This window comes from Aestuariibaculum scopimerae (assembly GCF_059428085.1).
Window position 1 is genome coordinate 3,835,002 of record NZ_CM182089.1, and the last position, 115,343, is coordinate 3,950,344.

The 115,343-nt window shown below is 36.1% G+C and carries 84 protein-coding genes, 2 tRNA genes, 1 other RNA gene and 4 pseudogenes (2 of these 91 cut by a window edge); 31 read left to right on the forward strand and 60 right to left on the reverse strand.

The window, feature by feature from the left end; all coding sequences use genetic code 11:
* The 5 genes from AC5SR4_RS16630 to AC5SR4_RS16650 form a co-directional block, all read right to left on the reverse strand.
* Positions 1-577, reverse strand: partial view of a PKD-like family lipoprotein gene (locus AC5SR4_RS16630; protein WP_495357401.1) — the beginning only. The gene continues 956 nt to the left of window position 1, outside the view; 577 of the gene's 1,533 nt are visible here — the first part of the coding sequence; the start codon lies at positions 575-577; its stop codon lies off the left edge, out of view.
* Between the two features lie 109 nt (positions 578-686).
* On the reverse strand, positions 687-1,397 hold the full coding sequence (locus tag AC5SR4_RS16635) for a DUF4843 domain-containing protein (protein ID WP_495357402.1): 711 nt from the start codon (positions 1,395-1,397) through the stop codon (positions 687-689).
* 26 nt (positions 1,398-1,423) lie between these two features.
* Complete coding sequence (locus tag AC5SR4_RS16640; RefSeq protein ID WP_495357403.1) at positions 1,424-2,905, reverse strand: RagB/SusD family nutrient uptake outer membrane protein; 1,482 nt, start codon at positions 2,903-2,905, stop codon at positions 1,424-1,426.
* 11 nt (positions 2,906-2,916) lie between these two features.
* Positions 2,917-6,303 carry a SusC/RagA family TonB-linked outer membrane protein gene (locus tag AC5SR4_RS16645; protein ID WP_495357404.1) on the reverse strand — a complete coding sequence of 1,129 codons (3,387 nt, stop codon included), beginning with the start codon at positions 6,301-6,303 and terminating at the stop codon, positions 2,917-2,919.
* Between the two features lie 193 nt (positions 6,304-6,496).
* A complete protein-coding gene (locus AC5SR4_RS16650; protein ID WP_495357405.1) occupies positions 6,497-7,660 on the reverse strand; it encodes a FecR family protein in 1,164 nt (387 codons plus the stop codon).
* A gap of 205 nt (positions 7,661-7,865) precedes the next feature.
* Here AC5SR4_RS16650 and AC5SR4_RS16655 point away from each other — a divergent pair, with 205 nt between their 5' ends.
* From AC5SR4_RS16655 to AC5SR4_RS16690, 8 genes and pseudogenes are all read left to right on the forward strand, one after another.
* Positions 7,866-8,438 (forward strand): RNA polymerase sigma factor, encoded by a 573-nt coding sequence (locus AC5SR4_RS16655; protein WP_495357406.1) that lies wholly within the window; start codon positions 7,866-7,868, stop codon positions 8,436-8,438.
* A 104-nt stretch (positions 8,439-8,542) separates the two neighbouring features.
* A complete protein-coding gene (locus AC5SR4_RS16660; RefSeq protein ID WP_495359204.1) occupies positions 8,543-8,956 on the forward strand; it encodes an HYC_CC_PP family protein in 414 nt (137 codons plus the stop codon).
* Between the two features lie 117 nt (positions 8,957-9,073).
* Positions 9,074-12,490, forward strand: a complete 3,417-nt coding sequence (locus tag AC5SR4_RS16665) for an efflux RND transporter permease subunit (protein ID WP_495357407.1) — start codon at positions 9,074-9,076, stop codon at positions 12,488-12,490.
* 33 nt (positions 12,491-12,523) lie between these two features.
* Positions 12,524-12,871 carry a four helix bundle protein gene (locus AC5SR4_RS16670; RefSeq protein WP_495357408.1) on the forward strand — a complete coding sequence of 116 codons (348 nt, stop codon included), beginning with the start codon at positions 12,524-12,526 and terminating at the stop codon, positions 12,869-12,871.
* Positions 12,871-14,145, forward strand: a complete 1,275-nt coding sequence (locus AC5SR4_RS16675; protein ID WP_495357409.1) for a TolC family protein — start codon at positions 12,871-12,873, stop codon at positions 14,143-14,145. Before AC5SR4_RS16670 ends, AC5SR4_RS16675 begins: the two co-directional genes overlap by 1 nt.
* 2 nt (positions 14,146-14,147) lie before the next feature.
* The gene (locus tag AC5SR4_RS16680) at positions 14,148-14,621 is read left to right on the forward strand and encodes a DUF305 domain-containing protein (protein ID WP_495357410.1); all 474 of its coding nucleotides are present in this window, start codon (positions 14,148-14,150) and stop codon (positions 14,619-14,621) included.
* Positions 14,608-15,840 (forward strand): annotated as a pseudogene (locus AC5SR4_RS16685) (efflux RND transporter periplasmic adaptor subunit); the annotation flags it as partial. The gene AC5SR4_RS16680 and the pseudogene AC5SR4_RS16685, both read left to right, overlap by 14 nt.
* A gap of 63 nt (positions 15,841-15,903) precedes the next feature.
* Positions 15,904-16,296, forward strand: coding sequence for a heavy-metal-associated domain-containing protein (locus AC5SR4_RS16690; protein ID WP_495357411.1), 393 nt, complete (start codon positions 15,904-15,906; stop codon positions 16,294-16,296).
* A 264-nt stretch (positions 16,297-16,560) separates the two neighbouring features.
* Here AC5SR4_RS16690 and AC5SR4_RS16695 read toward each other — a convergent pair whose 3' ends face one another.
* The 30 genes and pseudogenes from AC5SR4_RS16695 to AC5SR4_RS16840 all read right to left on the reverse strand — a co-directional run bounded on the left by AC5SR4_RS16695 (position 16,561) and on the right by AC5SR4_RS16840 (position 68,194).
* Positions 16,561-16,803 (reverse strand): response regulator transcription factor, encoded by a 243-nt coding sequence (locus tag AC5SR4_RS16695; protein WP_495357412.1) that lies wholly within the window; start codon positions 16,801-16,803, stop codon positions 16,561-16,563.
* A gap of 273 nt (positions 16,804-17,076) precedes the next feature.
* Entirely contained in the window at positions 17,077-18,159 is a 1,083-nt protein-coding gene (locus AC5SR4_RS16700; RefSeq protein WP_495357413.1) for an alkene reductase, read from the reverse strand.
* 83 nt (positions 18,160-18,242) lie between these two features.
* Positions 18,243-19,133, reverse strand: coding sequence for an NmrA family NAD(P)-binding protein (locus AC5SR4_RS16705; protein WP_495357414.1), 891 nt, complete (start codon positions 19,131-19,133; stop codon positions 18,243-18,245).
* A gap of 106 nt (positions 19,134-19,239) precedes the next feature.
* A complete protein-coding gene (locus AC5SR4_RS16710; RefSeq protein WP_495357415.1) occupies positions 19,240-20,010 on the reverse strand; it encodes an SDR family oxidoreductase in 771 nt (256 codons plus the stop codon).
* A gap of 96 nt (positions 20,011-20,106) precedes the next feature.
* On the reverse strand, positions 20,107-20,856 hold the full coding sequence (locus AC5SR4_RS16715) for a pirin family protein (RefSeq protein WP_495357416.1): 750 nt from the start codon (positions 20,854-20,856) through the stop codon (positions 20,107-20,109).
* 80 nt (positions 20,857-20,936) lie between these two features.
* Entirely contained in the window at positions 20,937-21,881 is a 945-nt protein-coding gene (locus AC5SR4_RS16720; protein WP_495357417.1) for an NAD(P)-dependent alcohol dehydrogenase, read from the reverse strand.
* Positions 21,882-22,063: 182 nt separating this feature from the next.
* Entirely contained in the window at positions 22,064-22,786 is a 723-nt protein-coding gene (locus AC5SR4_RS16725; protein WP_495357418.1) for a helix-turn-helix domain-containing protein, read from the reverse strand.
* A gap of 106 nt (positions 22,787-22,892) precedes the next feature.
* Positions 22,893-23,027, reverse strand: a pseudogene (locus tag AC5SR4_RS16730) (helix-turn-helix domain-containing protein); the annotation flags it as partial.
* Positions 23,024-23,668, reverse strand: a pseudogene (locus AC5SR4_RS16735) (IS3 family transposase); the annotation flags it as partial. The pseudogenes AC5SR4_RS16730 and AC5SR4_RS16735, both read right to left, overlap by 4 nt.
* Positions 23,669-23,825: 157 nt before the next feature.
* Positions 23,826-25,154, reverse strand: a complete 1,329-nt coding sequence (locus AC5SR4_RS16740; RefSeq protein ID WP_495357419.1) for a sugar porter family MFS transporter — start codon at positions 25,152-25,154, stop codon at positions 23,826-23,828.
* Between the two features lie 46 nt (positions 25,155-25,200).
* Positions 25,201-26,451 (reverse strand): glycoside hydrolase family 88 protein, encoded by a 1,251-nt coding sequence (locus AC5SR4_RS16745; protein ID WP_495357420.1) that lies wholly within the window; start codon positions 26,449-26,451, stop codon positions 25,201-25,203.
* A 694-nt stretch (positions 26,452-27,145) separates the two neighbouring features.
* Complete coding sequence (locus AC5SR4_RS16750) at positions 27,146-28,786, reverse strand: glycoside hydrolase family 43 protein (RefSeq protein ID WP_495357421.1); 1,641 nt, start codon at positions 28,784-28,786, stop codon at positions 27,146-27,148.
* The gene (locus AC5SR4_RS16755) at positions 28,786-29,982 is read right to left on the reverse strand and encodes a BT3233 family polysaccharide utilization protein (protein WP_495357422.1); all 1,197 of its coding nucleotides are present in this window, start codon (positions 29,980-29,982) and stop codon (positions 28,786-28,788) included. The genes AC5SR4_RS16750 and AC5SR4_RS16755 overlap by 1 nt, the downstream gene beginning before the upstream one ends.
* 11 nt (positions 29,983-29,993) lie before the next feature.
* Positions 29,994-31,394 carry a glycosyl hydrolase family 28 protein gene (locus AC5SR4_RS16760; protein ID WP_495357423.1) on the reverse strand — a complete coding sequence of 467 codons (1,401 nt, stop codon included), beginning with the start codon at positions 31,392-31,394 and terminating at the stop codon, positions 29,994-29,996.
* Between the two features lie 164 nt (positions 31,395-31,558).
* Positions 31,559-32,581, reverse strand: a complete 1,023-nt coding sequence (locus AC5SR4_RS16765; RefSeq protein WP_495357424.1) for a family 43 glycosylhydrolase — start codon at positions 32,579-32,581, stop codon at positions 31,559-31,561.
* Between the two features lie 74 nt (positions 32,582-32,655).
* Positions 32,656-35,757 (reverse strand): beta-galactosidase, LacZ type, encoded by a 3,102-nt coding sequence (gene lacZ / locus AC5SR4_RS16770; RefSeq protein ID WP_495357425.1) that lies wholly within the window; start codon positions 35,755-35,757, stop codon positions 32,656-32,658.
* A gap of 228 nt (positions 35,758-35,985) precedes the next feature.
* Complete coding sequence (locus AC5SR4_RS16775) at positions 35,986-38,778, reverse strand: endo-acting ulvan lysase-like protein (RefSeq protein ID WP_495357426.1); 2,793 nt, start codon at positions 38,776-38,778, stop codon at positions 35,986-35,988.
* 84 nt (positions 38,779-38,862) lie between these two features.
* Positions 38,863-40,731, reverse strand: coding sequence for a glycoside hydrolase family 97 protein (locus AC5SR4_RS16780; protein ID WP_495357427.1), 1,869 nt, complete (start codon positions 40,729-40,731; stop codon positions 38,863-38,865).
* 302 nt (positions 40,732-41,033) lie between these two features.
* Positions 41,034-41,240, reverse strand: a complete 207-nt coding sequence (locus AC5SR4_RS16785) for a hypothetical protein (RefSeq protein ID WP_495357428.1) — start codon at positions 41,238-41,240, stop codon at positions 41,034-41,036.
* A gap of 71 nt (positions 41,241-41,311) precedes the next feature.
* Entirely contained in the window at positions 41,312-44,269 is a 2,958-nt protein-coding gene (locus AC5SR4_RS16790; protein ID WP_495357429.1) for a glycosyl hydrolase 115 family protein, read from the reverse strand.
* A 109-nt stretch (positions 44,270-44,378) separates the two neighbouring features.
* Positions 44,379-45,104: pseudogene (locus AC5SR4_RS16795) on the reverse strand (SDR family NAD(P)-dependent oxidoreductase).
* A 151-nt stretch (positions 45,105-45,255) separates the two neighbouring features.
* Positions 45,256-51,420: a LamG-like jellyroll fold domain-containing protein gene (locus tag AC5SR4_RS16800; RefSeq protein WP_495357430.1), complete on the reverse strand. Its 6,165-nt coding sequence runs from the start codon at positions 51,418-51,420 to the stop codon at positions 45,256-45,258.
* A gap of 200 nt (positions 51,421-51,620) precedes the next feature.
* Complete coding sequence (locus tag AC5SR4_RS16805) at positions 51,621-53,990, reverse strand: glycoside hydrolase family 2 TIM barrel-domain containing protein (protein WP_495357431.1); 2,370 nt, start codon at positions 53,988-53,990, stop codon at positions 51,621-51,623.
* Between the two features lie 335 nt (positions 53,991-54,325).
* Positions 54,326-55,537 (reverse strand): DUF5013 domain-containing protein, encoded by a 1,212-nt coding sequence (locus tag AC5SR4_RS16810; RefSeq protein WP_495357432.1) that lies wholly within the window; start codon positions 55,535-55,537, stop codon positions 54,326-54,328.
* 34 nt (positions 55,538-55,571) lie between these two features.
* Positions 55,572-57,386: a RagB/SusD family nutrient uptake outer membrane protein gene (locus tag AC5SR4_RS16815; RefSeq protein WP_495357433.1), complete on the reverse strand. Its 1,815-nt coding sequence runs from the start codon at positions 57,384-57,386 to the stop codon at positions 55,572-55,574.
* A 12-nt stretch (positions 57,387-57,398) separates the two neighbouring features.
* On the reverse strand, positions 57,399-60,629 hold the full coding sequence (locus AC5SR4_RS16820) for a SusC/RagA family TonB-linked outer membrane protein (RefSeq protein WP_495357434.1): 3,231 nt from the start codon (positions 60,627-60,629) through the stop codon (positions 57,399-57,401).
* A gap of 252 nt (positions 60,630-60,881) precedes the next feature.
* Positions 60,882-64,916 (reverse strand): two-component regulator propeller domain-containing protein, encoded by a 4,035-nt coding sequence (locus AC5SR4_RS16825; protein WP_495357435.1) that lies wholly within the window; start codon positions 64,914-64,916, stop codon positions 60,882-60,884.
* An 874-nt stretch (positions 64,917-65,790) separates the two neighbouring features.
* Positions 65,791-65,865: transfer RNA gene (locus AC5SR4_RS16830), tRNA-Pro, on the reverse strand.
* A gap of 97 nt (positions 65,866-65,962) precedes the next feature.
* Positions 65,963-66,046: transfer RNA gene (locus AC5SR4_RS16835), tRNA-Ser, on the reverse strand.
* 96 nt (positions 66,047-66,142) lie between these two features.
* Complete coding sequence (locus tag AC5SR4_RS16840) at positions 66,143-68,194, reverse strand: HD family phosphohydrolase (RefSeq protein ID WP_495357436.1); 2,052 nt, start codon at positions 68,192-68,194, stop codon at positions 66,143-66,145.
* A 221-nt stretch (positions 68,195-68,415) separates the two neighbouring features.
* On the opposite strand from AC5SR4_RS16840, the gene AC5SR4_RS16845 reads away from it, so the two are divergent.
* Entirely contained in the window at positions 68,416-69,594 is a 1,179-nt protein-coding gene (locus AC5SR4_RS16845) for an acetyl-CoA C-acyltransferase (RefSeq protein ID WP_495357437.1), read from the forward strand.
* 9 nt (positions 69,595-69,603) lie between these two features.
* Positions 69,604-70,353 (forward strand): C40 family peptidase, encoded by a 750-nt coding sequence (locus AC5SR4_RS16850; protein WP_495357438.1) that lies wholly within the window; start codon positions 69,604-69,606, stop codon positions 70,351-70,353.
* Between the two features lie 51 nt (positions 70,354-70,404).
* Here AC5SR4_RS16850 and AC5SR4_RS16855 read toward each other — a convergent pair whose 3' ends face one another.
* Positions 70,405-71,658 (reverse strand): tetratricopeptide repeat protein, encoded by a 1,254-nt coding sequence (locus tag AC5SR4_RS16855; protein WP_495357439.1) that lies wholly within the window; start codon positions 71,656-71,658, stop codon positions 70,405-70,407.
* A gap of 24 nt (positions 71,659-71,682) precedes the next feature.
* Positions 71,683-74,247: a DNA gyrase subunit A gene (gene gyrA / locus AC5SR4_RS16860; RefSeq protein WP_495357440.1), complete on the reverse strand. Its 2,565-nt coding sequence runs from the start codon at positions 74,245-74,247 to the stop codon at positions 71,683-71,685.
* A gap of 259 nt (positions 74,248-74,506) precedes the next feature.
* Here gyrA and AC5SR4_RS16865 point away from each other — a divergent pair, with 259 nt between their 5' ends.
* The 4 genes from AC5SR4_RS16865 to AC5SR4_RS16880 all read left to right on the forward strand — a co-directional run bounded on the left by AC5SR4_RS16865 (position 74,507) and on the right by AC5SR4_RS16880 (position 79,337).
* Positions 74,507-77,053: an ATP-dependent Clp protease ATP-binding subunit gene (locus AC5SR4_RS16865; RefSeq protein WP_495357441.1), complete on the forward strand. Its 2,547-nt coding sequence runs from the start codon at positions 74,507-74,509 to the stop codon at positions 77,051-77,053.
* A 119-nt stretch (positions 77,054-77,172) separates the two neighbouring features.
* Complete coding sequence (locus AC5SR4_RS16870) at positions 77,173-77,727, forward strand: RNA polymerase sigma factor (protein ID WP_495357442.1); 555 nt, start codon at positions 77,173-77,175, stop codon at positions 77,725-77,727.
* A 1-nt stretch (position 77,728) separates the two neighbouring features.
* Entirely contained in the window at positions 77,729-78,292 is a 564-nt protein-coding gene (locus AC5SR4_RS16875) for a hypothetical protein (protein ID WP_495357443.1), read from the forward strand.
* A complete protein-coding gene (locus AC5SR4_RS16880) occupies positions 78,270-79,337 on the forward strand; it encodes a DUF4097 family beta strand repeat-containing protein (protein WP_495357444.1) in 1,068 nt (355 codons plus the stop codon). The genes AC5SR4_RS16875 and AC5SR4_RS16880 overlap by 23 nt, the downstream gene beginning before the upstream one ends.
* A 68-nt stretch (positions 79,338-79,405) precedes the next feature.
* On the opposite strand, the gene AC5SR4_RS16885 is transcribed toward AC5SR4_RS16880, so the two are convergent.
* Positions 79,406-80,728 (reverse strand): MFS transporter, encoded by a 1,323-nt coding sequence (locus tag AC5SR4_RS16885; protein ID WP_495357445.1) that lies wholly within the window; start codon positions 80,726-80,728, stop codon positions 79,406-79,408.
* A gap of 72 nt (positions 80,729-80,800) precedes the next feature.
* A complete protein-coding gene (locus AC5SR4_RS16890; RefSeq protein ID WP_495357446.1) occupies positions 80,801-81,622 on the reverse strand; it encodes a M48 family metallopeptidase in 822 nt (273 codons plus the stop codon).
* A 147-nt stretch (positions 81,623-81,769) separates the two neighbouring features.
* Here AC5SR4_RS16890 and msrB point away from each other — a divergent pair, with 147 nt between their 5' ends.
* Together msrB and AC5SR4_RS16900 are read left to right on the forward strand one after the other, a co-directional pair.
* Positions 81,770-82,243, forward strand: coding sequence for a peptide-methionine (R)-S-oxide reductase MsrB (gene msrB, locus AC5SR4_RS16895; protein ID WP_495357447.1), 474 nt, complete (start codon positions 81,770-81,772; stop codon positions 82,241-82,243).
* Positions 82,244-82,255: 12 nt separating this feature from the next.
* Positions 82,256-82,807 carry a DUF1572 family protein gene (locus AC5SR4_RS16900; RefSeq protein ID WP_495357448.1) on the forward strand — a complete coding sequence of 184 codons (552 nt, stop codon included), beginning with the start codon at positions 82,256-82,258 and terminating at the stop codon, positions 82,805-82,807.
* Positions 82,808-82,813: 6 nt separating this feature from the next.
* Here AC5SR4_RS16900 and AC5SR4_RS16905 read toward each other — a convergent pair whose 3' ends face one another.
* Positions 82,814-84,097 carry an NAD(P)/FAD-dependent oxidoreductase gene (locus AC5SR4_RS16905; RefSeq protein WP_495357449.1) on the reverse strand — a complete coding sequence of 428 codons (1,284 nt, stop codon included), beginning with the start codon at positions 84,095-84,097 and terminating at the stop codon, positions 82,814-82,816.
* Between the two features lie 162 nt (positions 84,098-84,259).
* Here AC5SR4_RS16905 and lpdA point away from each other — a divergent pair, with 162 nt between their 5' ends.
* On the forward strand, positions 84,260-85,636 hold the full coding sequence (gene lpdA, locus AC5SR4_RS16910) for a dihydrolipoyl dehydrogenase (protein WP_495357450.1): 1,377 nt from the start codon (positions 84,260-84,262) through the stop codon (positions 85,634-85,636).
* A 201-nt stretch (positions 85,637-85,837) separates the two neighbouring features.
* On the opposite strand, the gene aroQ is transcribed toward lpdA, so the two are convergent.
* The 3 genes from aroQ to AC5SR4_RS16925 form a co-directional block, all read right to left on the reverse strand.
* Entirely contained in the window at positions 85,838-86,260 is a 423-nt protein-coding gene (gene aroQ, locus AC5SR4_RS16915; RefSeq protein WP_495357451.1) for a type II 3-dehydroquinate dehydratase, read from the reverse strand.
* Positions 86,261-86,427: 167 nt separating this feature from the next.
* A complete protein-coding gene (locus AC5SR4_RS16920; protein WP_495357453.1) occupies positions 86,428-86,901 on the reverse strand; it encodes a hypothetical protein in 474 nt (157 codons plus the stop codon).
* A gap of 155 nt (positions 86,902-87,056) precedes the next feature.
* A complete protein-coding gene (locus tag AC5SR4_RS16925) occupies positions 87,057-87,599 on the reverse strand; it encodes a hypothetical protein (RefSeq protein ID WP_495357454.1) in 543 nt (180 codons plus the stop codon).
* A gap of 171 nt (positions 87,600-87,770) precedes the next feature.
* Here AC5SR4_RS16925 and xerD point away from each other — a divergent pair, with 171 nt between their 5' ends.
* The gene (gene xerD / locus AC5SR4_RS16930) at positions 87,771-88,667 is read left to right on the forward strand and encodes a site-specific tyrosine recombinase XerD (protein ID WP_495357455.1); all 897 of its coding nucleotides are present in this window, start codon (positions 87,771-87,773) and stop codon (positions 88,665-88,667) included.
* 32 nt (positions 88,668-88,699) lie between these two features.
* On the opposite strand, the gene rny is transcribed toward xerD, so the two are convergent.
* The 4 genes from rny to AC5SR4_RS16950 all read right to left on the reverse strand — a co-directional run bounded on the left by rny (position 88,700) and on the right by AC5SR4_RS16950 (position 91,098).
* Positions 88,700-90,274: a ribonuclease Y gene (gene rny, locus AC5SR4_RS16935; protein ID WP_495357456.1), complete on the reverse strand. Its 1,575-nt coding sequence runs from the start codon at positions 90,272-90,274 to the stop codon at positions 88,700-88,702.
* Between the two features lie 59 nt (positions 90,275-90,333).
* Positions 90,334-90,441: non-coding RNA, 6S RNA (ssrS, locus tag AC5SR4_RS16940), on the reverse strand.
* Between the two features lie 63 nt (positions 90,442-90,504).
* Positions 90,505-90,792: a cell division protein ZapA gene (locus tag AC5SR4_RS16945; RefSeq protein WP_495357457.1), complete on the reverse strand. Its 288-nt coding sequence runs from the start codon at positions 90,790-90,792 to the stop codon at positions 90,505-90,507.
* 15 nt (positions 90,793-90,807) lie between these two features.
* Entirely contained in the window at positions 90,808-91,098 is a 291-nt protein-coding gene (locus AC5SR4_RS16950; protein WP_495357458.1) for a coiled-coil domain-containing protein, read from the reverse strand.
* Positions 91,099-91,276: 178 nt separating this feature from the next.
* Here AC5SR4_RS16950 and AC5SR4_RS16955 point away from each other — a divergent pair, with 178 nt between their 5' ends.
* On the forward strand, positions 91,277-92,965 hold the full coding sequence (locus tag AC5SR4_RS16955) for a M23 family metallopeptidase (protein WP_495357459.1): 1,689 nt from the start codon (positions 91,277-91,279) through the stop codon (positions 92,963-92,965).
* Between the two features lie 54 nt (positions 92,966-93,019).
* Positions 93,020-95,440 carry a TonB-dependent receptor gene (locus AC5SR4_RS16960; protein ID WP_495359205.1) on the forward strand — a complete coding sequence of 807 codons (2,421 nt, stop codon included), beginning with the start codon at positions 93,020-93,022 and terminating at the stop codon, positions 95,438-95,440.
* Here the strand turns inward: AC5SR4_RS16960 and AC5SR4_RS16965 are convergent.
* A complete protein-coding gene (locus AC5SR4_RS16965; protein ID WP_495357460.1) occupies positions 95,437-96,579 on the reverse strand; it encodes a cysteine desulfurase family protein in 1,143 nt (380 codons plus the stop codon). The two genes, AC5SR4_RS16960 and AC5SR4_RS16965, sit on opposite strands and share 4 nt — an antisense overlap.
* Positions 96,580-96,680: 101 nt before the next feature.
* On the opposite strand from AC5SR4_RS16965, the gene AC5SR4_RS16970 reads away from it, so the two are divergent.
* Positions 96,681-97,604, forward strand: a complete 924-nt coding sequence (locus tag AC5SR4_RS16970) for a hypothetical protein (RefSeq protein ID WP_495357461.1) — start codon at positions 96,681-96,683, stop codon at positions 97,602-97,604.
* Between the two features lie 34 nt (positions 97,605-97,638).
* Here the strand turns inward: AC5SR4_RS16970 and AC5SR4_RS16975 are convergent, their stop codons facing one another.
* Positions 97,639-98,208, reverse strand: a complete 570-nt coding sequence (locus AC5SR4_RS16975; protein ID WP_495357462.1) for a DUF8465 domain-containing protein — start codon at positions 98,206-98,208, stop codon at positions 97,639-97,641.
* A 5-nt stretch (positions 98,209-98,213) separates the two neighbouring features.
* Positions 98,214-98,402 (reverse strand): hypothetical protein, encoded by a 189-nt coding sequence (locus AC5SR4_RS16980; protein WP_495357463.1) that lies wholly within the window; start codon positions 98,400-98,402, stop codon positions 98,214-98,216.
* 70 nt (positions 98,403-98,472) lie between these two features.
* Here AC5SR4_RS16980 and AC5SR4_RS16985 point away from each other — a divergent pair, with 70 nt between their 5' ends.
* Positions 98,473-98,757, forward strand: coding sequence for a DUF2752 domain-containing protein (locus AC5SR4_RS16985; protein WP_495357464.1), 285 nt, complete (start codon positions 98,473-98,475; stop codon positions 98,755-98,757).
* Here the strand turns inward: AC5SR4_RS16985 and AC5SR4_RS16990 are convergent.
* Positions 98,754-99,200: a hypothetical protein gene (locus AC5SR4_RS16990; RefSeq protein WP_495357465.1), complete on the reverse strand. Its 447-nt coding sequence runs from the start codon at positions 99,198-99,200 to the stop codon at positions 98,754-98,756. The two genes, AC5SR4_RS16985 and AC5SR4_RS16990, sit on opposite strands and share 4 nt — an antisense overlap.
* Positions 99,201-99,204: 4 nt before the next feature.
* The gene (rocD, locus tag AC5SR4_RS16995; protein WP_495357466.1) at positions 99,205-100,449 is read right to left on the reverse strand and encodes an ornithine--oxo-acid transaminase; all 1,245 of its coding nucleotides are present in this window, start codon (positions 100,447-100,449) and stop codon (positions 99,205-99,207) included.
* A gap of 228 nt (positions 100,450-100,677) precedes the next feature.
* Here rocD and rlmD point away from each other — a divergent pair, with 228 nt between their 5' ends.
* The 6 genes from rlmD to AC5SR4_RS17025 all read left to right on the forward strand — a co-directional run bounded on the left by rlmD (position 100,678) and on the right by AC5SR4_RS17025 (position 106,265).
* Positions 100,678-102,087 carry a 23S rRNA (uracil(1939)-C(5))-methyltransferase RlmD gene (gene rlmD / locus AC5SR4_RS17000; protein ID WP_495357467.1) on the forward strand — a complete coding sequence of 470 codons (1,410 nt, stop codon included), beginning with the start codon at positions 100,678-100,680 and terminating at the stop codon, positions 102,085-102,087.
* Between the two features lie 6 nt (positions 102,088-102,093).
* Positions 102,094-102,636 (forward strand): DUF6452 family protein, encoded by a 543-nt coding sequence (locus AC5SR4_RS17005; protein ID WP_495357468.1) that lies wholly within the window; start codon positions 102,094-102,096, stop codon positions 102,634-102,636.
* Positions 102,602-103,333 carry a DUF6048 family protein gene (locus AC5SR4_RS17010; RefSeq protein ID WP_495357469.1) on the forward strand — a complete coding sequence of 244 codons (732 nt, stop codon included), beginning with the start codon at positions 102,602-102,604 and terminating at the stop codon, positions 103,331-103,333. Before AC5SR4_RS17005 ends, AC5SR4_RS17010 begins: the two co-directional genes overlap by 35 nt.
* Positions 103,334-103,432: 99 nt before the next feature.
* The gene (locus tag AC5SR4_RS17015) at positions 103,433-104,320 is read left to right on the forward strand and encodes a carbon-nitrogen hydrolase (RefSeq protein ID WP_495357470.1); all 888 of its coding nucleotides are present in this window, start codon (positions 103,433-103,435) and stop codon (positions 104,318-104,320) included.
* Positions 104,320-105,366 carry an agmatine deiminase family protein gene (locus tag AC5SR4_RS17020; protein WP_495357471.1) on the forward strand — a complete coding sequence of 349 codons (1,047 nt, stop codon included), beginning with the start codon at positions 104,320-104,322 and terminating at the stop codon, positions 105,364-105,366. Before AC5SR4_RS17015 ends, AC5SR4_RS17020 begins: the two co-directional genes overlap by 1 nt.
* An 8-nt stretch (positions 105,367-105,374) precedes the next feature.
* On the forward strand, positions 105,375-106,265 hold the full coding sequence (locus AC5SR4_RS17025; protein ID WP_495357472.1) for a class I SAM-dependent methyltransferase: 891 nt from the start codon (positions 105,375-105,377) through the stop codon (positions 106,263-106,265).
* A gap of 13 nt (positions 106,266-106,278) precedes the next feature.
* Here AC5SR4_RS17025 and AC5SR4_RS17030 read toward each other — a convergent pair whose 3' ends face one another.
* Positions 106,279-107,436 carry a THUMP domain-containing class I SAM-dependent RNA methyltransferase gene (locus tag AC5SR4_RS17030; protein WP_495357473.1) on the reverse strand — a complete coding sequence of 386 codons (1,158 nt, stop codon included), beginning with the start codon at positions 107,434-107,436 and terminating at the stop codon, positions 106,279-106,281.
* 162 nt (positions 107,437-107,598) lie between these two features.
* Here AC5SR4_RS17030 and AC5SR4_RS17035 point away from each other — a divergent pair, with 162 nt between their 5' ends.
* The 3 genes from AC5SR4_RS17035 to AC5SR4_RS17045 all read left to right on the forward strand — a co-directional run bounded on the left by AC5SR4_RS17035 (position 107,599) and on the right by AC5SR4_RS17045 (position 109,322).
* Positions 107,599-108,273, forward strand: coding sequence for a ZIP family metal transporter (locus AC5SR4_RS17035; protein ID WP_495357474.1), 675 nt, complete (start codon positions 107,599-107,601; stop codon positions 108,271-108,273).
* A gap of 28 nt (positions 108,274-108,301) precedes the next feature.
* The gene (locus tag AC5SR4_RS17040) at positions 108,302-108,730 is read left to right on the forward strand and encodes a DUF4268 domain-containing protein (RefSeq protein WP_495357475.1); all 429 of its coding nucleotides are present in this window, start codon (positions 108,302-108,304) and stop codon (positions 108,728-108,730) included.
* Positions 108,731-108,815: 85 nt separating this feature from the next.
* Positions 108,816-109,322, forward strand: coding sequence for a YybH family protein (locus AC5SR4_RS17045; RefSeq protein WP_495357476.1), 507 nt, complete (start codon positions 108,816-108,818; stop codon positions 109,320-109,322).
* Positions 109,323-109,372: 50 nt separating this feature from the next.
* On the opposite strand, the gene AC5SR4_RS17050 is transcribed toward AC5SR4_RS17045, so the two are convergent.
* From AC5SR4_RS17050 to recN, 7 genes are all read right to left on the reverse strand, one after another.
* Positions 109,373-110,074 carry a response regulator transcription factor gene (locus AC5SR4_RS17050; RefSeq protein ID WP_495357477.1) on the reverse strand — a complete coding sequence of 234 codons (702 nt, stop codon included), beginning with the start codon at positions 110,072-110,074 and terminating at the stop codon, positions 109,373-109,375.
* A gap of 3 nt (positions 110,075-110,077) precedes the next feature.
* A complete protein-coding gene (locus tag AC5SR4_RS17055) occupies positions 110,078-111,655 on the reverse strand; it encodes a sensor histidine kinase (RefSeq protein WP_495357478.1) in 1,578 nt (525 codons plus the stop codon).
* A gap of 77 nt (positions 111,656-111,732) precedes the next feature.
* Positions 111,733-112,320: a dephospho-CoA kinase gene (gene coaE, locus AC5SR4_RS17060; RefSeq protein WP_495357479.1), complete on the reverse strand. Its 588-nt coding sequence runs from the start codon at positions 112,318-112,320 to the stop codon at positions 111,733-111,735.
* Positions 112,317-113,276 (reverse strand): CdaR family protein, encoded by a 960-nt coding sequence (locus AC5SR4_RS17065; protein WP_495357480.1) that lies wholly within the window; start codon positions 113,274-113,276, stop codon positions 112,317-112,319. Before AC5SR4_RS17065 ends, coaE begins: the two co-directional genes overlap by 4 nt.
* A 6-nt stretch (positions 113,277-113,282) precedes the next feature.
* Positions 113,283-114,281 carry a glycosyltransferase family 2 protein gene (locus AC5SR4_RS17070; RefSeq protein ID WP_495357481.1) on the reverse strand — a complete coding sequence of 333 codons (999 nt, stop codon included), beginning with the start codon at positions 114,279-114,281 and terminating at the stop codon, positions 113,283-113,285.
* A gap of 76 nt (positions 114,282-114,357) precedes the next feature.
* Positions 114,358-115,173 carry an enoyl-ACP reductase FabI gene (locus tag AC5SR4_RS17075; protein ID WP_495357482.1) on the reverse strand — a complete coding sequence of 272 codons (816 nt, stop codon included), beginning with the start codon at positions 115,171-115,173 and terminating at the stop codon, positions 114,358-114,360.
* A 106-nt stretch (positions 115,174-115,279) separates the two neighbouring features.
* Positions 115,280-115,343: the 3' end of a DNA repair protein RecN gene (recN, locus tag AC5SR4_RS17080; RefSeq protein WP_495357483.1), read on the reverse strand. The gene runs 1,589 nt beyond the window's last position; 64 of the gene's 1,653 nt are visible here — the last part of the coding sequence; its start codon lies off the right edge, out of view; the stop codon is at positions 115,280-115,282.

The window sequence follows — 115,343 nt, forward strand, 5'->3', positions numbered from 1 at the left end:
GGTAATACTTAATTTGTTTGGTAACACCTGGAATAGTTGTTCCATTAATACTAGAGAATACTTCGTGTTTAACACTAACCTCTGTGTAATCGGTGGTCACTTCCGGACTCATAATATGACTTAAATCGGTGGTAGTACCATTAGTTTCGGCCACCACAATACCTTCTCCAATATTATTCAACACGGTTACCGGCCAAGACATGATATAGTCAATGTCTGTACTCAAGTCTGTTACTGTATACACCAATTGATGGGTATACCCAGGATTGGTAGGTTTGAAAGCTATTGGGCTATCTAAATTTTTAGAATCACTTAGTACCTGATATAAAGTATCGTTAGGTATTAGATTTATTTTCCATTCGTAACTTAACTGACTTTCTGATAAACCTGCTAAATTAAGATTGGGCTGTACCACCAAATTATCAAATTGGAGTACAGCTAAACTGCTCATGCCAGTCGTATCAATTTCAACACCATTAATGGTGTTAACATCAAAACTACTACCATCTCTGGAACAGGAATGAGTCACTACGGCCAGGCCTAGTGCAAATATGATGAGTTTGAATATATGTTTCATCTGTTTATTTTTTATTGTTTTAGAGGACATATGGAACACCCGAGATAATCATTCTAATAGTATGAATGCAATTAGATGGGTGTTTCATAAATCGTTTCGTTTTTAACTATTAGTAAATAGGGATGATTTCCTCGCCTGCATGATCGCCATCGTCATGCAACAAAGGTTCTCCATTGTCTATTTCATATTGCCTAATATAATCCCCAAAGGCGGCACCTAAAGCTTGGGCACCTGTTGGTCCATATACATATATGTAATCGTTTCTAGTAAAATCAGTCAGTCCTGTACTGGCAATAAAAGCTCTATAAGCTGCGGTGCTAGGATATCTGGTAAAGAAAAATCTAAAATAGGTCCAAGCAGGAATTACAATTTTGTTAGTCCAAATAAGTTTGGTACTACTGGTTTCTATGTTACCAACTTCAAAATCATTAGATCTTGCCCCGGCAATCAATATAGAAACGGACGCGTCATCCAGTATAGGGTCCTTTTTTACTTTAACCTGTAAACTTCCTGCAAACTCTCCGGCAGGTATTTTCCCCTCCATAATTTCGTAGAGGTCACTACTGGCGGTTGTAGACTCCCCTTCTTCTATGGTGACTTCAAAAAAGCGATCGTAATCGGTAATTTGACCAATAACAGCCACAGGCACTTCAATGATATGCTCGTCTGCTGGTTCCTGTATAAATGAATACTGAATGGAATCCTGAACAAAATTAATGGCCGGCATGGCTTCAAAAGCTCCTATCTCATCTTTTTCACAAGACCATACCAATACACAAAGCATGGTAATTAGGCCTATGGTATATATTATATTTTTCATAAGTTTTTGTTTTTAGAAGTTAAACATTATTGGTCTGCTCCAAATTGAAATTCAATGTCCGGATAAGGTAACACATAGACATCGTCATTGAGTTCGATATTATCCGATAATCCAAATATTTCTGTCTCCCCTGTTCGTTTATAATAAAAGAACAGTTGGCCTTCACTTAAAAATTCTTTTTTATATTCTTTCTTAATCTCTAACAAGACCTCTTCTTGTGTTGCTGTATCAGGGACATCTTCTATAATACCACGACTACTCCGCACTAAATTAAGATAGTCTATAGCCATACCCAATTGATTGGCATCGCCACTTTTGGCATAGGCTTCCGCAGCTATGTAGTACATCTCTGGGAGCTTGACGATGGGCATTTGGTTATAAGCGTTGCTTGCCGTACCGCCCTGCACTAATTTTAAGTTAACAATACCCCGCGATTGCTGCTCCATAAGGGTGTTATATCTTACATCGGCAACACCTATATCAATATTGTTGGTTTCGAAGGTGTCATCTGTAAAATTAGAGGTGTAGAATAAGGCATCGTAATTTGAGCCATCACCTTCAGCCGTCATTAAAGTGTTTACAATATCAATAAACCCATCTACATCCAATGAAAATAAAAGTTCTTGTGTAAATATTTTATCGGACGCTACTGGATAGGTTGCTGAGTTTATAAGGCTTGCAAAAGAATTACTGATAACAGTTTCGGCAACTAATGCAGCTTCTGTTTGCTTGCCTTCCCATTGTAATACGCGCGCCTGTAATGCTTTTACAGCATAGTAGTTCATGCGTTGATCTCTACGATCGTAAAACCCGGTGCGGTTCACATCATCGTAGTAGCCAGCAGGTTTATCCGTGGCATATGCAGGATCTTCTTCCAATAATAGCAAGGCCTCATTTAAATCGCTTTCCAGCAATGTAAAAGTTTCTTGATAGCTAACTTGTGGTGTGATGTTTTTACTAAATGTAGTAACGTAAGGAACTGCTTTTTCCTGCAAAAGACTGGTACGGTTTTCTAAATCGCCATATCCAAATAAACGAAGTAAATCAAAATGTACAAGGGCTCTTAATCCTAATAGCTCGCCTCTAATGATGGCATAATCGATATCTCCCAACACGTTACGATTGGTCGTTGTCATTTCCAAGGCTAAGTTAATATTGGCAATGGTATTATAAGCTTTGGACCAAACACCTTCTATTTGATTTACGGACCGGGGGGTATCATAATTAAATTGCTGTACGCCTGCGTACTGAGCATTTGAAGGAAATGTGGCATATTGCTGGCTTAATACATCAACTAAATTCCAGTTCATGTCCTTGGCATATGCCTCTGTTTCAGTCATACTCAAGTAAACTCCCATAAGGGCATCTTTAAAGCCATCGGTAGATTTAAATTGTTCCTCGGCTCCTAACTGCATATTCGATTTCTCGTCCAACCAGTCATTGCTACAGGAAAATGTTAGGGTTATTAAAGCAACCCCTAATATGATTTTATATATATTCTTATTCATAATCTCTGTTATTAAAAGTTAGCAGTAAGTGAAAAAGACATCGTTCTAGCAAACGGATAGGATGTACCACGCTCAATTTCTATAGAAGAAAACTGTGCTACATTATTCATGTTAAAGCTAAAACGTAAACGATCCAAACCTAATGGGTTGATTAATTGCTTCTTCAAATCGTAGTATACATTAATGGCTGCAATGTCTATCTCTTTACGGTCTTGTACAAAACGTGAGGTCGGTCTGGTTAACGGTACATTATAATTATATCTATCCGTTTCATAGTTATAATAACGAAGACCTTTAAACAACGTTTCTTGACCTTGGTATTGCCATCTACCACTTAATACACGCTTATCTACGTTATAGGTCATATCGACATTCTCTACCTTATCTACTAAGGTTTGGTTGTATAATTGTCCGCCACCTAAATAGCGAGCCGTTACACTAAAACCAAAACCTCCAAACTCGCCTGATAATCCAAATACACCACGGTATTCCGGATTGCTATTACCAACAACCACCATATCATCGGCATTCCAATCATAAGTGGTACTACCATCTTGCTTTACATATATTTCCCTTCCGGATGCCGGATCAATACCCTGTGATGGTACGGCCCAAATAGCATTCATAGACATCCCATCCTGGTATTTTAATACGGGTCTGTTGTTCTCATCATCGCCAGCAATGGCATCTTGGGCTTCGTTAAATGCTTTCATAGCCTCAGACAACTCAATGATTTCATTTTTATTGGTTGTGATACCAAAATTCACATTCAGAAAATTATTGCCTTTGGACCATACTAGATAGGAAGCATTTACCTCAATTCCTGAGTTTTTAACCTCACCTAGGTTTTCCTTCACACTGTTAAACCCTGTAGAGAAAGGAAGGGTAATATCCGTAATAAGGTTTTCGGTGTAACTCTCATAGTAGTCAAAACGCAGTGTTAGATTTCCAATTTTGGCATCCAAACCACCATTGTAATCAAACTTTGTTTCCCATTGTAGCCCTGGATTTCCCATATTTAATATATAAGAGCCTGGGTAACCTTGGTAAAATTTGTCCTGGTAATAGTTATAAGTAACGATGGATTGGTTAGAGTTAAAGTTTTGATTTCCTGTAGATCCTATGGATCCTCGAATTTTAAATTGTTCTATAAAAGAATCTCTAAGAAATGCTTCGTTATGTAAGTTCCAACCTAAACCTAAACTCCAGAACGACGACCAACGCTTGTCCGCCCCAAATTGTGAAGATGCACTGGTTCTATAAGTAACATCACTTAAGAAGCGGTTGTCGTAGACATACGACCCAATGGCCAAGAAACCTAATTCTCTGGAAACCCCACTAATACCTTGTGGTCTGGAATCTAAGGCATAGGCTCTAGCAAAAGTAATATCATTCAAACGGCTGCTTGGGAACCCTTCTGCCAGATAGGATATTTCCTGATATTTTCTTTCGCTTACGTTGAATCCTGCATTGGCAAACAAAAAGTGCTTTTGAATGTTTTTGGAGTAACGGAAGTTTAAATCGCCCGAAATAAAAGAGCTCTTCCCGCTATTGGCCTGATAAGATCCTTTTCTAACTTCACTATCACCAACAAATCCATCAAACTTAGTGTGTTGCGAGGGGTAGAACTCATCGGCATCACTACGCTTCAAGTCCACTCCAATACGTGCCACTGTTTTAAAGGATGGCATGATATCCCACTCTAGGTAAAAGTTATTGATGAAGTTAAGGTAAGATGTCACATTTTTAGAATCTAATGTGGAGTTAAACAACGGGTTGGTTTGTTCGGTACCATCGCTAAAAAACTCTGAGTAATAAGGAATGGTGCCATCCGGATTTCTGGCTCTCCAGTAAGGGTTCATAATAGCATACTCGCTATACTGCCCGTATGGAGACTCCTGCTGGTTATTACCAATAATAGTCGTGCTGTTTTTAAATCTTAACTTATTAATGTTGTACATGGTGGTAAACTGTCCGCCAATGTTTTCACGAAACGAGCCTTTCATTACCCCCACTTTCTTTTGGTAATTAAGGTTGGCCAAAATACTTAGGTTTTCGCCTCCCAGTTCCACACCTAAGGAGTGTCTTTGCCCGATACCATCCTGTATGGGAATCGCCATCCAATCGGTGTTTAAGCCTTCCCTAGCCAATTTTAATCGGGCATTATACAATTGTTGAAGTTCTACATACGTATCGGCATCATTTGATAGATAATAGCCGTCCAAGGTTTCTGCCTGGAGTTTTTCCAAAGAATTGGTAAGGTTATAACTGGTTAAATCCGGCACCTCTAAATCTAAATTGGTCGTGTATGTGATTCGAACCTCCTCGCCTGTTGGGAGATCAGTCTCTATAACAATCACACCATTGGCTGCTCTGGATCCGTAAAGGGCTTTCGAGGCCGCATCTTTTAAGATGGTAAGACGCTTAATACGGAAAAAGTCTAGATCGAAAACACGCTCGGCTGATACTTCAAAACCGTTTAATATAAATAATGGTTGATTGGGGTTTCTTAAGTAATTCCCTTTAAAGCCTGCTGTTTGATCATCGGCAGGAAAGGTAGAGGTTCCTCTAATTTGCAGATCGGGGATGTTGTTGGGGTTAGAGCCCAATTCAAAATTATCGATAAGCGCTATAGAGGGATCAATGTTTTGTATGGCCTGAAAAATATTCTGGCTGCCTACTTTTTTTAATTCTTCTCCTTGTACGGTTACAGTAGACCCCGTAAAGCTTTCTGCTTTTCTTTCAAAAATACCATTTATGATTACTTCATTCAATTCGGTTAAGTCTTCAACTAAAGTTAAATTAATTTGAGTTTGGTTGCCTACCTTTATCACTTGGGTTTTATAACCAATACTTGAAAAAACCAAAACACTTTCTATGTTTGGTACTATTATGGAATATTTACCATTAATATCTGTTGCTGTTCCCCCTGGTTCATCTTTAACCAACACCGTAACTCCGGGTATAGGTTCACCTGCTTCGTCAACAATTGTTCCATATACGGTACGTTGCCGCATATCTTCAGATGACTTCTTCTTGATTAATATTGTGTTATTTGGGGTAATTGTTAAGTTTACATTTGCTCCCAATAAACTTTTTTCCAATAATTTGTTCAACCTTATAGATCCTTTTTCCAACTTAACCTTTGGAAAATCTTTGAACAATTTTTCTGGGTATATGAACACATAATCATTTGTTTGCGCCTTGATGATCTTAAAAACTTCATCAACGGTTGCTATTTGATCTCTTTCAATGTTTATCCTTGTATTTTGTGATAACACAATGCTTGGCGAGAGACCAAAAACAGTAGCACACAACAAAAATATAAATGTTCGCATAATAAGAATTAAGAGTCCCTTTTTTACTGAAATAGGAACTTTAGTTAATTTAATTTTCATAAATTTACAGTTGTTAGTTAGTTAAACTTTTTTTAATTAATTAATACACTCTAAAGGAGGGAATGGTCTTCTACTTTCCTAGGGTTTAAGCTATTAACCTCCTTTTTTATATTAATGTACTGAATGCGTTTATTCAGCTTGCAAGTAAAATGGATTGGTTGTTTTATTTCATTGGCTTTCCTTTATTAATTATTTATTTAAGAATGATCGTTTTATTTCTTATTTCATAGTTACTTATAATGTTTGCATTTTTCATTACAGACAATGTCTCTTCTATACCAAATGCTTTATTAAACAATCCAGTAAACTTTTGGGTTTTCAATTCTTTATTTTCAAAAACCACATCCATATCATACCAACGTGATAACACTGTCATGATATCTCCCAATATTTTACTCTCAAAATTAAAGACACCATTTTTCCATGCTATTTCAGTATAGGTATCGATTGCATACACCGTTAATTGATTTGTACTTAAATCTAGATTAGATTGTTGGTTGGGCAATAGAACTTGATTTTTATCTTGGTAATTTATCATTACTTTGCCTTCTATTAAGGTGGTATAGATATTTTGCTCCCCTTTATAAGCCTTAACATTAAACTCTGTACCCAGAACCTGAATTTCTTGTTGCGAATGATTGACCTTAAAATCTGTTCCGTTATGCGCGGTACTTGGTGATACATCAAAATAAGCCTCGCCATAAACAAGCTCTACCCCACGGCTTTCCCCATCAATAAAACTTACTGGGTATTTTAACTGTGATTCTGAATTAAGCCATACATGCGTACCATCGGCCAAGGTTATTTGAAATTGGCCCCCACGGGGTATGGTTAAGGTATTAATAACTGGTGTTAAAGACTTTGAATTAGCATCTTGGTTGTTGGATTGCAAATAAATGATCGCTTCGCCATTACTGGTTGCATTGGCCATGTTATAGGTAATGCCTTTTTTAAGCGTGATTTCAGAACCATCCTCTAAAGTTAATGTTGCCTTGTCTATACCCGGTGTTATTTGGTTATTTATTACAATAGGAACCTCACTTTGAGTGTTGTTGAAAATCTGGTCTTTAAAAATAGACGTTGTTACCAAAATACCTGTAACAACAGCTGCAGCTGCATACTTTATCCATGAGGTACGCATGCTTCTTACCTTTTTAGGTTGCGACATGCGTTGTTTTAGTTTAGTATAAGCTGCGTTTGTCTCATTATTAAACGTAGCTAAGTTTATATCATAATCTTCTTTAATGTAGCTTTCCAGTTTTTGTTGGTTTTTTGGATCTTTTAACCACTCAAGTAATTTGTCTAATTCCTGTTCAGAAATGGTATCGGTTAAAAGTTTTATAATCAGTGTTTTCATGAAATGGTTTATATGTGGTGTGTAAAATAGAACACTTAGACTTTAATTTTATAGAATTCTAAAAATACACATTGAAATAATTTTATATACGCATATATACCCCCTATGCGCAAAAAGTTCAAAAAACCCTTAATGATATTTTAAATTTTTTTTTAACCTTTACGCTTTATAAGTCAACAACCTCTCTAAAATGACTTTTTAAGCTATGGATGAAAGCCATATTATAAAAGCTTTGCACAATAATGATGAACAAGCCTTTAAGCTACTATTTGAAAGGTATTATGACCGTTTGATGGCCTACATTACCAGTTATACCAATGATGCAATAGCTGCAGAAGATATTGTACAGCAAGCTTTTATTAATTTGTGGGATGATCGTAAAAAATTAGACCCCGACAACTCTCCAAAAGGTTATTTGTATGCCATTGCCTATAACCGATATATTGATAGTAAACGCTCCAAAAGAAAACAGGAAAAGTTGTTAAATGAGATTTGGGAACGGGCTTTACGTGACCGAATTTTGGAAGATAGGGAGTTTGTTGAAAAACGCATAGAAGTATTAAAAAAAGCAATGGATGACCTCCCTCCAAAATGCAAAGAAATTATTGAGTTAAACAAGATACACGGTGTTAAATACAAAGAAATTGCCGAACGCTTGGGAATTTCTATGAAGACGGTTGAGTCTCAAATGGGCATTGCATTTAAGAAAGTTCGCAAAGCCTTTAAAGACTCTAACCTTATTTTGTTTTTTGGATTTATTGGGTGCCAAAAAAAATGATTAAAAAAATTAGTGGTCTTGCACACCTTTAAAACTAATACCCATTAGGTTGTTTAGCAATATGTATTTATAACTTACTTATTTTTTATATCTTTGCTATTATGATTAAAAAGGTATTCCATAAAATAATATCGTTTGTGATGGCTCTGGTAGTATTGTTTTCTACCATGTCATTTACAATAAACATGCATTATTGTGGAGATACTTTGGTTGAAACTACACTGTTTCATGAAGCTAAAGGTTGCGGTATGGAACTACCTGCTCCTATAACCGATGGTTGCTCCACTAGCAAAAAAAATTGCTGTGATGATGTGCAATTAGTTGTTGATGGACAGGATGAACTTCAATTATCAGTTGACAAAATTTCTTTCAAGCAACAATTCTTTTCAGCTTTATTTATTGCTACTTATAATAATCTTTTTGAAGGTTTAGACGCTAACACAACGTTATACAAAGCCTATAGACCTCCATTGGTCGTCAAGCAAATCTACAAGATTGACGAGACTTACTTAATTTGATTTTTAAACATTAATCCTGTTATCCTGTTAGCCCTAGGCTATTCTGGATAATTTGTTGTATTTGGTGTACACCTAAAATACCATCTATTATGTTTAATTGTTTAATTATCAAAGCTTATGCTTAACAAAGGCATCAAATTTTTAATAGAAAATAAACTCGTATCCGTCCTATTGCTCCTCCTTTTTATAGGCTGGGGAACCATAAACGCGCCTTTTAATTGGAATACTGGCCTTTTGCCTAGCGACCCTGTTGCAGTAGATGCCATTCCCGATATTGGAGAAAACCAGCAAATCGTGTTTACAAAATGGGACGGGCGTTCACCACAGGATATTGAAGACCAAATTACATATCCTTTAACAACATCGTTACTGGGTATTGCTGGCGTAAAAACCATTCGTAGTTCATCTATGTTTGGCTTTTCAAGCATCTACGTCATTTTTGAGGAAGATGTTGAATTCTACTGGAGCAGAAGTCGTATTCTAGAAAAACTAAACGCACTACCCAATGGATTACTACCTGATGGCGTTAGCCCTACTTTAGGACCTGATGCCACAGGATTGGGGCAGATATTTTGGTACACCTTAGAAGGCCGTGATGAAAACGGAAATGTTACCGGTGGTTGGGATTTACAGGAATTACGAAGCATTCAGGATTATTATGTTAAATATGCCCTATCCTCGGCAAGTGGTGTCTCTGAAGTGGCTTCTATTGGTGGTTATGTGCAGGAATACCAAGTGGATGTTAACCCAGAACTCATGCGCCAATATCAAATAAGCTTAAACCAAGTGGTTAAAGCTGTAAAGGAAAGCAACAAGGATATTGGTGCACAAACCCTGGAAATTAACCAAGCGGAATACCTGGTTCGTGGTTTGGGCTATGTAAAATCTATTGCAGACATCGAGAATGCCGTTGTTACTTCTCAAGACTATACCGCTATTAAAATAAAAGATATAGCCAAAGTTTCCCTAGGGCCTGCGGCACGTAGAGGTATTTTAGATAAAGAAGGTGCCGAAGTAGTAGGCGGTGTTGTGGTAGCGCGTTATGGTGCTAACCCCATGGAAGTTATTAATCACGTAAAAGCTAAAATTAAAGATTTAAGTGCCGGATTACCTTCTAAAGTTTTGGCAGACGGACGTACCTCGCAACTCACCATTGTGCCTTTTTATGACCGGACAGAACTGATACAAGAAACACTTGGTACACTTAATGAGGCATTAACTTTAGAAATTCTCATTACCATTCTGGTTATTCTTATTATGGTGTTTAATCTTAGGGCTTCTGTATTAATTTCAGGCTTGTTACCCGTAGCTGTGCTTATGGTATTTATTGCCATGAAACTATTTAGTGTAGATGCCAATATTGTAGCTTTATCGGGTATTGCCATTGCTATAGGTACCATGGTAGATGTTGGGGTGATTCTTTCGGAAAATATCCTTAGACATCTGGATAGTGAAAAACCAAAAACTAAAAGTGAACAGTTACCAATTAACCAAGTGGTTTACAATGCGACTGCAGAGGTATCGGGTGCTATTGTAACTGCGGTGATGACCACCATCATCAGTTTTATTCCGGTATTCACGATGATTGGAGCCGAAGGGAAATTATTCAGGCCTTTGGCATTTACTAAAACCTTTGCGCTAACAGCCGCCATATTTATTGCGTTATTTTTAATTCCACCCTTTGCAGCCTTCTTATTCAGAAAACGAAAAACCAAAATACCTAACACATATCGCTTTTCACTTTTCAGTTTTCACTTTTCCTTTACTACGGTTCAAATCCTTAACATTGTAGCAGCTATAGGTATTGTATTCTTACTGGCAGGCTATTGGCGCCCTTTAGGAGTTGAGAGCCTCTATATTTTTAACCTCTTGTTTGTAAGCATCCTATGTTTTGGTTTACTAGGACTGTTTTACCTGTTTATGCAGTACTACACACGTATCCTAATCTGGTGTTTAGATCATAAACTGTTGTTTTTATCGGTTCCTACGACCATCGTGATTATTGGTTTTTTAATTATGCAACGAACCGGAAAAGAGTTTATGCCATCGCTAAACGAAGGTTCCTTTTTGTTGATGCCAACGTCCATGCCACATGCCGGTGTGGAAGAAAATAAACGTGTGTTGCAGCAACTGGATATGGCCGTAGCGCAAATTCCGGAAATTGAGACCGTGGTAGGTAAAGCGGGACGTACCGAATCTGCTTTAGACCCCGCCCCGCTTTCTATGTATGAAAACATCATTTTGTACAAACCGGAATTTAGTATTAATGCCGATGGAGAATACGTGCGCAATTGGCGTCCGGAAATCCAATCCCCAGATGATATTTGGAACGCCATCGTGAAGGCCACTAAGCTGCCGGGCGTTACCTCGGCACCAAAATTACAGCCCATAGAAACCCGATTGATTATGCTACAAACGGGTATGCGTGCCCCGATGGGTATAAAAATTAAAGGTCAGGATCTTAGACAAATTGAAGCTTTTGGTATGCAACTAGAGCCTCTTTTAAAACAAGCAGAAGGGGTTAAGGACGAAGCCGTGTTTGCTGACCGTATTGTTGGGAAACCTTATTTGTTAATAGATATTGACAGAGATAAGATTGCACGTTACGGGGTGACTATTGATGCCGTACAGAATATCCTTAAAGTCGCTGTTGGTGGTATGGTACTTACCCAAACCATTGAAGGTAGAGAGCGCTATGGCATTCGTGTTCGCTACCCCAGGGAACTGCGGGACAGCCCCTCCGATTTGGAACACATTTATGTACCCGTTGCTACCGGTGCCCCAGTACCTTTAAGTGAGTTGGCCACCATTCGTTATGAACAAGGACCCCAGGTAATTAAAAGTGAGGATACCTTTTTGGTGGGCTATGTCTTGTTTGATAAATTGGACGGCTATGCCGAGGTAGATGTGGTTGAAAATGCGCAGGCGCATATTCAGCACGCTATTGATAATGGTGCTTTGGTAGTTCCCAAAGGGATTAACTATGAATTTACGGGAAGTTATGAAAATCAGTTACGTGCTGAGAAAACCCTGTCTCTGGTCGTGCCTTTGGCGCTCTTCATTATCTTTTTAATTCTTTATTTTCAATTCCGGTCTGTGAGTACCTCCCTTATGGTATTTACGGGTATTGCTGTGGCTTTTGCAGGTGGTTTTATCATGGTATGGTTCTATGGCATTAACCTGAGTGTTGCCGTGTGGGTTGGTTTTATTGCGCTGTTTGGAATTGCTACTGATGATGGGGTGATTATGGCGACCTATTTAACACAGACCTTTAACAGAAATACGCCTGAAAGCAAAAAAGAAATAAGAGCCTCCGTAGTAGAAGCCGGAGAAAAACGTATTCGCCCCTGTTTGATGACCACGGCCACTACCCTACTGGCCTTGCTGCCGATACTGACCTCAACTGGACGAGGAAGCGATATTATGATTCCTATGGCGATACCGAGTTTTGGTGGCATGGCTATAGCGCTAATTACCTTGTTTATTGTGCCAGTATTGTATAGCTGGAGAGCCGAGATTAAAGTGAAAAACTAAAAGTGAAAAGTGAAAAACTAAAAGAATAAAATTATGAGTATTCTAAGAGAAAAAAGTTATGGATTTGCGATTGAAATTGTGAAATTATCTCAGTCTTTAGTTACTGAGAAAAAAGAATATGTGTTAAGTAAACAACTTTTAAGAAGTGGAACTGCTATAGGAGCACTAATACGCGAAGCTGAGTTTGCTCAAAGTAAAAGAGATTTTATTAATAAAATGAGTGTTGCTTTGAAAGAGGCCAATGAAACGCTTTATTGGTTAGACTTGCTGAAAGATACAGATCATTTAAAAGTGGATAATTATAAATTGTTGTATTCCACATGTAAAGAATTGGTAGCCATGCTGGTTAGTTCAATAAAAACCACAAAATCTAAACTATAATGAAAAAATTAAGCGTAGCACATATCATTTTTCACTTTTCACTTTTCACTTTTCACTTAAAAAAAGTACTCGTTGTTAGTTTTACACTTTTCGCTTTTCACTTAACACATGCGCAAAGTTTAGACGTTCTTATTAACGAAGCCTTATCCAACAACCCGGAAATTCAAAAGTTTGAATTACAATACCAAATAGCATCCGAGAAGGTTAATGAAGTAAATACGATTCCCAATACGGAAGTCGGACTCGGATATTTTGTGAGTGAACCGGAAACCAGAACAGGCCCGCAACGCTTTAAAATATCGGTTAAACAAATGCTACCCTGGTTCGGTACCATAACATCCCGAGAGCGCTATGTATCGTCACTAGCAGACACAAAATATGAGGACATTGTAATTACTAAGAGAAAATTGATGGCTTCCGTATCGCAGTCCTATTATAATTTATATGCCAACCATGCGAAGCAAAACGTATTGACCGACAATATAAAACTCTTGAAAACCTATGAAACCATGGCGCTAACGGCTGTTGAAACAGGAAAAGCATCGGCCGTAGATGTATTACGTCTACAAATAAGACAAAATGAATTGCAGCAATTAAAAAATGTTTTGCAGCAACAATTTTTAGCAGAACAAACTAACTTGAACAACCTATTAAACAGAGATAACAGCATAGCAATTAATGTAGTAGATGCACTGGAAATGCCTTTGGAGCATTTTGATGTTAATACCGATAACCTGAGTCTGCATCCTGAATTATTGAAGTATGACAAACTCTACGAATCTGTTGAGCAGTCTGAGTTATTAAATCAAAAAGAACGCAGCCCTATGATTGGCTTTGGTTTAGATTATATTAATGTAGCTGAACGCCCTAACATGAGTTTTGGTGATAATGGTAAGGACATTGTTATGTCCATGGTTTCCATATCCATACCCATTTTTAACAAAAAACACCAATCTGTTACCAAACAGCATGCATTACAACATCAAGAAATTACAGTACAAAAGCAAGAGCGCTTAAACGCCTTAAAAACCCTTTTAGATAAGGCAATCCATGAGCGTAATGCTGCCAGAATTAGCTATACTACACAAGCTAAAAACTTAAAACAGGCCCAAGATGCCGAAGCTATTCTTATAAAAAATTACGAAACAGGAACGATTGACTTTAAGGATGTATTAGATATTCAGGAATTACAGTTAAAGTTTCAAATAAACCAAATTGAAGCCACTAAAACCTATTACACACAAAGTACTATTATTAATTACTTAATTCAATAATTATGAAACACCCAAATAAAAATAATTACAAAACCTTTTTTATCATGCTAGGCTGCTCTTTTGTGGCCATGTATATAACCATGTACTTAAACACCTATGCCTATGATCATGTCTATTTTAGTTTAACACGCTTTTATATGACCTGCCTGGGCATTTCCACTATGGCCGTTATTATGTGGTTTTTTATGCGACCTATGTACCAGGATAAAAAGAAAAACATTGCCATTTTAACGGGTAGTTTTTTTCTATTTATATTTTCACTTTTGCTGGTGAGAGCCCAAAAACCTATTATTGGCGATTTACTATGGATGAAAGCCATGATTCCGCATCACTCCATAGCCATTTTAACCAGTGAAAGAGCTGACATAAAAGATCCGGAAGTAAAAGAATTAGCTGAAGGCATCATTAAAACACAACAAAAAGAAATTGCTGAAATGAAAGCAATGATAAAACGATTAGAAGATGAAAAAAAATAATATTGTTATTTATGTGGGACTTATTTTAGTCGGTCTTTTTTTAGGCTGGTTGGTCTTTGGCAGCGATGCCTTAAAACAAGAAGCATCCCACGATCTAGAAGAGGAAACACATGCAAACCACATGTGGACCTGCTCCATGCATCCACAGATTATGCAACCCGAACCGGGCGATTGCCCCATTTGCGGTATGGATTTAATTCCTGCTGAAATGGACGCTGATGGGGTAACGGCTGACCAATTTAAGATGACTGAGAATGCGATGGCTCTAGCCAACATTCAAACCACCGTGGTGGGCAAGGCAATGCTTAAAAACAGCAGCATCAAATTATCGGGTAGGATTGTTGAAAATGAAGAAGCCAACACCGTACAGGTTAGTTATTTTTCAGGGAGAATTGAAAAACTACATATTAACTTTACCGGTGAGACCATTAGTAAAGGTCAGCTGTTGGCAAGCGTTTATTCTCCAGAACTGTATACCGCACAGCAGGAACTTATTACCGCTGCGACTTTAAAAGAAACACAAGCAGACTTATACAAGGCTGTACGCAATAAACTAAAACTTTGGAAACTATCCGATAAGCAAATTCAAACCATTGAAACTACAGGCCAAGTACAGGAAACGCTTCCTGTATATGCTACAGTTTCGGGTACGGTAACCGAGAAATTGGTGGCACAAGGCGACTATGTTAAGCAAGGACAAGCACTATTTAAAATAAGCAATTTAAATACGGTATGGGCCCATTTTGATGTTTATGAGCATCAAATCGATCAATTTAAAAAAGGGCAAGCGGTTCAGGTAAGTGCCGATGCTTATCCCAACCAAACCTTTAAGGGTAGGGTTGATTTTATTGACCCGGTTTTGAATACCAACACACGCACGGTAAGCCTTAGGGTGGTACTGAATAATCCTAATGGCTTGTTTAAACCCGGTATGTTTGTTAAAGCGACTGTGACCGAAATGAATACGGTCGATGAAGCGATGCTGACCATCCCCGCATCTGCAATTTTATGGACAGGGGAACGTTCATTAGTTTATATAAAAGCAAGCCCAGACCAGCCCGTTTTTGAAATGCGCCAAGTGGTTTTAGGGCATCGTATGGGAGATGCTTATGAAATTTTAGAAGGCCTATCTGCCGGGGATGAAATTGTTACTAACGGCACCTTTACAGTGGATGCCGCAGCGCAATTGCAAGGAAAAAAATCAATGATGAACCGTGATAATTGACAATTGACAATTGATAATTGATAATTGAAATAAGTTAATAATTAAATTTAAATAAAGATGAAAAAAGTAATTTTAAGTATCGCAGCTGTTGCTGCTATAGCATTAACAAGTTGTAAAAACGAAACTAAGAAAGACGCAGAAACCGTAACTACCGAAACCTCTAAAGAGGTGGCAACTGCAAAAGCTACATTTGGTGTTAGGGGAAATTGTGAAATGTGCAAAATGACCATTGAAAAAGCGGCTAACAGCGTTGAAGGTGTAGCCGAGGCAAACTGGGATGTGGATAAAAAGGTGATGAACGTCTCTTTTAATGACAGCAAAACAACTGCCATGGCCATTGAAAAAGCCATAGCGGCATCTGGTTATGATACAAAACATGTGGCTGCTGATGACGCTGCTTATAAAAGCCTGCCTGAGTGCTGCCAGTATGATCATAATATGGAAATATAGCCGTTACTGCTAATCCGTTTGTCAGTTCGAGCGTGCAATATGTCACATCGAGCATTACCAAGATGCAAAATATATTTTGCATCGAAGGTAACAAGCGAAGCTTAACGAGATGTTTAAAACGACGTCTTTTCAAGGTTCTCGACTCCGCTCGAACTGACAATAGGAATGCAAGTCAGATTGAACTGACAATTTCTTCCTCTATTCCACTGTATTAACTCATTTTTTTATTGTAAAGCAATTTGTTGCTGAAGTAATGACAGAATGCTATACCGACTTCAACATAAACTGGAAGGCTTCTTTTCTATTGCTTACTCCTAATTTACTATAAGCATTCCTTAAATGATATTTTACTGTACTTACCGAAATAAAAAGCTGCTCGGCAATGTCTGAATTGGTTTTTCCAGCTATACAAAGCTTTAAGGCTTCAAACTCGCGTTCGGTAAGTGTTGTATGCAGCTTGTATAAACTAAAAATAGTTAGTGCTAAAAAAAGTACTGTTTTTTTCATAATGGTTCATTTTAGGTTAATAGCGCTTAAAAATTACACGCTGAAACTACCTAAAATGAAAAAAACAGAACCTAACCTTATGGGTTAGGTTCTTAAAAAGAGTTTTTAAAGTATTAATTTTTAGCTATTTAAAAAGAAAATAGAGAGAGAAAAAGAGAAAACACATTTGTTAGGTTTAAGGTTGAGATTGCTTTTTGTTTCACAGTAATACCTATGGAAATTTAGATGAGTTGCTATAAATTAAGTTTATTATAATTTTTATTTGGTTATTTTTTATTCGTTTAAAAACGGATAGTCGATATAACCTTGTTCTCCTCCGCCAAACATGGTAGCCCTGTCTGGTTCATTTAATTCAGCATCCAGCTCAAATCGTTTTGGTAAATCTGGGTTCGCTAAAAATAGAGTTCCAAAAGAAATGAGGTTTGCAATGCCTTTTTCCAGTTCCGCTTCGGCTGAGGCCTTGTCATAACCTGTATTTGCAATAACATTATGTTTTATTCTTTTTCCATACATTTCTACTTCATCCTCTGTTGGATAGTGCGCTGGTGGTGGGAAGTATGGGTTTTTTTTCATTAGTTCGACAAAAGCGATATCCAATGTGTTGAGTTCGTCAATTAGATAGTTGTATGTTCCAACTGGGTCATCATAAAACATATCGCCGTATGGGTGGTATGCCGAAATCTTAATTCCTACTTTGTCGCCTCCAACGGCATTGATTAATTCTTGCATTACTTCTAATATAAAACGAGCTTTATTTGGGATGCTGCCACCATATTCATCGGTTCTTTGATTGGCACTTTCTGCTAAAAATTGGTTTGGTAAATACCCATTTGCAGCATGCAGCTCAACTCCATCAAAACCTGCTTCAATCGCATTTTTAGCAGCTTGACCGAAATCTTTAATAGTTTGTTTGATTTCTTCCAGGGTAATTGCTTGTGGTGTTTCATAATCTTTCATGCCCTGTGAGGTAAAATGTTGCATTCCTTTAATAGGAATTGCTGATGGAGCAAGAGGCCGTTTTCCTTTTCTATCAATGGAATGCCCAGCACGACCTGTATGCCAAAGTTGGGCAATAATAGTACCTCCATTATCATGCACCGATTTGGTTACTTTTTTCCAAGCGTCTATTTGCTCTTTGGTGTAAATACCTGGTGTCAATGGGCTACCTGTAGCCTCTTCACTAATTCTAATGGCTTCGGTGAAAATCAGTCCAGCACTTACGCGTTGCGTATAATATTGTACTGTTAAATCCCCTACGACACCATTTATATCTGCACGACTTCTGGTCATCGCTGACATTGCCATTTTGTTTTTTAGCTTTAAACCCACTAATTCTGTTTTTTCTAATAATTTCATTTTATTTATTTTTTATGTTATTATTTATACTACAAAGTTGAGACGAATACTTTTTTGAAACTTGTATCAAATCACTGTAAGTTTTAACTATTGTATATAGGCAAGTAAATTTCATTTACAAATTCTTCTGCCGTTGTGGGAGTAGTGGTTGAATCATCTCTTTTTTGATAATTCATCATGCCTGATTTGATAGCAACTGCCATCCCCAACAGATTATCGACAAAGTCTTCAGAAAAACCATTTCCTAGGAACACTTGCTTTGCTTGGTCTACAGGAATTTGTACATAAGGCAATTCAGGGTTTCCAATGGCCTTACCAATGATGTTGTTGAATTCTCTGTACGTGTAATCTCTTGGACCCATTACTGCATGAACGCTTTTACCTGTGAAGTCAAGATTTGATAGATATTTTGCTGCAACTTTTGCAACATCTTGGGTAGCCACCATGGGTATGGCATGGTCTCCATCTGCAGCTGTACCATTGATGCCTTTAGATTTAACCAATCCAATTGTTCTTAAAAAATTCTCCATAAAGTAAGCAGAACGGAGGTGCAATACATTGACATCCTTTAATTGATTCAACCGTACTTCCTGCTCACCAGTACCGCCCATAATGCCATTGCCTTCGTGCATGTGAGAACCAAGGCTGCTCATGTTAACAATATATTTAATGCCTGATTTTTCTATTGCTTCCATGTAGTTGCTTGTGATTTGTCTCTGGTATGCCCTTGTATTTTCAGCTTTCACATTGTCCGGTAAAATAAGGAACGCGCTATCTGCATTTTTGAATGCATTAGTAAGCGTGTTTACATCATTGACATCGCCTGTAATTACTTCAGCACCCATACTTTTGAATTTTTGTAACTTATCTGTATGTCTTGCCATTACGGTTACTTGATTTCCTTCGTTTAAAAGAATTTCAGAAATTTTACTCCCCACGGTTCCAGTGGCTCCGAGTATTACTATTTTTTTCATTTGTTTATATTTTTATGTAATAATTATTTACAATACAAAGGTGCTTTGAACTTTCTTTTTAGACTTGTATCAAATCACTGTTTTCAGGATACAATTTGATTGGATATTACCAAGGAATTTCACCGGTTGCAGGATTGGTTTCTTCGCTGAAGAATTTTCCCGTTGGCCCGTCCGGCCCGATTAAAGCATATTTAGCGATGCGCTCGGCAGCAGTTTCTACAGCGGTAAACCCCATGTTGTAATTGAAATCGGTTTTGGTATAGCCTGGGTCGACCATATTGATTTTGAATAAAGTGTCGCGAAGTTCATAAGCTAGGTGGACAGTGTACATGTTCATCGCCGATTTAGAGGAGGCATATACAGCAAATTTTGCTGAATCATACATTGGCCATTGCGGGTTGCTCTGCTGTGTGAGTGAACCAACTGAAGAACTTACCATCACAATCCTAGGCGCTGGTGATTTCTTTAACAAATCCAGAAATACTTGTGTAGCGCGCACAACGCCATAAACATTTGTTTCGTAGACTTCCTTAAAGGTGTCGATAGTAGCTTTCTCCGCTGTCAATGATTCGGCAATAAAGTTTCCTTTGTTGTCTATTTTCACTCCGCTTATTCCTGCATTATTGATAAGAATATCCAGAGCAGCTATTTTCTTGCCAAGTTCGGTTCTCGCATGCGCTACGGATTGTTCATCAGTGACATCAATCTGAATTGCCTCGGTATTTACTAATCCTTCTGCTTTCAGTTTTCCTACTGCTTCCTGACCCTTGCTTTTGTCACGGGTTCCGATATAAACGTAGAATCCTTTTTGTAATAATTGTTTTGCGATTTCAAAGCCAATTCCTTTGTTGGCTCCTGTAATAAATGCTGTTTTCATTTTACTTGTTATTAATTATTGTATAGTACAAAGTTGCTGTGTTTGAAAGAGTTAAACTTGTATCAAATCACTGTTATATTAGATTTGTTTAGTTATTTATTGAAGATTACCGCTATACATACCACCATCAAAATGTTTTGCATTTGTTTGGGTAATAAATAAAACAATATCAGTTGTTTCAGTCGCCACGAAAGTTGGGTTTTCATTTTCTATTAAAGCACTCTCGCCTGTGTTTAGCTGTATAAAGGCGTTGACTTGTATGTCTCCTTTAAAAACATAAAATAGAAAGGAGATATTTTCAATAGATAGTTCGGGCAAAAACATTTCTTCTCCTTTTTGTAATTGCATATCCATTATCCAGGTATTGCTTCTTATTTGCAATGGATAATCATTGCCTTTACCTGCTATTTTACGCCATTGATTAATACTGGATGTTTCTGATAATTGATGAAATTGTACTTCTGGTTTTAAATTTTCAATTTCCGGTCTAATAAAAATTTGTAAGCCTTCTAAAACTTCTCCTTCTTCCAAAACCTTTTCTTCGTGGTAAAATCTTGAACCGGCATTCATCATCATCAATTTTTGATTTGAGATTATAGTTGAGTGTCCTTCAGAATCCTTATGCTTTACTTTACCACTGCGTAAATACGTGAGTATTTCATCATCTTTATGTGGATGCATGGGTATAAGTGTACCTGGAGTTATGCGAGCTTGGTCTATTCTTCCAATGGTGGAGAAGCCCGTATCTTTCAGTTCAGGCATTATAAGACCTGGATATAAAATTTCTATTCCAAAGCCACCATGCTGCTTACCATATTTAATGGTATTATCTATTTTTATTAGCATTGTTTTGATTTATTAATGATTATTTGAAGATGATTTATAAAAAGCCAAAGCTTATATCAAATCAATATTTTGTTTGTTCCTTAATTAATCTCAATGACTACTTTTCCAATCACACCGCCTGTTTCAGCGTATTGATATGCTTCTTTGTATTGGGTAAATGGAAATACTTTGTTGACTTCAATTTGCAACCCTTTTTTTACTGAACTTATCAAAATCTCTGTATGTTTTGTCGACGGACTTGAAAGTATAACAATGTGTTTTTTAGCAGTAAATAGGTTTTTGAAAAGAGACGTTGGTATTTCAATTGGTTTTGGAGTTGGATTCAAAAACAAGCTTTTTGAGTTCATTATTTGTTTGGCATTTTTGTATCCCATTTTACCAGACAAATCGATAACAATGTCGTAGGTGGTTTTCTGTGAAAGCACATTTGTTTTTGTGTAGTCAATCACCGTATTTGCGCCCCATTTTTTAGCAAATTCAATTCCTTTTGTACTTGTAACTGCTGTTACGTTTGCGCCTTGTTGTTTTAAGAATTGCAGTAAAAACATACCGAAACCTCCCGTGGCACCATTTACCAAAATAGTAGTTGTAGAATGGATGTTTCCCATTTTTTGTAACGCTGTGACCGCTGCTGTACCAACCACAGGAATGGAGGCAGCTTGAGGAAAACTGATATTAGATGGTTTTTTCCAAACTAGTGAAGCGGTTACCGCAATATATTCTGCAGAAACCCCTTCTTTCATCATGTTTTTGACCACTCCAAAAACTTCATCCCCTTTTTTTATGCCAATGACAGAAGCTCCTATTTCCTCGACGGTACCGGCGAAATCAGTGCCTGTATGCTTTGGAAATTTTGAACCGGACATTAATTTCATTTCTCCCTTTCTGATTTTCCAATCCATAGGATTAATAGAAAAGGTTTTTACTTTTACCAATACTTGGTCTGCTTTAATTGTAGGTTTTGGTTGTTCTACGGTTTGTAAGACTTCGATACTTCCGAATTTTTGATATGTTATTGCTTTCATAATATTATTTTTTACTTGTTTAAAATGATATTACAAAGTTGCGAACAACCACATTGCCAAACTTGTATCAAATCACTGTTGTATATTGATAATGTTAAAATTTACTTTATGGAAAAGAAAAAAGGTACCAACATAAAATGCTGATACCTCGAGTAGAATGTTATTGCTTTAAAAATGTTATGCTAGTATACCTGTATTAAATCACTATTAAATTTTAATGCTTTAGGAGGCATTCCAAACATTTCGTACATATATTTATTTAATTGCGGGAGATCATAGAATCCGGTATCATAAGCAATATCCGTTAGACTTCGGTCATTTTCAGAAAGTGTCAGGTAGATTGCTTGACGCAGCCTTGTCCATAATAAATATTTAGACAGACTACTACCAGTTTGTTCTTTAAACAGTGCCGCTAATCGGGATGGGGAAAGAAAAACAATATCTGCAAAAGTCTGTGGTGTGATATCAGATTTAAAGTAATTATCCTTGATGTATTCAACTATTTTTTTAACTCTTTCATCATAATCAATATTAGGAAGTTTTGATAGTAACGCTTCAATGATGATATTAATGTCTAAGCTATCTTTAGAAGTTTGAAAGAATTTATTTGTTTCTATTGGATTATTAAAAACAATGTAATCCTGATTTGTATTAAATCGGCTCGCTAATTCTAAACCGATATTTGAATAAGGCTCTATATTTAAAACATTTAATGTTCCTTTATCGGAAACACAGAAATGTGAAATATGTGGTTTAATCAAAAAACCATGGATATTCTCACAAAGCGTCCCGTTAATGGTTGAATTAAATGGCGTGTCGTTTGATAAAACAATTTGATATGCTGAATGATGATGAATCTCTACAGTAAGATTTCGGGCTTTAAGTGCAAGAATGAATGGGTTCATAAAACTATTTTTAAGTAAAAACTAAAAAACAAACTACATGATTTCTTTAGTGAAATACTATAAATATAGGTGTTTAAAACAATTAATCTTTTAAAACCTAAAAATATTAATTAAATGAATTTCTAAATTCTACTAGAGACAGATTGGTTTTTACTTTAAATAATTTGGAAAAGCTTTGGCTATGTTCAAATCCTAATTCATAAGCAATTTCAGAAACCGCTAATTCAGTTGTTAACAATTTAATAAATTAGGGGTTATTGGGTAATTATGTTTACTATCTGTGGTTGCTTTAAACTTATGTTTTCGTTTTGCAAACAAATAATTAGCACTCATAATACGCGCCACTCTGGGCTTTGATATTTTATAGCCTAATGACTTCAGTTCTGTTTTTATTCTGGGTGAACCATAGCTCTGAAAACTATCTTTAAATATAGATTTAATAAGCGTGGTTACCTTTTGATTTTCTAACCATAATTTACAATAGTAATAACCGCTTTTATTTACCTTTAATGTTTGACACATCGTCTCGACAGGAAATCTCATTAGGTGTTGTTTTATAAACCTGTATTTTTCTTGTCGCTGCAGAGAAGATGCTGATGACCTTTTTTAAGATATCACGTTTTAACTCGGCTTCTTTAATCAAGCTATTTCTTTTTCTTCATCGGTCATTTTAGAGTTGCCTCGACCTGGAAAACTATTTTTACCATGATCTTTTAACTCCCTAGGCCAAAGATAAAGTACTGATGAAAATATTTCCAAGTCATCACATATTTATTTTACACTGCCTTTGGCATAACTTAACTCGACTGCTTTTTGTTTAGATTCTAAGCTATAATGTTTAGATTTTTTATCATAATTGCTAAGATAAAAACTAACAAACATATTCTCTCATCTTTATGTCCAGTCTAATATTGAAATCTAATCTTGTTCATAGACTTATTTATACAGATATCAGTTTTCGGATTATTGAAATATTTAATGCAAAATACCAAATAATATTTTATCCTTTTGATACAATTTTTAATGTATAAAAAATCATCTATTTATTGCTGTTTTTTAAAAACACACTTTGTAATTCTTCTAAACTTTTTCCTTTGGTTTCTGGCATCATAAAATAAACAAACAGCAATTGCAATACCATCATAAATGCAAAGACAGCAAATACAACTCCTGCGCCTATTGTTGAAAACAACACAGGAACCAAAGAAGGGACTACGGCTGCTAATATCCAATGTACAGAGCTACCGAAAGACTGACCTGAACCTCTTAAATGGTTTGGAAATATTTCAGAAATAAAAACCCATATAACTGTGCCTTGCCCTATAGCATGTGCAGCGATGAACATGAATAAAAATATTGACATAAAACCACCTTCCCAATTAAAAAAGAATGCCATAGATACTAAAGAAAGTGAAATGATATACCCTATAGACCCAATATACATCAATTGTTTCCTACCAAACCTATCAATAAGATAAATTCCTATAAGGGTAAATAATAAATTTGTAACACCAACACCAATACTACCTAAAAGTGCTGAACTTTCACCAAGACCTGCTTCGGTTAAAATTCTAGGCGTATAATACAAAAAGGCATTAATACCTGAAAACTGGTTGAAAAAGGCAATTAAAAAGGCAAGAATTAATGGAAAACGGTATTTTTTTATAAACACCGTTTCGTTTGAAACGGTATTTTTCATTTCTTCCTCAATTTCATTAATTATTATACTTGCATCTATTTTAGGGCTAATAATTTGCAACACCTCTTTTGCCTCTTCAGTTTTGCCCATGGTCAGTAACCACCTAGGGCTTTTTGGTAATGTAAATACTAATAAAGTATAAATAAAAGCAGGAAAAGCTTCCACTCCAACCATCCAACGCCAATCGTTATCCCCTATTCCGTTTAACAAATAGTTAGAGCCAAAAGCCACCAAAATACCAAAAACAATATTAAACTGATATAGCCCTACCAATTTCCCCCTGTCTTTTGCGGGGGCGATTTCAGAAATATAAGCTGGCGCAGCAATGGTAGATGCTCCCACTCCTAAGCCTCCAATAAACCTGAATATGGCAAAAGTAACGGGATCGTTAGCCAATCCTGATCCTATTGCCGAAATTGTATATAAAACACCTATCCATATTAATGTCTTTCTCCTTCCTAGCCTGTTTGTAGGTATCCCTCCTAAAATAGCGCCCACAACAGTTCCCCACAAGGCCATGCCAATAACCACGGTACCATGAAAAATATCACTGGTGTTCCATAAAAGCTGTAACTTTTTTTCGGCTCCCGAAATTACTACAGTATCAAATCCAAAAAGAAATCCGGCTAAAGCTGCAATAATAGACCATATTAAAATTTTCCTATTCATTTTTCTAATCCTATCGTTTTTAACTAGTGCTTAAATACTATCGAATTCAGGGGTTTCCTTCTTTCATTTTTTTCAATCTTAATAAGGCTTCCACATAATAGTAATCTGCATATATTATGGAATAATCAATTTCAGAACCTGCTGGTTTATGTCCTGTTGAATGCAATAAATTTGCAGTGTTTTTATTTTTACTGTGATAGTTCATGGAGAGTTCAGCAAGCATCTGTTCAGCCTTATCGACATACTTTTTTGCCAATGTTGCATCCTTTGTATAAGCAGACAATTCTATAAGTGCAGAGGCTACAATAACAGCGGCTGATGCGTCCTTAGGCTCGTTTGGTATTCCTGGCGCATCAAAATCCCAATATGGAATTAAATCTTTTGGCAACCTATCCAAATATACTTTAGTTACCTTATGTACAAAATCTAAAAATTTTGGATCTCTGGTTTCCCTATACACCATGGTATAGCCATAAATGGCCCAGGCTTGCCCTCTTGCCCACATACTTTCATCACTGTATCCTTGATGGGTAACTCCTTTTATTTTCTTCCCTGTATCTTTATCGTATATCACAACATGGTAAGACGTATAATCAGGCCTGAAATGGTTTTTCATAGTTACCTCTGCATGACTAACAGCTTTATCGTACAACGATTTATTACCTCCGTTTTTAGACGCCCAAAACAACAATTCCAAATTAATCATGTTATCCATAATCGTATTGTGCTGCGGCCACTCCATATTAGGCACTTCTCTTGGCCATGACAAAATGGTTCCCACCTTAGGATTAAAAAGAGTAGCAAGTGTGTCTGCGGTTTTAAGAATAACGTCTTTGTATTCCAGATTTTTAGTTAACCTATACCCATTACCAAAACTATTAAACACCTGAAAACCAAGATCATGATCTAAAGCAGGCGTCACCGAAAGTGGTGTTAAATATCTTGTAAATTTATCTGCAAATGTCTTTAACTTTTTATCTCCCGTAAATTCATACAAATACCAAAGTTCCCCAGGCCAAAACCCACTTGTCCAATCTTTATATTCCACCAATCGCCAGGTACTACTATTAGTTGCTACATTTCTGGGAATCATTTGATCTTTAAAGTTTAAAGCTATTGTTTTTTCACTTTGGGTTACACAATAATCCAATTGTTTATCTACATCAAAATTTAAGTCAGGTTCTTTTCTTTCTTTAGAACCCATACAACCTACTAACAGGAATAATGTGATAAAAATTAATCCTGACACTTGTAATTTAGCACCCATACTTATTCGCTCTCTATATAATATATTCATACTCTTACCTTGCATACTTTTATCTTGAAATTTTTTTTAATCTTTTATAAAACCATCATTTTAATAACAGTTAATAATGACAGTTCTCTTTTGGTTATTACTTATTTCAATATGAAATAGAATGAGTCAATATTAGAAAGAATCAAGATTCCGTTATATAAATTATAATCCAATCCGTATAAATTATAATTATTATTCATTCTTATTTCATGAAAAATGCTTTACAATAAGGATATTTGGGATGTGTCTTAATTTAACGACTCACTTCACCTCGTTAAATAGACTACAAGTGGATAATAAGCTATAATAACAATCTGAGATTGCTATTTTGGACTTGGGAATTATAAGTCATTTAAAAGTTAGAAAAAATAAAGAATTCTTGAAAGGGACAATCGTCGATAAAGCATAGAGGGATTTCGTCTGTTTTATATTTGACATCAGATTCCGAAAACCAAAATTTTGCATTTTACTTCACTCAGGACTACCCAAAAAAGTAGTTTTGCCTCTCAAGTTAGGCACGGCAAAGCAAACTCTGAAGCAGAGCTACCGGAGAATTATTTAGATAAAAAAAATAGCTTGGGTCATCGCCAAGCTATTTTTTAAACTCACACAGTTTTTGAGATACTACCGTAACATTACGATTGTACTACAGGGGTTCAATATTACTATCATTTTTTTCTTCAAATGAGTTCTTTCAATTGTTTTCAACTTTAAACCAATCGAAATCTGCATAACTTCCCATTCTAACACCTTTCTCACTCACACAAAAAACACCCATTTTAGCGCTTATCCATAAATCTTTTTCTGCTTTAAAACTATTGCCTATAGCTTTATAGTTTTTACTATTTTCACTGTAACTAAAATAACATGTAGCATCTGGAGAATTCACTTCCATCCGCAAGTAAACCTCATTTGATTTTAATATTTTCTCTTCAATTATCTTTTCCGGATTGCCATCAATTGCATTTCCACAATATACTTGTTGAATCCAATAATTTCCATCATGGTAATTAATGCCAACATATGCATAACTTTGTCCCATCATGATTAAACCAGCCGTTTTTCCTGGTGTATCCCATTCTATGTTTAATGCAACTTTTGCACTCGCCTTAAAATCTTCGGCCGGAAGCTTTTGAAGCAATAGGTTTGGGACATCCCATAGATTAGGTTCTTCCTGTTTACTTATGCAGAAAAGTCTTAGGTAGTTTGTTCCGGGAATTTGCGCACTCCACTTTACAGATGGATTTGCGTACCATTGCCATTGTAAACCTGGTTCTCCATTATCAAACCCGTCACTAGCTTTAGGAGTTATAAAAGGCATTCCTTGTATTGGTTTTTTATGAATGAGTACAGGTTCTCCGATTCCATTTTTATCAAAATCCTCTCCCATAGCAGGCCATCCATCTTTCCATGTCATGGGTTCAAGGAAAAGTACACGGCCATAAACCCCTTTGTCTTGAAAATGAACAAACCACGAATCATTATTTGGGGTCGTAACCCACGCCCCTTGGTGTGGTCCATTTATAGATGTGCTTCCCTGTTCTAAAACAATTTTTTCTTCGTAAGGCCCATAAATATTTTTGGAACGCAACGCCAATTGCCAACCTGTAGCAACGCCTCCAGCTGGTGCCAATATATAATAATAATCACCTTTCTTGTAGAGTTTTGGCCCTTCAACCGTATGGTGTTTCCCGTGACCATCAAATACATTTTTACCATCGTCTAGAATCATGGTTCCTTCACTATTCATTTTCCTAATGGTAAGAACACTATTAATACCTGCCCTACTACCTGCCCAAGCATGTATTAAATAGGTGTTTTCACCATCCCATAATGGGCATGGATCTATAATTCCTTTACCTTCTAAAACCAATAGTGGTTTAGACCATTTTCCATAAACATCATTGGTTTTAATCATGTATACTCCAAAATCGGGATCGCCCCAATAGATGTAAAATTCACTTTTATGATATCTTATACTTGGAGCCCACACCCCTTTGCTGTGTTGAGGCTTGTTAAATACCTCTTCTGGAATTTGTTTCTCCAAAGCATAATTTACTATTTTCCAATTCACCAAATCCTTGGAATGAAGAATTGGAAGACCTGGAGCACAATTAAAACTACTAGCCGTCATATAAAAATCATCTCCAACACGTATCACATCCGGGTCTGAATAATCGGCATGGATGATTGGGTTTTTGTAGGTTCCATCACCATTATCGGCTTGCCATACTTTAGAGATGTAATTTTGTGCAAAAAGAGAAGGCACAAACATAATCCACATTACAAAACAACTTCTTTTCGTTAAATAAACAAGATGTTTTTTTAAATTCATTATTCTTTTATGATTGATATTTTTAACGGATTCCCTATTATCTTAACTTGTCTTTCCAACAGTTTATCCCAATCTTCCAACGTTGTAACCTGTCCGCTTTTCGTCCATCCAAAACCCGCATAATAAGTAAGTGTTTTTTGTGGTTTTGTTACCAATAGCATCTGACTTTGGTCTGGTATTTGCGACTGATGGCTGAACGCTTTTTGAACTTTGTTTGGCTCCATTATAATACCTTCACCTACATAAGCATCATTTATAGGCTCCCAATGCCTGAACCAACCTTCTTGTTGATTCGATTTAACCTCCCCTTTTCCATCATGCCTTGTGATTCCAATGGTATAATTTGGAACTTCTTTTTCTGCATTTAATTTTATTTCAAATTTTGAAAAGTTACTACCTAAGTCTAGAGAGATTCTTTTGGTTTCTTTCACGTTATAATCACTCCAAGGCGCATAGTCCAATTCAAAAATAGTTCTTAAAGGCCCTGTGGCAATGGTTCTACTAGCGACAAAGTTTTTAGACACGTATAAACTATCGTTTTCCCAAATACCAATACCTCCGGTGCCTCTACTTTTCCCCACGTGATAAGGGTCGTAACCTTCTCCATGATCAATATGATAATACCCCTCGGTTTCTAGATTTTTTGCATACCATTTATCTATAATAGAATATTCTACGCGTTTTAACCAAAGATCTATTCCACTGGATAATGTGCCTCCGTATTCATTTTCTTCTATTCGACGTTGCGCTTCCGGTCCGTAGGTTCTAAAAGCAACTTTATCATTTTCCCATGTGTAATCATCCGTTCTTTCAGGAACCAATCTAGAAAAAGTAATTGCTTTTGTTTCTTTAACAGGATTCATGCTATCAACCAGCACCACGTATTTTACTGAAGAATTTGCTGCTACTTCTGCTTGAAAAAGAAGTTCATCGGTAATTCCATCACTATCGCTATCCATCCATTGGGTAATTAAATAGTCTTGTGATCCTTGTTTTTTTACCTTGATGTTTTCTTGATTTGTACTTTTTAATAATTCAGAAAGCTTTTCATAAGGAATCTCCACGACTTCATTTCGATAAAAGTTCTGATTGCTTTCAACTTGAATAATTAGTTCTTGCTTCGTGATTTGGCTTTTGCAGGAAACTAACATACCAATCATTAATAGTAATGTTGTTATTTTTACATAATTGTACATATTTCTTTGCTTTATTTTTTAAATATCACTTTGGTTGCAAAATCTCCAATGTGGATATTCCCTTCTTTAGGATTTGTAACCAATTTTCCATTAATCCTTAAATTTTCAATAGTAATACCTTCCACGTTACGTTCTGAATTGTAGCCTCTTATAATGGACGGATTTACATAAGGGCCATTGTATGTAATGTTCTTTATAGTGATGTTCTCTATTTTTCGTCCTGAAGCAGCACTGTATTTTTCACTGAAGCAGACCTCAAAATTAAAAATACGCCCTTCTTGAATGCTTTCTATCCTAATGTCTGTATAACTAATATTTCTTGCCGTATTATTATCGCTTACACATATAGCCATACAGCCTTCGGCAACTACGTCATCTTCATCATGTTCCAAAATATCTATATTTGAAAATTTAATGTTCTCAATAATATTCCCACCATGCTCAGCATCACCATGTATACCAATGTTTGTAGGATGTGCTATATCTGCCCAAAGAATCGAGTTTTTAATGTCGTAGTTACGGGCGTCTCCATAAAAATCCCATCGGTGTCCATAAATAGCAATACAATCGTCTGAATTTCGCATAAAAACATCATCAATTTCCACATTGGAACAGGACATTAAATCTATTCCGTCGCTCCAACCTTCACTACTAAAGGATTTAATATTCTTAATGGTCAAGTCGGTTGATTCACCTCCATATATAGTATAGTGTTTAGGGTTGATAAAAATTAACCCTTCTACGGTTACATTTTTTGAATGGCGAATTTCCACACCACGCTCTGGCTGAAGCACAATACCTCTTCCTAAAATTTTAACATCATGGGCTTTATCTACCAAAAATTTTGCTTTAACAATAGCACCGCCGTCAACATATACCGTTTTCCCAGAAGGTATATTAAAAACATCTCCTGGCAGATCTCCTGGTTGGTGTGCCCCTGGCCCAAAATAAATAAGATTAGGGTCATTTGAATCGGGTTTATTTCTGTCAATAGCATTTGCAAAAATGTGTAGATTGTGTAACCTATCACCGTTTACTTCCAATGAAAGCTTCATGGGCTTATCCAAAGAAAATAACATGGTGTTTTCTTTCACATCGGGAACAATATTTTTGGCCAATGGTCTAATTTTTACTTGATCAAGACTACCATTATTCTTTTTGACCATAATCTCTACTTTGCCTTCAAAATCAAAATACACCATAGATGCTTTAGATTTTGTGTCCATATCTACCTCTACCCGATATTCATATAAATCCTTCCACTCACCTCCAGGAACTCTTACCAATACCGTAAAATCGTCATTATGTATGGCGTACTTATATTGTCTTGGGATTTCGTAGGTAATTAACTCTTGGGATATTGCTTTACTTACTGTTAATAAAAGCATTATCAATGCTATTCTTAGTTTCATCTGTTCTTATTTATTGTTTTTTTATTGTAAGATGGGACACCTTAACAATCTTCCTCGTGCGTATACTATTCGTATGTGGGGAGTTCCATATATAAATATATATAGTTTTTTATTTGTTATATGGAACTCCCCGTATAATCATCTTCTTTTTTTTTGCCATAACATCAGTTATTCAAAAAATCACTTACACCACCCTGTGGTTTTACTTTTAGTATAGCCTCATCCGAATCAAAATTTAAACTGTCAATAGCCAATTCACGTAAAATGGCATCTTTATTATCTTTAATTCTATGGTATAAAATATAGTCTTGATTGTTTTCTTTAAAAACGGTGTGGTGCCCTGGGCCTAAGGTCGTAGAGTCTTTACTTGTTGATAGTATCGGACTGTTTTTTCCTTCTTTCCAAGGACCATAGGGCGTATCTCCTACCGAATACCTGACTTTATAGGTACTATTGGTACACTTTCCTTCTGAATACATTAAATAATACTTGTTGTTCTTTTTTAACATAAATGGCGCTTCAAAGAAATTAGGCGGTGTAACATCCTTAATTTTGGATGCATCATAAGAAACCATATCTTCATTTAATTCAACTACAAAGCAATGCCCGTTAACCCAGTTTAGACCAGATCCCCAATACAAATATGCTTTACCATCGTCATCTATAAACGCTTCCGCATCTATCATGTGGTATTCTGGAAACATATCACCTTTAATAAAAGGTGTATTGTCTTCCTTTGCATTTTTCCAAGGCCCTAATGGTTTTTCACTAACACCTGCCCAAACTTCGCTGCCTACAGAAACATACATATAAAATTTTCCATCTTTACCCTTAATAACACATGGTGCCCAAACCATGTTGTCTTTTGATGTTGGACTTGTACAGGCTTCTTTAGTAGGCCAATTAATGTGTTTTTGCTCCCAATTAATGTAATCTGAAGATTCAAAAACAGCCAATTCATCACCTCCCCAAGGATCTATAGTCGCATATATATAATACTTACCCTCGTGTTTAACAATGGAGGGATCGGCAAAAGTCCCTTTAATTAGTGGATTGTTTATTTTAGCATCTGTTAATTTAACTTTTTTGGTGCTATCAACTTTATTTTTGCAACTTAATACTGTTGTTAAAAACAATATGGCACAAAAAAATAGTGTTTTTTCAATTTTGATTAGTCTTGTTTTCATTAATTATTTTTTTTATTGAGGTTCTTTAAAGGTACTATTAATATTGATTTTTATTTTTTTATATATCAACATCTTTAATTAATATATATGTTAAAATTAAAATTGTAAATCGCAGGTTGAATCAAATATTCTGGATGTGGTTTTGCTCCCCAACTGGTATCACCACCAACACCCATTTGGATTTTGTTTATTTGCCATTCTATAAAAGGCTGTTTTTCTATATCAGTGGGGTGTCTTTGGTCTTTTTGATAGCCATCATCAAAACTTTCTTGGGTATAGGGCATGGCGCTTGTTTCGAAAGGTTCTGGGGATGAAATCGTTATGGCCTGTCCTTTTAAATTACTCAATTTCACCCATCTAATATCTGTTTTATTCCCATTCTCCTGTGGACGTGCATAGGAAAAATACTGGTCTTCAGCGATTCCTGAATACAGGCCGATTAAAGATCCCGTATTGCGATCTATATAATTTTCATGGGGACCTCGACCAAAGTATTCTAAATTTTCGTAATCTTTATGCAAACGTGTCCTAAAACCTATTTTAGGTATTTCAGGTAAATCTTTATCATTGAAATCAAATTGGCTTTTTACCTCAATATTTCCATCGCCATAAATTTGGTATTCAAGTGCTGCTTTTCTACCTTTTAAATCCTTCATCTCAAATTCCACATCAACTTCAACCAATCCTGGAATGACTTGACTAACTTCAAAATTGACGACTTCGAAACTTTTTACAATGTCTTTCCAAACTTTACATCGGTTTTGCATACCATTTCCAAAATCGTTATCTATCGGTGCTCTCCAAAAGTTTGGTTGTAAAGGCATTTCCAATACTTCCTTTCCTTGTTGATGAATCGAGGTAATCCATCCTGTTTGCTTGTTAAAACTGACCTCAAAATTCGCTGCTTTGACTTTCAATTTGTCTTTAGCATCTGCCAATTCCAGTTTTCCTTTCGCCATGTTTATTCTTGGTTGGGTGAGTGATATTGGCATTTTAAATTGTTCGTAAGCCACTACAGACCCCGATGGTACTAAGTCAGTTTCCTTTTTCGATTTTAAATACACGTTCAAAAAATACGCTACGTTTACTTCTGGAACAATCGTAGGTATATCTAATTTTATAACCTTAGTGTTTAAGGGATTTACTTTTATATCGTCAACCGTTCCTTTCTTATAAATAACTCCATTTGCTTCGATGACCCACTCCAGTTTTAAATTGCTCAAATCATCAAATGAATAATGATTCAATAACTGTATTTGACCGTTGTTTAAATCTACCTCTCGAAAATATACAGGTTGATACACTTTTTTCAATTCAAACAAATCAGGATGTGGTGTACGATCGGCATTCACGAGTCCATTCATACAAAAATTGTTATCACTCGGTACATCTTCAGGACCAAAATCACCACCATAGGCCCAAAATTCATGACCATTGTCGTCTTTTGTTTTTAAGCCCTGATCTACCCAGTCCCAAACAAAACCACCTTGCAATTGTTTATATTTATATATTAAATCCCAGTAATCCTGAAAATTTCCTAGACTATTGCCCATAGCATGTGCATATTCGCAAGGAATTAAGGGTCTGTCTGATTTTGTTCTTGCATATTGCTCCATACCTCCCATAGTAATGTACATATAGGCCACAATATCGGTATTAAACTCTTCACCTGCTCTTTCGTACTGTACAGGTCTACTCGAATCATTTTCTTTAATCCAATTATAGGTTGCATAAAAATTAGCTCCATTCCCTGCTTCGTTCCCCAATGACCAAATAATTACAGAAGGTTGGTTTTTATCTCTTTCAACCATGTTTTGAGTTCGGTCTAAATGAGCAGCCATCCAGTTAGGCTTATTACCTAGTGTTTTGTCTAAATCGTAACCAATTCCATGAGATTCGATATTTGTTTCATTTACAACATAAAAACCAAAGGTATTGCACAACTGATAAAACTCCGGATCTTGCGGGTAATGGCACGCTCTAATAGCATTAATATTATTTTGCTTCATGAGCTCCAGATCCTTCATTCTTGTTGCATGGTCAATGACATGGCCTTTTGTTTCATGGTGCTCGTGTAAATTTACGCCTCTTAACGTAACAGGCACTCCATTTACTTGTAACAAACCATCCTTGATCTCTACGGTTCTAAAACCAATCTCTTGCTGAATGGCCTGCAACACGTTATTACCTGACTTCAGTTCTATTTCCAATTGGTACAAATTAGGAAACTCTGCAGACCACTTTTTCACATTTTCTATTAAGGAATTAAACACTACTCTATCAGTGCTTACAGTCTTATTCTCTTCATAAATTATCTTATCTGCACCTACTATTCTTGTTGTAACGGATAAGTTGGCATGCTCTCTTTTTCCTGTCAGATCAACAGTTAACCCAAATGCACCATTTTTATAATTGGTGTCTAAAGATGATTTCACAGTAAAATCAACGATTCTATTTAGGGGTGTTGCCACTAAATAAACATCTCTTTCTATTCCTGAAAGTCTCCAGAAATCCTGATCTTCAAGATACGAACCGTCACTCCAACGAATCACTTTCAAAGCCATTAGGTTTTTTCCTTTTTGAAGATAAGGCGTGATGTTAAATTCTGCTGGTGTTTTACTATCTTGACTATATCCCACATACTGACCGTTTACGTACAGGTAAAACGCAGATTTTACAGCTCCAAAATGAACAAAAACCTGTTTATCTTCCCATTGTGATGAAACTTCAAAAGTTCGTCTGTAAAGCCCTGTAGGATTGTAATTCTCAGGAACTATTCCTTTGTTTTCTTTTATTCCCCAATTTTTAAATGGATATTGAACATTGGTATAAATAGGATAATCGTATCCATGCATTTGCCAATTGGATGGTACAGGGATATGGTCCCATTTTTTATCATTAAATTCTGTACCCTCAAAACCTTTTACCACAGATTCAGGGTTTTCTACCCATTTAAATTTCCAGGTTCCATTTAATGATTGATAATAATCAGATTTGGATGGATCTGCTTTCTTGGCTGTTTCTATATCTTGATAAGGAATGAACCATGCATGCGCATGCTCTTTATTAACTCTAAAAATCTTTTCATCTTTCCATTCATTTCCTGTTTCCTGTGCCTTTACACCTATAGAAAGACTCAATACTACAAAGAAAAACAACGCCTTATATTTATTCATAATTCTTTTTTTATCTATTATTATTTTAAAAGTGATTTTTGTTAAATGTTTTTTTTCTTTATATAAATTTTTTAGTAGTCTAATAATTATTTTTATTTATAATACCAAAATCATAACAATTCTTATTGAATATTTGCTCATTGTTTTTTGTATTGTTATGATGCTTGCTATTAGCAAAAAATATGATGCACAACCAATAAATACTTTTTATTTTGTCAAGAAACTCCATTAGTTTAGCTCCATTTTAATGGTTTGAAAAGCAAGTTCAGGAAGGTGGAATATGATTGTTTTAGTTTTTCTGTCATACTTCCCTATATATTCTTTTCCAGCAACATCAGTTATCACTGGTTTTTTGATTTTATTTTCAGCCTTTATTATTAAATCTGTAGGAGCTTCGGTAGAAATAAACCATTGATTCTTTTCCTTTTTTAAGGATGCTGAAGCTGGTTCACCTATCACTTCAAGTATATAGTTCGCATTAGAAATTGATTTTCCCTTTCCTAAAAACAAGGTAAAATAATCGTTTTGTTTGCTAATCACTCCGTAAGTTCCTTTTACCAACAGTTCATTTTTAGCTAATTCATTGTTGTTGCTTGTACTGGAAAAAATAAAGGTTTCTTTTCCTGATTTTTCTACAATATAAATCCCAACGTTTTCTCCAGTTCCAAAGTAATCAACTGAATTAATCCCCGTATTTCCATATACGCTAGGTTCGTAAATTGCCACAAAAGGATATGACCACGCCTCACCATTTTGCTTGACCACCAAAGTAGGAATTGGGCTATTACTTAATACTTCTGGAAGTGGCCCATGACGAAATGCGGTTGATTTTGGTGACATTACAGAGAATACTTCGCGGTTTTCTTCTCCTTTGAACCACAGATTCATATTTACGGTTCGATCTTCCATTTTTAAAGAAAATTGTCCTTTAAAGTCTTCATTAGTTTTAATGGATTTTTTATCCCACATATAATCATACGCCACTAAATCGCCATCTCCAAAAGCTAATTTACTGGTAGGCTGAAGTTTTAATTCATCGTCGCTTGGGGTTGTTAATTTAAGTTTCTGACCTAAATTATGATAAAAATATTCGTGCTTTACATCATTGCCAATATTCTGTTTGGAGCGAAAAATATCTACATAATAGCCTCCTGTATCATTTTTAACAATCCCCATAACCCTACGTTGCTGACTTTGGGTTTCCGGTTCTAGAAATTCCACATCTGAAAACGTAAACCCTTTTATATTTCCTTTTTTACGTTGACTTTTTGGATACATTCCTAAAACCTGAAAAGCGTGGTTGCTCTTCATTTCGGGATATTTGGATTTTCCGTTTACAATAACCGTATTGTGGGCAGGAAACTGCGTGTAATATTCTGCATAGTCTATCGAGAAATAACCGGAACCATTACCCATCTCTGGGGCTAATGGTAATCCTTTTCCGTATAATTCCATAGCAATGCCATTAGAATGCATGTGGTTTCCAAAAGAACCTATTTGACTAATCATTAATGCGTCATTTTCATCGTCTCCCTGTCTTTGTACCAACCAACTTGTTTTAGGCGCATAAAACAAAGGCGATGTGAAATCTGATAATTTACCTGCTGTAATGTCATTTTTAACATTCAAAGCTTCATGCGAAAATAAATCAGAAATCGTTCTACCTTCAAACCTACCATTAAACAATTCTTTATCATAAATGGTTTTAAGCATTTTAGTAAAGTAAACCTCATCTTGGGGTTTGTTATACTTTTGAGCATTCTCTATTAAATATTTTATAGGTTCTGACCGCAGGTGACCGTAATGTCCATCTCCAAAGGAAACTTGATACTTGTTTGGATATAAATATTCTGGAGTAGATATAACTGCTTGCCTTAGTACTGGTATTTCTTTAATTAAGTCTATATCAAAATTACGATCGTAAAACTCAGCAAAATGGATAAAGTCATTCAATACATTCATAGAATAACCGGGGCTTTCATTCCAAATACCTGTTTCATAATCATAGCCATAATCCATTAGTTTTTTCATAGACCATTGGCGTATGGATGTCTGGTTCATTATTTGATCTAAATAATATGGCCCTCCTTTACCATTTTCATAATAATCATTATTTTCCAAAACCAATGCAATGTTAGATATGTGGGCTGCCTGCAATAAATTCCAATTATTAAAACTCACCCCGTTTTTAATAATTAAATCTGCCCATTTTTGCAGTGTTGCATCGTATAATTCTAAACTATCCTGGTGGTTGTTTTCTATATAGGTATGCAGAAAATCATAACATTGGGTAACTTCATTCAACACATGCTCTTGAATGACTTCAAATTGAGTGTAACCAACTAATGTTTGATGGTGACCATGACTTAAATCTATTGGTTCATTTAAATAATATATCCCTTCAAGGTATGTGTTTAAAACGCCATAAGCTAAATTTGCATACTTTACATCTCCTTCATACCAATATAAAAATGCGGCATCTCTTGCCATACTCAAAATCTCACGATTAATGGAAGCTGTAATTCCACTTGTTGCAGGTATGGATGCCCATTCCCATACATCAGTAGATTTATTTTGTAAATACAGCCCTCGTGGATCATCCATATATGGTTTAACATCCTCTAATTTTGGTCTTTTATAATCTGTTGGTGTTCCACGTCCACCTATAAACTTAACCGTAGGTTCTGGTGCTTCTCCATCGGCATGATCATAAGTACCACCATTAATATATACTTGTGTGGATTTAGTGTTCCAATACATCTGTAAACGCGAACGTAACCAATCTTGATTTTCTTTGCAATTTTCCAGTATGGGTTTCAATCTGACTTTTGTCTTTTCTATCACAACTTTTGCCCATGCCTCTTTTTTAATAAGACTTTCTAACTCTTCTTTACTTTCTGAATGTGCTAAAATTCTAGGATGAACCGTTCCTATGGATTGAGGAACAGGAAAATTTTGGGCATTAGTTTTTAACCCTTTAATTGAAAATAATATAATAATGGCAATAAAGAAGTTCTTCATTTACTTTAAATTAATGTTTTTTTTAAAATAAAGGTTGCCAAATTAATTTGGCAACCGCTTTAAATTAACTAACTCAAAAAAATACTACTTAATTTTACTAAGATGGATTGCCGATCCACCCGAAGCTATTAATCTAATCTTTAATTCTTCTCCTTTTTTTACTTTGATTTTTTTAATGCCAACTTTTGTTGGTGTATTAACACTGTCATCATCACTATAAATAATAGCTTCATACGTTGCTTTTGCATCTAAAAAATTCAGTTTTATATTTATCTCTCTTGCATCATTGTTTGTGATCGCTCCAATAAACCAATCGTCTCCAGACCTTCTAGCTATAGTAATGTATTTACCAATTTCACCATTTAAAATTTTTGTATCATCCCAAACTGTTGGAACAGCGTCGAAAAAGGCGATTTCTGGTTCACCTGTATATGCGCTAGGTTTATCATACCAATACAAAAACTGAATGGGACTATAATACACTACCGAAAGTGCTAATTGGTGCGCATGGGTGGTCTTAATACGGTTGTTGTAATAACAAATGGTGTAATCTCCTGCACCAGCCAAATAACGCGTAAAAGGTAAAATAGTGTTGTGTGTAGCATCTGGCATTTCTTCGTTACCACGAATCCCTTCTTGTGTCATTAAGTTGGGATAGGTACGGCTGAATCCTGTAGGGCGATATTCATCATGAACATCAACCATTAATTGATATTCTGCCGCTTTTTTTATAGCATTATGCAACCAGGTTGTCCAACGGTTTGATCCTATTTGCACAAACCCAAACTTAATACCTTTTATTCCCCATTTTCTATATTGGGTAAAAACGGCATCTAACCTATAGGTAAGTGCTCGTTGATTGATATATAGAAAAACGCCAATATCTTTATTTGCTGCATAATTGACCAATTCTTGCATATCTAAATCGCGTTGCGGAGATACTGTAGTGGCATCTGAACTCACTTTTAATTCAGATCCATACCAACCCGCATCTAAATGGACATATTGTAAATTACGTTGGGCAGCAAAATCGACACAGGCCTTAGCTTCCTTAGTAGTTAAACCAGAACGAATGACTTTTCCCGGCTTAATCCAAGAAGTATTTTCTAGTTGATTTGGTTTGTTTAGGTTTAAAACAATATCATTATTTTCTAATAATTCTCCCGGTGTTTCAGCAACCATAATAACGCGCCAAGGAGTTGAATAACGTCTTATAACATCAACTTTGTCATATATAGACAAGTTGATTGTATTCTGTTTTTCTGAACTAAGTTTAAATTTACCACGGCTATAGTCTATCATTTCAGCTTCTAACAATGCAATATGAAGTCCATTTTTTAAATCTAACGTTAAAGGGCGCTCACATTCATCTGGCCAATCTTTTAATGGCAGATAACTGTAGGTTCCCTGGGCCCAACGCTCATAATACGCCATGGTTTCTTCTGGCAAGGTATAACTGGTCTGTTCTCCTACAATATGAAGAAACAATCCATTAGATGTTTCAGGAAAATGATAGCGAAACGCAATGCCTTCATCATAAGCTCGTACAATTACATCCATCTTATAGCTTCGGCGTTTATCGTAACCGGTTTCAAAATGCCCCTCTACTAATTCAGCGGACTCATCAAACTTACTAAAATGAAGAACTAATTCATTATAGTTGTCTTTTATCAAGTTTCTTTCTCCATAAACAGGTTGCCATGTTTTATTTACTGTGTCCCTGTCTACAGACTTCAATTCCAAATTCTCACACCATTTTTTACTTGAATCGTTTTCTATTCCCAAAGCAGATTCAAATAAATTATTTTCAATAAGAACTCCTAATTCCGACTCCAAAACAACAGGCTGATAGTTGAAACTTACTTGATAATACATTTGGGTTACCGCACCCTCAACTTCTTTTTGATAAAATTGAAATTTAAGTTGTCCATTGGGAGACTCAATTTCTTTCAAGCTACTTTGTACAATCTGTGCTTTGACTCCAAAGGAGAAAGCTAAAATGACTATGAAATATATTATTCGCTTTATCAAAATATCTTATACGGTTTAGTTTAATGAATTTGGATTTAATATTACCCAAATAGCTTTTACAATTTTAGCTAATAACCATTAAGAAACTTATAAATTATGATCCATTTTGTATAAAAAACAGTCCATTTAACCACAACTAGCACAGAAATTACGGTTTTTTGGATAAGTATAGGCCGAAACTATTATCTTAACCAACACGCTTAAAAGTGCTATTTTTATCAACCTCAACTTGTTTCGGGTTCTTTATGTACATTCAACTTATGGGATTCCGAACTAAATTCTGAATGACACTTTTCTTCTACTTTTCTATACCCAACGTACATTGGGTCCGTTACCGGGCAAACCAAAATGTTCTTACCAAACATGTATTGATTATCAATATCCAATGCCTTTTTGTCATTGAAAAAATCCACCACCAGAGCATGTATCATGCTGAAGTTGTTATGGGTTACCTCCTAAGAGTTAGAATAAATATAAGGTAGCAGACTGCAGCGCAAATCAATCATTTTTTTAAGCGCATAGTAGTCTTCTTTTTTTCGGAAACACCAAAGTATGAATCCGGTCTTTTTCCAAAATCAACTTCAAATTTATCGATCACCACACCTGGGTCTATCATCATAATTTTTAGCGTATGTTTTCCTTTCGCCAGAACCGTCATCTGGCATTCGGGAATCGCTGCTGCACGAAGGACGTTGGTTTGCCATTCCAGATTGTTCTCGTCCATCGCTTTCTTTAGCATAGCGTTAACAATCAATGGCTTTCCGCCATCAATGCTTACTGCAAAGCGAAGTTGATAATTGGCATTGATGGGTTGGCTGGGCAAACAATAAAAGTAAACGGTGGCATTGCCGCTTTTTGTCGAATAAAAATCATAGCTCAATGATGGCGCTTTGCTTAAATCGTCAGGATTGAATGGCGGAGCAGTCACTGGGAAAGTTCCCATGGCATCACCTGTGCGTCCAAGTCCTTGAATCAATTTCCAACTGGTATTAGCTTGTTGTCTGGCTTCCGAAAAATGTTCAGCTTCGATTGATACCACACCATTATCTTCCACAAAGACATTTTTACCAGTAAGAATCCAATCGGGTTTGATTGCTTTGATTTGAATTGGATAACTTTGACAATTCAGTTCAACATTCACCGTTGCCTGAACGGTATCATTGGTTGAAATTTGATTCCAATCGACCGAGACCCAAATTCGTTTTTGAGTTGCTGTTTGGCCTGACTTTTCAGAAAGTTTTATCCACGACTGATCTGTTTCAGCCTTCCAGTTCAAAGGTTCACTCCCTGCATTGAAGACATCTACAAAATAACTGCAATCAGTGTATTTATTGAAGACAGGCAGCGTTGCTGTTGTTATAGTCAGATTAATTGGTTCTGAATCTCCTTCTGGCACAACCCCACCTGCAACTTTTTGCTGGGGATCAACATGTCCTGTTTCTGGCATATCAAACACCTTTAAGTCTCGCGGATGGTAAGAAATGATATTGTTCCATCGACCACCAGCTATCTCCCGGTTGTATTTTTCAGTTTTAGACTTAATCTGCTCAAAAGCCTGTTTAGCCTGCTCCGTATATTGGTTGGCAATCACTCTTCCTTGCTTGGCGTACACACGGCTTTTGTAGGCATACAACATCTTTTTGTTCATATTGGAAGCGCCAATCACCTTGTAACCTACCAATTCAAAAAAAGCGTCTTTTAAACGATTGGGTAATTTCAAATAAAGACTGTCAACCTGCTTTTCCAGCTTGTCGTAAGCATCAATGCGTTGTTGTACCTCATCGCCATGGTTATACAATGAAAGCGCTGGATCTTGTATCTCTGTGGTCGGATAAACCGTGCTCCACCCCATGTGCTCAGGCTTCCTCGAAAATCCGAGCTGAAAATACTTTTGTAGGATATCGCCAATTTCGGCTGCATATTCCGCCCCAAACTGCTTTTCTGCAAAATGATCGTACCAGGATTGCAGGTTGTCCGGCGAATACTGATCAGGATTCCAGGCCATATTCAGGAAAAAATCCATCCCGATTTCATTGGCCTTGATATCGCCCACATTAACGATCCAAATGCGTTTGGCATTGGTTTCGTACGCTTTGTGCATTTCTTCCCAAATCAGGGAAACAGGGGTTGACTCTATCCAAAGATAGTCATGTGGTCGTCCCCAATACGAAATATGATAATAAACGCCTGCACCACCAGAACGTTGGCGTTCAGCTGTGTCTGACAACTGCCGAATGTACCCGTTGTTGTCGTCTGCCCACATAATGGCCGCATAGTCCGGTACTTTTGCCCCTTTTTGATAAACCTTCAATACTTCTTTGTACGGGCAGAAAATCTGTGGAATTCGGCTAACATCTTTTCCCGTTTCTTCTTCTAAAATTTTTCTTTGTGCCTCAAACACATGACCCAGAATTCGCACTTTATCGTCGAGTGTTTTTCCACCAGGCATACCGCCATCGTGGATGCCGCGCATGCCAATAGTGTAAATCCCATCATGATTTACTGTGGAGTCCACGCGTTGACGCCAGTATTCTTCAATTTGCCTAGGGTTTTTATCAAAATTCCAATCTCCCCGTTCCCCTGAAGAAGGCTCCCAACGATGCCATTCATCCACGTTGCTGCGCAGCATCGGTTCGCAATGGGAAGAGCCCACGAAAATACCATAGCGATCAGCCATTTTAATGTTGTCAGGATAAGTGAAAAAAGCACGTGTACAATCGTGCATGGCTGGCCAAATGGCGTTGCCCTTTAACCGCAAAAGCAGCTCAAATACTTTAGCGTAGGTTTTTGGCCCAATGTCACCAGTCTCCGTCTCATAGTTTTTCGCTGCCCAGGGCTGGAGTCCCCAATCTTCATCGTTAATAAAAATGCCCCGGAACTGAACTTTGGGCCCATCCTGCAGAGATAAATCCCCTGGCAAAGTAACGGTTTCTTGCTTTTTGGGATGAACATCATCCCACCAAACCCAGGGCGACACTCCAATCCGTTGGCTAAGTTCCATCAACCCATACGCTGTTCCCCGGGGTTGACTGCCTACAACATACAGGATCTTCTTACCTTTGTCCTGCATGGCTTTCACTATAAATGATTCCCATTTTCCTTTCAGACTATCGATGGCGATTCCATTTGCCCTGCACTCCTTGTCAAAATCCAGGTTTAGTCCTAAGGTTCCTACTTTAATTTGATACGGCGAATCACTCATTGATTTGATTTTGGGTTTTCGGTCTGAGACCATCATCACATCGTTGGTAAATAAATCAATAGCGGTGTGAACGAATTCCTTTTCGTTGGGCTGAACAACTATTTCGGCTGTATTTTGAGGTGAGGATATGACAAACATACTGTCGTTATTTGATATGCTACAGGAACTCCCCAAAAGGATTGTTGTTGACAGAATTATCCATCTTGAAAGTTGTGATACCATTTTGAATTTTTTTATTGGTGTTCGTTTAGTTTTCATAAACACTATTTTTCGATTACAATCTTATCGTAACTGTAGTTGCCATGTTCGCCAACTACAGTTACGATAAGCCTGTATTGTCCTCTCGGTAAAATGGGACTCAGGAATTTCAAAGATGATTCGGGATATTTGCAATACAAATCAATGAGGTTCTAGCCAAAACTTTTTTACTTCTTTCCATATAAGCCCCGTCTACATTGATTAATACTTTTCTGTTTTGGTCTCCTATAAAAAACCCAGGAGCAATAGCGTTTACACGCACTTTTTTCCAAAATTTAGTTCCCAATTCCGTTGATAGCCATTTAGTTAAAATATCTATCCCACTTTTTGCAACAGAATACCCAGGCACTCTTGTTATAGCTGATAAAGTAGCCATAGATGATACATTAATAATACTACCAGATTCCATATTGGACATGGCTTCTCCAAATACAATACAAGGTTATACGGTACCATGTAAATTGAGATCGGTTACTTTCTGAAAGTCTTCAATTTCCATATCAAATATAGTCTGCTCTTCTGAAAGGGTAGCTCCTGGCAAATTACCTCCTGCGGCATTAATCAAAATATCTATTCTTCCCCAAGCTTTTAGGATTTTTTCTCTAGTCACTTTCATTTCCTCTACATCCAATACATTGGATACATATCCTATAGCTTCACCTCCCAATATTTTCAATTCTGCAACTCTTGTTTTAACATTTTTTTCTCTTATGTCCAGCACGACCACCTTACATCCTACTTTTATTAAATGTCTTGAAATACTACCTCCCAAAACACCCCCTCCTCCTGTAACAATAGCTACTTTGTCTCTAATGTCGAATAAATTATTTTTCATCTCTTTCTTTATTATTTTATCGTTTTTTAATGCCACTTATGAGTTCCCGTCAAGCTCTAACAAGCTTTGGCATGACCTTTCAATTTGGTTGAAAGGAGAGTAATTAGGAAGGCAGGAACAAACTGTCCTACCTTCCATCATTTTTGGTAATCTATTCCTTTAGAATTTTCTTCACAGTAATATTATTTCCATTGGTAATATTCAAGAAATATATTCCTGAAGGCAATTTATCGAAAGGTATCACTTCTGAATTATTATTCAAAGCTTGGGACTGCACTTTAATCCCTAATGAATTATATAATATAAGTGTAGCTCCACTATGGACTTCACTTACTTTTATATTCAAAAGGCTAATAACAGGATTAGGGTAAACAGTTATATCTTCCGTAGTATTTTCATTTTCACTAATCACGACTTTACTACTACTGGTTTTGCTTGCCATTTTATTTGCAGTACTACAAGTACCCAGTTGATCTCCATGATCCATATGCCATTGAACCGAATTAGAACTCACACAAATTTCTTGTCCATTATGACAAATCATAACTTTATCTTCAGAATTGCCACACTGTACATCTATGATTTTGATCACAATAGAAGCCCTTGTTTGGCAACCTTTTGCATCAGTTATCTGCACACTGTAGGTTCCAGCAGCTGATACTGAGATAGTTTGTGTCGTTTCGTTTGTATTCCATGTAAAGGTGTAAGGAGCCGTTCCTCCAGCAGGAGGAGCTGTGATGTTAAGAAATGATGGTCCATAACCTATATAGATGGTATTTTTTTCGTCAATAGCGTCATTAAGCGCATACACATCAGGAATCGTCGCGGTTAATTGAACCGGATTGGTGTCATCACAATCATTATTGTTATCTACACCACAGGCTACAGGATTACCTGCACCTAATCCGTCACCATCATTATCAACATATAAAATTTTACTGTCATCACAATCAAAATTATTGGTAGCATAACCTTCAAGCACAACCGATGAGCATAAATACGCTTCAATTGTTGATCCAAATCCATCCTTATCGGCATCTACATAATAAAGAATTGGTTCATGAACAGTCACATCGTTATCATTACAATCGGTATTGTTGTCCGCATAGCCTTCAGGAGCTTCGTTCACTGGAAATAAAGCGGTTGTAGTTGAACCAAAACCGTCATTATCTTCATCTACGTAAAATACTTTAGTCACCGTTAATGATTGTGTAACTGAAGGGGCAGCATTGTACATATCATTACCAGTTTGTGAAGCCGTAATTTCAGAAGTACCAACACCTACAATATGAATCTGATTACTAACTATTGTAGCCACATTTTCATTTGAACTGGTATAGCTAACTGCTAATCCTGAAGAAGCTGTAGCTCCGGCATCAAAATCGACATCGCCAATAAGTTTCACAGGTATAGTACCAAAATCAATAGTTTGATCCTTCCTAATCATCAGCTCTACAGTATAAGTACTGGAACCATAATAATTGGTAGCGGTTATATCCACAGAAAAAGTCCCTGCCGCTTGGGGTACACCAGAAATAACACCGGTGCAGGTATCTATACTTAAGCCTTCCGGCAATCCGGTAGCCACGAACTCTTCCGGTAAATTAGAAGCCACGGTCGAATAATGGAATTCCGAACCGTATGTACTTTCTACAATACTGTCACTACTAAATTCCGGTAAATGCGCTGGCAGCCCATAAAACTCAAGTTCGGCAATACTCCCGTAACCGTTTGGCGAAAAGTACCGAACATAACGATATCCTTTACTATTGGAAATAGTTTGTTCCGTCATCACCCATTCAGCGGGCCTTGGAATAAAAAACAATATTTCAGCATCACTGAAATCGGGGCTATTGGCGCCCTGGATCTGTGATCCGTTCATACGGTGTGAATGACTGGGACGTGGCGCGTAACGCACTTTCGTGATTACACTCCTGCCATCGTCACCCAAATCGTACCCTACCCAAGCGGTACTAGTCGCTGCATCGAAATACGTCCTGATATCCCCATCTACCGCTGCTTCCTTGGTCGTAGCGGGGTTATTGCCCCCAGAACCATCCGTACCTATTAATGTACCTGACAGTTTGGTTCCCAACCAAGGGCTTGAAGGCGATGAATCCTCGCTTTCGCCCACGTTATTAATGGTCGATACTGTGTAGAAGTATTTTTCGCAGTTCACTGCTGTTGTATCTATGTAGCTCGTATCAACTACGCTAGCAATTAACTCAAACGGACCTTCCAGATCAGTAGCCCTTTTGATATTATAACTGGTTCCTCCCAGTGCTGAGGCCCAACTTAATGACATCTGGTTATTTCCTGCAACGGTGGAAAGGTTATTCGGAGCTGCAGGTGGCAAATATGCGAAAGCCATTTCTGCTATATCTGAAGCGCCCAGTGCCTCGCTATAGATCCTGAAATCATCAACCTGCCCAGCCAGCAAAGGATCTGGCCACTGCGACTTACCTATCCAGTTTTGGGGCGTATGGCCCAAACTGGATGGACTGAGCGTCATGCTGGTATTTCGACCTACTTCTACGCCATCCAAATAAAGAATGGCCGTAGTACCGGATTGCGTCACGGCCAGGTGATACCATCTGCTTATGGTTAAAGTAGCACTTGTATTTATTTGCTGCTCTCCGCCTCCATTTTTAATAGCATACCGCAATCTCCCGTTGGATCCGTTTTTTGGTGTGATAAACATGTAGTTGCTTGTTCCAGAACCAAAGTCAAAGAGACGTGCCCAGTTGTCCACTTTATCAAGCTTTACCCAGGTGGTGATGCTAAAGTCCGTCAAAGAACTTACTATCCCTTCAGAGAGTGTAACATACCCATCGCTTCCGTTCAAACTCACGCCATTATCTATCAGGCCCTCTGTAAATGCTGCTCCTGAACTAAGAGTTCCCACATTATCACCCCATGAGTCCGCAGCACTTATACCTGTTGTTTCATTAAATTTCAAATAGACAACACGACCCCCGTTAGGAATCCCATTTATCTCTTCGCTATAAGCGCTTTCTCCGAGAGGTGTGGTAGCAGTTACTACATAATAGTAGGTAGAATCATTAAGCACTTCCGTGTCCAGATATTCATTGACTAAAGATGTGCCAACTTGTGCATAAGGCCCTCCGGAAATGTCTGATCTATAAACCGTATAGCTGGTAGCTCCCTGAGAATCGTTCCACTTCAGGGTAATCTTGTTATTGCCAGGTGCGGCCAGTAGGGAAACAGGCGCTACGGCAGGGAAATCCACCTCATTGAAAAGCGAGTCCACCTCTGCAGCTTCTAGCGTCCTGCTATAAATTCTAAAATCATCAACTAGACCTTCTAACAACGGATCAGGATATTGTGATTTACCAATCCAATTTTGGGTAGTATTGCCCAGACTGGATGGATTAAGGGTCATATTATCATTTCTACCTACTTCCACGCCATCCAAATAAAGAATGGCCGTAGTGCCGGATTGTGTTACAGCCAGATGATACCATCTCCCGGAGGTTAAAGTAGATCCCGTATTGATTTGTTCTTGGCCTGTTCCTTTATTTATACTATAGCGCAAAGTACCAGAATCTCCATTTCTTGGTGTAACAAACATAAAATTGTCTCTTCCTGAACCAAAGTCAAAAACTCGTGCCCAGTTGTCCACTTTATCAAGTTTTACCCAGGTGGTGATGCTAAAGTCCGTCAAAGAACTTACTATCCCTTCAGGAAGTGTCACATGCTCATCGCTTCCATTCAAACGCACTGCATTATCTATCAGACCTTCAGAAAATATAGTACCTGAACTCAAAGCTCCCATATTATCACTCCAGGAATCAGCGGCATCTGGTCCTTCTGTTTCATCAAATTTCCAATAGCTTACTTGCCCAGGTGTTGCCCTCACTTCCAATGAGCTCTCCGATTCTCCAAGCGCATTTATCGCTGTGATCACATAGTAATAGGTTGTATTTGGCGTTACGGTTGTGTCACTATATAAAGTGGTATCAGGACTGTCAATAATGGCATAAGCTCCACCACTCACCGTGGCACGTTTTACATGATAGCTAGTTGCACTTAAGCTTGCATTCCACGATAGATCAATCTGCTGCCCAGATACCGACTGAGCGGTTACTTCTTCGGGTGCCAGTGCAATAGCCAATTCTGGCGCAGCACTTATCTCTAAAGAATTGACACTCTCTCCCGAAAGGTTATCAGCAGACACCACATAATAATAAGTAGTACCATTTTCTAACCCTGTATCCTGATATTCCATTTTATTAAGATTGGCTGCTATAGTTGTATAAGGCCCGCCACTGGTTGTAGAGCGCTTTAAGGTATAGCTGGAAGCTCCAGTTACCTCATCCCAATCCAGCATGTTCTGGGTATTTCCAGATGATACCGTAAAGTTGGCAGGCGCCTCAGGTGCACTGCTATCAAGTCCTGTGACCGTAACGTGATCAAACCTCGTTTCATTCAATGAAGTGGCATTCCCCGAACAGTTGAAAAGCCCCACGTACACATTCTCTGCCATTTCGATTGTATGGCTACCTACTTCAAACCATACATCCTTGTTGTTGGACTCATAAACGGTAAAAGTATTTCCAACCCGGGAAATTCTGAACCAGATTTTGGGGCGCCAGGTGTAACGGTTTCCATCTACAAACCACATGTTTGCCCCTGTTTCGGTACGTAATCCCATTCCAGCGATACGCCAACCGCCATCACCAATTTTCATCAGTACCGTCTTGGCATCGGGATCTAGCGATTCACGGATCATGATCCCTGTTTTTTGCAGGCCTCCAAAGTCTTTCACCCTTGCAGTTAGCGTTACATCGCCTGAAGCGATTCCGTAAGTGAATCCCATAGAATCGAAATTTCCTTTTCCTATCCAACCCGCTCCTTTGGTAATAAAACTATGTCCGGTATTAACCTCGGCATAAACAGCTTCACCTTCAACACTCTGGATGCCTATGTCTGTTCTGGTCCATCCCGTTGGCAGCTCTTGTACCGCTTCCCTAGGCGTGGCTGAGATCTCAACCGACTCAGGCCCATCACCCACTTCGTTCCTGGCGGAAACCACATAATAGTACGTCGTGCCGTTTTCGACACCAAAATCGGTAAATCCTGGGGCTGTATTGCCCGTCCAGGAAGCTATGGTCGTATATGGTCCACCCGAACTTGTCGAACGTTTAACAGTAAACCCTTCGGCGTCCATGGTCTCTATAGCATTCCAAATCAATTCAACCCTGCCGATGCCCTCTAGTACAGTAAGACCTTGCAGCTGCCCTGGAGGTGCTGTAAAGGCCAGTGAGGAAGCGGCTGCATCCAGCGTAAAAGTGAGCGTACCATGACCCAACTGATCATTGGTACTGCCAGCAAATCGCATAATCTGTGCCATGGCTTCAACATGGGGTGCTTCCAGTCCCTGTTTTACCACATAATGATTATAAACGATTTCCCAAACAGGTTGATCAAAATATCTTCCCAGTTGATTGCTGGCTACCCAGCGGTGCCCGCGGTTGGCACAGGTGTTTAATTCTTCAAAAAATGGTGCATCGAGCGAAAGTGCTCCAGTACGGGCCGCGAATTCGGCCCCTTTCAGAAACCTATTGTCGTCATAGCCATACAGATCCACTCCCTGGTTCCAGGCCATTTGGCAAGAATTGGCCATCAACCCGATACCCAACAAAGCATGTGACTGGTCCCTTCCGGATTCCTGATATTGACCAAAATCTCCCTGAACAAAAGGGATGGCGTTATGGATATTACCACTACCAACTCCATTTTTAAAATACTCAATTCCCTCATTAAAAATATCCCGGTCATCCACCAGAATACCGATAGCAATCAGTGCAGAAACATTGTTCAAGTCCCAATTTGCCCAATAATATGTGGGGCAGGTACCTCTATGGTAGGTCAGGAAGTCGTGGCTTACAGGATAGAAATACTCCTTCATCATAAACTTAAACTTCTCAAAGTCCTCTGGAGCCCAGCCCTCATAGAGCCTCATGATCTCAGCCCCCATGGCCATAGCTGTAAAACCTATACCTCCAAGTCCCAATATATCTGTAGTTCCTCCAGAGGGTATTTGGTTAACGGTATTGGCATAGGCCATGTATATGCTTATAGCCTTTTCTGCATGGGCTACGTCCCCGGAGATGTACCAGCGGAGCGCGTTCAAGTAAGCCGCCTGTGCGTCCCTGTTCATGTTTTGCCTATAGTTCGCATTTTCTCTGGCGCCACTGGTCATACCATAAGTAGCACTCGACTTCCAGTCGAAAGTCAGCGCATTCCAGCCCTCGATCCAGGGACTCTCCCCAGCGGCTACTTTTTCTTTCATACGGTTGAGGTCTTCCAGCGTATGGAGCCCTCCAGGGTGTACAAACGTCTGTGACAGGGATATCCCGGTACAGACGAAAATTAGTAATAAGGTTAATAATTGTTTTCTCATAATTTAAATATTTAGTGGTTTAGTGGTAATCTTTTTATATCATTTTTTTTATTTGTGAATAGCATATATTCCTGTTCATCCTCATAATTTTACTCTATTGTGGTGATTTGAAGGCTTGTTTCAGGGAGGCCCTTAGACTTTACAATGATTTTTATATCTCCTTTTGAACGATTGGATTGAACCGTTAGCAAGGCTTTTCCAAAATATGTCTGAATTGAATTTCCTGTAAAAGGGTCTCTCAGGTCACCGTTGTCGAGACCTATCAATCTCCCACCGCCCACTACTTCAACCGAAATTTCTTGGTCAGTATTGGGAACCACCACGCCCTGGTCATCTGCCAATGTAATGGTAATGTGAGCTAAATCCTGCCCATCCGCTGTAAGCTGTGTGCGGTCTGTGGACAATAGAATTTGTGTAGGTTCTCCAGCTGTTTTCAACTCATAAAAAGCGGCTTCCCGGCCTACTTTGTAACCTTTGGCTACAATGCGACCTTTTTTATAGGGCACATACCATGTAATTGTATTATTCGGATACTCAGAAGTATTCCTGATCCCTAAAGATTCGTCGTTTAAGAATAATTCTACGCTATCGCAATTGGTTGTGGTTTCAACCTGAATGATGTGTCCGTCATATTGTGGAAAATTCCAGTGTTCTGCCAAAAAAGGCCAGCTCCAGTGAGGTTTTCCTGGATCTATATCCAATGACTGATCGGCCACTGCAATCCTCACCATGGGTTCATCGTTCCAAACAGACCGGTGAAATGCTGCAGCAGGTTTTTCAAACATACACACATCAAATGGACAGGTTACCCACCCAGTACTTGGCCATCCGCTGCTTTCCCCCAAGTAATCAACTCCTGCCCATATAAACTGGCCGAAGACATAATCATTATTAGCTACATCATACCAAGGGTTGACAGGGTAATAGGCGTAATATTCCTTATCTTTTCCTCTAAAGTAAGGGTAAGCTTCAGAAATATACATTATTCGATTAGTAAATTGTTTCTTCTCTTCCTCTAACCATGGTTCCTGATAATTGTATCCTACTACATCTAAAGATTGAGCAAAACCATTTTTATTAAATTCTCTTGATTTTGTAGGTCGCAATGCGGCTGTAACCAGCCGATTGGAATCCAGACCGTGAACATAATCACTAAGCATAATGGCACGTTCTGTACCTTCTTTTGATTTATATTCCTGCTCTCCTGTTTCATTTCCTATGCTCCAAAGCACAATGGAAGGGTGGTTGCGGTCCCGCAACACCATGGCATCCATGTCCCGCTGCCACCACTCGTCAAAATATTTTTTGTAATAGCCGCTCTTCCATTTATCGAATGCCTCATCGATAACCACAAAGCCCAGACTATCGCACATATCCAAAAATTCAGACGTTGGAGGATTGTGGGAGCAACGGATGGCATTGACGCCATATTCCTTGAGTATTTGAAGCCTGCGCAGGTAAGACCGATCGGGTACCGCAGTGCCCAAAGATCCTGCATCGGGATGGAGGTTCATACCTTTCATTTTTATGTTCTCCCCATTAAGGAAAAATCCATTATCTGCATCGAACCTAACCTCCCTAACACCAAAGGTGGTCCTGTACTGGTCGACTGTTTTGCCATTTATCTTTACGGTGGTTTCCATAGCATATAGGTTTGGCGATTCGATTGACCAAAGCTGTGGTGTCGTAAGTTTTAAGGATTGTTGTAGTGTCTCCTGCTTCGATTTCCCGACCTGAAACTTCGACTTTTCCCTTGTAATTTTCTTTCCTAGTTTGTCTACAATCTGGTTTTCCACCAAAACTTCAACTGGGCTTTGACTAGTGTTTTCTATGGTGGTAGCTATGTTGACCATAGCTTTCTGCTCTGAAAAATCAGGCGTGGTAATATAAGTTCCCCACGTAGCTACATGTACCGGATGGGTTGCCTTTAACCAAACATGTCGATAAATCCCCGAACCTGAATACCAACGTGATGAAGGCGCATCGCTGTGGTCTACTCTCACGGCAATGGTATTCTCTCCTCCGTAGTTTAAGTAAGGCGTTAGGTTATATTCGAATGTGGTATAACCGTAAGGATGAAACCCTAAATGCTTGCCATTGATGTATACGTCACTTTGATGGTAGACCCCATCAAATTGAATAACGACTTTCTTTCCTTCATAACTTTTGGGCAATTGAAACCCTTTACGGTACCAGCTAATGCCCCCCGGCAAATAACCCATGGATCCTTCCATCCAACCCTTACCGGCATTTTCCTTTGACACGGGTTGCTTGATGCTCCAGTCATGGGGCAGTTGGACTTCCTGCCAATTACTATCATCATAATTGGAATTTTTGGCTTCAGGGACATCCTCGAGCAAAAACTTCCAGTCAAAATCAAAATTTCTGGTCTCCCTTTGACTCTGTGCTACACCAAGGGCGGATATTAACAAGAAAACAATTGTGTAAATAAATTTCATTCTATTAAATTTCTAGTCTTGATTTATATCTCCTCATTCAGGATAATTAGCACTGTATAAATTATCCTTCTTGCCTCGGTTTTCATTCTAAAAATAGATGATTTACTGCTATAAGATTGCTACGATCGTATCTTCCTTATGGATATTCTTCGTAATTGCCATTGCCTGATTCAAAACAGGTATTATTACATCTTTTTTTAGTTTGGTTTTTGTTTGGAATTATTTAGTTAGTGGGTGGTAGTTGGATAAATAAAATTTTCAAAAATTTAAACCTTTGGATAAATTAAAATTAGAAATGCCCCCTTAATTAAGGGGGCATTCTAAAAAATAAATATTTAGTTTTTAACTAATTTAATCCATTTTCCTAAAAAGTAATTACCCTTTGAATCCCTACCTTTCAAGTTGCCTAAGAAACCTATCGACACTACTTGCGAAGTTTCCACAGTAAAATCGAGTGTTGCCTCTCCTGCAAAGCTTGGCGAGGTCTCACCAACCGTAGCTCCATTATAAAGCATAACAGACGCCAATGCTGTTGAAATATTAGCCAGATCGGGAATACCATTTCCTCCTGCCGCAACTTCTAAATAAACCGAAGAATCCGTTTGAACTTCTGCATAATAATTAAGTGTTATCGTATAACTCCCAACCGGCAACGCAAAAGATGTTGGTTGATAGATTATACCGTTATCGACTGGTGTGTTACCCCATGTTTCCCAGCATATATATCCTTCACGACCATTCCATTGTTCTTTTCCCCAGCCACCAACACCACTCTTATTCTTTGCAGCGCTATTACTTATCCATGGTTCTGAAAGTGTTCTCCATCTACCTGTACCACTATCTACATCAAATGTATACCCTCCTCCTTGAGCATCTATAGCTCCAGTATTTGCCAAAAAGTAAGGGGTTATATCACCCGCTGCAGTAGGGTTGATCATTACGGTAGAGCTTACTACGGTAGAACCTCCGATAGTAAGGTCTATATATCCTGTCGCAAACCCTTCAGGAGCAATCACTTTTATTTCATTATCCTGAATGGAAACAATCTCTGCAGTAGAACCGTTGAAAGTGATTACAAGGGCATTTGCATCAGTACCAAAATTACTTCCGATAATGGTAATCATATCTCCTGGGAAAGCAATATTTGAACCATTTTCAGCCGTGGTGGAATCCATTTTTGGCAATGGTTTTACCGCATAGCTGCCTATGGAATCTTTAACATGTGTCCATACCTGAACAGAGAGTTTCCCACTGGTTGCACCTTGGGGAACCCTTACTTCCATTATGTTGTCTTGATAACTCACAAAGTCGGTAACGAGTTCACCGTTGAAGCTTATTTTTGCAGCTTTAAAGCGATCTCCAAAATTACTTCCCGTAATGGTAACTATAGAGCCTGGATATCCTTCACTTGGGGAAAACCCATCTACAGTAATTTCGGGGTATGTTACCACATCAGGGTCATACTCAGCCTGACACGAAACTAAAGCCACAAATATACTAGCTAAAGCCAAAATACCTATTTTATATCTAAAACTTAATTTTTTCATTTGTTCATTTTTTAAAATATTATACGCTACGAGATTAATACCCTGGGTTTTGTAAAAGATTACCGTTTAAGTTGATTTCTTCAACAGGAATAGGACGTAAATAATTTTTGCGGGTCCAGCTTCTGTTACTACTTGGATCAACTACTATCGCTCTCTTAGGACCTTCGGCTGTATACTCTTTTATAGCTTCCCCGAATTGATATTTCGATGGATCGTACAAAGATGGATCAGTTTCATAATCCGTACCTTCTATAATAGGTCCGAAAATTGGTGCACTTAACACTTCTTCAGCAATACCCCATCTCATTAAGTCGTTAAACCTATTATTTTCCTGAAACAACTCTACTGTTCTCTCTCTTCTGATTTCTTCTAGAATATTCAAACTATAGGTAGTAGCCAATTGGTTGGTTAACGGAGCTACACCAGAACGTCCTCTTACCAAATTTAAGGACTCATTAAGCTCCTCGTCGGTAATAGCCCCATTCAGCTCATATAAAGCCTCGGCATAAGTCAGGTAAACTTCTGCAAGCCTGATAATTGGGAAATCTGATGATTCTTGGGTGGCTTCCCTATAATTTGGATAGTTATAAGACCTGAATTTACGGTTCCAATAAGGAACTCCTCCTTCTAAAAGTTTGGGAGTTTCTTCTGATAGTGTTACTTCTTGTTCATTACCACCCGCATATGCATATAGTCTGTAATCACGATCATACCACTGCTCATAGTTTGACTGGTACCCCTGAAATAATGGGGATTTATCGATTGGCAAACCGTCTGTCATAAGGAACATATCCAGAAAATTCTGGTTTATTGACGAGTAATAAGAAGCGTGACTAATATTGGTATCTCCTTGACGTAGCACAACATCATATTTACTATACAATATAAACTCCTTGTTCGTTGACTTGTCCAGTCCAGCTGGATTAGATCCAGCATCCTCCAAGTTAAAGAGGTAGTACATGCTCAAATTATTTAGCTCATCATTGTAGTTCCACAACTCAAAATTGCCGCTATCCATAACACTTTTAGATAAATCTGCGGCTTGTTGAAACATGTCGTTCATAGAAGGATACCCTGTAGGCTTTGCCGTTCCTGCGCCTTCGGATGTACCATCACCATCTGTAGTGGTACCCACATACTTTTCCCAAGTAGCTTCAAACAAAAGTGATTTTGCCAATAATGACTGTGCGGCTTCCTTGCTTATATGTCCTTTATCGTTAGAGGCTATACTTGACTCATTGGGCAAACCGGCAATGGCCGCTTCCAAATCGCTCTTCACTTGAAACATGACCTCGTAACGGGAGTTTCTTCTACTATATAGTTCTGGGGAATCTACATCCAGTACGGTTGTTATAATAGGTACTCCTCCAAACCTTTGGAGTAGAAAGAAATAATTATATGCCCTAAAAAAATTAGCGGCTGCAACATACTGGGCAATCTCTTCAGGTGCTCCAGAATATTCATTGGCTTTTTCCAAAAGCACATTGGCATCCCTAATATATTTATAAGAAAGCGTCCAGACACCATCAGTACCTGACGGATTGATATTGCCTTGTCCGTAGCCTGTAGGGATAGAGTTCAAATCAGACCCCCTGTCCAAAAGAAGTTGCTGCGCATTACCCTTAATTCTTATATCTTTATCATCTTGTCTATCTATTAATACATCCCAACTCCAAGACCACAAACTATTGTACAAACTATTGGCCGCAGTCCTAAAGTGGTCTGGTGTTTTGTAGTAAGATGATTCTGATAATGCATCTAGTGGTTCTAAATTCAGAAACTCTTTTTCACAAGCTGTTAACGAAATAAATATTCCAAACAGCATCCATATAAAATTATTTTTTTTCATTTTTTTCATTTTTTAGAATGTTATATTTAGACCAAGTGAATAGGTTCTATTAAAAGGATACGAGCTATTACTACTAGATCCAAATTCAGGATCCCAGCCATCTTTAACAGTTGTCAATTCAAACAGGTCGTTCCCTGAAAAATAGATACGGAACCTATCCAAAGTGCCATTTCCAATTTTAAGGTTTTCTAACGTATAACCAAATACCAATGCCTTCATCCTGATATAACGGTTGTTCTGCATCATAAAGTCATTGTTTTTCCAGTTCCATCTAGCTCTAGCTGTATGAAATGTCAATCTTGGGTAGGCAGCATTAGGGTTTTCTTCTGTCCAGGTTTTTCCCCTATAAGCTGTAGTTTGGTTATTACCCACTGTTACAAACGGATAGGCCATACCATCGGTTCTTACTATGTTTTGGTTAAGCACACCCTGAAAGAATGTACTCAGGTCAAACCCTTTGTACTGAAACCCTAAATTGATGCCATAGGTGTAGTGAGGAGCGGCATCGCCCATGTATTTAACATCACCATCACCACCTTCTAAAGTGCCAGATCCCAAGATAATATCATCCCCATCCAAATTAACTTTTCGTGTGTCTCCTGGGCGTAAACGTATAGACTGGTTACTAGCATTAGGAATTTCTCCTCCGTTATCAAGTTGTGCATAATACGCATCCACTTCTGTTTCATTGGCAAAAAAACCATCTGTCTCATATAGGAAATACGAGCCTAACGGGTAACCTTCTACAGTATTGTTTAGACCTGCTCCGTATATACCTACTCCTTCCATGCTCACCAATTTATTATTTGTATCACTCATATTCACAGACACATTATATTTCAAATCGCCTATGTTCGATTTCCATGAAAGCATGGCTTCCCATCCTTTTACTTCCAAAACCCCACTATTTGTTTTAGGGGCAGTTCCACCTAATAGATCTGGATAGTTCACAGCGATTAACATCCCATCGTTCTTCTTGGTAAAATAATCAAATGATCCAGCCAATTTGTTATCAAAAAGCCTAAACTCAGCACCATAATTCGCCACACTAATTTTTTCCCAAGTACGGGTAAGGCTGGTAAGCCCTTGAATGGATGCGGTAGTTTGAAGGGAAGCACTGGTTCCAAAAACAGCTGACCCCAGATTTACGGCAGACACATAATCATGATTGCCTATACCGACCTGTCCGCCCATCTCACCATAACTGGCCTTGAACTTAAGAAAGTTCAATACGGGAATATTCTTCATAAACGATTCTTCGGTTACGACCCATCCGGCAGAAGCACCTCCAAAGAACGACCAACGGTAATCAGAATGAAATTTTGAGGTGCCGTCTCTTCTACCTGTAAACTCCAAGAGGTACTTATCTTTGTATCCGTAATTGAAACGTCCTAATTGGGAAAGGAAGCCCCAATTAGAAGATCCCCCTGCATTGGTCACGTTATTTTCAGGAGATGCCACATTCAAATCATAGACTCCATTATCTTCAAACCCTTGTCTATAGCCATGTAAATCATCCGTTTTTCTCAATTCGGCAGTAGTTCCCACCATTAGGCCAAAGTTATGGTCTTCCCAAAATGTTTTTTTGTAATTAAGAAATGCACCATAATTTTGATAGCTAACATCCATTTTCTTCTTTTCAAAGTAAGGAGTTGTATTGACAGACTCCGGTGCTTTTTCACCAAACCACGTGTACATGGGTACATTAATCTTATATATTTCTTGATCCTTGAATTCCTTATCTACACTGGCTGTTGCCCTAAAGTTCAGGTCATCGGTAATATCGTAGGTAACTGCCACATTCAACTTTAATTGATCGGCATAAGCTTCATCTCGACCACCTTCCAAAACATTCGCTATAGAGTGTCTGTTTCCGGCAACACCAAAATTGGCATACCATTGCCCATACGGGTTTTTGGCAGGGAACAACGGCGGATCATAAGCTAATGAAGTAATACCAAGACCTCCTGAAGGACTAGAAACATGAGACCTAAAATAAGATATCCCAGTTTCAACATTTATTTTATCGGAAAGTTTGTAATTATGGTTAAATCTCAGATTATATTGCTTCTTCCCATCATAAGATGGTTGAAGGTTACCTACGTTTTCTGCATACCCAGCAGACACTCTATATCTTGCTCGCTCAGAACCACCCGAAATACTTAGGTTAGTTTGGTTTGAATAAGATGTACCATACATATCATCAAAACGGTTACCCTCGCCAAGAAAAATATCCCCCCAATATTGGGTGGTATATATGCCAGGACCTTCGTCTCGCATTCTTACAAGGGTTTCCCTATCTACCCAACCCCAATACCAAGCCGTACCGGCATATGCCAAGTCCTCATCGGTGGCCTCAATATTCATAGCAGCATAATCTCTTAAACCAGAAACAGCTGGTTTAATTCCAATGGCATTAACTCTAAAATTGCTCGTTAAGTTCACCTTAATTTCACCAGATTTTCCTCGTTTGGTCTCTACCAAAATCACACCATCAGCTGCTCGAGACCCATAAATAGAAGCCGCTCCATCTTTAAGAACACTTATAGACGCTATGTCGTCTGGGTTCATGTTATAAAAAGCATTATCATTTATAGTGGGAACTCCATCGATAACTATTAAAGGTGAGCCTCCATTAACAGAGGTAACACCTCTAATCTGTAATTTAAGCTCTTCATTACCAGGTCTGGAAGAACCACGGGTTACTACCAATCCAGGAGTTTGTCCTTGAAGGGACAATGCTGGGTTGGTTACCGCTCTGTCCTCAAAAACCGCTGCGGAAATTGTTTCAATTGCCCCAGTAAGTGTTGCTTTCTTTTGTTGTCCATATCCAACAATTACGACCTCATCTAAGGCTGCAATATCCGCTTCCATAGAAACATTAATACTACTGTTGTTTCCTACCGGTACTTCTACCGTTTTATATCCAATATAGGTAAAAACGAGTTTCGATTCTGTCGATGGTACACTTATGCTATAGTTACCATCAAAATCTGTTACAACACCCACAGAAGTTCCCTTTACCATAATGTTTACGCCGGGCAGAGGCATGTTGTCTTCCTTAGAAACCACCGTCCCAGAAATGGTCATGTTTTGGTTTGCATTTACCTCTACGTCTAGCGTAGAAAGTTCATTTGTTTTGGCATGTACATTTAATACAGAGGCACATGCAAACAAAATAACTAACCATAATGACCCTGAGATCTGCTTTAGTGTTGTCTGAATGTTTTTTAGTTTAGTCATAAATAATGTCTTTTAAAATTTACAATTTTGTTTTTCACAAGCAAGAAGATTTTCTGTCATCTTACTATTCCTCATTTGTTTAATTGTTTGTTTTTTCATCATAATTTAATTTTTACATAATGCTTCATTTTAGTTTGCAGACAATGTTAAAATTTTATAAAAAGAAGGGATGTAAATTATCATTCAATATTGATAACTTATAGCCCTTTTTTATAAAAACTAAAATAAAACGGTCCAAAAAACTTATTGGTGCTAGCTTTTACTGTTTTGTTCTAAATATTGTGTAGGTGTCATTTTGAACAATTCCCGGAAAGTTTTACTAAAATAAGCGGTTGAATTAAAACCTGACATGTATGCAACTTCTTTTATTGAAAATTGATTTCCTAATAAGAGATCGGCAGCATACTTTAGGCGGATAGTCCTGATAAAATAACTAGGATTTTGATTTGTTAAGGAACTTATTTTTCTGTAGAACTGAGATCGCCCCACTCCAATCTCTTTAAGTAAATCCTCTAACTTAAAATCAATATCACTTATATTATCTATAATCGTTTTAGTTGCTTTATCTAAAAAGGCTTCGTCTAATGAATTAGAAGTCAATTCACTAGAAGGCAGTATTCCTGCTAAAGAGGTAAATTTATCCCTTAATCTCTTTTTGGTTTCTAAAAGATTCTTAACCCTCGCTTTTACTACATGAATATTATAAGGTTTTGGCAAATATTCATCTGCCCCTGTACTATAACCTTCTATTCTATCCTCATCAAGACTCCTAGCTGTTAAAAGAATTACTGGAATATGGCAAGTTTCTATTTCACTCTTAACTTGTCTGCATAATTCAAAGCCATCCATTTCTGGCATCATGACATCACTAATGATTAAATCTGGATAATACTTCTTAACTTTTTCCAAACCTTCAACACCATTAGCTGCCTCTAGTATTTTAAATGCGCTTTGAAGTTCAATTTTCAGGTGTTTACGTAATTCATTATTATCTTCAACTATTAATACAGTTTGTTTTTTAACGCCTTTTGTCTCTAAAATTATATCAGACACTTCTTTATTATCATCTTCGTTTGAAATGGCAATTTCATATTCAGCTGACCTGATTGTATTTAAATCGTAACCTTTATCAATTTCGTCCAGATCTTCAACAATTAGATAATTACCTGTAGCATTAGGACTTAAAGGCAGTAGCACTGTAAAAGTGGTTCCCTTTTGGTATTTACTCTTTATAAATATTTCACCTCCGTGCAAATTAACAAATCCTTTGGTTATATTTAGACCAATTCCCATTCCTACCTTTGAGTTGCCAATACTTACAAATCTTCCGAATACATCTTTTAACTGTTCTGGTTTAAAACCTATGCCTGTATCTTTAATTTTTATCTGGGCGTAATCAATGGCACCATGTTTTTTATAAAGTGTTGTAAACTGATCCTTATTTGTAATTGATAATTTTGAAACAGATAGTTTAATACGTCCGCCAAACTCGGTAAACTTTATGGCGTTTGAGAGTAAATTGGTAATGATTTTTTCAACTTTATCTAAATCAAAGTAACCTGGTAGTTCTCCTAAAGAGGTTTTAAATTCAAACTTGATTTTTTTAGCTTTAGCCAAACCTTTAAATAACAAAAAGATATCTTTACTGAATTTCACATAATCACTTTTGACTAATTTTAAGGGTGTTTTACCTAAGTCCATTTTCCTAAAATCCAATAATTGATTTACAAGATAAAGCAGCCTCATGGCACTTCGCTGAAGCGTTTGCGCAGATGTTTTTACAATTTCGGGCTTATCAAAAGAAGATAAAATCTTTTCAACAGGATTTAAAATAAGGGTTAGCGGGGTTCTTAGTTCGTGTGATACATTAATGAAAAAGCTTAATTTCATTTGATCTAATTCATGCTCTTTCTCCTCGTTTATAATTTTGGTGTAATAGTAAACCCCTAAATAAAATAACGTACCAAAAACCAGCAAATAAAAAGCGTAAGCCCACCAAGTTCTCCACAAGGGAGGTGCTATGTGAATCTTAATTGATGAGACTTCTGCATTATCCCAATTATTATCTAACGAGGCCTTAACCTGAAACACATAATCTCCTGGTGGAATACTGGAATAATTTGCCAACCTATCCTCTCCTGCACTAATAAAGTCTTCATGAAGGCCAAACATTCTGTACTGATATTTTACATGCCTTTGGTTTTTATAGTTAAATGCAACAAATTCAAAAGTTAAAAAACCTTGATTATATTTTAAATCCAGTAAATCTGTATTTGAAATAGAATTATTTAAAATAACCTTATCATCTATTTTCTGTCCAACTTTTACATCTTCGTTGAACATTTTAAATTTGGTTATAATAGGTTTTAAAGATTTTGACTTGATTACAATATCTTCTGGATTAAAAATATTAAAGCCATTTATTCCTCCAGCTATTATTCTACCATCACTGGTTTTATCAATAGACTTACTTTGAAACTCTATGCCTTGAACACCATCTTGTGTGTTGAAATTATAAAACTTATTTTTTGAAGTTTGATATTTAGACAAACCACTCTTTGTAGTTATCCATAAATTAAAATTATTATCTTCTTGGATACCCAGAACTAAATTATTTGGTAATCCTTGGTTGGTGGTAAATGATTTTACTAGCTTTAGTTGAGGGTCTAACTGATACATACCAATATCGGTTCCTAACCAAATATTTCCTTTATGGTCTTCAGTTATAAAATTTATACGATTGTCCTGAATTGGTTTTTCCTTTAATTTTGTAAAATTAATTGAAGCCGGTATTAAATCTTTTAATTTATCCAACTCAACAATTGACAATCCTTGAGATGTCCCAATCAAAAGACGGTTTTTGCTATCAATAAAGATTGAAAACACTAAATCACTAGCTAAGCTATGGGCATTCCCAGGTTCGTTCTTAAATTTTGTAAACCGTTTTGTAAAAGGGTCAAATAAATTCAAGCCTTCGGTTTGTGTTCCAGCCCACAATCTATGTCTATTATCTTCTATGGCATACCAAACTGTATTTTGCCCTATTGAATATGGGTTTTGGGGATCATATTTAAATTGTTTGAAAGTCTCAGTTTCAGGGTTAAACTTATTTAATCCTCCATCCCACGTACAAATCCAAATAGATTTATCAAAACTTTCGGTTAAATACACTATTTTATCTGAACTTAGGGATTTTGAATTATTAGGATTTGCTCTATAATGCTTAAAGGTCTCATTTTTTTCATTAAATAAGTTGAGTCCTCCTCCATCTACACCTATCCAAATTCTTCCATTACTATCCTGTAAAACGGACTGCGCAATTTTTGAGCTCAAGCCTTTGGGATTACCATATTCATAAAAATAATGACCAAAGGACGACTTGGAGAGTACAAGCTTACTTATCCCTTTATTATAAGACCCAAACCAAAAATTACCTTCTTTATCTTCAAGGATTTTTGCCGGTTGATTGTTTGGTAATGAATAATCATTAAAAAAACTATGTGAAATATGTTGCAGAAATTTCTTGGACTTGTTAAAAAGGAATAGCCCACCTCCATCTGTGGCTATCCATACAACTCCTTTTTTATCTTGATAAATATCAAAAATAGGCGCATTAGTATCTTCAACTGAAACCTGATCGAATTCGTTATTTTTTCTATCCCAAACAATCAAGAAAGATAAATTACTACCTATCCAAAAATTTCCGTCATCATCTACAAGCAATTGTTTAATTACGTGGTTTAGTAAATAAGCATTTGGAATATCTATACCTACCCTAGTGAAAATATTCTCTTTAGAATCATATGTGTTTAAAAAATCACCTTCTGTAATTGCCCAAATAACACCAGAATTATCCTTAACTATTTTGGTGACATTGTTATTATCAATTGATTTTAGATTACTTTTATCATTTGAATAATGCTCAACAATAAAATCTTTATTTTTGATTGCACCAACCTTACTGTCCAACTGCAATTTACTTATTCCATTTTTAGTAGCAATCCAAAGTAAATTTGTTGCATTATCAAATAGTAAGTCATTGATAATATCTCCTTGATCTACTTCTAGTTTTTCATCATGAAGTGGGACTATATAAAATATTTCTTTCTTTTTATCAAAAACATTTAAACCATTATTTGTTCCTATCCATAAATTCCCAAACTTATCTTCAACAATCGTATTTATTCTGTTATTACTTATTGAAGTTGTATCATTTAATACTGGCCTGTATATTTCAAATTGGTAGCCGTCATACCTATTTAATCCATCAATGGTTCCAAACCACATAAACCCTTCTTTGTCTTCAAATATTTCTGTACATGTACTGCTTGACAGCCCTTTATCGGTATCTAAATTCTCGAATTTTAAGTTAGGATATTGTGAAAACATCTTAACAGAAAACAAAAACAGAAAACAAACAAATTTTATCTTCATCATGCTAACATAAATAAATTGTAATACACCTTCACAGTTATAAAATATATCCTTATTTGGAACAATAATTTAACCATAATCTTTAATGTTTTCCCTAACAATGACCACAAAAATACATTTTAAAATGGGTTTTCAGGAATATACAATGAATTAATAATTTATACTGAATGCAATACCTTTTAACATATATTGAAAATATATCAATGATATCATTGGTTATGGAACCAAAAACAAAAATTACAAAGCAAAATCATATTTTTATTATATTCCAAAGTGCTCTTGTTAATCGTTGGAGAATGTAGGCTTTCCTAAAAATAAGACAGTTAATAATTCGGATTTATTTTGAACAAAACTTGAATAAAAACTACGAACACCTATACCATATATAAAAAATAGCAGTTTTTAATGCTTAAGCGAAAAATAAATAATGAGATTTCCTTTCAAAACACTCCCTTGCCTTATGCAGAGTATATTGTGAAGAGAACTACCGAAAAGGTGTTGTTTGTTTGCATTTTAAGAAGCTTTCTTAAACATTTATTTGAAAAAAACAAAAGTCAAATCGTTCTTAAATGTTCCTTAAAACTACAACAATTCTGGCAAATGGATGTTCACCGATTTGCACACCTTTTATATGATTTTAATTGGTTTCAAACAAAACCATTAAAAATACAAAACACTGATAATCACACAATCAACAGTGTTTTGAATTGACCTATAACAAGGTTCGTCGGGGTGGCAGGATTCGAACCTGCGACCTCCTGCTCCCAAAGCAGGCGCGATGACCGGGCTACGCTACACCCCGGATTGAGCATTAAAAAAATGTCCTGTGACATTTTAGCGAAAGGGCCAGCTGGTTGGCGGACCTTGTATTCACCTTGCTCAAATCTTCTTTTTTTTTGCGGAGAGACCGGGACTCGAACCCGGGCGACAGTTACCCGTCGACAGATTAGCAATCTGCTCCATTACCACTCTGGCACCTCTCCTAAATTCTATCAAGAACCTGCGCATTAAAAATGCGGTTGCAAATGTAATCTTTACATAATAAGAACGCAACTATTTTTTTATTTTTTTTGACCTCCTTATTCTGGATACTCAATCCTTAAATGGTACATATTTGCCAGTTTATGCTTTAGCACTTTTTTTATGGATTGAATTTCTTTAAATGTAATATTGGCATTTAAAAATTGTCCTTCTTCTATTTGTTTATCTATAATAGTTTCAACAAAGGCATCAATTTTTGTAGAGGTAGGTTCTTTTAAGCTTTTTGAAGCTGCTTCTATACTATCGCACATCATTAAAATAGCAGTTTCTTTACTAAATGGTTTGGGACCTGGGTAACAAAAATCTGATTTATCAATATCTGGAAAATCCTTCTTCTCTTTCATGTAAAAATAATATACCACACTGGTGCCATGATGGGTTCTAATAAAATCGATCACTCTATCTGGTAAATTATTCCTTTTTGCTATTTCTATACCATCCAACACATGGCTTATGATAATCTTGGCGCTTTCTTTGGAGGATAATTCGTCGTGCGGATTAATACCTGTAGATTGGTTTTCTGTAAAATAGGTTGGGTTCTTCATCTTACCAATATCATGGTATAGAGCCCCAACCCTTACCATCATGGCATTGGCGCCAATTTCGTTGGCTGAAGATTCGGCCAAGTTGGCTACGTTTAATGAATGGTGAAATGTTCCGGGTGCCTTATTAGATAACTCTTTAAGAAGTTTTGAGTTGGTGTCTGATAATTCTAATAAGGATACATCGGAAACCAAACCAAAAAGTTTTTCATATGCATAGATTAAAGGCTGTACAAATAAGGTAGCCAAGCCACTTAATATAAACCAAATAAACATTTCCCATTGAATGGTTTCTACACTTCCTTCATGGATAACAACAAATGCAAAATAGGCCACTATATATATGAGCGTTATTTGCCCCACCGAAATAAACAGGTTAGCACGCTTGTACAATTCTGATACCGTTAGTATGGTTACAATACCCGCTATAATTTGTAGGAACATATACTCATAGCTATTTGGTACGATAAAACCCAATAACAAAACGGTAATAACATGTGCAAATAGCCCTAATCTAGCATCAAAAAAAGCTTTAAACACCAATGGTAATATACATATGGGGACAATATAAACAAACTTGGAATCGTAGTTTATAACCAAGGTGGTCATAAATATCATTAAAAAGATGTTAAAGAAAATAAAGGTGACCTTGGTGTTGTTTTCAAAAACTTCTTCTCTACGGTATTTCCTTAAAAACAATAAAAGCATCAATAATGCTAAAGCGACCAATAATGTATAGGCAAACAGTATCCAATTATAATTGGATTTGCTCCAAACTTGTGATTCGTATTCTGATTGGAGTGATTTTAATATTTGGTACTTATCGCCTTCAATGATTTCTCCTTTTGATATTATGAGTGTTTCCTTTTCTATGCTACCCCGTGCATAAGATATTTTGTTTAACTCTTCCTGTAAGGACTTATCTGTAAAGGATTTATCAAAAGTTAAATTAGGCTCTATAATGTCAAAAAACAAAGAGATAAACTGATTTTTATACCGTATTAAACCATATTTTAAAAGCACTTTGTCTATAACCATGGTAACGGCATCCAGCTTAATCAAATCTGAAAAATACCCTTCTTGTATTTCCACACGTCCGCTAAGGAGTACAATGGGTCTACTTTCTGAAAAATTATGGCTTTCGTCTAATATTCCAAAAGTATAGAGTTCTGCTATAATATCTTGCCCAGCAACATATAAATCCTGATACAATCCTTGTGGTATGGAATCTGAAAATGTGTTTTTAAATTCTTGCCCATATAAATTGTTCACACTACTAACAACCAAGCTATCCATATCAAAATACAACACAGCATTTTCTGTAAGCGCTTTCTTTTCACTTGCAATTTCTGCTTCAGACTTTTTTATAGCAAAATTAAAAGGTGCATATAGGTTTTCTGATTGCCAGGGTTTTCCTTTTTCGAAGTTATATTTAAACTTACCTGTTTTAGGAAATAAATAAACTATTAAAAAGGTTGTGCAAACAAACAGCAAACTTTTATAAATAAGAGAATGGTTTCTGTAGAGTTTGTTTATAAAGTCTTTCATCTGCTCATTTCTATTTTATATTTCGGTCAGGTGTAACTACCTTAATAATCATTATCGTGGGTGTTAAACAATTTGATGGGTGTTTCATCTAAAAAATTCAATAAATCAAATGTAATAAATTTATGGTCGCTATCCGTTTTTATGAAGAATACATTAAACCATTCCACCTGCTTTTTGCTAAAAAATGATTATTTTCGCGTGTACTAAACTAAAATTTAGATATGAACAAAGAAGTCGTTATAGTTTCTGCTGCAAGAACCCCAATTGGTAGCTTTATGGGAGCGTTATCAACGGTTCCAGCACCACAGTTAGGTGCCATAGCCATAAAAGGGGCATTAAATAAAATAAATTTAAAACCCGAATTGGTTAATGAAGTGTTAATGGGTAACGTGGTACAGGCTGGTACTGGACAAGCCCCTGCACGACAGGCTGCTATTTATGCTGGAATACCAGATAGTGTGCCTTGTACCACAATTAATAAAGTTTGCGCTTCGGGTATGAAAGCTGTTATGCAAGCTGCTCAAAGTATTGCTTTGGGAGACGCAGACATTATAGTTGCTGGTGGTATGGAAAACATGAGCCTTATACCGCATTACCTGCACGCTAGAACGGGCACTAAATTTGGACCTGCAACTTTGGTTGATGGCATGCAAAAAGATGGCCTTGTTGATGCGTATGACCAAAATGCCATGGGGGTATGTGCGGATGCTTGTGCAACGGAATATCAATTTTCGCGTGAAGACCAAGATGCTTTTGCCATACAATCGTACAAACGGTCTTCTGAAGCATGGAGCCAGGGTAAATTTGATGATGAAGTAGTTCCTGTTGAGGTACCTCAACGCCGTGGCGAGCCTGTAGTAGTTACTAAAGATGAAGAATATACCAATGTGAAGTTGGAAAAGATTCCGCAATTACGTCCCGCTTTTTCAAAAGACGGCACGGTTACTGCTGCCAATGCATCTACCATTAATGATGGTGCTGGCGCCGTGGTTTTAATGAGCAAAGATAAAGCTAATGCATTGGGATTAACGCCCCTGGCCACTATAAAAAGTTACGCCGATGCTGCCCAAGAGCCTAAATGGTTTACTACAGCACCTGCCAAAGCCCTACCAAAAGCTTTGGATAAAGCAGGCATTGCTTTAGATGATGTGGATTTTTTTGAATTTAATGAAGCTTTCTCTGTGGTTGGTTTAGCCAATATGAAGATTTTGGGTCTTAGTGACAAAAAAGTGAATGTGAATGGTGGTGCGGTTTCGCTAGGACATCCATTGGGATGTTCGGGGGTTAGAATTATTATTACTTTATTAAGCGTATTAAAACAAAACCAGGCTAAAATTGGTGCTGCGACTATTTGTAATGGTGGTGGTGGAGCTTCTGCAATTGTTTTAGAATGTAACTAAATTATTTTAATGCAATACGGAATTTGTAATTTAAGCATTGTCCCTCTAAGAAAAGAACCTTCAGATACTAGCGAACTCGTTTCACAAGTTTTATATGGCGACCTTTTTAAAGTTATTGAACCTCGTAAATATTGGAGCAAAATAAGATTGGCCTTTGATAAATATGAAGGCTGGATAGATAACAAACAATATGTTGAGATTAGTGAAGATGTATATAAAAAACTTCATAAAGAATCGCCTAAGTTATCTATTGATCTTGTTGAGTTTATTCAGGACAACAATGCACAATTACATCCAATCCTTCTTGGGTCTTCTTTAAATGGACTCACCACGTTAAATCACTTACATGATGGCAATATTGTTACGGGCATAAAAGCCAAAACAGAGATTGTACAAACGGCTTTCTTGTATTTAAACGCGCCATACTTATGGGGAGGTAAAACGCCTTTTGGTATAGATTGCTCTGGATTTACACAAATGGTTTACAAACTCAATGGTTACAAACTTTTGCGTGATGCCTCACAGCAAGCTACGCAAGGGGAAGCCCTAAGTTTTATTGAAGAAAGCGAACCTGGAGATTTGGCTTTCTTTGATAATAATGAAGGCATTATAACCCATGTAGGCATTATTATGAAAGACAATTATATTATCCATGCTCACGGCAAAGTTAGAATTGATAGATTGGATCATTCTGGTATTTACAACACCGATAAAAGAATGCATACACACAAGTTACGTGTTATAAAAAAAGTGATATAAAAAAAGCCGCAATTAATTGCGGCTTTTTTGGTTAATAAATATTTACCAGCATTAGTTTCCGCTTTCTAGAGCTTCAACTTTAGCTTTCATAGTTTTATGCTTTTCGGTTTCGCCTAAAATACTATAGATATTCATTAATGTTTTAGCTGCATTAATATTTTTAGAATCTATGTCTAACGCCTTTGTTAAATAAGGTACAGCTTGTTTATAAAGCTCTTGGCGCTCTTCACGTAATTCATCATATCGTAAATCGTCTTTTTTAGAACTTCCCAACCCGTTCATTTCTTGAATGATGGATTCTTCCTTAGATAAAATCAATGCTGAAATATTAATATAGGCATTAACATAATTTGGATCTAACTCTATAGCTTTTTCGTAATAAGCTCTAGCTTCTTTAGGTTGATCGGATTCTGCTGCAATAACACCCAAATTATATTGTAACTCTGGGTTACTTGGATCCATTTTTGTGGCTTTTTCCAGTAGGCTTTTAAATTCCTCAGTATTGCCCATTTTGTAATGAACGTTTGCTTCTGAAAGGATTAAATTAATATCATCAGGACTTTCTGCTCTTGCCGCCTTCATCGCCTCAATGGCTTTTTCGTTATTGCCTTCACCAACATAAATAAGCGCTATGTTTTTAATGATCTCAGGCTTTTTTGATTCGGTTAAACGTTCTCCTGGTTTTATGTGTGTTTTAGCCTTTACTGATATATCGCGTAAACTTTCACTTTGAAAAATTTCTTCTTCTCCAGTTTCTACCTCTGTAGCGTAGTATTGTTTTTGAATACCTGTATACCCTAAATCTTTTAGTTCTTCATAGATTGATAAGGCTCTATCATATTCTTGTACATTTACTGCAGTTGCTGCAGCGTAATACAAATACAATGTGTCTTTAGGGCTTACTCGGTATGCTTTTTCAAAGTATTTTGATGATACTAAGAAATCTTTTTTCTCATAGGCCTCATTTCCTTTGGTCAATAAGGTATTAACCATAGATTGCTTCAATTCGGTACTTTCATCATCGTAACTACCTTTTACTTTTGAAAGACTCTCTATAGCTTCATCAATATCAGAAATGGAACCTTTTCCTCCTGCATATAATGTTTGCGCTAGCAGATAATAATACTGAGCCTTTGACTTATCGTCCATTTCAGCCATTAAGGCTTCCGCTTGTTGTAATGCTGCCTTAGCCTCAGCATAATTCTCGCCTCTAATAGCTTTTTCCACAGCTCTCAGTTCTTTTTTTTGTGCAAATGAAAATGCACTAACTGAAAAAGCTAAAGCTATAATAATTTGTTTTTTCATTTTTTAATAATATTTAATTTCTATTTAATCTTCTGTATTGTTGTCTTCTTCTATATTATCAATAGCTGTGCCATTTTCTGCAGCTCCTTCATTACCTGCAGTTTCTGAAACATCTTCTACATCTTCTTCTTCATGCATAACTTTTGCTACGGCTGCAATGGAATCACTGTCCTTTAAGTTTATCAATTTAACACCTTGGGTAGCTCTACCCATAACCCTTAAATTTTTAACTTCTAATCTAATAGCGATACCTGACTTATTAATAATCATTAAATCATCTTTATCAGTAACACTTTTAATAGCAACCAATTGTCCTGTTTTTTGAGTGATGGAGATGGTTTTAACCCCTTTTCCACCTCTATTGGTAATTCTGTAAACAGGCTCTCCATCTTCAGGATCATCAATATATGTACGCTTACCATAACCGTTTTCGGAAACAACCAATACTGATTCTTCTTGAGGGTTTTCAACAGTAACCATACCTATAACTTCATCTTGATCATTAGCTAGCTTAATACCCCTAACTCCAGAGGCATTTCGTCCCATTGGTCTTGTTTTAGCCTCTTCAAATCGTACTGCTTTACCAGACTTAAGTGCTAGCATCACCTGACTTTCTCCAGTAGTAAGCTTGGCCTCTAACAGCTCATCATCTTCTTTAATGGTAATGGCATTAATTCCATTAGTACGTGGTCGGGAATATTGCTCTAAGGATGTTTTCTTAACCTGACCTTGTTTGGTTGCCATGATGACATAATGACTGTTTATATAATCTTCGTCCTTAAGGTCTTGTGTACAGATAAAAGCTTTAACCTTATCGTCTTGCTCTATATTTATAAGATTTTGAATAGCTCTTCCTTTAGACGTTCTACTACCTTCTGGTATTTCATAAACACGCATCCAGAAACATTTTCCTTTTTGCGTAAAGAATAGCATATATTGATGGTTGGTGCCTACAAATAAATATTCTAAGAAATCTTCATTTCTAGTTGTAGACGCTTTTTGTCCGACACCTCCCCTGTTTTGGGTTTTGTATTCGGTTAAAGATGTACGCTTAATATAGCCCGCGTGAGAAATGGTAATAACCACTTTTTCATCTGGGATCATATCTTCTATACTTAAATCACCACCAGCATATTCAATCGTAGAACGACGCTCATCTCCATATTTATCTTTAACAACCAAAAGTTCTTCTTTAATGATATCCATACGACGGTCTTTTTTCTCCAAGATATCTTTTAAATCTTCAATGGTCTTCATTAACTCTTCATACTCCGAACGTAATTTATCTTGCTCTAATCCTGTAAGCTGACGTAAACGCATTTCTACGATGGCTTTAGCCTGTATTTCGGTAAGCTCAAAGCGCTCTATTAAATTTGTCCTGGCTTCGTCTGCATTTGAGGATGCTCTAATAATAGCAATAACCTCATCAATATTATCAGAGGCAATGATTAGACCTTCTAAAATATGAGCACGTTCTTCTGCTTTACGCAATTCATAAGTTGTACGTCTTACAACTACATCATGCCTATGCTCTACAAAATAGTGAATCAGATCTTTGAGGTTTAACAACTGTGGCCTTCCTTTTACTAGCGCAATATTGTTTACACTAAATGATGATTGCAGTGCTGTATATTTATAAAGCTTGTTTAGTACGATATTTGGTATGGCATCACGTTTTAACACATAAACGATACGCATACCATTTCGGTCAGACTCATCTCGAATGGTTGCAATTCCTTCAAGCTTTTTCTCATTAACCAAATCAGCAGTCTTTTTAATCATTTCTGCTTTATTGATTTGATAAGGTATCTCTGTTACTATAATACACTCTCGTCCTTGAACCTCTTCAATAATCGCCTTGCCGCGAAGTACTATTCTTCCACGTCCTGTTTGAAACGCTTCCTTAACGCCATCATAACCATAAATCGTTCCACCAGTAGGGAAATCTGGTGCTTTAATATGTTGTATTAATTCATCAACTTCAATATCGGCGTTGTCTATATAAGCAATTGTACCATCTACTACTTCTGATAGATTGTGTGGCGGCATATTGGTAGCCATACCTACAGCAATACCAGAAGCCCCATTAACCAAAAGTCCCGGAATACGGGTTGGAAGAACTGTGGGCTCATTTAAGGTATCATCAAAGTTTAATTTATGATCAACCGTTTCCTTATCAATATCTGCAAGCATATCTTCAGATATTTTACGCATACGGGCTTCTGTATAACGCATAGCAGCTGGGCTATCACCATCTATAGATCCAAAGTTACCTTGACCATCTACAAGCATATAACGTAAACTCCACTCTTGTGCCATACGCACCATAGCGTCGTAAACAGAGGTATCACCATGTGGGTGATACTTACCTAAAACCTCTCCAACAATTCTTGCTGATTTTTTATGTGCCGTGTTAGACCTAACACCTAATTCGTGCATACCATAAAGTACACGCCTGTGAACCGGTTTTAAACCGTCTCTGACATCTGGTAACGCACGTGACACAATGACCGACATTGAATAATCAATGTAAGCGGATTTCATCTCATCTTCAATATTAATAGGAATCAATTTTTCTCCTTCTGCCATAAATATTTTAATTAAGTTTTATGAGTAATTCAAAACATGCTAATATAAGTATTTCGATAGTCATAGCAGGTCTTTAAAGTATGTTTTTTTTGGCTTTTTTATTAACAATTTCAGACGCTTTTTTCGTTAATAAATATGCTCTAAATAATTTTGATTTTATAAACTTTTTTTCGTCAATTAGCAACTTACATATAATTTAAGGTATAGTTTTTGCCTTTGGTTAAATGTTTTAGTATTTTTAAAGCAGAAAGAAGATAATATGGATGATAATTTTTCTCCAAGAGTAAAAGATGTGATTGCTTATAGTAAAGAAGAAGCTTTAAGGTTAGGTCATGATTTCATTGGCACTGAACACTTGATGCTGGGCCTTTTACGTGATGGTGATGGCAAGGCTATAAATATTTTAAATGCTTTAGATATTGATTTAAACCATTTAAGAAGAAAAGTTGAGATATTAAGCCCGGCCAATCCAAACATAACATCAGAATCTAATCAAAAAAAGAATCTACACCTTACTAGACAGGCAGAACGCGCTCTAAAAACAACATTTTTGGAAGCTAAGCTTTTTCAAAGCACTTCCATTAATACCGCGCATTTATTGCTGTGCATCTTGAGAAATGAAAACGACCCAACTACCAAGCTTTTAAATAAGCTTAAAATTGACTATGATAATGTTAAAGAACAATTTAAATTTATGATCACAAACGATAACGATTATATAGAACCTAAAGCCGAATCATTCCAAGATGATGACACCAGTGCTGAAGATGATACTTCAAAGGACATTTTTAATAGCCCTGCAAGCAAGTCGAACAAAAAGTCCAAAACACCTGTGTTGGACAATTTTGGACGTGATTTAACGGCCTTAGCCGAAGAAGGTAAATTAGACCCTGTTGTAGGTAGAGAAAAAGAAATTGAGCGTGTTTCACAAATTCTTAGTAGACGTAAAAAAAACAACCCGCTCTTAATTGGAGAACCCGGTGTTGGTAAATCTGCCATAGCCGAAGGCTTAGCACTTAGAATTGTTAAACGCAAAGTCTCTAGAATCCTTTTCAACAAACGTGTTGTAACACTAGATTTAGCCAGTTTAGTAGCAGGAACTAAGTACAGGGGGCAGTTTGAAGAACGCATGAAAGCCGTAATGAACGAGCTTGAAAAAAATGATGATGTTATTTTGTTTATTGATGAGATACACACCATAGTAGGTGCTGGTGGGGCCACTGGCAGTTTAGATGCTTCCAATATGTTTAAACCTGCCTTGGCTCGTGGTGAAATTCAATGTATTGGCGCTACTACTTTAGATGAATACAGACAATATATTGAAAAGGATGGTGCTTTGGAGCGTCGTTTCCAAAAAGTCATTGTAGAGCCTACCAGTGTTATCGAAACCATTGAAATACTCAACAACATTAAAACCAAATATGAAGATCACCACAATGTAGACTATACACCAGAAGCCATTGAGGCATGTGTTAAGTTAACAAATCGCTATATGACTGAACGTTTCTTGCCAGATAAAGCTATAGATGCATTAGATGAAGCTGGTTCTCGTGTTCATATTACTAATATTGAGGTTCCTAAACAGATTATTGAATTAGAAAAACAACTTGAAGCCATCAAGGAAACCAAAAATGCGGTTGTTAGAAAACAAAAATATGAAGAAGCAGCCAAGCTTAGAGATGATGAAAAACGCATTGAAAAAGAATTAGCAGCAGCACAAGAAAAATGGGAAGAAGACACCAAACAGCATCGTGAAATTGTTACTGAAGACAATGTAGCCGATGTCGTGTCGATGATGACTGGAATTCCTGTAAATAGAATTGCGCAAACCGAGATTAATAAGCTCGCCGAATTACCAAAACTTATTAAAGGTAAAGTAATTGGCCAAGATGAGGCAGTTGCTAAGGTTGTTAAAGCTATACAGCGTAACCGAGCTGGACTTAAAGACCCTAACAAGCCCATTGGTTCATTTATCTTTTTAGGCCAAACAGGTGTAGGTAAAACACAATTAGCCAAAGTATTATCTAGAGAATTATTTGATAGCGAGGACTCCCTTGTTAGAATTGATATGAGTGAATACATGGAAAAATTCGCTATCTCTAGATTAATTGGAGCACCTCCAGGGTATGTTGGCTATGAAGAAGGCGGGCAACTTACAGAAAAAGTAAGACGTAAACCTTATGCTGTAATTCTGTTAGATGAAATTGAAAAAGCACATCCCGATGTGTTCAATATGCTATTACAAGTATTGGATGATGGCTATTTAACAGATAGCTTAGGAAGAAAAATAGATTTTAGAAATACAATTATTATCATGACTTCCAATATTGGTGCTAGAAGACTTAAAGATTTTGGAACTGGTATAGGTTTTGGAACCTCTTCTCAAAAAGCTCAAGAAGATGCCAATGCTAGGAGTGTTATTGAAAATGCATTGAAAAAATCATTTGCACCTGAGTTTTTAAATAGAATTGATGATGTTGTTATGTTCAATCCTTTAGAAAAAGAAGACATTAACAAGATTATTGATATCGAATTGGAAAAACTTCTAATTAGAATTAAAGACTTAGGCTATATACTTAAACTTACTGATGAGGCAAAAGATTTTATTGCTGAAAAAGGATTTGACAAGCAATATGGAGCAAGACCCTTAAAGCGTGCCATTCAAAAATATATTGAAGATGCATTAGCGGAAGAGATCATTACATCGCACGTTGAAGAAGGTGACCAAATAAGCATTGATTTGGATAAAAACACTAAAGAACTAAAAATCAGTATTGATAAAGCTGAAAAGCCTGCTGAATCTTAATCTTTAAAAATCCTATCCACAAATTAAATTCCTACATTACATGTTAATGTGGGATTTTTTTTTTCAAAACTGTAACAAACGCAACATGTCTTAATCTATTAAAATAACAATTTACTTTAGTGACGCTAGCCAAACTAAATATTGAAGAGCTTATAAAACACTGTATGCTAGGTAACCAATCTGCGCAATTGGAAGTTTACAACAGGTATTATAAGGCCATGTACAACACCTCATTAAGGATTGTTAAAGACCCTTTTGAAGCGGAAGACATTATGCAGGACTCGTTTTTGTTAGCGTTCACAAAATTGGAGAGCCTGAAAGATGCCAAAATATTTGGTCCATGGTTAAAGCGTATTGTTATTAACAACAGTATTCACCATTATAAAAAGAATGGTAAATACACAAATGTTCCTTTAGAAAATGTCATTAATAAAATTGAAGATCGAATAGACGGTATAGATAGCTTTGTTTCTATAAACCTAAAAGCAAATCAAATTATTAAAACAATGAAAACGCTTAAAGATAATTATAGAATATGCTTAACGCTTCACCTAATTGAAGGCTATGATTATGAAGAAATTAGTGATATTTTAAATATTTCTCAAGCCAACTGTAGAACCACTATATCGCGTGCAAAAGCAAGCTTGAGGAAAAAATTAGAAAATATAGTTTAAAATGAAAAAAGACACGATTGATAATTTATTTGAAACGTTGCATTCTGACTTTGATTTTGAAGTTCCTAAAAAAGGTCATCAAGCGAGATTTGTAAAAAAGCTTAAAAGTCAAAAGCCAAAATACCTTAAAGATGCTGTGATTAGATTAAATTTCTGGAAACCTGTAATGGGTATAGCGGCAACACTTGTTATCTGCTTAAGTCTTATTGGTTTATTTAAACCAACTAAAGGCACTACAGATTTAGCAAGCATATCTCCTGAAATGTCTGAAACGCAAAATTTCTTTACCATGGCCATTTCTGAAGAGCTTACAAAACTCAATCAAGCAAAAACACCAGATACAGAAGGTCTTATCAGCGACGCCATGAAACAACTGGAAACTCTTGAAAAAGATTATAAGTCTCTGAAAATTGATTTAGAAGAAAGTGGTTATGACAAACGTGTTATTTATACTATGATTTTAAACTTTCAAGCCAGATTAAATTTATTAAAAAATGTTTTGGAAACCATAGATAATGTAAAACAACTTAAAGAAAACAACAATGAAAACTCAATTATTATTTAAAACAGCATATATCCTGCTTTTATTACCTACAATAGTATTTAGCACCAATCCATTAAAAGGTAAATACAAAAAAGAAAAAACAATAAAAAAAGAGTTCACCGTTAACAGTGATGCCTTATTAAAGATTAACAGCAGCTACGGAAATATTGATATTGTAACCTACAACGGAAATAAAATCACAATGGAAATAACCATTAAAGTAAGTGGTAACAATGAGGACAAAACCCAAAAAAAACTAGATAATATTGGTGTTACATTTAATACTTCTTCCAGTATAGTAGAAGCAAAAACAACTTTTAACAACAAAAAATCCTGGTGGGATTGGGGGAAAAATAATGTAACTATGGAAATAAATTATATTGTAAAGCTACCTATTACCAATAGTGTTAACTTACATAATAATTATGGCACTGTAAACCTAGACAAGTTAGAAGGAAATGCAACTATAAATTGCGACTATGGCAAAGTAACCACAAAAGAATTAATGGGTGAAAACAATGAAATTTCATTTGACTATACCAATAACAGCTACTTCGAATACATAAATAGTGGAAAGATCAATGCAGATTACAGTGGATTTACCGTTGCAAAAACAAAAAAACTAAATATTAATTCAAATTATACAAACGCCACTATAGAAACAGCTGAAAATATTAATTTTAATTGTGATTACGGTTCAATAAATATCCATAAAGCCAATAACATATCTGGTAATGGCAATTATTTAAATATGGTGTTAGGAGATATCTATAAAAACCTACACATTAAAGGGTCATATGGTTCAATTAAAATTGATCAAAAAAATGCTGACACTGGAAACATGAATATTGAATCAAACTATCTAGGAATTACAATTCGATATCATACCGCTTATCAATTTAATTTTGATGTTAATGCTAGGTATGGTTCCATTAGAAATACCGAAGGATTTAAATTTACAGATCAAAATAAAAACTCCAATAAAGGTTACTATGGCAGTCCCAACAGCTCTAACATGATTAAGATTAATTCCAAATACGGAAATATAACTTTTAAGAAAATTTAGTTATTGAAATCTCATGTTTAACTAACTCAGCTTTTATTAAAAACGGCATATATATGCCGTTTTTAATACTAACTTTTTTGATGTTTTGGCACTCTAAACAAAAGAATAATACCGGCCAAAAAGAATATAAATAAAAACAACACGGCATTACGCATACTGCCTGTTATTTGAGCGACAAAACCATAAAGAAATGTTCCTATAACAATACCTATCTTCTCTGCTACATCATAAAAACTAAAAAAGGAAGCAGTATCAGTTGTCTCAGGCAAAAATTTTGAATAGGTAGATCTAGACAAAGCTTGTATACCCCCCATAACAATTCCTACCAAACCAGCGGCAACATAAAAGTCCGTGGGTGTTATCAAAAAATATGCATATACGCAAATAACCGCCCAAAGCATATTAATGACTATAAGGGTTTTTATATTACCAAAAATAGATGCAACTCTTGCAGTAAGCATAGCTCCAGCAATAGCAACAACTTGAATAACCAAGATACTTATTATAAGCCCCATCGTGCGTTCTGTATCAGACCCCCAAGCTATTTCTTCTTCACCAAAATATGTAGCAATCAACATAACGGTTTGTACCGCCATACTGTAAATAAAAAAAGCACCCAAATAACGTTTTAGCTTGGTATTTTTTCCTAATTGATACCAAACTAATTTTAACTCTTTAAAGCCATTCAATATAATGTTCTTTTTGGGGCTCTCTTTTTTGTTCCCCTTAGGTAAATAGAAAAAGGTATACTGACTAAAAACAATCCACCAAACACCAACTGATACAAAAGAATATTTCATGGCTTTTATTTCAGCTGCACCATCAGCATCTGAAACAATCCCAAAAAAGTCTGGTTTCATAACCATCCATAAGTTCAATAACAATAAAATAACACTCCCCACATACCCAAAAGAAAATCCTTTGGCACTAATTCTATCTTGTTGTTCAGGATAAGCTATGTCTGGTAGATAGGAATTATTGATGGCAAAACTTACCCAAAACCCTACCAAACCTAAAAAGTAACAGATTAGACTAAAATAAATATGTTCTAAAGAAAACCAATATAGTCCAATACATGAAATTCCCCCTAAGTAACAGAAAAACTTCATGAATACTTTTTTGTTTCCTAAATAATCTGCTACACCTGATATTAAGGGTGTTATTAAAGCTATAAATACAAATGCCAATGAGGTTGTATAGCTAATTAGCGGAGCTCTAGCAATATACCCTCCAAAAACTTCCACCTTATCAATTTCTGCAACTCTAAATAAAGCGCCATAAAAAATAGGAAATATGGCTGATGCTATCACCAAACTGTAAACGGAATTTGCCCAATCGTAAAATGCCCAAGCATTTAAAAGTTTTTTACTTCCTTTTTCTAATATAGCCATAATAAAAAAGCTGCCCTTTTATAAGCAGCTCCTAAAGTAAACAAATATTTTTATTTGAATAATAATTTAATGTTACCTGAATGAAGTCACTCCAAATTTAGCAGCTTCTTTTTTTGCCTCTGGAGCCAACGCAGTAAGGTTAGCAATACGTGACTCATTAGATGGGTGGGTACTTAAAATTTCCGGTGGTGCCTGTCCTCCACTTTGGGCACTCATACGTTTCCATAGTTCGGCAGCTTCCTCCGGGTTATAACCAGCAATAGCCATAAGATACAACCCTATTTTATCTGCTTCGGTTTCATGTGCTCTACTAAAAGGCAGCATAACACCAACTTGTGTCCCTACACCATAATATTGATTGAATGCATTTCTGGATTCCTCGTCCTTAATAGCAATATTTCCTGCCAAGGCAACCCCTTGCTGTACATAAGCCGCACTCATACGTTGTTGCCCGTGGTTGGCAAGTGCATGGGATACTTCATGCCCCATAATAGCTGCCAGTCCTGCTTCACCTTTAGCAATTGGCAAAATACCTGTGTAAACAACAATCTTTCCGCCAGGCATACACCAAGCATTAACAGTTTCATCATCAACTAAATTATATTCCCATCTATAATCATTTAAATAACCAACATTGCCATTGGCATTTAACCAACGTTCGGCAGCTACAGCTATTCTCTGCCCCACACGTTTTACCATTTCAGCGTCTGATGTCCCTTTAACCACCTTATTCTCTGATAAGAATTGATCATATTGAGCAAAAGCTGTTGGAAACAATTGCGAATTTGGAACCAAAGCCATGGTTTTCTTACCTGTAAAAGGATTTGTGGCACATGCAGATATAATGGCTATAGTTGCCAATATAATAAGGGACTTAGTGTTTATAAGCTTCATAATTATTTGTATTATTAAATATTCTATAAAAGTACAAAAACTGTTCCTTTTATTTATACAGCTAAAATTACTAAAGTATTAATAAAATTTATTTGTTAAGTATATTGGTTATATACGACCTATTTAGAGAAAAAAGATTATTCTACGATGAAAAAGTTAATTATTTTAAGCATTACACTGGTTTTATTTAACTGCAACGGTAATGCCCAAAAAGAAAAGCGAGAAACCTACAAAGTTAGCAAAACAGAGGCCGAATGGAAAGCACAACTAACCCCTACCGAATTTAATGTGCTACGGAGAGCAGGTACTGAACCCGCATTTTCAAGCCCTTTAAACAAGAACTACAAAACTGGCGTATATGTATGCAAAGGATGTGGTACACCGCTTTTTAAAAGCGAACATAAATTTGACTCTGGAAGTGGTTGGCCTAGTTTTGATAGGGAAATTGAAGGCAATGTAGCTTTTTCAATTGACTATGATCTTGGCTATAAAAGAACTGAAGAACACTGTGCTACATGCGGAGGTCATTTAGGTCATATGTTTAATGACGGCCCAAGAAACACTACTGGTGAGCGCCATTGCATAAATGGTGTAGCCCTTAGGTTTATTCAAAAAAAATAGTACTTTTAATGAATGGAAAGTTATTTATCAAGTGCCATTAAGCAGTTTAAATATTATAAAAGCCTAGGTGATAAAACTTTTAATGCATTAACATTTAAAGAACTGCGAAAAGAGTTTGCTATAGACTCCAATTCCATTGCAATTATAGTAAAACACATGGTTGGGAATATGTTAAGCAGGTGGACCAATTTTTTATCTGAAGATGGAGAAAAAGCATGGCGAGAACGTGATACAGAATTTGTAGATACCTACATATCCAAGGAAGAGTTGATAGCCGACTGGGAAAAAGGGTGGGCATGTCTATTTAATGCATTGAATTCTGTAAACGACAATCAGTTAGAACACATTATTTATATAAGAAATCAAGGACATACCGTTACAGAAGCTATCAATAGACAAATAGCACATTATGCCTATCACACAGGGCAAATCGTTTTCTTAGGAAAACTTATTAAGGGCAAATATTGGAAATCCCTATCCATACCCAAAGGAAATTCATCCCTGTACAACGATGAAAAATTCAGTAAAGAAAAAAGTAGACGTCATTTTACGGATGACCTATAAAAAATACTAAGGCTTAATTTTATTCTTATAAGGCCTAATAATCAATCGAGCTTCCCTGTCAAACCGTACATAATTATAAACCCAATTGATAAAAACTACCATTCTATTTCTAAAACCAATTAGAAAAAATAAGTGCACAAACATCCAAACATACCAAGCAAAAACACCTTGAAACTTAAACTTGGGTAAATCTACAACTGCTTTATTTCTTCCTATAGTGGCCATGGCCCCTTTATCGTTATATATAAAAGGCTTCATGGGCTTTTTATGGATCAAATTCAATAAGTTATCCCCTAACTTTTCTCCTTGTTGGATGGCTGGTTGCGCCATCATGGGTAATCCTATTGGGTAAGCTTCATTAATCATACAAGCAATGTCTCCAATAGCAAAAATATGGGCATAACCCTTTACTTGATTATATTGATTTACCAGCAGCCTATTACCACGCGTTACAAAGTCATCAGCATCCAAGCCTTTAATTGTAGCCCCTTTTACGCCAGCCGCCCAAACCAATGTAGCAGTTTCAAAAGTTAAATCGGTGTCCGTTGTAACAGTTTTACCATCATAATCTATAACCCGTACATTTTTCCAAATGTTAACCCCAAGTTTTTCCAAGAAGTCCTCGGCTTTTTCCGATGCTTTATCACTCATTCCTTTTAAAATACAATCTCCAGATTGTACAATATGAATTTGGGCTAAGCGTGTATCTAAATCGGGGTAATCTTTAGGCAAAATACCTTTCTTAATTTCTGCCAATGCTCCAGCCAATTCAACGCCCGTTGGCCCGCCTCCTACTATTACAAAATTCATGAGCGCATTACGCTCGTTTAAATCGGATGTTAAAAGTGCTTCTTCAAAATTCTCCAGTATAAGACTTCTTAGGTTTAGTGATTGCGGTATGGTTTTCATAGCCATGCTATATTTTTCAATAGCTGCATTTCCAAAATAATTCGTTTGTGAGCCAGAAGCCACTACCAAATAATCAAACTTCAACTCACCTATATTGGTCTTTACTTTGTTGTTAACCACATCAATTTCGTTAACATTTGCCAATCTAAAATGAAAATTGGGAAAATCCTTAAGTATCTTCCTTATAGGGTAAGCAATAGAATCGGGCTCTAGGCCGCCAGTTGAAACTTGATATAATAAAGGCTGGAATGTATGGTAATTATTTCTATCAAGTAGAACCACTTGCATCTCTTGTTTTGATAATTTTTTTGCCAGCGATATCCCTGCAAAACCCCCACCTATTATTACTACTCTAGGAAAACTTGTTCTTGGTATATTCATAAACTTGTTCTTATAACAAAGGTAGGTAATTTTGGAGTTTCAAAGTGGCAAAGTTTGAAAGAGACAATGATTTGTCCCGTAAAAAATTTATAGGATTCTAAATTCTTTATTCGAATAAGGTTTCGTAAATTCGTAGCTTGAAATAACGATTAAAAAATTCTCATGAGTAAATACGATATTATTGTTCTTGGAAGTGGGCCTGGCGGTTATGTTACTGCCATTAGAGCATCTCAATTAGGTTTTAAAACTGCTATTATTGAAAAAGAAAGTTTGGGTGGTGTATGTTTAAATTGGGGTTGTATACCTACTAAAGCATTGTTAAAGTCTGCTCAAGTATTTGAATATCTTAAACATGCGGAAGATTACGGCTTAAAAGTTAAGGATGCCGAACATGATTTTGATGCTGTTGTAAAACGTAGTAGAGGTGTTGCAGAAGGTATGAGCAAGGGCGTTCAGTTCTTGATGAAGAAAAACAAAATTGATGTTATTGAAGGCTATGGTAAACTAAAAGCCGGTAAAAAAATTGATGTAGATGGTAAAGAGTATAGTGCCGACCATATTATTATTGCTACTGGTGCACGTTCTCGCGAATTACCAAGTTTACCACAAGACGGTAAAAAAGTTATTGGTTATAGAGAAGCCATGACCTTGCCAAATCAGCCCAAAAAAATGATTGTTGTAGGGTCTGGAGCCATTGGGGTCGAGTTTGCTTATTTTTACAAATCTATGGGCACAGAAGTTACCATAGTAGAGTACTTACCAAACATTGTTCCTGTAGAAGACGAAGAGGTATCGAAGCAATTAGAGCGTTCATTTAAAAAGAGTGGCATGAATATCATGACCTCTGCCGAAGTAACCAAAGTAGATACATCAGGAAAAGGCGTAAAAGCAACCGTAAAAACCAGTAAAGGTGAAGAGGTTTTAGAAGCTGATATTATTTTAAGTGCCGTTGGTATTAAAACGAATATTGAAAATATTGGTTTAGAAGATGTTGGTATTGTAGTAGATAGAGATAAAATATTAGTCAATAATTTTTATCAAACCAATATACCTGGATATTATGCCATTGGCGATGTAACACCCGGACAAGCATTGGCACATGTTGCCTCTGCAGAGGGCATTTTATGTGTTGAAAAAATTGCTGGGCAACACGTTGAAGCATTAGATTATGGAAACATACCGGGCTGTACCTATTGTTCCCCAGAAATAGCCAGTGTTGGTTTAACCGAAAAACAAGCCAAAGAAAAAGGTTTTGATGTTAAAATTGGAAAATTTCCATTTTCAGCTTCTGGTAAAGCCAGTGCCGGAGGTAATAAAGATGGCTTTGTTAAAGTTATTTTTGATGCCAAATACGGGGAATGGTTAGGTTGCCATATGATAGGCGCAGGCGTTACAGATATGATTGCTGAAGCTGTTTTAGGCCGTAAATTGGAAACTACCGGACATGAAGTATTGAAGGCCGTGCATCCGCATCCCACCATGAGCGAAGCCGTAATGGAGGCCGTTGCTGACGCATATGATGAAGTTATTCATCTTTAAACACACTATAATAAAACATTACTTGATAATTTTGCCGCATTTCACTTTAGTTATGCGGCATTTCTTTTTAGAAATAATCCATTACCTTTAAGAAACGTTCTATTTCTTTTTAGAAATACGTTATTTCGTTTTGGGAATACATTATTACTCTTTAGAAATACACCATTTCATAAAGGAAGTATTCCTTGCTTTTAAAGAAAATTAGGAATTCAAAAAGCTTTGAATGGCCAATTCATAACTTTGAAGGCCAAACCCAAGAATAACGCCTTTAGCTTTGGGTGATATATAAGATTGATGCCGGAATTCTTCTCTACCAAAAGTGTTAGAGATATGTACTTCTACAACAGGGGTTTCAATAGCCTTCACCGCATCGCCTATACCAACCGAAGTATGTGTATAAGCAGCTGCATTTAGAATAATACCATCATAAGTAAACCCTACCTCATGCAGCTTATCTATAATTTCGCCTTCTATGTTAGATTGGAAATAATCTAACGTAGCATTGGAATACGCTGCTTTTACTTTGTCCAAAAACTCAGTAAAAGACAAGCTACCATAAATAGCGGGTTCGCGTTTACCCAATAAATTAAGATTGGGACCGTTTATAATGATTAGTTTTTTCATCTGTTAATACTTATTATTGCTTTAGAGGTCAGATGGAACACCTTTCATAACCATTCTAGTGTATTGAGATTTTTCTCATTGGTGTTTCATGTGGTAAATGTATAAAAAAATTGCATAAAAAAAGGGAAGCTTATAAGCTTCCCTTTTTAAATTATTAGCTATAATTACTATAAATTTCTTCTATATCCTAGCATAATGGCATCAATAGAACCACCATCACCAGAAATTGAACGGTAAGACAAACTAATATCACTAGCTTCATCCAGTGCATAAGCTGCTCCTAATTTCCAATAGAAATCACCGCCGCCGCCGGATTCAAGCGAAACAGCATAACCAAGACCCGCTTCAGCAGACACATCTTCTGAAAAAGCATATTTTCCAACTCCAGTAATAGGTAAAAAACTAAAGTCTTCAAAAATGTCCTTGCCAAAAAAACGGGTATAACCTGTTTCTATACCAGCATCAAAACTGTCTGATACATCAAACAAATACCCCAAATCTACAGCAAGTGCAAATGATGAAAAATCATCTACATCTCCTACAGGAAGCCCTGCGTTAGCGCCAACTCTAAAGTTGCCTTGAGCGTTAAACTGGTTAATCGAGCATACTGCGAAAACCAATAATAGTAATAGTTTTTTCATAATTTTTAATAATTATATTGATTAATTAGCAATAAATTACCTTATTTTTTTTGACATTCGCAAATTTATTTTATTTCAACTCAATATAAATACAAATTCTGTAACACAAAAAAGGAGGCATTATGCCTCCTTTTATAATGTTCATGTGGGTTTATTTAAAAGTGTAATGCGAAACCAACACGAAATTCAAAGATACCTTCGTCGGTAACATCTTCATTTAAAGAGATATTATATCTTATACCTGGCTCAATACTTACGTTTTGTCCAATAAAGATTGCATACCCGCCTTGTAACCCTAACCATAGTGGGTCTTCAATTGCGTCTTCAATGCTAGCACCGGTTAAATCAAGTTGTACTGGAATCATACTAGAAATATAATATTTAGCACCTAGCTTATATGAAAACATTGAAAAGCCATCATAATCTGTATAACCAAGACCTGCTTTAATAGCCAAATCGTCCATTACAAAATAACCGCCTTCTGCTCCAATAGACCAAATAGTTTCGCCATCAACAGATGTTAAGCCAAAGCTTGTGTTTGCCGAATGTCCTAATAGTCCACCACCAGCTCCAAAACCTGTATTTGCTTCTATTAACCATTTTCCCTTAGATGTTTGACCACCATTTGTTGTTTCTTGAGCATTTACATTTGATAATCCAAATACTGCAAAAGCAGCCATAACTAATAGTTTTTTCATAAATTTAAAATTTAAGGTTTTATTAAATTATTTTAAAAATAAGGCGCAAACATAGCTTTAAATTATGGATTAATCAAAATAAAGTTATTAATTTTGTGATATTCATAAATTAAATAAAATCTTTCCAAGCATAATTACATCATAATTAAGGATTTAACTATTTTTACAATCATGAAATGGGAACACGCTCTAAAGGATTATCAACTCTATTTAAAGATAGAACGTGGACTATCCCAAAACTCCATTGATAATTATACCCTGGATGTAAAAAAACTTATAAAATATCTAGAAGCCCACAACTTAACCATATCCCCTATTTCCATTACTACCGAAACTATACAGCAGTTTATTTATGATATGGCTAAAACTGTTAATACCCGCTCGCAGTCTCGATTAATCTCTGGACTACGTAGCTTTTTCAGTTATTTGGTTTTTGAGGATTATAGGCAATCAAACCCCTTAGAACTTATTGAGTCGCCAAAAATTGGTAGGAAGTTGCCCGATACCCTATCTGAGAAAGAGATTGACAAATTAATCCATGCTATCGATTTGAGCAAACCACAAGGCGAACGTAATAGGGCCATGTTGGAAACTTTATATGGGTGCGGATTACGTGTTAGTGAACTTATTAACTTAAAGCTATCGGATTTATTTTTTGATGAAGGTTTTATAAAGGTAACTGGCAAAGGCGATAAGCAGCGCTTTGTCCCTATAGTAAGTGTTACCCAAAAATATATCGATATTTACAAAGATGAGGTTAGAAACCACATTCCCATACAGGCCGGGTACGAAGATACTTTATTTTTAAATAGGCGCGGAAAACAGCTAACAAGGGCCATGGTATTCACTATTATTAAACAACTGGCCAAAAAAATAGGACTTAAAAAAAGTATTTCTCCTCACACATTTAGACATTCTTTTGCAACGCACTTGTTGCAAAATAATGCCGATTTAAGGTCTATACAGCTCATGTTAGGTCATGAAAGCATTACAACTACCGAAATATATGTACATTTAGATAAAAGCCATCTAACAAAAGTTATTGAGGAATTTCACCCTAGAAAATAGCTGTTGACTGTAGGTAGTAAATAATAAATCTATTATTTCGCAATATTCACAGCCCGTGTTTCTCTAATTACAGTTACTTTAACCTGGCCTGGATATGTCATATCGGTCTGTACTTTTTGTGATATGCTAAACGACAAATCTGCCGCCTTTTGGTCGTCAACCTTTTCGCTTTCAACAATAACTCTTAGCTCTCTACCTGCTTGAATGGCATAGGCCTTTTTTACGCCTTGAAAACCAAAAGCAATATCCTCTAAATCTTTTAGACGTTGTATGTAACTGTCCAAAACTTGACGTCGTGCACCTGGTCGTGCTCCAGAAATGGCATCACACACTTGTATTATAGGAGCTAACAATGACTTCATTTCCACTTCATCATGGTGGGCTCCAATGGCGTTACACACATCTTCTTTTTCTCCAAACTTTTCAGCCCATTGCATTCCCAATATAGCATGTGGCGTTTCCATATCTGCTTCAGCATCTGGCACCTTACCAATATCGTGCAATAAGCCCGCACGTTTGGCCAGTTTTGGGTTTAACCCTAGCTCGGCTGCCATAACGCCACATAGCTTAGCAACTTCACGCGAATGTTGTAATAAGTTTTGTCCATAAGACGACCTGTATTTCATTCTACCAACCATCTTAATCAATTCAGGGTGTAAATTATGGATCCCTAAATCTATAACGGTGCGTTTACCAACCTCAATAATCTCCTGTTCAATATGTTTTTTTGTTTTCTTAACAACTTCTTCAATACGTGCTGGATGGATTCTACCATCGGTTACCAGTTTGTGTAAGGACAGTCGGGCTATTTCACGTCTTACAGAATCAAAACAAGACAATATGATGGCTTCTGGTGTATCATCAACAATAATCTCGACACCTGTAGCAGCTTCTATGGCACGAATGTTTCGTCCTTCACGACCAATAATACGTCCTTTAACATCATCAGATTCTATATTGAAAACAGACACACAATTGTCTACTGCTTCTTCGGTTCCTATACGTTGAATGGTGTTAATAATGATTTTTTTAGCTTCTTGCTCGGCTGTTAATTTAGCCTCTTCTAAAGAATTTTGTACAAATGACATGACATCGTTTCTAGCCTCTCCTTTTAAAGATTCTACAAGTTGCTCTTTGGCCTCTTCTGCTGAAAGGCTGGAAATTATCTCCAATTGCTGAACTTGGTTTTTATGTAATTTGTCTATCTCTTCTTGTTTCTTTTCCAGTACATCCAACCTGTGGTTATAATCTTTTATCTTACCCTCTAGGTTATCATTTAGTTTTTTGTTTCTAGACAATTCACTGGATACTTGCGATTCTTTATCACGCGTACGCTTTTCGGCCTCAGCCATTTTTTTATCACGTGATAAAATGACCTTTTCGTGCTCTGATTTAAGTTCAATAAATTTTTCTTTTGCTTGAAGAATTTTGTCCTTCTTTATAGATTCACCTTCACTGTTAGCTTCTTTTAATATTAAAGCTGCATTTTTCTTTGCCTCCTTTACAAGCTTTGAAGCATTGTTCTTTTCCAGGGTTTTTGCTATAATAAAACCTATTACCAGTCCCAAAATCACCCCGCCTGCAATCAATATAATTGAGTTATCCATTATTATGTTTAGTTGTTATATGTATATAAAAAAGCCTGTACCAGTTTAAAGTTTTGTATAAACTCCTTAAAAACAAGTTTAGGGCTAACAAGCTGATCAAGGATCTGCTCTAAGGCAGCTTGCTTTTACAACTTAAACTCACCCTTTTTAAAGAATTAACGTTGAGTTTATCAAAAAAAATAACTAATACAGGCAGTAACTTTTTGTCTATTTTAAAGAACGTAAAGCATTTATAAATGGGATTGTAGCAATTCGTTTAAAGCGTTTAGCTTTTCTTCTACATGTTCATTTACATGCTCTTTATCTATTGTTTTCTGTTCTACTTGTGATGCAAATTGTAAAGCACACATGGCCAATACATCTTGCTTATCTCTAACAGAATAACTTCGCTCAAATTGTTTTATCATAGCTTCAATGTTTTTAGCTGCTTTGCGCAACCCTTCTTCTTGACTTGGGTCAATCGTTAAAGGGTACACCCTATTAGCTATGGATAGCTTTATTTTAAGCTTTTCTGACATTGATTTTATCTAGCATTAATCGGATAATTGCGCTATGCAATGGTCTATGTCTCTAATTAACGCGTTTATTTTAAGCTTAGTTTCTCTTTTGTTATCGTCACTGCCAAGTATTGTATTTGCCATTTTTAAAGCCTCATACTTTTCTTCCCAACTTTCAATATGCTTTTTTTGATTTAAAACTTCTTGCTTCGAAACTTCTAATTCTTCATTTAATTTCAAGTTAGCAAGCTTTAAAAGCTCTAATTTATGTAATACTTTGCTAATTTTGTTTTCTAAAGAACCTACAATATCTTCAATATTACTCATTTGCAAATTTCAATACTTACCTCACAAAGTTAACACACCTTAGTATAAATAACAATTGTTTTTTCATAAAATTTTAATTTTACCGTTATGTAACAACATAATAGGCATGGCTTGATTTTTGTTTTAATGTTTGCAATTTCATTACTAATTAATAATTTAGCACCAACTCTACTTTTTTATGCGATTAATCCTATTTACCTTATTAACATCTGCTATAACAATCATTAACGCCCAAAATAATTACCCACAAGATTATTTTAGCAGTCCCTTGGAAATTCCACTCATTCTGTCTGGCACATTTGCCGAGTTACGCTCCAATCACTTTCATTCAGGTCTCGATATTAAAACCCAACAGCGCCAGGGGCTTCGGGTTAATGCTGTAGCAGATGGGTTTGTAAGCAGAATAAAAGTTTCGCATTATGGTTATGGCAAGGCTTTGTACATAACACATCCCAATGGCTATACATCAGTTTATGGGCATTTACAGAAATTTTCTCCTGAAATTGAAGCTTATGTTAAAAAACATCAGTACCAAGACGAAACCTATGAAATTGAATTATTTCCCAGTGCAGAAACCCTGCCTGTACAAAAAGGGCACTTAGTTGCCTATAGCGGTAACAGTGGTGGTTCAGGAGGTCCGCATTTACATTTTGAAATCCGTGATAAAGAAGAACGCCCAATGAATCCCATGCTTTTTGGCATAGACATTAAGGACACCAGTAAGCCCTTTGTAAAATCCATTTATGCCTATCCTTTGGACGAAAACGCCTTTATAAACAATTCTAACACCAAACAGGCCATTCGTTTAATTCCTTTAGAAAGCGGCGATTATGTTACTGAAAATATTGAAGCTATAGGGACTATAGGGTTTGGTATTGAAACTAACGACCGGCAGGACTATGCGGCAAATTCTAATGGTGTTTATGGCATCCAAACGTTTTTAAATGGTACTCAAAATTTTGAACTCGATTTTAAGATATTTTCCTTTAATGAGACTTCGCATCTCAATCAACTTATTGATTATGAACATTACACCAAAACAAAAAAACGCATCCAAAAATTATTTAGAATAAACAATCCCTTAAGCTTATACAAATCGACCATAAATGATGGTTTTTTAGCTATTGAAGATAGCACTTACTCTGTTTATAAAATTAGAGTTTGGGATTATAAAAACAACGATACTTGGGTAACTATTAATATAAAAGGTAGTAAAGACAACCGACACATTCCAGAAAAGCAAAAAACAACCCCTTATTATGTTGTTGCCAACCAGACCACAAATTTAAAGTCTGGAAATGTTTCGGTAGATTTTTATAAAGACACCTTTTACGAAGATTTCTATATTGATTTTGAAGTAAATAATGACACCCTTGTATTACATGAAAATATTATTCCAGCTAAAAAGAATTTTACAATAAGCTATGATATTAGTAATTATAAGGATGCTGATAAGGATAAACTGTTTATAGCCAGACTGGTTGGATACAATAACTATCCTATATATTCATACACTAGAAAGAATGGCAATACCTTAAGTACTAGTACCAAAATTTTGGGAACGTATGCCCTAACAACCGACACCGTAAAACCAACCATTTATGGTTCTAATTTTAAAAACGGACAGTGGATAAGTAATTACCGTTATTTAAGTGTTAAAATAGATGATGCTCTATCTGGTATTTCAAATTACAGGGCTACGGTAAACGACAAATGGATCTTAATGGAATATGATTACAAGACCAATACCTTAAAATACGATTTTAATGATGGCATCGTTACCGATACTAAAAACAATTTAAAAGTAATTGTAACGGATAATGTTGGAAATAGTTCTACATTTGAGTCAGTTTTTTACCGGAAATAAATTAATAGCCTTTTGAAAACAAAATCGTTCGTTTTTTCATTTCTTTTCTTCTGTATGCTTTATAGTGCTTATTCTCAAAATGCGACAGTAAAAGGCGTTATTTTAGACGAAACCAATGCACCGATACCCAATGTAAATATTACAGCAGCCAATACGGGCACCATTACCAATTCCAATGGTTTCTTTATCATAGAAATTCCTGCTAACTTAGCTGTTACCATCACATTTAGCCATATTTCCTTTAAGAAGATTGTAAGCGTGTTCCGCCTAAAAAATGGAGAAAGCCTAGAATTCAATCCGGTTATGAGTACTTCCATAGAACAAATAGCTACCGTGGTTATTAATAACAATCGGCAAAAAAACATTGAAGGCATTACCACACTAAAACCAGAAACCATACGAAAAATACCTGGAGCCAATGCCGGTGTAGAGAACTTGCTTTTAACGCTACCAGGTGTAAGCAACAATAACGAATTAAGCACACAATATGCCGTAAGAGGTGGCAATTATGATGAAAACTTAGTATATGTAAATGGTATTGAAGTGTACAGACCATTTTTAATACGCTCTGGGCAGCAGGAAGGTCTAAGTTTTGTCAATACCGATTTAGTGCAAAATGTAGACTTCTCTGCTGGTGGGTTTCAAGCCAAGTATGGTGATAAACTTTCATCTGTACTCGACATAACCTATAAAACACCTTACCAGTTTGAAGCCAATGCCGACATTAGTTTGTTAGGCGCTAGCCTTTCGGTTGAGAACATAAGTAAAGACTCTAAACTTTCGGGCATAGTGGGTTTGCGCTATCGCAACAATAGTTTACTGGTAAAAGCCAAGGAGACCGAAACCAATTATAAGCCTATTTTTGCTGATGCCCAAGCATATTTTACCTATAAATTTTCAAACACATTCCAACTGAGTTTTTTAGGAAATGCTTCAATAAACAAATACAATTACCAACCCCAAACCCGACAAACAAACTTTGGCACATTAAGTGACCCCATAGCACTTATTGTTTTTTATGAGGGACAGGAAAAAGATGAATACCAAACTTATTTTGGTGCTTTTAAGGGCACTTATTTTGTTAACAACAACCTTAACCTAAAACTTATAGCATCTACCTACCACACCACCGAAGAAGAATATTTTGATATTTTGGCACAGTATAGATTAGGTGAAGTTAATACTGATATAGGTGAAGAAAACTTAGGAGATGTAGAATTTAGTGAAGGTGTTGGCTCACAATTAAATCATGGACGAAATGATCTAGATGCCCTTATTACCAATATAGAACACAAAGGCGATTTTAAAATTAATGATAACCGGATAGAATGGTCATTAAAATACACCCATGAAGATATACGCGATCGTTTGGTAGAGTGGGAAGTTATTGATTCAGCAGGATTTTCCATCAGGCCCCCAAATACCATACCCGCTAACGAACAACCTTATATCCCTTACAGCGGTCCTCTAGAAGCCTTTCAAAATGTTAGAACCACTAATAATACCCAAATAAATAGACTGCAAGCATATACACAATGGAGTAAACGTACCACTATGGGCACCAATGATATTTGGTACAATGCCGGTGTTAGAATACACAACTGGACCGTAAATGGAAACGGCATACTATCTAACACCCAAACCGTAGTAAGCCCCCGGGCACAATTCGCTATAAAGCCCAACTGGAAAAAAGATATGTTGTTTAGAATAGCTGCAGGATGGTATTACCAACCCCCATTTTATAGAGAGCTTAGAGATGCCCAAGGTATAGTACAACCACAAGTAAAAGCTCAACAATCCATACATTTGGTATTGGGCAATGATTATAGTTTTAAACTCTGGGACCGCCCTTTTAAGCTAACCTCTGAAGCTTATTTTAAAAACTTAAGTGATGTTAATCCTTATACCCTAGAAAATGTTAGAATAAGATACCGTGCTAACAACAATGCCAAAGCCTATGCCTACGGTTTGGATATGCGATTAAATGGTGAGTTTGTTCCAGGAACAGAATCTTGGTTTAGTTTTGGGTACCTTAAAACTGAAGAAAACATTAATAACCAAGGGTATATATCAAGACCAACAGATCAGCGGCTTAAGTTTGCAGCCCTGTTTCAGGACTACGTGCCTAATGTACCAAACCTAAAATTATATCTTAACATGGTTTACAATACAGGTTTACCTGGAGGGTCTCCCAGCTATGCTGATCCTTATGAATACCAAAATCGATTACCAGCTTATAAACGCGCTGATTTAGGATTACAATTAGTTTTAGTTGACAGTAAAAAGCAATTTACAAGTGGCTGGAAAAAACCTTTTAAAGAGCTCGCTTTAGGGTTTGAGATATACAATATTTTTGATGTGCAAAACACTATAACCAACACATGGGTTAGAGACGTTTACAGTAAACGCCAATATGCCATTCCAAATTATTTAACACCTAGGGTCTTTAACGTTAGAACTACAATGAAGTTTTAGGCCATTAACGCCTTTAAAGTAGCCACCACATAATCAATTTCTTCCTTGGTATTGTATATACTAAAAGAAAATCGAAGCGACGGTTTCAACAAATCCTCGGTATTTAAAATCTCTGTTAAAACATGCGAGTTTTGGTTACTGCCACTTTGGCAAGCACTCCCTTTAGAACAGGCAATACCTTTTAAATCCAATTGAAATAATAGCATGGCTGCTTTTTTGGGCGGTACTGGCAAACAAACATTTACCAGCGTATAGGTGCTTTTATCCATATCATTCGAAAGCCCATTAAACATAATATCAGGAATAGCCTGTTTTATGCTATCAATAAAATAGCGTTTTAACCCTTTAACATAATCCATCTCATCCTCTAAATTATTAATGGCCATGGTAAACGCTGTTTCCATTCCTACAATATTATGCACACTTTCAGTACCTGCCCTTAAACCACGCTCTTGCTCACCACCAAAAATGAGAGGTTTTAAACCAGCATTCTTTCTAATAAACGCAAAGCCAACACCTTTGGGTCCATGAAACTTATGGGCTGCAGCAGCTATAAAATCAACTTTAATATCTTGTAAATCCAATTTATAGTGTCCAATAGACTGTACCGCATCACTATGAAATAAAGCATTATTGGCCTGGCACAAATTGGCAACCCGCTTTATATCCAATATATTACCAATTTCATTGTTTATGTGCATTAGGCTTACCAATGTTTTGCTTTCTGTTTGTAATAAACGCTCCAAGTGCTCATAATCTACGGTGCCGTGGGCATCTACGTGCACATAACTTACCGCTATGCCATACTCACTTTCCAAAGCCTTAACAGCATGTAAAACAGCATGGTGCTCAATTTTAGATGTAATAATATGGGCAACTTTCAAATCCCTAACCGCACTGCGCAGCAATAAATTATCAGCTTCAGTTCCACCAGAAGTAAAAATAATTTCACCGGCAGATACATTTAAATTATTGGCAATTACCTTTCTGGTTTTTTCAATTAAAGCTTTAGACGAACGCCCAAAACTATGCGAAGATGAGGCATTGCCATAATGGCTCCTCATAACTTCAGTCATGGAGTTTACAACTGCTTCCCTCATGGGAGTCGTTGCTGCATTGTCTAAATATACCTGTTGCATAAAACAATTTTAGGTAACAAAAATACTTAGAATAAAATTATTACCAATAAGCTACGTTATAAAATACAATTCCATTATTTTTGCCTTAAAACACAAACCCAATGCGTAAGTTATTTTTTGTTTGTATTGCCTTAAGTTTAGTAAATTATTATTCCTGTGACGATGGTGATGTAATTACTGTTGAATTTGATTTTGATGAAACCTTCAAAGCCTGTGGAACAACCGATTTAGTGTTTTATAAAATAAAAAATGACCCTTCAGAATCATTGTCTGTTAAAATATCAGGTCTTACTATAGATGATGTTCTAGCTGTAGGAGATGATAATACTTATGAAGAAACCTTCGATATGAGTACCTCCAACCCATTTAATTATAGAACCTACAGCAATACAACCTTGCCTTCCGATTTATTTTGTAACGATATCCCCCTTTCTGATATTAAAATCACACAAGATATTGAAAGTACCAGTGGCTCTGTCCTAATTAGAACGGTTTTAACTGAAGATGACAATGATGGTATTCCAGCCGAACTAGAAGACCTAAACAATAATGGTAATTTAGATGATGATGATACTGATAATGATGGTATCCCCAATTATCTAGATTTTGATGATGACGGTGATAACATCCGTACGATTGATGAAGATCCCGACCCTAATGATGATGGGATTTTAGATGATGCTCAAGATACGGATGGCGATGGAATACCCGATTATTTGGATGCTGATGATGACGGTGATGGCATAGATACACGTGATGAAGAGAACGAAACACGAGACCAAAATCCTGCTAACGATATTACTAATGGCGATATTGGAGCCGATTACTTAAATCCAGAAGTGGCTAATGAAAATGGACCAAAGGCTACTGCCTATAGAGAGCATAGTATTTACCAAACCTATTTAGTAACACTTACTGTATCTAACTTCGATTTAAAAATAATTTCGTTGGATGTATTCGATTTTGGGATATTGGAAGATAGTGCTTTAACAAAGACTATAAAAGAGACCCCTGCGTTTAACTAATGTGATGAACCGCTAATGAACTGCTCGGCTCGATTTATACTTGGTCACCAATGGTATTTTGAAAAATATAAACCTCTGTAGCTCCTAGCCCATATTTCTGGTAATTGGCATCATAAAACTTCACATTACTATAGCGCCCAAATAAGTATTCCAGTTCTAACCTAAGAACACCCTCTCCCACCCCATGAATAAAAACCACTTTCTGGATGCGTTTGGTAATAGCATAGTCTAATTTACGTCTTGCTGTTTCCAATTGAAGTGTTAGTATATCATGGTTACTCATCCCTTTGGCCGATTTTACCAATTGGTTAATATGCAAATCTACTTCCATAGGAGGCACAAAACGTTCTTTATATCTTTTTTTTGGTTGCTTTCTTTTGGCAGGACGTTCCTTTTCTTGGATTACTATTTTAATATCGGCGGGCAAAATATGTGCTTTTTTAAGAGATTGGTTTGTCTTGGTTTTTACCAATTCATGGCTTTTAAACTCCAGCACAAAACCGTCATTCGTTTCAATAGCAATAGTATCACCACTAATATTCTTAACAATGCCAGACATGTCCTCGTCCAAAACCAAAACCATATCACCTTTCTTAAATGCCATAATTATTAGTTTGCAGTGTCATTATCGGCATCATCGTCCTGTTTACTGGGTATTGTTTTTGCTATTCTATAAATCCCTATCATTAAAATAACAATACCACCTATCAGTATATATTGGTTTTGTGTTGCACCTGCTTGGGCATAAAAAGCTACAACTGCTCCCAATAAAATTAATATATAATTTAAATACTTCATTTAATAAGTTATAAAAAACAAAGCTACAAAGTTTCTAAGTTTTTTATACATTTAGAGTAACTAAAAACGCATGCAAGGTTTAGAAGATTACATGGTACCGTGCCTAAACAAAAAACTGCTTGGCATAGAATGCCTAGGTTGTGGCATGCAACGATCTACTATACTGTTATTACAGGGTGAATTTTCTAAGGCCTTTTACATGTACCCTGCTATTTATTTACTTATTCCTCTGGTGATTATTATAGCTATAAATATTTTTTATAAATTTAAATATTCTAATAAAATTATAAACTTTATGGCAATAGCATCGGTTATTACAGTTATTGCCAGTTATATTTATAAACTAATCAATTAAAATACTCCCAACAAGGCCGTTAGAAATACCAAAGCATAGATACTAACAATAACAATAGCAAAAATACCCATGTATTTATAATGGGATTTTAAATTGGAAAAAGCTAATTTAAAATCATCGTTACTAACAACTTTTAGAGCATGTTTCATCTTTCTTGAAAAATTAAAAAGATAGTACACAGGAAAAAAATAAATAAGGGCCATACCCACATAAATAAATCCAAAATACCCCATGGAAAACCCTAAGTTTTCGTAAGGATTGTTACCGCCCATACTACCACTCATAATGGTGCCAAAAAACAAACCAATAATGACCAAAAGTCCAATGCCTACAAACCCGAGTATAGATAAAAAGTAGGACCACGAAGCAATTTCCTTTAAAAAATTTTTAACTTCGCCATTAATACTTAGTTCAAAACTTTCAAAAGCTGATTTTTCTTCCATGCTTTTATTTTTCAAATTGTTTAAGTGTTTTTATTATAATACCAACACAGTCCAATAATTGTGCTTTGGTCATAACTAAAGGTGGTGCAAAGCGAATAATGTTACCATGTGTGGGTTTGGCCAATAGGCCATTATCACGTAAAGCTAAACAAATATTCCAGGCCGTGTCGCTATCTTCGGAATCATTTATCACAATGGCATTCAACAGACCTTTTCCACGTACTGATTTAGCAATATGACTGGTTGCTATGTAGCGTTGCAACTCACTTCTAAACAAAGCCCCTAATGCATCGGCGTTTTCGGCTAGTTTTTCCTCTCTAACAACCTCCAAAGCGGCAATTGCCACAGCAGCTGCCACCGGATTCCCTCCAAAGGTACTACCATGGTTGCCCGGCTTTATAACATTCATAACTGCATTATTGGCCAATACTGCCGAAACGGGATACACACCACCACTTAACGCCTTACCTAAAATTAAGATATCTGGAGTAACCTGTTCATGATCTACCGCAAGTAGCTTCCCAGTACGAGCAATACCCGTTTGTACCTCATCAGCAATAAAAAGTACATTGTACTGTTCGCACAAGGCTTTAGCCTGTGATAAATAATTTTCACTAGGCACATATACTCCTGCTTCACCTTGTATAGGTTCTACTAAAAACCCCGCTACGTTAGGATTGTTCTTTAAAGCTTGTTCTAAAGCTTCTAAATTATCATAAGCAATCTTAATAAAGCCTTTGGTATAGGGTCCAAAATTTTTACGTGCTACTGGATCATTGGAAAAGGATATAATGGTTGTGGTACGACCATGAAAATTGTTATCACAAACAATAATATCTGCTTCATTTTCATCAATACCTTTAACCTCATAGGCCCATTTTCTACAAATCTTTAAAGCAGTTTCTACAGCTTCGGCACCTGTATTCATAGGTAGTAACTTATCAAAGCCAAAAAAATTGCACGCAAATTTCTCATATTTACCCAACATATCGTTATGGAATGCCCTGGAAGTTAATGTTAATGTTTGTGCCTGTTCTATCATAGCCCCTACAATTTTTGGGTGACAGTGCCCTTGGTTAACTGCAGAGTAAGCCGATAAAAAATCGTAATACTGCTTTCCGTCTACATCCCATACATACACACCATCTCCCCTAGTCAATACCACTGGTAAAGGGTGGTAATTGTGTGCGCCATACTTGTTTTCTAAATCGATCGCCTGTTGCGAAGTTAAATGTTCTAAAACAGCCATTTTAATAAAGTTTAAAGAGTTAAATAAAACAACCATTCCTACTGTACCTTTTTCCTTTCGAAGTGTCGAAAATTCAGCGTGGGAGAGAAATCATCCCTTAGAGCCCGCAATTTACAAATTATTTTTGAAGTCACTAGTCATTAAGTACATACCAAAAGAAAGAACCAACAAAAATCTAACCATCTAAAAATCTAATTATCTAACAATCTAATTCCTTACTTTTGCAGCATGTCTAGAAAAAAGAAAAAGCAAATATTTACAAACGTTGAAGTTGTAGATGCCGGTGCCAAGGGGAAAACTATTGCCAAAGCCCCTGATGGTAAGATTATTTTTTTACCCAATGCTGTGCCTGGAGATATCGTTGATATACAAACCTTTAAAGCTCGTAAAGCATATTATGAAGGGAAAGCTACCTTGTTCCATAAACGATCCAACAAAAGAACACAGCCTGTATGCGAACATTTTGGGGTTTGTGGTGGATGCAAATGGCAAGATATGGCTTATGAACACCAACTGTTTTATAAACAAAAAGAGGTCACTAATAATTTAAAGCGTATTGGACATATAGAACTTCCAGAAATCACCCCCATTTTGGGCTCTGAAAAACAATACTTTTACAGGAACAAAATGGAGTTTTCATTTAGTGACAGCCGTTGGCTGACCCAAGAAGAAATTCAATCGGATACCTATTTAGGCAATCGGAATGCCCTGGGCTTTCACATACCTGGCATGTGGGATAAAATACTGGACCTAAATACTTGTCATTTACAAGAAGATCCTTCCAATGCTATACGTAATGCAGTTAAGCAATTTGCTATAGATAATGATTTGGAATTCTTTAATACCAGAAACCAAACTGGCCTATTAAGAACTATGATGATTCGTACGGCAAGCACTGGTGATATTATGATACTTATCCAATTCTATAAAGAAGACCAGGTAAAACGAGAGCTGCTATTAGACTTTATAGCTGAAACCTTTCCGCAAATAACATCGCTACAATACGTTATTAATAGTAAAGCTAACGATACCATTTACGACCAAAAAGTAATTTGCTATAAAGGCAATGACCATATTTTTGAAGATATGGAAGACCTGAAGTTTAAGATTAATGCCAAATCTTTCTATCAAACTAATTCCAGCCAAGCTTATGAGCTTTATAAAATAGCTCGGAACTTTGCAGGGTTAAAGGGCAATGAATTGGTATATGACCTCTATACTGGTACTGGGACTATTGCTCAATTTGTTGCCAAACAAGCAAAAAAGGTTATTGGTGTAGAATCTGTACCTGATGCTATTACAGCTGCTAAAGAAAATGCACAATTAAACAATATAAATAACGTTGAATTCTTTGTGGGTGATATGAAAGTGGTTTTTAATGATGCATTTATCGCGAAACATGGTCGCCCAGATGTTATCATTACAGATCCTCCACGTGATGGCATGCATAAAGATGTTGTACAACAAATACTAAATATAGCCCCTAAAAAAGTGGTGTACGTAAGTTGTAATAGTGCCACACAGGCCAGAGATTTAGAACTGATGAAAGATTTATACCAAATAACCAAAACACAAGCAGTAGATATGTTTCCGCAAACACATCATGTGGAAAATGTTGTACTTTTGGAACTTAAATAAGCATACATGAAAAAAACAAGTCTATTTTTTTATAGCATCCTACTTATTACAACCACTACAATTAGTTGCGAGCGAGATGACATTTGTCCTGAAAGCACACCTACAACTCCAAGAATAATTATAGATTTATATGATAGCAGCAACCCTGAGAGTAAAAAAAATGTATTTGGGTTGCTTGTAGCAGGGATTGGTAACGAAAATGCTTTAGAAGGCTATAACATTGTATCGACCAACATACTATTATTGCCATTAAAAACCGATGCCAACAGCACGCAATATAGGCTTATAAAAGATACGACGATTAACGATAATGGAACACCAAATGATACCAGTGATGATTTTTTGGAAGGTAATGAAGATATCATTACCATAAATTATAGCCGTACTGAAGTATTTGTATCACGTGCTTGTGGTTACAAAACTATTTTTGAAAATGTAACACTTACCATAGAGTCCGACACCGATAATTGGATAATATCCAGACAGCCTTTAAATGATAACCAATCTGTAGAAGATGAAACAGCAACACACTTTAATATATACCATTAGTAGCACCATCATTTTACTTATGTTTTGTGGTATTACTAATGCACAAAACGATAGTATTGTAAGTGTTGCAAACGATACCCTAAAGTTCAAGCAAAAATACGGCTTACGCTTGGGGGGCGATATCAGTAAGTTAGGGCGTTCCTTTTTGGATGATGATTACAGTGGTTTTGAAATCTCTGCTGATTACCGCTTAAAAGATCGCTTATATATTGCAGGCGAAATTGGGTTTGATGAAAAAAATACTGTTAACGACTATTTAAATATTACTACTAAAGGAAGCTATATTAAAGGAGGTATAGATTATAATATGTACCAGAACTGGTTGGATATGGATAATATGGTTTATGCAGGATTTCGTATTGGTGCCAGTACATTCAGTCATGATCTTGATAGCTATACCATCTATAATACCAATCAATATTGGGCGCCACAATTTTCTTCTACTGAATCAAGAGAATATAGTGGACTAACAGCGCTTTGGGCTGAAATAATCTTAGGTATAAAAGTAGAACTGCTTAACAATCTTTACATGGGGCTTAATACACAACTTAAATTTTCAATAAGTGAAACAGAGCCCAACAATTTTCAAAATGTATATATTCCAGGGTTTAATAAAACATTTGACAGTACTGGTATAGGTGTTGGCTATAGTTACACTATTTCTTACCGTATTCCACTGTATAAGAAAGCTAAATAGTTTACTTGTGAATTCGTTATATTATATCTTTCAATTTTTTAATTCTTGAATTTTTCAATCTTTAGTTACCTTTGCATATAAACTATTCAAAAGTTAGTAATGCCTAAAAAGACCTATAAAATAGCCGTTGTTCAATTAAACCTGAACAATACACCAGAAAACAATCTTAAAAAATGTTTGCAATGGGTTAAAGATGCTGCAAAACAAGGTGCAGAAGTTATCTCGTTACCCGAACTGTACAGCAGCCATTATTTTTGTCAAAGCGAAGATGTTGATAATTTTGCATTAGCAGAACCCTTGTACAGTACTTCTTTTAATGCCTTCAGTACACTAGCCAAAGAGCTGGGTGTAGTTATTATTGTACCGTTTTTTGAAAAACGTATGGCAGGTGTATATCATAATAGTGCATATATTTTAGATACTGATGGATCTGAAGCAGGCTTATATAGAAAGATGCACATTCCAGATGACCCGCATTTTTACGAAAAATTTTATTTTACTCCAGGAGATATTGGGTTTAAATCATTCCCTACCCAAAAAGGGAATATAGGTACACTAATTTGTTGGGACCAATGGTACCCTGAAGCTGCTAGGCTAACTGCTTTACAAGGAGCCGAAGTACTTTTTTACCCTACCGCTATTGGTTGGCATCCACAAGAAAAAGTTCAATATGGCGAAAACCAACAGGGGGCATGGATGAACGTCATGCGTGGGCATGCCGTTGCCAATGGTATTTACGTAGCAGCAGCCAATAGAATTGGTCTTGAAAAATATCTACCAGATACTAATGGTATTGAGTTTTGGGGTTCCTCCTTTATAGCAGGTCCGCAAGGTGAAGTTTTGGCACAGGCTTCTGTTGACAAAGAGGAAATACTCATTGCAGAAGTTGATTTAGAGTTACAAGAGAATGTACGCCAAAATTGGCCATTCTTAAGAGACCGCCGTATAGATAAATATAGCGATATCACTAAACGGGCTATTGATTAATGAGTACTGACAAGTGGACATTCCCTGCAGAATGGGAACAACAACAAGGTGTTTTATTATGCTTTCCACATAATGGTAAAGACTGGCCCGGTAAGTATGAAGCAGTGCAATGGGCCTTTGTTGAGTTTATTAAAAAAGTAGCTAATGTAGAGCAGGTTATCTTAATTGTTGCTAATAATACACTGAAAAACAAAGTTTATGGCATGTTGGAAACTGCTCATGTTAACCTAAAACATATTACGTTTATTATCCATAAAACCAATCGCAGTTGGATGCGAGATTCTGGGCCAATAATTGTTAAGAAAGGTAAGGCTAGAAAAGCCCTTAATTTTAACTTTAACGGTTGGGCTAAATACACCAACTATAAACTAGACAAAGGTGTACCCAACAAAGTGGCTGATTTTTTAAATATCCCCTTAGAACAAGTTACCTATAAAGGCAAGCCTATTATTATTGAAGGTGGCGCCATAGATGTTAATGGTATAGGTACATTGCTAACCTCTGAAGAGTGTTTGCTACATTCCTCCATACAGGTTAGGAATCCTGGTTTTACCAAAAGTGATTATGAAGCTGTATTTAAACAATATCTAGGGGTTACAAATGTTATTTGGCTGGGAGACGGTATTGAAGGTGATGACACCCATGGCCATATTGACGATCTGGCGCGTTTTGTAAATGAAGATACCATTGTTACGGTTGTGGAGTCCAACCCCAAAGATTTCAACTACAAACCGCTACAAGAGAATTTAAAGCGTTTACAGGCTGCTACTCTACAAAATGGAAAACGACCAAATATTGTATGTTTGCCCATGCCTAAACGCTTAGATTTTGACGGATTACGCTTGCCCGCAAGTTATGCCAACTTTTTAATTTTGAACAAAACAGTTTTAGTGCCTACATTTAATGATGTTAATGACCGTGAAGCTCTAAATATTTTAGCCAATTGTTTCCCTAACAGAACAGTTATAGGTATTTCCGCAATCGATTTTATATGGGGCTTTGGCACCTTACATTGCTTAAGCCAACAAGTCCCCATTGGTAATTAGTTAGTAATATGGCTATTACCAAATACATAAAGCAGCATAAAGTAAAAACCAGTATTTTTAAGTTACTGGATCTATTACCAAATAGTTTGGGGTATTATATTTATCACCAGTTACAACGTAGTTCCTTTAAAAATATGGACCAAAGGGTAATGGCCAATCGAAATAGTTACCTTACCATTAAAAACATCTTGTGTAAAAATGGGATTGCTCTTAAAAACAAGAATGTTTTAGAAATAGGCTCTGGATGGCTACCTCTGATGCCCTATCTTTTAAAAACCAACGAAGATATCAACAAAATATATACCTTCGACATCAATGCTCATTATAACAACAAACGCATAGCAAAGACTGATGCATACTTTAACCCCAACAATGCATTAGGCTATAATTACTCGACGAAACATGGTTACCGCCTTCCTGACTTTATTGTATACTACCCTAAGCAAAACATAATAACATCTGTCTTACCTACTGGTATTGCCCTATGCTTTTCCAGGTTTGTGTTAGAGCATGTACCACCCGAAACCATCGAGGCCATGCACAAAAAATTGTACAACTACCTAGAACCAGGTGCCACTGTGTTGCATTTAATATCACCCAGTGACCATAGAGCCTATACAGATACATCTATTTCACTTTACGACTTTTTAAAATATTCTGAAAAGGAATGGAATGGTATACAGACCAAATTTGATTATCACAATCGGTTACGGCTTCCTGACTATATTAATATCTTTAAGACTGTTGGGTTTAAAGTTTCCTTTTTAGAATATGAGAAGGTTTCAAAAGACTCAACTAAATATAAAAAGTTTAAGGATTTAGAGCTTCATTCTGACTTTAAAAATTACACAGAAAAAGATTTGCTGGCCAGTTCTATAAACATTTTGTTAACCAAATAATTAGGAGTTAATCCTACTTCATATATTTTCCCTTCTTGCTCCCTTCATAAATCTCAAACTTCACAAAACGCGATTCTAACTTTGCGTTGTAAAGTTGTATTTTTCGGGAAGGACGTAACCCTACATGCTTTAGGGCATCAAGATTACTGGTAATAAACCAAGCATTGGTATTGGCATAGTTTTGCTTTAAAGTATCTCCAATGTTTTTATAGAACGCCTGCATATCGATATTTAACCGCTCACCATAAGGAGGATTGAACACCATATGCAGCACATTATCCCCGCCTTTTTGGGTTTTAAAGAAGTCTTCATGTTTTACTTCAATAAAATCGTCTAATTGGGCATGCTTAATATTCTCAATGGCTTTGGCTACAGCACTGGGTGCTTTATCATAACCAACTATCTTATGATGAAAGTCTCGGGTTTTGTTCAATAAGGACTCCTCAATCTTTTCAAATAAATCCACATCCCAATCTTGCCAACGTTCAAAAGCAAATTCTTTGCGCATCAAGTTAGGTGGTATATTGCAGGCAATCATAGCTGCTTCAATTAGTATAGTACCACTTCCACACATAGGATCCATGAAATCAGATTGTCCATCCCACCCTGATAACATAATTAAACCTGCTGCCAATACTTCGTTTATGGGGGCTATATTTGTTATCATTTTATATCCTCTTTTATGCAAGGAATCGCCAGAACTATCTAACGAAATAGTACATTCGTTCCTATCAACATGTACATTCACTTTTAAATCGGGAAACTTTAGGTCTACATTAGGGCGCTGTCCATCAACATCTCTAAACTTATCTACAATTGCATCTTTAGTTTTTTGGGCTATAAAAAGGGAATGCTTAAATAAATGTGAGTGAATGGTAGCATCAACGGCCAAAGTTCCCGTAGGTTTTAAATACGCTTGCCAATCTATTGCATAAATCTTATTGTATAAATCCTGTTCGTTATAAACTTTAAAACTTTGTATGGGCTTTAATATTTTTATGGCGGTTCGCAAACCTAAATTGGCCTTGTACATAAAACCCTTATCTCCTAAGAAAGAAACACTTCGAACACCTTTTTTTACATCTTGCGCACCCAATTGTATTAATTCTTTTGCTAACAAATCTTCAAAACCAAATAGGGTTTTGGCAACCATTGTAAAATTTTCTCTCATTTTTTATCTTACTTAAAGAGTTCGCTTTAATAGATTGCAAAAATAGCGTAATTTTGTTTTAAATTAGCGTTATTCTAAATTAGGTTTGGGTTTACAATAAATACCCTGCCATGCCCACATGGCAACCTTCCAGTTTAATGATTTTAAGTAGTTATATTTTAAATGAACAAGTTTATTTTTCCTATTCTGGCGGTTGTTTTGGGGTTTGTTTTGGCAACCATTACCAAAAAACAAAAATCAATTAACACCAAGCTCCTACTATCTTTTAGTGGTTCATTTTTACTGGCTCTAACACTTTTTGAATTATTGCCTGAAGTTTACCATCATTTAGACAGCAAGTACTCTGGGCTCTATATTATGTGTGGTATTTTGTTGCAAATTGTATTGGAATTATTTTCTAAAGGTGCTGAACATGGGCATGTACACATTCATAAAAATGAATCGGCTTTTCCTTGGTTATTATTTATAAGCTTATGTATACATAGCTTTTTAGAAGGTTTTGCAATACACGACCATAATGATATGGTGTATGGTGTTTTAGTTCATAAAATACCCATTGCTACACTTATTACCATGTTTTTATTACAATCGCGTTACAACAAATTACAAATTGCTGTCTTTTTATTGGTTTTTGCAATTATGACCCCATTAGGAACTTTTATTTCAACAACTTCAGAAGTTGTTGCTCATTATACACAAATAATTAATGCCATTGTAATTGGTATCTTTTTCCATATATCTACAACCATTTTATTTGAAAGTGGAGACGGGCATAAATTCAACCTGTCTAAATTTATAGCTATTATTTTAGGCGTAGGAGTGGCTTGGATGATTTAGGCAAACAATTAACTTCTAATTTTAAAAAGTGTTTAGCAAAGAGGAATCGCGCAAATTACGACAAGCATTTTGGACAAGCTTTGGAAAATCTTTTCCCCGTAAATGGATTTTATACGACACCAAATTAAAAGGTTTTAGTTTTAAATTTCATTTTGACACCAAACAGGCTTTGGTAGCTCTAGACCTTGAGGACAATCTGGAACATCGTATCAATTATTGGGAAAAGCTCGTTGCTTTAAAAGCTATTTTGTTAGAAGATTATCTTCCAGAAGCTATTTTTGAAGAAACTTATATTTTAGACAACCATAAAGAAATTTCCAGAATTTATGTTCCTTTAGAACAAAAAGTATCCATACACAATAAAAATACTTGGCGTGGTGTTATGGAATTCTTTAATGAAAAAATGTTACTATTTGAAGACTTCTTTGAAACCTATAAAGATGTTATTGATTCTTAAACAATAGTATCTGTACAAAAATAGTACCTTTAAGCTACATCAAAAGATAGAATTTAATATCTTATAACCACAAAAATAAACTAAAATGCGATTTTTATTAACATGCTTACTGGTAATAATAACAACAAAAGCAACAGCTCAAAACGCACAAGAGTTAAAAGCTATTAACAAACAGGTCTGGAATAATTTCACTAAAGCTTTTGAAACTTTTGATTATAAACTTTTTGAAAGTTTGCATAGTGATGACTTAATCCGCGTGAGCGGCAATAACAAAACCATACAAAGTAGAACCAGTTATATTAATGGGTACAAGAAGCATTGGTATAGTAGTACTATAAAGCAAACTATTTCATTCCGATTTTTAGAACGTATTTATAACAATACTAGGGCATCTGAACGAGGTATTTATAAATTAACTAAACACTTGGGCAGTGAAAACGAAGTCTCCTATTACGGTAAATTTCATGTAATACTAGTAAAAGAAAATAACCAATGGAAGCTCTTAATAGATTATGACTCTTCCGAAAACAACACCATTGGTGAAAGTTCTTACAACAACGCTCATGCTTTAGATGATTTTGATAAATTTTGAAACAAAAAATCCAGCTAAACGCTGGATTCTTTATATTATTAAGTTAGATTTTAGTTAACTACCAACCTAAAACCTTCACCGTGAATGTTAAGTATCTCTACTTTATCATCAAGTTTTAAATATTTACGAAGTTTGGCAATATACACATCCATACTACGAGATGTAAAGTAATTATCATCACGCCATATTTTGGTTAAAGCCAATTCACGAGGCATTAAATCGTTTTCATGCAATGCCAATAAACGCAGTAATTCATTTTCTTTGGGAGATAATTTTATAGGGTCACCACCATTATAACGTAAGAAGCGTAACTTTGAGTTTAAATCAAATTTACCTATTTTAAATTCAAATTGCTTACTATCAGAGATAGTCTCTGTTGCCTTACGCTGCATGATAGCTTTTATTTTCATTAATAGCACTTCACTGTCAAAAGGTTTATTTAAATAATCGTCTGCACCAACCTTATAACCTTTCAAAACATCTTCTTTCATAGTTTTGGCTGTTAGGAACACAATAGGAACATCATCATTTTTCTCTCTGATTTCTTTCGCTAATGTGAACCCGTCTTTATAAGGCATCATAACGTCCAGAATGCATAAATCGAAATCGTCCTTTTTGAATTTCTCAAAACCTTCCATTCCATTTTTTGCATGAACAACGTCGTAATCGTTCATCATTAAATAATCTTTTAAAACAGTTCCAAAATTTGGATCGTCTTCTACTAATAATATTCGTTTTTTTATATCTTCCATATGTTATGATATTAGCGGAAGCCTTACGATAAATGTGCTTCCTTTTTCTTTTTCACTTTCTACTTCTATATAACCTTGGTGGTCTTCTACAATACGCTTTACATAAGCCAAGCCTAATCCATGACCTTTTACGTTATGAATATTCCCTGTATGTTCTCTATAGAACTTTTCGAATACCCTTTTAACGGCAGCTTTACTCATACCACTACCGTGATCTTTTATTTTTAAGAAAATATTGGTGCCAATATTTTCTGTATACACCTCTATTTTAGGTGCATCTGGAGAATACTTAATAGCATTATCCAGCATATTAACAATAACATTAGTAAAGTGGGTTTCGTTAGCCAAAACTGAAGATTTTTGCGCATCAAAATACGTTTTTATATACCCTTTTCTATCTTCCACTAGAAGTTCTACGTGTGTAATGGCGTCTTCAATTAAATCATGCAGGTCCAACCTTTCTTTACTAATGTTTAGTTCGTTTTTTTCAAGTTTAGATATTCTCAATACATTTTCTACCTGGGCATGCATACGCTTGTTTTCTTCCTTAATCATAGCCAAATACCGCATAACTTTATCTTTATCGGCTATAATTTTAGGATTCTTTATAGAATCCAATGCCAAGTTAATTGTAGCAATAGGTGTTTTGAATTCATGCGTCATATTGTTAATGAAATCCGTTTTTATTTCTGATATTTTACGCTGTTTAACCAATTGGTACAAAGCACTGGAATATGCCAATACAATGATAGAAGTAAAAATAATAGAGAGCGAAATCATTCCAATAACGGATGATAATATGAACTTTCTATCATCTGGAAAATTTACCAAAAGCTTATAAAGACTTTGGTTGTTTTCATCATAAAAAATAGGAACACTGAATGTAGAACTTTTATCATATTCAAAATTATCACTACGAACTTTTGTTGCCAAATCATTGCCATAAATAGCAAACTCAAAATCTATATTAATACTATCCTTTTCCAGTTTTGTGGCCAATAATTCCTTGATTTGTTCTGCCGACACACGCTTATGCACAGGTGTCCTTCTGGAGAGCTCCTTAAAACTCTTTTCAAAGCTAATACGTTGTGCGTCAGATATACTACCACTTCTTATAATTTTAGTTATGGGACTTTGAATAATATCCTTATCAGATAAATTCAAATTTTTATAGCTTTCTATAGAAGAGCTTCCTATAATATTGGTAATGTCGAGACTATCTAAACCTATGTCAAAGAGCGTTGAAGATAATTTATAGTTTTCTTCTAAAACATTACTCCTGTAAATAAGGGTTTCTTTAGTACTATTATTTTGCTGATAGATTAACAATTGTGAAACTGCTACAGAATCAACTACTTCTTTCTGATTATTTACTAAAGACTGAAATTTATCGTAATAGGCTGACAGTTCATTTTCTTCAATTGTGTTGGAAACATAATTGAGGGCTTTATTCACATTAAACCTAAAACGTTCTTTTTCATTTTTTACAGAACCATTGATATAATAAGCTTGAACAAAAATAATACCTATAAGAGACAAACTCATTAAAAGTATTAACAGGACGAATATTCTTTTGCTCATTGATCAAAATTAACATTTTAACATTTAGTCTAATTAGGTTTTAACCTTACATTAACAAAAATGTTAAAATTTATAAATTATTTTATCGATTTGATAATCTGCTCATGAATTTTAACAACTTGTGTCTTGGTGTTTTCCAGAGCAATATTTTCAATAATATAGTGTGAGTGCTCCAACCTTTGTGCATCGGTCCATTGATTTTGCATAACAGCCTCTATTTTGCTTATAGTCGTATTATCTCGCTTTAACAACCTTTTTATCCGTGTTGCTTTTGGAGCCGTAACTGTAATTATGGCATCACACTGCTTGTAACTACCATTTTCAAACAAAATAGCTACCTCTTTAATAACATAAGGTCCCTCTTGCTTTAGTTGCCATTTATTAAAATGCTTTGCCACGCGTGGATGTATGATAGCATTCATTTTTTCTAAATAGGACTTATTATTAAAAATAACATCAGCAATATATGGTCTGTTAAGTTGATTATTTATATAGGCTTTATCACCAAACAATTCTATAAGTTTTCGTTTGATGATTTTAGAAGTAGCCATCAGCTTTTTGGCCTCATCGTCCGCTATATATACTGGTACTCCAAGTTCCTTAAATAATTTGGCTACGGTTGTTTTTCCACTGCCTATACCTCCTGTAAGCCCAACTACTTTCATTGTGTTATTATAAATTCAATATGTTGCTGGTTAATCTTTGCGTTTTTAACAGCATTGGGGATTTTTAATATCTCTGGCACTAAAAACGACTGGTTGTTTGTTATTTTAGAATAATCACAAATCACTAAAAAATCTTTAGCCTTAATGCTATTAAAGTTACTTAGACTCACATAATAAGAAACATTTACCTCTTTTGGAAAGTATTTTAGCGTAATGCCTTCGGGCACATTGATTATATTTACTGGAATTTTCAGGGTACCCTCGGTAAACTTCTCTACCGTTGCCTTCAAGTTTACTTGTGCATGTGAAATATTTAAACCTGTTTTTTCCTGTAAAGGTTTTAAATTAACTGTCTGGTTTATATCTGCTTTTATATTGGATAAGTTAACATTTACAGTCTCTACTTCATTAATCTTTACCACTGTTACATGCGGACCTATAACAATTACCGAGTCGGGGTCTAAAGTGTATGGGCTTGCCACATCATACCCTGGGCTAAACTTTATATCAGCATTCAACACCACGGGTACTTTTTTTACTAGATTAACATCATACCTAAAAAAAAGTGTATCTGGAGATATATTGAGCAATTCTACCTGCTTACCAAACTGTGTATTTCCTATATAAGAGCTAGACTTATGCCAAGTGAAAACGGAATCGTTTTTATAAACATCTTTAGTAAAATCAATTTTAATTTTAGGCTTGGTAACATAATATTTAAGCCATTGAAAGCCATGAGTCTTTAAAGTAATGTTCAAGGTTATCGAATCGTTTAAAATTACATCTTCTTGAGGCACATTTAACTTTTCAATACCAAAAGATATGGTATTTGTGTAATCTTTAGACAACTTGGTCAATATTAATATAATAAAGGCCATTAACAAGAATAACACAAATACATTGATCTTCTTGTTTTTAATTGCTGTAACTAATTTTGTTCTTAATTTTCTTAACATTGTTATTTAAAAAAACAGATTAGGAAAATATACTTCAGGTTTTTTCTTTAATACCCTTATAGCAAATGTTGATTTTAAAAAACCATAACCATAGCCAAAAAATTGTACTGTGATAGCAATCATAGCTAAGGTTGAAACCACAATATGTTTTGTTGTAACCAATGCAACTATAAAGACTACCACATAATATAATACAAACAGTGTAAAAAACATCTTGATTTGAAATAAAAGTAATAGCAGCGCCAAGAGCAACCCTATACTAAATAATGAAGGGAACCAATACGTTACTTTTTTGCTTTTAGGGTGCCATTGGTTCAGAATAGGCCTTACCATACCAAACTTATAAACTTGCATATAAAATTTACGCCAAGAAATCCTACGCTTATGGTACACATAGGCATTGGGTATTAATGCTGTTTTAAAGCCTAAATTTACAAGTCGTATAGATAGGTCGGGGTCTTCCCCTGGATGAATATTGCCAAATCCTCCCGAAGCTTCAAATGCCACCTTTGATATCCCCATATTAAAACTTCTTGGCTGGAACGTATCCGCACGCTTTTTGTTCCCCCTTATACCCCCCGTAGTTAAAAAGGATGTCATTGAAAAATTAATGGCTTTTTGCAAATTACTGAATGATTTGTGTGCAGCATCTGGTCCACCATAACAATCTACATAATTTGTGTTTAGAAAATCTTGAACAGTGCTTAAATAGTTTTTGGGCAAAATGCAATCGGAATCTAAAATAATAAAGTAGTTTCCTTTGGCCTTTTGCATACCATAATTTCTTGAGGGGCCTGGACCAGAGTTTTCTTTAAAATAATATGCAATGTTTAGTATTTTCTTAAACTCATCTACAATAGCCTTGGAAACATTTGTAGAACCATCTTCCACAATAACAATCTCAAAAGGCACCGTAGTTTCTAGTGCTGCAAAACTCTGCAAAAGCTCGGCGATTTCGTCTGGTCGATTATAAACGGGTATAACAAATGAAAACTGTAATTGCATAACACAAATGTAACCAATCCCATGAAAAAAGCCATCTTAAAAAGATGGCTTAATGTTTATATTAGGAAATATCTTGTTATTCACCTGTAAAGGTACTCATAACAGCATCACTAACTCCCATATTACTAAAACCTCCATCATTATAGAGGTTTTGCAATGTAACACGTTTGGTTAGATCGCTAAACAGCGTTACTGTATAATTGGCACAATCTAAAGCAGTTGCATTACCTAATGGAGACATTTTATCGGCATAAGCTATAAAGCCATCAAAGCCTTTTACACCACTACCTGCAGTTGTGGGTGTTGGCGATTGTGAAATGGTATTAACACGTACTTTTTTATCACGCCCAAAGAAATAACCAAAGCTACGTGCAATACTTTCTAAGTAAGCTTTATTATCAGCCATGTCATTATAATCTGGAAATACGCGCTGTGCAGCCATGTAAGATAACGCTACAATGCTTCCCCATTCGTTCATGGCATCAGCTTTGTAAAGTGTTTGCATTACTTTGTGGAAAGACATCGCAGATACATCAGTACCTTTTTGGGTCCAGTCATAATTTTGATCGGTATAATGCTTGCCTTTACGAACGTTTATAGACATTCCTATAGAGTGCAAAACAAAATCTATTTTACCTCCAAGAATTTCCATAGATTGCTTCACTAAATTCTCAAGGTCCTCAATCGAAGTTGCATCTGCCGGAATAATTTGTGAACCAGTTTTTTCGGCTAATTCATTTATTTGCCCCATACGCATCGCTACTGGTGCATTGGTTAAAACAAACTGCCCACCTTCCTCATGCACGCGTTCGGCTGTTTTCCATGCAATTGAATTTGAATCTAAGGCCCCGAAAATGATTCCCTTTTTTCCTTTTAATAAATTATATGACATATTTAATAGTTTATATGTTTATTAGTTGTTCCTTATATTAGGTTAAATGTAATTTTTTAAATTGGTGGTCAAAAATACTAAACTTTAAACTAACTTTTTGCTTTTTTCAATTCAATAATTCTTTTGCGTGGGCAATGGCAGATGAAGACATTTCTATACCACCAAGCATT

Bases quoted from the DNA above. Each gene is read 5' to 3' on its own strand.
- AC5SR4_RS16635 (WP_495357402.1), bottom strand. From the start codon at position 1,397: ATGAAAAATATAATATATACCATAGGCCTAATTACCATGCTTTGTGTA.
- AC5SR4_RS16640 (WP_495357403.1), bottom strand. From the start codon at position 2,905: ATGAATAAGAATATATATAAAATCATATTAGGGGTTGCTTTAATAACC.
- AC5SR4_RS16645 (WP_495357404.1), bottom strand. From the start codon at position 6,303: ATGAAAATTAAATTAACTAAAGTTCCTATTTCAGTAAAAAAGGGACTC.
- AC5SR4_RS16650 (WP_495357405.1), bottom strand. From the start codon at position 7,660: ATGAAAACACTGATTATAAAACTTTTAACCGATACCATTTCTGAACAG.
- AC5SR4_RS16655 (WP_495357406.1), top strand. From the start codon at position 7,866: ATGGATGAAAGCCATATTATAAAAGCTTTGCACAATAATGATGAACAA.
- AC5SR4_RS16665 (WP_495357407.1), top strand. From the start codon at position 9,074: ATGCTTAACAAAGGCATCAAATTTTTAATAGAAAATAAACTCGTATCC.
- AC5SR4_RS16670 (WP_495357408.1), top strand. From the start codon at position 12,524: ATGAGTATTCTAAGAGAAAAAAGTTATGGATTTGCGATTGAAATTGTG.
- AC5SR4_RS16675 (WP_495357409.1), top strand. From the start codon at position 12,871: ATGAAAAAATTAAGCGTAGCACATATCATTTTTCACTTTTCACTTTTC.
- AC5SR4_RS16680 (WP_495357410.1), top strand. From the start codon at position 14,148: ATGAAACACCCAAATAAAAATAATTACAAAACCTTTTTTATCATGCTA.
- AC5SR4_RS16690 (WP_495357411.1), top strand. From the start codon at position 15,904: ATGAAAAAAGTAATTTTAAGTATCGCAGCTGTTGCTGCTATAGCATTA.
- AC5SR4_RS16695 (WP_495357412.1), bottom strand. From the start codon at position 16,803: ATGAAAAAAACAGTACTTTTTTTAGCACTAACTATTTTTAGTTTATAC.
- AC5SR4_RS16700 (WP_495357413.1), bottom strand. From the start codon at position 18,159: ATGAAATTATTAGAAAAAACAGAATTAGTGGGTTTAAAGCTAAAAAAC.
- AC5SR4_RS16705 (WP_495357414.1), bottom strand. From the start codon at position 19,133: ATGAAAAAAATAGTAATACTCGGAGCCACTGGAACCGTGGGGAGTAAA.
- AC5SR4_RS16710 (WP_495357415.1), bottom strand. From the start codon at position 20,010: ATGAAAACAGCATTTATTACAGGAGCCAACAAAGGAATTGGCTTTGAA.
- AC5SR4_RS16715 (WP_495357416.1), bottom strand. From the start codon at position 20,856: ATGCTAATAAAAATAGATAATACCATTAAATATGGTAAGCAGCATGGT.
- AC5SR4_RS16720 (WP_495357417.1), bottom strand. From the start codon at position 21,881: ATGAAAGCAATAACATATCAAAAATTCGGAAGTATCGAAGTCTTACAA.
- AC5SR4_RS16725 (WP_495357418.1), bottom strand. From the start codon at position 22,786: ATGAACCCATTCATTCTTGCACTTAAAGCCCGAAATCTTACTGTAGAG.
- AC5SR4_RS16740 (WP_495357419.1), bottom strand. From the start codon at position 25,154: ATGAATAGGAAAATTTTAATATGGTCTATTATTGCAGCTTTAGCCGGA.
- AC5SR4_RS16745 (WP_495357420.1), bottom strand. From the start codon at position 26,451: ATGAATATATTATATAGAGAGCGAATAAGTATGGGTGCTAAATTACAA.
- AC5SR4_RS16750 (WP_495357421.1), bottom strand. From the start codon at position 28,786: ATGAATTTAAAAAAACATCTTGTTTATTTAACGAAAAGAAGTTGTTTT.
- AC5SR4_RS16755 (WP_495357422.1), bottom strand. From the start codon at position 29,982: ATGTACAATTATGTAAAAATAACAACATTACTATTAATGATTGGTATG.
- AC5SR4_RS16760 (WP_495357423.1), bottom strand. From the start codon at position 31,394: ATGAAACTAAGAATAGCATTGATAATGCTTTTATTAACAGTAAGTAAA.
- AC5SR4_RS16765 (WP_495357424.1), bottom strand. From the start codon at position 32,581: ATGAAAACAAGACTAATCAAAATTGAAAAAACACTATTTTTTTGTGCC.
- lacZ (WP_495357425.1), bottom strand. From the start codon at position 35,757: ATGAATAAATATAAGGCGTTGTTTTTCTTTGTAGTATTGAGTCTTTCT.
- AC5SR4_RS16775 (WP_495357426.1), bottom strand. From the start codon at position 38,778: ATGAAGAACTTCTTTATTGCCATTATTATATTATTTTCAATTAAAGGG.
- AC5SR4_RS16785 (WP_495357428.1), bottom strand. From the start codon at position 41,240: ATGATACATGCTCTGGTGGTGGATTTTTTCAATGACAAAAAGGCATTG.
- AC5SR4_RS16790 (WP_495357429.1), bottom strand. From the start codon at position 44,269: ATGAAAACTAAACGAACACCAATAAAAAAATTCAAAATGGTATCACAA.
- AC5SR4_RS16800 (WP_495357430.1), bottom strand. From the start codon at position 51,420: ATGAAAGAAAAAGTAGCCGCTGGGGAGAGTCCCTGGATCGAGGGCTGG.
- AC5SR4_RS16805 (WP_495357431.1), bottom strand. From the start codon at position 53,990: ATGAAATTTATTTACACAATTGTTTTCTTGTTAATATCCGCCCTTGGT.
- AC5SR4_RS16810 (WP_495357432.1), bottom strand. From the start codon at position 55,537: ATGAAAAAATTAAGTTTTAGATATAAAATAGGTATTTTGGCTTTAGCT.
- AC5SR4_RS16815 (WP_495357433.1), bottom strand. From the start codon at position 57,386: ATGAAAAAAAATAATTTTATATGGATGCTGTTTGGAATATTTATTTCG.
- AC5SR4_RS16820 (WP_495357434.1), bottom strand. From the start codon at position 60,629: ATGACTAAACTAAAAAACATTCAGACAACACTAAAGCAGATCTCAGGG.
- AC5SR4_RS16825 (WP_495357435.1), bottom strand. From the start codon at position 64,916: ATGTGGTTTGGAACCATTGATGGATTAAATAGGTATGACGGCTACCAA.
- AC5SR4_RS16840 (WP_495357436.1), bottom strand. From the start codon at position 68,194: ATGAAAGACTTTATAAACAAACTCTACAGAAACCATTCTCTTATTTAT.
- AC5SR4_RS16845 (WP_495357437.1), top strand. From the start codon at position 68,416: ATGAACAAAGAAGTCGTTATAGTTTCTGCTGCAAGAACCCCAATTGGT.
- AC5SR4_RS16850 (WP_495357438.1), top strand. From the start codon at position 69,604: ATGCAATACGGAATTTGTAATTTAAGCATTGTCCCTCTAAGAAAAGAA.
- AC5SR4_RS16855 (WP_495357439.1), bottom strand. From the start codon at position 71,658: ATGAAAAAACAAATTATTATAGCTTTAGCTTTTTCAGTTAGTGCATTT.
- gyrA (WP_495357440.1), bottom strand. From the start codon at position 74,247: ATGGCAGAAGGAGAAAAATTGATTCCTATTAATATTGAAGATGAGATG.
- AC5SR4_RS16865 (WP_495357441.1), top strand. From the start codon at position 74,507: ATGGATGATAATTTTTCTCCAAGAGTAAAAGATGTGATTGCTTATAGT.
- AC5SR4_RS16875 (WP_495357443.1), top strand. From the start codon at position 77,729: ATGAAAAAAGACACGATTGATAATTTATTTGAAACGTTGCATTCTGAC.
- AC5SR4_RS16880 (WP_495357444.1), top strand. From the start codon at position 78,270: ATGAAAACTCAATTATTATTTAAAACAGCATATATCCTGCTTTTATTA.
- AC5SR4_RS16885 (WP_495357445.1), bottom strand. From the start codon at position 80,728: ATGGCTATATTAGAAAAAGGAAGTAAAAAACTTTTAAATGCTTGGGCA.
- AC5SR4_RS16890 (WP_495357446.1), bottom strand. From the start codon at position 81,622: ATGAAGCTTATAAACACTAAGTCCCTTATTATATTGGCAACTATAGCC.
- msrB (WP_495357447.1), top strand. From the start codon at position 81,770: ATGAAAAAGTTAATTATTTTAAGCATTACACTGGTTTTATTTAACTGC.
- AC5SR4_RS16900 (WP_495357448.1), top strand. From the start codon at position 82,256: ATGGAAAGTTATTTATCAAGTGCCATTAAGCAGTTTAAATATTATAAA.
- AC5SR4_RS16905 (WP_495357449.1), bottom strand. From the start codon at position 84,097: ATGAATATACCAAGAACAAGTTTTCCTAGAGTAGTAATAATAGGTGGG.
- lpdA (WP_495357450.1), top strand. From the start codon at position 84,260: ATGAGTAAATACGATATTATTGTTCTTGGAAGTGGGCCTGGCGGTTAT.
- aroQ (WP_495357451.1), bottom strand. From the start codon at position 86,260: ATGAAAAAACTAATCATTATAAACGGTCCCAATCTTAATTTATTGGGT.
- AC5SR4_RS16920 (WP_495357453.1), bottom strand. From the start codon at position 86,901: ATGAAAAAACTATTACTATTATTGGTTTTCGCAGTATGCTCGATTAAC.
- AC5SR4_RS16925 (WP_495357454.1), bottom strand. From the start codon at position 87,599: ATGAAAAAACTATTAGTTATGGCTGCTTTTGCAGTATTTGGATTATCA.
- xerD (WP_495357455.1), top strand. From the start codon at position 87,771: ATGAAATGGGAACACGCTCTAAAGGATTATCAACTCTATTTAAAGATA.
- rny (WP_495357456.1), bottom strand. From the start codon at position 90,274: ATGGATAACTCAATTATATTGATTGCAGGCGGGGTGATTTTGGGACTG.
- AC5SR4_RS16945 (WP_495357457.1), bottom strand. From the start codon at position 90,792: ATGTCAGAAAAGCTTAAAATAAAGCTATCCATAGCTAATAGGGTGTAC.
- AC5SR4_RS16950 (WP_495357458.1), bottom strand. From the start codon at position 91,098: ATGAGTAATATTGAAGATATTGTAGGTTCTTTAGAAAACAAAATTAGC.
- AC5SR4_RS16955 (WP_495357459.1), top strand. From the start codon at position 91,277: ATGCGATTAATCCTATTTACCTTATTAACATCTGCTATAACAATCATT.
- AC5SR4_RS16960 (WP_495359205.1), top strand. From the start codon at position 93,020: ATGCTTTATAGTGCTTATTCTCAAAATGCGACAGTAAAAGGCGTTATT.
- AC5SR4_RS16965 (WP_495357460.1), bottom strand. From the start codon at position 96,579: ATGCAACAGGTATATTTAGACAATGCAGCAACGACTCCCATGAGGGAA.
- AC5SR4_RS16970 (WP_495357461.1), top strand. From the start codon at position 96,681: ATGCGTAAGTTATTTTTTGTTTGTATTGCCTTAAGTTTAGTAAATTAT.
- AC5SR4_RS16975 (WP_495357462.1), bottom strand. From the start codon at position 98,208: ATGGCATTTAAGAAAGGTGATATGGTTTTGGTTTTGGACGAGGACATG.
- AC5SR4_RS16980 (WP_495357463.1), bottom strand. From the start codon at position 98,402: ATGAAGTATTTAAATTATATATTAATTTTATTGGGAGCAGTTGTAGCT.
- AC5SR4_RS16985 (WP_495357464.1), top strand. From the start codon at position 98,473: ATGCAAGGTTTAGAAGATTACATGGTACCGTGCCTAAACAAAAAACTG.
- AC5SR4_RS16990 (WP_495357465.1), bottom strand. From the start codon at position 99,200: ATGGAAGAAAAATCAGCTTTTGAAAGTTTTGAACTAAGTATTAATGGC.
- rocD (WP_495357466.1), bottom strand. From the start codon at position 100,449: ATGGCTGTTTTAGAACATTTAACTTCGCAACAGGCGATCGATTTAGAA.
- rlmD (WP_495357467.1), top strand. From the start codon at position 100,678: ATGTCTAGAAAAAAGAAAAAGCAAATATTTACAAACGTTGAAGTTGTA.
- AC5SR4_RS17005 (WP_495357468.1), top strand. From the start codon at position 102,094: ATGAAAAAAACAAGTCTATTTTTTTATAGCATCCTACTTATTACAACC.
- AC5SR4_RS17010 (WP_495357469.1), top strand. From the start codon at position 102,602: ATGAAACAGCAACACACTTTAATATATACCATTAGTAGCACCATCATT.
- AC5SR4_RS17015 (WP_495357470.1), top strand. From the start codon at position 103,433: ATGCCTAAAAAGACCTATAAAATAGCCGTTGTTCAATTAAACCTGAAC.
- AC5SR4_RS17020 (WP_495357471.1), top strand. From the start codon at position 104,320: ATGAGTACTGACAAGTGGACATTCCCTGCAGAATGGGAACAACAACAA.
- AC5SR4_RS17025 (WP_495357472.1), top strand. From the start codon at position 105,375: ATGGCTATTACCAAATACATAAAGCAGCATAAAGTAAAAACCAGTATT.
- AC5SR4_RS17030 (WP_495357473.1), bottom strand. From the start codon at position 107,436: ATGAGAGAAAATTTTACAATGGTTGCCAAAACCCTATTTGGTTTTGAA.
- AC5SR4_RS17035 (WP_495357474.1), top strand. From the start codon at position 107,599: ATGAACAAGTTTATTTTTCCTATTCTGGCGGTTGTTTTGGGGTTTGTT.
- AC5SR4_RS17045 (WP_495357476.1), top strand. From the start codon at position 108,816: ATGCGATTTTTATTAACATGCTTACTGGTAATAATAACAACAAAAGCA.
- AC5SR4_RS17050 (WP_495357477.1), bottom strand. From the start codon at position 110,074: ATGGAAGATATAAAAAAACGAATATTATTAGTAGAAGACGATCCAAAT.
- AC5SR4_RS17055 (WP_495357478.1), bottom strand. From the start codon at position 111,655: ATGAGCAAAAGAATATTCGTCCTGTTAATACTTTTAATGAGTTTGTCT.
- coaE (WP_495357479.1), bottom strand. From the start codon at position 112,320: ATGAAAGTAGTTGGGCTTACAGGAGGTATAGGCAGTGGAAAAACAACC.
- AC5SR4_RS17065 (WP_495357480.1), bottom strand. From the start codon at position 113,276: ATGTTAAGAAAATTAAGAACAAAATTAGTTACAGCAATTAAAAACAAG.
- AC5SR4_RS17070 (WP_495357481.1), bottom strand. From the start codon at position 114,281: ATGCAATTACAGTTTTCATTTGTTATACCCGTTTATAATCGACCAGAC.
- AC5SR4_RS17075 (WP_495357482.1), bottom strand. From the start codon at position 115,173: ATGTCATATAATTTATTAAAAGGAAAAAAGGGAATCATTTTCGGGGCC.